The sequence below is a fragment of the Kitasatospora sp. NPDC048298 genome (assembly GCF_043201465.1).
Classification (GTDB): Bacteria; Actinomycetota; Actinomycetes; order Streptomycetales; family Streptomycetaceae; genus Kitasatospora.
Genome location: NZ_JBICYZ010000005.1, coordinates 1 through 112,364, shown reverse-complemented (window position 1 = coordinate 112,364; position 112,364 = coordinate 1). Strand labels below are relative to the sequence as shown.

The 112,364-nt window shown below is 73.1% G+C and carries 103 protein-coding genes and 1 tRNA gene (1 of these 104 running past the window's edge); 27 read left to right on the top strand and 77 right to left on the bottom strand.

All coding sequences use genetic code 11. The features are described from left to right. A protein-coding gene (locus ACGF0D_RS06145; RefSeq protein WP_392914140.1) for a phosphohydrolase crosses the window boundary here: on the bottom strand, window positions 1-237 show its beginning. 318 nt of this gene lie to the left of the window's left edge; the window shows 237 of its 555 coding nt (coding positions 1-237); the start codon lies at window positions 235-237; its stop codon lies beyond the left edge, outside the window. Between the two features lie 135 nt (window positions 238-372). Next, window positions 373-1,257 carry an SAM-dependent methyltransferase gene (locus ACGF0D_RS06140; RefSeq protein ID WP_392914139.1) on the bottom strand — a complete coding sequence of 295 codons (885 nt, stop codon included), beginning with the start codon at window positions 1,255-1,257 and terminating at the stop codon, window positions 373-375. Window positions 1,258-1,471: 214 nt separating this feature from the next. Here ACGF0D_RS06140 and ACGF0D_RS06135 point away from each other — a divergent pair, with 214 nt between their 5' ends. After that, window positions 1,472-2,377 (top strand): polysaccharide deacetylase family protein, encoded by a 906-nt coding sequence (locus tag ACGF0D_RS06135; RefSeq protein ID WP_392914138.1) that lies wholly within the window; start codon window positions 1,472-1,474, stop codon window positions 2,375-2,377. Window positions 2,378-2,425: 48 nt separating this feature from the next. Here the strand turns inward: ACGF0D_RS06135 and ACGF0D_RS06130 are convergent, their stop codons facing one another. Next, window positions 2,426-3,244 (bottom strand): SDR family NAD(P)-dependent oxidoreductase, encoded by an 819-nt coding sequence (locus ACGF0D_RS06130; protein WP_392874549.1) that lies wholly within the window; start codon window positions 3,242-3,244, stop codon window positions 2,426-2,428. A 304-nt stretch (window positions 3,245-3,548) separates the two neighbouring features. Between ACGF0D_RS06130 and ACGF0D_RS06125 the strand changes: the two genes are divergently transcribed. Then, window positions 3,549-4,418 carry a 3-hydroxybutyryl-CoA dehydrogenase gene (locus tag ACGF0D_RS06125; protein WP_392914137.1) on the top strand — a complete coding sequence of 290 codons (870 nt, stop codon included), beginning with the start codon at window positions 3,549-3,551 and terminating at the stop codon, window positions 4,416-4,418. Between the two features lie 74 nt (window positions 4,419-4,492). On the opposite strand, the gene ACGF0D_RS06120 is transcribed toward ACGF0D_RS06125, so the two are convergent. From ACGF0D_RS06120 to infC, 11 genes are all read right to left on the bottom strand, one after another. Continuing rightward, entirely contained in the window at window positions 4,493-5,335 is an 843-nt protein-coding gene (locus ACGF0D_RS06120) for a chitosanase (RefSeq protein ID WP_392874544.1), read from the bottom strand. A 147-nt stretch (window positions 5,336-5,482) separates the two neighbouring features. Then, window positions 5,483-6,448 carry an ABC transporter permease subunit gene (locus tag ACGF0D_RS06115; RefSeq protein WP_392874542.1) on the bottom strand — a complete coding sequence of 322 codons (966 nt, stop codon included), beginning with the start codon at window positions 6,446-6,448 and terminating at the stop codon, window positions 5,483-5,485. Further along, entirely contained in the window at window positions 6,445-7,371 is a 927-nt protein-coding gene (locus ACGF0D_RS06110) for an ATP-binding cassette domain-containing protein (RefSeq protein WP_392914136.1), read from the bottom strand. The genes ACGF0D_RS06115 and ACGF0D_RS06110 overlap by 4 nt, the downstream gene beginning before the upstream one ends. Beyond that, window positions 7,371-7,808 carry a GntR family transcriptional regulator gene (locus ACGF0D_RS06105; protein ID WP_392914135.1) on the bottom strand — a complete coding sequence of 146 codons (438 nt, stop codon included), beginning with the start codon at window positions 7,806-7,808 and terminating at the stop codon, window positions 7,371-7,373. The genes ACGF0D_RS06110 and ACGF0D_RS06105 overlap by 1 nt, the downstream gene beginning before the upstream one ends. A 134-nt stretch (window positions 7,809-7,942) precedes the next feature. After that, a complete protein-coding gene (pheT, locus tag ACGF0D_RS06100; protein ID WP_392874533.1) occupies window positions 7,943-10,444 on the bottom strand; it encodes a phenylalanine--tRNA ligase subunit beta in 2,502 nt (833 codons plus the stop codon). Continuing rightward, window positions 10,444-11,565 (bottom strand): phenylalanine--tRNA ligase subunit alpha, encoded by a 1,122-nt coding sequence (gene pheS / locus ACGF0D_RS06095; protein ID WP_316520288.1) that lies wholly within the window; start codon window positions 11,563-11,565, stop codon window positions 10,444-10,446. The genes pheT and pheS overlap by 1 nt, the downstream gene beginning before the upstream one ends. Window positions 11,566-11,691: 126 nt before the next feature. After that, window positions 11,692-12,795 carry an ATP-binding protein gene (locus ACGF0D_RS06090; RefSeq protein WP_392874529.1) on the bottom strand — a complete coding sequence of 368 codons (1,104 nt, stop codon included), beginning with the start codon at window positions 12,793-12,795 and terminating at the stop codon, window positions 11,692-11,694. Between the two features lie 118 nt (window positions 12,796-12,913). Continuing rightward, complete coding sequence (locus ACGF0D_RS06085) at window positions 12,914-13,780, bottom strand: TrmH family RNA methyltransferase (RefSeq protein WP_392874526.1); 867 nt, start codon at window positions 13,778-13,780, stop codon at window positions 12,914-12,916. A 98-nt stretch (window positions 13,781-13,878) separates the two neighbouring features. Beyond that, entirely contained in the window at window positions 13,879-14,274 is a 396-nt protein-coding gene (gene rplT, locus ACGF0D_RS06080; RefSeq protein WP_030055649.1) for a 50S ribosomal protein L20, read from the bottom strand. A gap of 109 nt (window positions 14,275-14,383) precedes the next feature. Further along, on the bottom strand, window positions 14,384-14,578 hold the full coding sequence (gene rpmI / locus ACGF0D_RS06075; RefSeq protein ID WP_030055648.1) for a 50S ribosomal protein L35: 195 nt from the start codon (window positions 14,576-14,578) through the stop codon (window positions 14,384-14,386). 143 nt (window positions 14,579-14,721) lie between these two features. Beyond that, window positions 14,722-15,477, bottom strand: coding sequence for a translation initiation factor IF-3 (gene infC, locus ACGF0D_RS06070; RefSeq protein ID WP_392875759.1), 756 nt, complete (start codon window positions 15,475-15,477; stop codon window positions 14,722-14,724). A 465-nt stretch (window positions 15,478-15,942) separates the two neighbouring features. Between infC and ACGF0D_RS06065 the strand changes: the two genes are divergently transcribed. Continuing rightward, window positions 15,943-16,320 (top strand): DUF1844 domain-containing protein, encoded by a 378-nt coding sequence (locus ACGF0D_RS06065; protein ID WP_224281591.1) that lies wholly within the window; start codon window positions 15,943-15,945, stop codon window positions 16,318-16,320. 55 nt (window positions 16,321-16,375) lie between these two features. On the opposite strand, the gene ACGF0D_RS06060 is transcribed toward ACGF0D_RS06065, so the two are convergent. Next, on the bottom strand, window positions 16,376-17,149 hold the full coding sequence (locus ACGF0D_RS06060) for an SseB family protein (RefSeq protein ID WP_392914134.1): 774 nt from the start codon (window positions 17,147-17,149) through the stop codon (window positions 16,376-16,378). 91 nt (window positions 17,150-17,240) lie between these two features. On the opposite strand from ACGF0D_RS06060, the gene ACGF0D_RS06055 reads away from it, so the two are divergent. From ACGF0D_RS06055 to ACGF0D_RS06045, 3 genes are all read left to right on the top strand, one after another. Then, on the top strand, window positions 17,241-18,464 hold the full coding sequence (locus tag ACGF0D_RS06055) for an amino acid deaminase/aldolase (RefSeq protein ID WP_392914133.1): 1,224 nt from the start codon (window positions 17,241-17,243) through the stop codon (window positions 18,462-18,464). 59 nt (window positions 18,465-18,523) lie between these two features. Continuing rightward, a complete protein-coding gene (locus tag ACGF0D_RS06050) occupies window positions 18,524-18,931 on the top strand; it encodes a hypothetical protein (protein ID WP_392914132.1) in 408 nt (135 codons plus the stop codon). Between the two features lie 242 nt (window positions 18,932-19,173). Next, entirely contained in the window at window positions 19,174-20,088 is a 915-nt protein-coding gene (locus ACGF0D_RS06045; protein WP_392914131.1) for a lytic polysaccharide monooxygenase, read from the top strand. A 136-nt stretch (window positions 20,089-20,224) separates the two neighbouring features. Here the strand turns inward: ACGF0D_RS06045 and ACGF0D_RS06040 are convergent, their stop codons facing one another. The 4 genes from ACGF0D_RS06040 to ACGF0D_RS06025 all read right to left on the bottom strand — a co-directional run bounded on the left by ACGF0D_RS06040 (window position 20,225) and on the right by ACGF0D_RS06025 (window position 25,112). Then, window positions 20,225-21,385 (bottom strand): DUF2510 domain-containing protein, encoded by a 1,161-nt coding sequence (locus tag ACGF0D_RS06040; protein WP_392914130.1) that lies wholly within the window; start codon window positions 21,383-21,385, stop codon window positions 20,225-20,227. Window positions 21,386-21,496: 111 nt separating this feature from the next. Then, entirely contained in the window at window positions 21,497-22,297 is an 801-nt protein-coding gene (locus ACGF0D_RS06035) for a 3-oxoacyl-ACP reductase (RefSeq protein ID WP_392874508.1), read from the bottom strand. A gap of 7 nt (window positions 22,298-22,304) precedes the next feature. Next, window positions 22,305-23,705: an aldehyde dehydrogenase family protein gene (locus tag ACGF0D_RS06030; RefSeq protein WP_392914129.1), complete on the bottom strand. Its 1,401-nt coding sequence runs from the start codon at window positions 23,703-23,705 to the stop codon at window positions 22,305-22,307. Window positions 23,706-23,708: 3 nt separating this feature from the next. Beyond that, window positions 23,709-25,112, bottom strand: coding sequence for a glutamine synthetase family protein (locus ACGF0D_RS06025; protein ID WP_392874502.1), 1,404 nt, complete (start codon window positions 25,110-25,112; stop codon window positions 23,709-23,711). Window positions 25,113-25,321: 209 nt separating this feature from the next. On the opposite strand from ACGF0D_RS06025, the gene ACGF0D_RS06020 reads away from it, so the two are divergent. From ACGF0D_RS06020 to ACGF0D_RS06010, 3 genes are all read left to right on the top strand, one after another. After that, the gene (locus tag ACGF0D_RS06020; protein WP_392914128.1) at window positions 25,322-26,050 is read left to right on the top strand and encodes a gamma-glutamyl-gamma-aminobutyrate hydrolase family protein; all 729 of its coding nucleotides are present in this window, start codon (window positions 25,322-25,324) and stop codon (window positions 26,048-26,050) included. A 194-nt stretch (window positions 26,051-26,244) separates the two neighbouring features. Next, window positions 26,245-27,315 carry a cation diffusion facilitator family transporter gene (locus ACGF0D_RS06015; RefSeq protein ID WP_392874497.1) on the top strand — a complete coding sequence of 357 codons (1,071 nt, stop codon included), beginning with the start codon at window positions 26,245-26,247 and terminating at the stop codon, window positions 27,313-27,315. Window positions 27,316-27,344: 29 nt separating this feature from the next. Further along, the gene (locus tag ACGF0D_RS06010; RefSeq protein WP_392914127.1) at window positions 27,345-28,277 is read left to right on the top strand and encodes a 5'-3' exonuclease H3TH domain-containing protein; all 933 of its coding nucleotides are present in this window, start codon (window positions 27,345-27,347) and stop codon (window positions 28,275-28,277) included. A 67-nt stretch (window positions 28,278-28,344) separates the two neighbouring features. Here the strand turns inward: ACGF0D_RS06010 and ACGF0D_RS06005 are convergent, their stop codons facing one another. Continuing rightward, window positions 28,345-31,200 carry a DEAD/DEAH box helicase gene (locus ACGF0D_RS06005; RefSeq protein WP_392875756.1) on the bottom strand — a complete coding sequence of 952 codons (2,856 nt, stop codon included), beginning with the start codon at window positions 31,198-31,200 and terminating at the stop codon, window positions 28,345-28,347. Window positions 31,201-31,363: 163 nt separating this feature from the next. Further along, window positions 31,364-32,533 (bottom strand): aminotransferase class V-fold PLP-dependent enzyme, encoded by a 1,170-nt coding sequence (locus ACGF0D_RS06000; RefSeq protein WP_392874491.1) that lies wholly within the window; start codon window positions 32,531-32,533, stop codon window positions 31,364-31,366. Between the two features lie 95 nt (window positions 32,534-32,628). Here ACGF0D_RS06000 and ACGF0D_RS05995 point away from each other — a divergent pair, with 95 nt between their 5' ends. Continuing rightward, the gene (locus tag ACGF0D_RS05995) at window positions 32,629-34,695 is read left to right on the top strand and encodes a prolyl oligopeptidase family serine peptidase (protein WP_392914126.1); all 2,067 of its coding nucleotides are present in this window, start codon (window positions 32,629-32,631) and stop codon (window positions 34,693-34,695) included. A 182-nt stretch (window positions 34,696-34,877) separates the two neighbouring features. Next, window positions 34,878-37,241 carry an immune inhibitor A domain-containing protein gene (locus tag ACGF0D_RS05990; protein WP_392874485.1) on the top strand — a complete coding sequence of 788 codons (2,364 nt, stop codon included), beginning with the start codon at window positions 34,878-34,880 and terminating at the stop codon, window positions 37,239-37,241. A gap of 69 nt (window positions 37,242-37,310) precedes the next feature. Here the strand turns inward: ACGF0D_RS05990 and ACGF0D_RS05985 are convergent, their stop codons facing one another. Next, window positions 37,311-38,768: an MFS transporter gene (locus ACGF0D_RS05985; RefSeq protein WP_392914125.1), complete on the bottom strand. Its 1,458-nt coding sequence runs from the start codon at window positions 38,766-38,768 to the stop codon at window positions 37,311-37,313. A 60-nt stretch (window positions 38,769-38,828) separates the two neighbouring features. Between ACGF0D_RS05985 and soxR the strand changes: the two genes are divergently transcribed. Next, a complete protein-coding gene (gene soxR, locus ACGF0D_RS05980; protein ID WP_392874480.1) occupies window positions 38,829-39,302 on the top strand; it encodes a redox-sensitive transcriptional activator SoxR in 474 nt (157 codons plus the stop codon). 161 nt (window positions 39,303-39,463) lie between these two features. Here soxR and ACGF0D_RS05975 read toward each other — a convergent pair whose 3' ends face one another. From ACGF0D_RS05975 to ACGF0D_RS05955, 5 genes are read right to left on the bottom strand one after another with little or no spacing between them, the layout of a single operon-like run. Further along, window positions 39,464-40,441 (bottom strand): ABC transporter ATP-binding protein, encoded by a 978-nt coding sequence (locus ACGF0D_RS05975; protein WP_392874477.1) that lies wholly within the window; start codon window positions 40,439-40,441, stop codon window positions 39,464-39,466. Then, window positions 40,438-41,439, bottom strand: a complete 1,002-nt coding sequence (locus tag ACGF0D_RS05970) for an ABC transporter ATP-binding protein (RefSeq protein ID WP_392914124.1) — start codon at window positions 41,437-41,439, stop codon at window positions 40,438-40,440. The genes ACGF0D_RS05975 and ACGF0D_RS05970 overlap by 4 nt, the downstream gene beginning before the upstream one ends. After that, on the bottom strand, window positions 41,439-42,425 hold the full coding sequence (locus tag ACGF0D_RS05965; RefSeq protein WP_392874471.1) for an ABC transporter permease: 987 nt from the start codon (window positions 42,423-42,425) through the stop codon (window positions 41,439-41,441). The genes ACGF0D_RS05970 and ACGF0D_RS05965 overlap by 1 nt, the downstream gene beginning before the upstream one ends. Continuing rightward, window positions 42,422-43,384 (bottom strand): ABC transporter permease, encoded by a 963-nt coding sequence (locus ACGF0D_RS05960; RefSeq protein ID WP_392914123.1) that lies wholly within the window; start codon window positions 43,382-43,384, stop codon window positions 42,422-42,424. The genes ACGF0D_RS05965 and ACGF0D_RS05960 overlap by 4 nt, the downstream gene beginning before the upstream one ends. 13 nt (window positions 43,385-43,397) lie before the next feature. Beyond that, window positions 43,398-45,146, bottom strand: coding sequence for an ABC transporter substrate-binding protein (locus ACGF0D_RS05955; protein ID WP_392914122.1), 1,749 nt, complete (start codon window positions 45,144-45,146; stop codon window positions 43,398-43,400). 160 nt (window positions 45,147-45,306) lie between these two features. Here ACGF0D_RS05955 and ACGF0D_RS05950 point away from each other — a divergent pair, with 160 nt between their 5' ends. Next, a complete protein-coding gene (locus tag ACGF0D_RS05950; RefSeq protein ID WP_392914121.1) occupies window positions 45,307-46,758 on the top strand; it encodes an aminopeptidase P family protein in 1,452 nt (483 codons plus the stop codon). Between the two features lie 4 nt (window positions 46,759-46,762). On the opposite strand, the gene ACGF0D_RS05945 is transcribed toward ACGF0D_RS05950, so the two are convergent. The 3 genes from ACGF0D_RS05945 to ACGF0D_RS05935 are packed head-to-tail and all read right to left on the bottom strand — an operon-like array spanning window position 46,763 to window position 49,664. Beyond that, complete coding sequence (locus tag ACGF0D_RS05945; RefSeq protein ID WP_392874459.1) at window positions 46,763-47,785, bottom strand: NAD(P)H-dependent flavin oxidoreductase; 1,023 nt, start codon at window positions 47,783-47,785, stop codon at window positions 46,763-46,765. A 50-nt stretch (window positions 47,786-47,835) separates the two neighbouring features. Then, window positions 47,836-48,462 carry a response regulator gene (locus ACGF0D_RS05940; RefSeq protein WP_392874456.1) on the bottom strand — a complete coding sequence of 209 codons (627 nt, stop codon included), beginning with the start codon at window positions 48,460-48,462 and terminating at the stop codon, window positions 47,836-47,838. After that, window positions 48,459-49,664 (bottom strand): sensor histidine kinase, encoded by a 1,206-nt coding sequence (locus tag ACGF0D_RS05935; protein ID WP_392914120.1) that lies wholly within the window; start codon window positions 49,662-49,664, stop codon window positions 48,459-48,461. Before ACGF0D_RS05935 ends, ACGF0D_RS05940 begins: the two co-directional genes overlap by 4 nt. Before the next feature lie 163 nt (window positions 49,665-49,827). On the opposite strand from ACGF0D_RS05935, the gene ACGF0D_RS05930 reads away from it, so the two are divergent. Continuing rightward, on the top strand, window positions 49,828-50,904 hold the full coding sequence (locus ACGF0D_RS05930) for an ABC transporter permease (protein ID WP_392874451.1): 1,077 nt from the start codon (window positions 49,828-49,830) through the stop codon (window positions 50,902-50,904). 73 nt (window positions 50,905-50,977) lie between these two features. Then, entirely contained in the window at window positions 50,978-51,661 is a 684-nt protein-coding gene (locus ACGF0D_RS05925) for an ABC transporter ATP-binding protein (RefSeq protein WP_392914119.1), read from the top strand. A 1-nt stretch (window position 51,662) separates the two neighbouring features. Here ACGF0D_RS05925 and ACGF0D_RS05920 read toward each other — a convergent pair whose 3' ends face one another. The 3 genes from ACGF0D_RS05920 to ACGF0D_RS05910 all read right to left on the bottom strand — a co-directional run bounded on the left by ACGF0D_RS05920 (window position 51,663) and on the right by ACGF0D_RS05910 (window position 54,167). Further along, window positions 51,663-52,259, bottom strand: coding sequence for a Uma2 family endonuclease (locus tag ACGF0D_RS05920; protein WP_392874445.1), 597 nt, complete (start codon window positions 52,257-52,259; stop codon window positions 51,663-51,665). A gap of 99 nt (window positions 52,260-52,358) precedes the next feature. After that, entirely contained in the window at window positions 52,359-53,069 is a 711-nt protein-coding gene (locus ACGF0D_RS05915) for a GntR family transcriptional regulator (protein ID WP_392874442.1), read from the bottom strand. 216 nt (window positions 53,070-53,285) lie between these two features. Continuing rightward, window positions 53,286-54,167, bottom strand: coding sequence for an NAD(P)-dependent oxidoreductase (locus tag ACGF0D_RS05910; protein ID WP_392914118.1), 882 nt, complete (start codon window positions 54,165-54,167; stop codon window positions 53,286-53,288). Window positions 54,168-54,286: 119 nt separating this feature from the next. On the opposite strand from ACGF0D_RS05910, the gene ACGF0D_RS05905 reads away from it, so the two are divergent. Beyond that, on the top strand, window positions 54,287-54,952 hold the full coding sequence (locus tag ACGF0D_RS05905) for a TetR/AcrR family transcriptional regulator (RefSeq protein WP_392914117.1): 666 nt from the start codon (window positions 54,287-54,289) through the stop codon (window positions 54,950-54,952). Between the two features lie 137 nt (window positions 54,953-55,089). After that, complete coding sequence (locus ACGF0D_RS05900) at window positions 55,090-55,419, top strand: hypothetical protein (protein WP_392874435.1); 330 nt, start codon at window positions 55,090-55,092, stop codon at window positions 55,417-55,419. Window positions 55,420-55,423: 4 nt separating this feature from the next. On the opposite strand, the gene ACGF0D_RS05895 is transcribed toward ACGF0D_RS05900, so the two are convergent. From ACGF0D_RS05895 to arc, 23 genes are all read right to left on the bottom strand, one after another. Further along, complete coding sequence (locus ACGF0D_RS05895; protein WP_392874432.1) at window positions 55,424-56,356, bottom strand: ornithine cyclodeaminase family protein; 933 nt, start codon at window positions 56,354-56,356, stop codon at window positions 55,424-55,426. Next, window positions 56,353-57,381, bottom strand: coding sequence for a proline racemase family protein (locus tag ACGF0D_RS05890; protein ID WP_392914116.1), 1,029 nt, complete (start codon window positions 57,379-57,381; stop codon window positions 56,353-56,355). The genes ACGF0D_RS05895 and ACGF0D_RS05890 overlap by 4 nt, the downstream gene beginning before the upstream one ends. Then, on the bottom strand, window positions 57,381-58,736 hold the full coding sequence (locus ACGF0D_RS05885; protein ID WP_392874427.1) for an aldehyde dehydrogenase family protein: 1,356 nt from the start codon (window positions 58,734-58,736) through the stop codon (window positions 57,381-57,383). Before ACGF0D_RS05885 ends, ACGF0D_RS05890 begins: the two co-directional genes overlap by 1 nt. Window positions 58,737-58,785: 49 nt before the next feature. Then, window positions 58,786-59,790 carry a proline racemase family protein gene (locus ACGF0D_RS05880; RefSeq protein WP_392874424.1) on the bottom strand — a complete coding sequence of 335 codons (1,005 nt, stop codon included), beginning with the start codon at window positions 59,788-59,790 and terminating at the stop codon, window positions 58,786-58,788. A gap of 105 nt (window positions 59,791-59,895) precedes the next feature. Further along, a complete protein-coding gene (locus tag ACGF0D_RS05875; protein WP_392875753.1) occupies window positions 59,896-60,759 on the bottom strand; it encodes a dihydrodipicolinate synthase family protein in 864 nt (287 codons plus the stop codon). Between the two features lie 131 nt (window positions 60,760-60,890). Next, window positions 60,891-62,291, bottom strand: a complete 1,401-nt coding sequence (locus tag ACGF0D_RS05870) for an NAD(P)/FAD-dependent oxidoreductase (protein ID WP_392914115.1) — start codon at window positions 62,289-62,291, stop codon at window positions 60,891-60,893. Then, window positions 62,272-62,589, bottom strand: coding sequence for a (2Fe-2S)-binding protein (locus ACGF0D_RS05865; protein ID WP_392874418.1), 318 nt, complete (start codon window positions 62,587-62,589; stop codon window positions 62,272-62,274). Before ACGF0D_RS05865 ends, ACGF0D_RS05870 begins: the two co-directional genes overlap by 20 nt. 103 nt (window positions 62,590-62,692) lie before the next feature. Then, complete coding sequence (locus ACGF0D_RS05860) at window positions 62,693-63,868, bottom strand: NAD(P)/FAD-dependent oxidoreductase (protein WP_392914114.1); 1,176 nt, start codon at window positions 63,866-63,868, stop codon at window positions 62,693-62,695. A gap of 159 nt (window positions 63,869-64,027) precedes the next feature. After that, the gene (gene tatC, locus ACGF0D_RS05855) at window positions 64,028-64,972 is read right to left on the bottom strand and encodes a twin-arginine translocase subunit TatC (RefSeq protein ID WP_392914113.1); all 945 of its coding nucleotides are present in this window, start codon (window positions 64,970-64,972) and stop codon (window positions 64,028-64,030) included. 76 nt (window positions 64,973-65,048) lie between these two features. Beyond that, the gene (gene tatA, locus ACGF0D_RS05850) at window positions 65,049-65,348 is read right to left on the bottom strand and encodes a Sec-independent protein translocase subunit TatA (protein WP_392874409.1); all 300 of its coding nucleotides are present in this window, start codon (window positions 65,346-65,348) and stop codon (window positions 65,049-65,051) included. A gap of 200 nt (window positions 65,349-65,548) precedes the next feature. Beyond that, window positions 65,549-65,761, bottom strand: a complete 213-nt coding sequence (locus ACGF0D_RS05845; RefSeq protein WP_392914112.1) for a hypothetical protein — start codon at window positions 65,759-65,761, stop codon at window positions 65,549-65,551. A gap of 21 nt (window positions 65,762-65,782) precedes the next feature. Further along, window positions 65,783-66,013: a hypothetical protein gene (locus tag ACGF0D_RS05840; RefSeq protein WP_049652006.1), complete on the bottom strand. Its 231-nt coding sequence runs from the start codon at window positions 66,011-66,013 to the stop codon at window positions 65,783-65,785. 3 nt (window positions 66,014-66,016) lie between these two features. Next, window positions 66,017-66,943 (bottom strand): WYL domain-containing protein, encoded by a 927-nt coding sequence (locus ACGF0D_RS05835; RefSeq protein WP_359901265.1) that lies wholly within the window; start codon window positions 66,941-66,943, stop codon window positions 66,017-66,019. Between the two features lie 26 nt (window positions 66,944-66,969). After that, window positions 66,970-67,944: a helix-turn-helix transcriptional regulator gene (locus ACGF0D_RS05830; protein WP_392914111.1), complete on the bottom strand. Its 975-nt coding sequence runs from the start codon at window positions 67,942-67,944 to the stop codon at window positions 66,970-66,972. A 177-nt stretch (window positions 67,945-68,121) separates the two neighbouring features. After that, entirely contained in the window at window positions 68,122-68,505 is a 384-nt protein-coding gene (locus tag ACGF0D_RS05825) for an FKBP-type peptidyl-prolyl cis-trans isomerase (protein ID WP_392914110.1), read from the bottom strand. A gap of 173 nt (window positions 68,506-68,678) precedes the next feature. Then, a complete protein-coding gene (locus ACGF0D_RS05820; protein ID WP_392874397.1) occupies window positions 68,679-69,992 on the bottom strand; it encodes an FKBP-type peptidyl-prolyl cis-trans isomerase in 1,314 nt (437 codons plus the stop codon). Window positions 69,993-70,242: 250 nt separating this feature from the next. Next, window positions 70,243-71,232, bottom strand: a complete 990-nt coding sequence (locus tag ACGF0D_RS05815; protein ID WP_392914109.1) for an FKBP-type peptidyl-prolyl cis-trans isomerase — start codon at window positions 71,230-71,232, stop codon at window positions 70,243-70,245. A 153-nt stretch (window positions 71,233-71,385) separates the two neighbouring features. Beyond that, window positions 71,386-72,747, bottom strand: coding sequence for a Pup--protein ligase (gene pafA, locus ACGF0D_RS05810; protein WP_392874391.1), 1,362 nt, complete (start codon window positions 72,745-72,747; stop codon window positions 71,386-71,388). Window positions 72,748-72,866: 119 nt separating this feature from the next. After that, on the bottom strand, window positions 72,867-73,622 hold the full coding sequence (gene prcA, locus ACGF0D_RS05805; protein ID WP_392874388.1) for a proteasome subunit alpha: 756 nt from the start codon (window positions 73,620-73,622) through the stop codon (window positions 72,867-72,869). A gap of 31 nt (window positions 73,623-73,653) precedes the next feature. Next, window positions 73,654-74,496 (bottom strand): proteasome subunit beta, encoded by an 843-nt coding sequence (gene prcB / locus ACGF0D_RS05800; protein ID WP_392914108.1) that lies wholly within the window; start codon window positions 74,494-74,496, stop codon window positions 73,654-73,656. A gap of 162 nt (window positions 74,497-74,658) precedes the next feature. Continuing rightward, window positions 74,659-74,877, bottom strand: a complete 219-nt coding sequence (locus tag ACGF0D_RS05795) for a ubiquitin-like protein Pup (RefSeq protein ID WP_188299085.1) — start codon at window positions 74,875-74,877, stop codon at window positions 74,659-74,661. A 174-nt stretch (window positions 74,878-75,051) separates the two neighbouring features. Further along, entirely contained in the window at window positions 75,052-76,563 is a 1,512-nt protein-coding gene (dop, locus tag ACGF0D_RS05790; RefSeq protein WP_392874382.1) for a depupylase/deamidase Dop, read from the bottom strand. A gap of 229 nt (window positions 76,564-76,792) precedes the next feature. Further along, complete coding sequence (gene arc, locus ACGF0D_RS05785; protein WP_392874380.1) at window positions 76,793-78,559, bottom strand: proteasome ATPase; 1,767 nt, start codon at window positions 78,557-78,559, stop codon at window positions 76,793-76,795. A 286-nt stretch (window positions 78,560-78,845) separates the two neighbouring features. Between arc and ACGF0D_RS05780 the strand changes: the two genes are divergently transcribed. After that, window positions 78,846-79,151 (top strand): ferredoxin, encoded by a 306-nt coding sequence (locus tag ACGF0D_RS05780; protein WP_392874377.1) that lies wholly within the window; start codon window positions 78,846-78,848, stop codon window positions 79,149-79,151. Window positions 79,152-79,171: 20 nt separating this feature from the next. On the opposite strand, the gene ACGF0D_RS05775 is transcribed toward ACGF0D_RS05780, so the two are convergent. The 3 genes from ACGF0D_RS05775 to ACGF0D_RS05765 form a co-directional block, all read right to left on the bottom strand. Continuing rightward, complete coding sequence (locus ACGF0D_RS05775) at window positions 79,172-79,786, bottom strand: hypothetical protein (RefSeq protein WP_392914107.1); 615 nt, start codon at window positions 79,784-79,786, stop codon at window positions 79,172-79,174. A gap of 130 nt (window positions 79,787-79,916) precedes the next feature. Beyond that, window positions 79,917-80,876, bottom strand: coding sequence for a tRNA (adenine-N1)-methyltransferase (locus ACGF0D_RS05770; RefSeq protein WP_392874373.1), 960 nt, complete (start codon window positions 80,874-80,876; stop codon window positions 79,917-79,919). Between the two features lie 61 nt (window positions 80,877-80,937). After that, complete coding sequence (locus ACGF0D_RS05765; protein WP_392914206.1) at window positions 80,938-82,050, bottom strand: site-2 protease family protein; 1,113 nt, start codon at window positions 82,048-82,050, stop codon at window positions 80,938-80,940. A 264-nt stretch (window positions 82,051-82,314) separates the two neighbouring features. Between ACGF0D_RS05765 and ACGF0D_RS05760 the strand changes: the two genes are divergently transcribed. Together ACGF0D_RS05760 and ACGF0D_RS05755 are read left to right on the top strand one after the other, a co-directional pair. Beyond that, window positions 82,315-83,214 carry a RecB family exonuclease gene (locus ACGF0D_RS05760; RefSeq protein ID WP_392874367.1) on the top strand — a complete coding sequence of 300 codons (900 nt, stop codon included), beginning with the start codon at window positions 82,315-82,317 and terminating at the stop codon, window positions 83,212-83,214. Next, on the top strand, window positions 83,215-83,886 hold the full coding sequence (locus ACGF0D_RS05755; protein WP_049650980.1) for a response regulator transcription factor: 672 nt from the start codon (window positions 83,215-83,217) through the stop codon (window positions 83,884-83,886). A 108-nt stretch (window positions 83,887-83,994) separates the two neighbouring features. Here ACGF0D_RS05755 and ACGF0D_RS05750 read toward each other — a convergent pair whose 3' ends face one another. The 3 genes from ACGF0D_RS05750 to metH form a co-directional block, all read right to left on the bottom strand. After that, entirely contained in the window at window positions 83,995-85,599 is a 1,605-nt protein-coding gene (locus ACGF0D_RS05750; protein ID WP_392874364.1) for an ABC transporter substrate-binding protein, read from the bottom strand. Between the two features lie 221 nt (window positions 85,600-85,820). Beyond that, window positions 85,821-86,525, bottom strand: a complete 705-nt coding sequence (locus ACGF0D_RS05745; protein ID WP_392874361.1) for an HAD family hydrolase — start codon at window positions 86,523-86,525, stop codon at window positions 85,821-85,823. A 140-nt stretch (window positions 86,526-86,665) separates the two neighbouring features. Beyond that, window positions 86,666-90,178, bottom strand: a complete 3,513-nt coding sequence (gene metH, locus ACGF0D_RS05740; RefSeq protein ID WP_392914106.1) for a methionine synthase — start codon at window positions 90,176-90,178, stop codon at window positions 86,666-86,668. A 142-nt stretch (window positions 90,179-90,320) separates the two neighbouring features. Between metH and ACGF0D_RS05735 the strand changes: the two genes are divergently transcribed. Then, window positions 90,321-91,424, top strand: coding sequence for a hypothetical protein (locus ACGF0D_RS05735; RefSeq protein WP_392914105.1), 1,104 nt, complete (start codon window positions 90,321-90,323; stop codon window positions 91,422-91,424). Window positions 91,425-91,745: 321 nt separating this feature from the next. After that, complete coding sequence (locus ACGF0D_RS05730; protein ID WP_392914104.1) at window positions 91,746-92,702, top strand: PAC2 family protein; 957 nt, start codon at window positions 91,746-91,748, stop codon at window positions 92,700-92,702. A gap of 71 nt (window positions 92,703-92,773) precedes the next feature. Here ACGF0D_RS05730 and mshC read toward each other — a convergent pair whose 3' ends face one another. The 6 genes from mshC to ACGF0D_RS05700 all read right to left on the bottom strand — a co-directional run bounded on the left by mshC (window position 92,774) and on the right by ACGF0D_RS05700 (window position 98,619). Beyond that, window positions 92,774-94,003: a cysteine--1-D-myo-inosityl 2-amino-2-deoxy-alpha-D-glucopyranoside ligase gene (gene mshC / locus ACGF0D_RS05725; RefSeq protein WP_392874349.1), complete on the bottom strand. Its 1,230-nt coding sequence runs from the start codon at window positions 94,001-94,003 to the stop codon at window positions 92,774-92,776. Between the two features lie 242 nt (window positions 94,004-94,245). Continuing rightward, entirely contained in the window at window positions 94,246-95,073 is an 828-nt protein-coding gene (locus tag ACGF0D_RS05720; RefSeq protein WP_392874346.1) for a carbohydrate-binding protein, read from the bottom strand. Between the two features lie 125 nt (window positions 95,074-95,198). Then, window positions 95,199-96,128 (bottom strand): AraC family transcriptional regulator, encoded by a 930-nt coding sequence (locus tag ACGF0D_RS05715; RefSeq protein ID WP_392914103.1) that lies wholly within the window; start codon window positions 96,126-96,128, stop codon window positions 95,199-95,201. Window positions 96,129-96,321: 193 nt separating this feature from the next. Continuing rightward, window positions 96,322-97,119, bottom strand: a complete 798-nt coding sequence (locus ACGF0D_RS05710; protein WP_392914205.1) for an SCO1664 family protein — start codon at window positions 97,117-97,119, stop codon at window positions 96,322-96,324. Window positions 97,120-97,163: 44 nt separating this feature from the next. Beyond that, window positions 97,164-97,730, bottom strand: coding sequence for a DUF3090 domain-containing protein (locus tag ACGF0D_RS05705; RefSeq protein WP_392874340.1), 567 nt, complete (start codon window positions 97,728-97,730; stop codon window positions 97,164-97,166). 196 nt (window positions 97,731-97,926) lie between these two features. Beyond that, a complete protein-coding gene (locus tag ACGF0D_RS05700; RefSeq protein WP_392914102.1) occupies window positions 97,927-98,619 on the bottom strand; it encodes an MSMEG_4193 family putative phosphomutase in 693 nt (230 codons plus the stop codon). A gap of 179 nt (window positions 98,620-98,798) precedes the next feature. On the opposite strand from ACGF0D_RS05700, the gene ACGF0D_RS05695 reads away from it, so the two are divergent. After that, window positions 98,799-99,779: a magnesium and cobalt transport protein CorA gene (locus ACGF0D_RS05695; protein WP_392874334.1), complete on the top strand. Its 981-nt coding sequence runs from the start codon at window positions 98,799-98,801 to the stop codon at window positions 99,777-99,779. A gap of 43 nt (window positions 99,780-99,822) precedes the next feature. Here the strand turns inward: ACGF0D_RS05695 and ACGF0D_RS05690 are convergent, their stop codons facing one another. Continuing rightward, on the bottom strand, window positions 99,823-100,869 hold the full coding sequence (locus ACGF0D_RS05690) for an LLM class F420-dependent oxidoreductase (protein ID WP_392874331.1): 1,047 nt from the start codon (window positions 100,867-100,869) through the stop codon (window positions 99,823-99,825). A 251-nt stretch (window positions 100,870-101,120) separates the two neighbouring features. On the opposite strand from ACGF0D_RS05690, the gene ACGF0D_RS05685 reads away from it, so the two are divergent. Both ACGF0D_RS05685 and ACGF0D_RS05680 read left to right on the top strand, forming a co-directional pair. Then, window positions 101,121-102,101, top strand: coding sequence for an aldo/keto reductase (locus ACGF0D_RS05685; protein WP_392874328.1), 981 nt, complete (start codon window positions 101,121-101,123; stop codon window positions 102,099-102,101). 59 nt (window positions 102,102-102,160) lie between these two features. Then, window positions 102,161-104,320 (top strand): helix-hairpin-helix domain-containing protein, encoded by a 2,160-nt coding sequence (locus ACGF0D_RS05680; protein ID WP_392914101.1) that lies wholly within the window; start codon window positions 102,161-102,163, stop codon window positions 104,318-104,320. A gap of 68 nt (window positions 104,321-104,388) precedes the next feature. On the opposite strand, the gene ACGF0D_RS05675 is transcribed toward ACGF0D_RS05680, so the two are convergent. Continuing rightward, window positions 104,389-104,994 carry a hypothetical protein gene (locus tag ACGF0D_RS05675; RefSeq protein ID WP_392874322.1) on the bottom strand — a complete coding sequence of 202 codons (606 nt, stop codon included), beginning with the start codon at window positions 104,992-104,994 and terminating at the stop codon, window positions 104,389-104,391. A gap of 359 nt (window positions 104,995-105,353) precedes the next feature. Between ACGF0D_RS05675 and ACGF0D_RS05670 the strand changes: the two genes are divergently transcribed. Then, window positions 105,354-105,560: a DUF5703 family protein gene (locus ACGF0D_RS05670; RefSeq protein WP_360261758.1), complete on the top strand. Its 207-nt coding sequence runs from the start codon at window positions 105,354-105,356 to the stop codon at window positions 105,558-105,560. Between the two features lie 202 nt (window positions 105,561-105,762). Here the strand turns inward: ACGF0D_RS05670 and ACGF0D_RS05665 are convergent, their stop codons facing one another. The 3 genes from ACGF0D_RS05665 to ACGF0D_RS05655 all read right to left on the bottom strand — a co-directional run bounded on the left by ACGF0D_RS05665 (window position 105,763) and on the right by ACGF0D_RS05655 (window position 108,833). Further along, window positions 105,763-106,689, bottom strand: coding sequence for a chaplin (locus ACGF0D_RS05665; protein ID WP_392914100.1), 927 nt, complete (start codon window positions 106,687-106,689; stop codon window positions 105,763-105,765). A 282-nt stretch (window positions 106,690-106,971) separates the two neighbouring features. Beyond that, window positions 106,972-107,208: a chaplin gene (locus tag ACGF0D_RS05660; RefSeq protein ID WP_392914099.1), complete on the bottom strand. Its 237-nt coding sequence runs from the start codon at window positions 107,206-107,208 to the stop codon at window positions 106,972-106,974. Between the two features lie 293 nt (window positions 107,209-107,501). Further along, complete coding sequence (locus ACGF0D_RS05655; RefSeq protein ID WP_392914098.1) at window positions 107,502-108,833, bottom strand: M20/M25/M40 family metallo-hydrolase; 1,332 nt, start codon at window positions 108,831-108,833, stop codon at window positions 107,502-107,504. Between the two features lie 291 nt (window positions 108,834-109,124). On the opposite strand from ACGF0D_RS05655, the gene ACGF0D_RS05650 reads away from it, so the two are divergent. Further along, window positions 109,125-109,212, top strand: a tRNA-Leu gene (locus tag ACGF0D_RS05650). A gap of 135 nt (window positions 109,213-109,347) precedes the next feature. Here ACGF0D_RS05650 and ACGF0D_RS05645 read toward each other — a convergent pair. The 4 genes from ACGF0D_RS05645 to ACGF0D_RS05630 form a co-directional block, all read right to left on the bottom strand. Continuing rightward, window positions 109,348-109,617 (bottom strand): hypothetical protein, encoded by a 270-nt coding sequence (locus tag ACGF0D_RS05645; RefSeq protein ID WP_392874311.1) that lies wholly within the window; start codon window positions 109,615-109,617, stop codon window positions 109,348-109,350. A 271-nt stretch (window positions 109,618-109,888) separates the two neighbouring features. Then, window positions 109,889-111,250, bottom strand: a complete 1,362-nt coding sequence (locus ACGF0D_RS05640; protein WP_392874308.1) for a chloride channel protein — start codon at window positions 111,248-111,250, stop codon at window positions 109,889-109,891. 192 nt (window positions 111,251-111,442) lie between these two features. After that, complete coding sequence (locus ACGF0D_RS05635) at window positions 111,443-112,126, bottom strand: TetR family transcriptional regulator (protein WP_392914204.1); 684 nt, start codon at window positions 112,124-112,126, stop codon at window positions 111,443-111,445. Between the two features lie 145 nt (window positions 112,127-112,271). After that, window positions 112,272-112,364 (bottom strand): acyl-CoA dehydrogenase family protein (locus tag ACGF0D_RS05630; protein ID WP_132919430.1); only part of this gene is annotated, 93 nt, incomplete at its 5' end.

Sequence of the window (112,364 nt, the reverse complement as noted above, 5' to 3'; positions counted from 1 at the left end):
GGAGCCGGGGGCGGAGAGCTCCTCGGGGTGGACGGTCTTGCCGATGTCGTGGGTGGCGGCACCGTAGAGGACGGCCTCGCAGTCGAAGACCAGGCCCTCGCGGGCGCAGAACCCGGTGATCTCCTCGGCCACTTCGTGCACCAGGGCGAGGTGGGCGACCAGGCGGGGCGGGGCGTCGAGGGCGCGCAGCAGTTCGGCGACGTCCGGGGGCAGCGGCGGCAGGGCGGTGGCGGTCACGCCGCAGGGTAGCCGGGACGGTGAGGGACTGTCAGTGGGGGTCCGTAGGCTTCGACGGTCCGGTCCCGGCGTAGGAGGGGGGCGCCGGGACCGGACCTGAGCGGACGACCGAGAACTACCGGAGGCCGGTTGAGGTCACTTCTTGAAGGCGACGCCGGCGTACGCCGACACGTCCTGCCAGCCCTCGGGGAGTTCGGTGGTGGGGACGTGGCCCGCGGTGGGGCGCCAGAGCGGGAGCTGGACGAGCCCGGGGCCGGCGAACTCGAAGTCGCCGAAGAAGGGCTCGACGCCGGCGCGGGGGCGCAGCACGAGCGGGGCGCTGGCGCTGCGGTAGATGCGGGTGCCCTCGGAGGCGCTCTCGCGGGAGGCGAAGTCCGGGCTGCCGTGGGAGAGGATCAGCGCGCTGCCGGGGGCGAGCGCGTCGCGCAGGGTGTGGACGACCTGCTGGGCGCCCTCCTCGTCCCGGATGAAGTGCAGCACGGCGACGAGCATCAGCGCGACCGGCTGGGAGAGGTCGACGGCGCCGGCCAGCGCGGGGTGGCCGAGGATCGCGGCCGGGTCCCGCAGGTCGGCCTCGATCACCGAGGTGTGCCCGGCGGGGTGGCTCGCCAGCAGGGCGCGGGCGTGGGTGGCGACGATCGGGTCGTTGTCCACGTACACCACCCGGGCGTCCGGGGCGACCCGCTGGGCGACCTCGCTGGTGGAGCCGACGGCCGGGATGCCGGTGCCGATGTCGACGAACTGGCGCACGCCCCGGCCCGCCACGAACTCCACGGCGCGGCCGAGGAACTGCCGGTTGGTGCGGGCCAGCAGCGGCAGCGCGGGGTAGGCGGCTATCGCGGCCTGGGCGGCCTTGCGGTCGGCCTCGAAGTTGTCCTTGCCGCCGAGGTAGTAGTCGTACATCCGGGCGGTGTGCGGGACGCCGGTGTCCAGCTCGCTCGGCGGCTGCCAGTCGTCGGTTCTGGCCCAGTCCCACTCGGTGTCCGTGCCCCGGCCGGTCGCCGCGCCGTCCTCGTACATCCTGTCCGCCCCCAATGCGCAATACCGGAAGAGTTTGGCCACCGCCTGTCAACACGCGGTGCGCGGTGATCGTATCCAAGGACACGGCGCGGAAACAGCGGGAGTTCAGGTTTACGCAACTGCCGGTGACAGAGTGTGTGCACGTCAAGGCCGGTCCGGCCGACCGGACGGACCGGATCGCCCGCCGGAGCCGTCCTCTCTATGCTGGCTGCCGATGACTGCCGACCGCCGCACCGTACTGCGCTCCACCGTCCGCCTCGCCGCCCTCGCCGCCGCGGGCAGCCTGCTCACCGCCTGCGGCACCGGGAACCTCCGCCGGGCCGACCCGGGGGCGCTGGCCGCGCACCCCGGCACCGTGGACCCGCAGCACACCACCGACCCGGCCTGGAGCGGCGGCGAGGGCCCGGCCTCCGCCACGCCCGCCGACCCGGCGGAAGCCGGGCCCGACGGCGAGCCGACCGCCGCCGCCCAGCCCTCCACCCCGCCGGCCCCGCCGGTGCTGCCGCCGCTCGCGCCGGGTACCCCGGTCGAGGTCGCGTACGGGCCGCGCACCGGCAGGAACGTGGCGCTCACCTTCCACGGCAGCGGCGACCCGAAGCTGGCCACCGCGCTGCTGGAGGTCGCCGAGCAGCGCGGCGCCAGGCTGACCGTGATGGTCGTCGGCAGCTGGCTCGACCAGCAGCCGCAGATGGCCCGGCGGATCCTGGACGGCGGCCACGAGCTGGGCAACCACACCCAGAACCACCTCAACATCTCGGCCATGACACCGGAGCAGGCCCGTGCCGAGATCGCCCAGTGCGCGGAGCGCCTGCAGAAGCTCACCGGCTCGATCGGCCGCTGGTTCCGCCCCTCCGCCGCGCAGTACGCCACCCCGATGGTGCGCGAGCAGGCCAAGGCGGTCGGGTACGAGCACGTGCTGTCCTTCGACGTGGACCCGCGCGACTACAACGACCCCTCGGCCGCCGAGCTGCAGCGCCGGGTACTGAACTCGGCGCGCGGCGGCTCGGTGGTGGCACTGCACATGGGGCACCAGTGCACGGTGGACGCGCTGCCCGCGATCCTGGACGGCCTGGCCAAGGCGGGGCTCAAGCCGGTGACCGCCAGCCAGCTCTGCGCCTGACCCCCGGCCCCGGCCCGGGCATCCGGACGCTCCGGCCCGGACACCCGGTCAGACCATCGGGTCGTCGTCCTTGTACGGGCGCAGCCGCAGCGTGCGGGCGTCCGCGACGCGGATCGCCTCGGCCCGGTTGACCAGCTCCTCCAGGTCGTCCCGGCCGGCGTGGATGAACCGGCCGTGCAGCCCGTCGAAGCGGCCGCGGGCGGCGTCCACGATGACGGCCACCATGTACGGGATGGAGCCCCAGGCCGTGGTGTCCCGGAACATCGGCATCCCGGCGGTCATGTCGGTGGCCACCGCGCCCGGGCTGATGTCGAGGACCACGATGCCGTTGCGGGCGAGCGAGTCCGCCATGTTGTCGGAGAGCTGGAGCAGCGCGCCCTTGGAGGTGGCGTACGCCGTGTAGTTGCCGTCCGGGCGCAGCGCGAAGCCCGAGTTGAGGTTGACCACCCGGCCGCGCCGGCGGGCGACCATGCCGGGCAGCACGCAGCGCAGCAGGTTGTAGGGACCGCGCAGGTTGGTCTCGATCACCTGCCACCACTGGTTGGCGTCGGTCTCCCAGAGCGGCACCTCGGCGCGGTCGACCAGGCCGGCGTTGTTGATCAGCAGGGTGGTCGGCCCGAGGTCGCGCTCGATCACCCGGACCGCCTCGCGCACCGAGCCCGGGCGGGTGACGTCGGCGGTCACGGCGACGCCCCGGGAGCCGCGCTTGACGCACTCCTTGAGGGTGTCGGTCAGGGTCTCGTGGGTGCGGCCGACCAGGCCGACGGACGTCCCCTCGGCGGCCAGGCCGATGGCGAGTTCCCGGCCGATGCCCCGGCCGGCGCCGGTGATCAGGGCGACCTGTCCTGCGAGCGATCCCGTCGACACGCTGTGCTCCCTTCGTGCCCCCGGCCCTGTCCGCTTCGGCCCCGGCCCCCGTCTGCGGCATTCTGTCGGCCGACCGGCGGAACCGGCCCCGGGCACACGGGACCGGGGCCCCCGCCTCACCCGTTCGGGGGATTCCCGGCGGTGGCACCCGGCCGGGGAGGGGGTGACCTACTGGCCGGTACGGAGTAGTAACGTCGTCGGGGCGGTGACCGGTGCACCCATTCCGGTTCACCGGCCCGTCGTCCAGCAGCTCGCTGGGCCACCCGTAGCTGGGCGACCCCCAGCACCGTCGAAGGGCAACTGAGTGAGTGACATCGCGCGCGTCGGAGTGATCGGCTGCGGCCTGATGGGGTCGGGCATCGCGGAGGTCTTCGCCCGGGCCGGGCTGGACGTCCTGGTGTCGGAGGCCAGCGGTGAGGCGCTGGAGTTCGGCCGCACCCGGCTGATCAACTCCCTGGACACGGCGGTCAAGCGGGGCAAGCTGACGCCCGAGCAGCGGGACGAGGCGCTGGCCCGGCTGTCCTTCACCGTCGACCTGTCCGACTTCGCCGACCGCGACCTGGTGGTCGAGGCCGTCGCCGAGCGCGAGGACATCAAGGTCGGGATCTTCGAGACCCTGGACCGGGTGATCGAGCGCCGCGACGCGATCCTCGCCTCCAACACCTCCTCGATCCCGATCGTGAAGCTGGCCGCCGCCACCACCCGCCCGGAGCAGGTGATCGGCCTGCACTTCTTCAACCCGGCGCCGGTGCAGAAGCTGGTCGAGGTCATCCCCACGCTGACCACCTCGGCGACCACCACCGAGCGGGTGGAGGCCTTCGCCTCCCAGGTGCTCGGCAAGGAGCCGATCCGCGCCCGTGACCGGGCCGGCTTCGTGGTCAACGCGCTGCTGGTGCCGTACCTGCTGTCCGCGGTGCGGATGTTCGAGTCGGGCGTGGCCACCGCCTCTGACATCGACAAGGGCATGGAGGCCGGCTGCGCCCACCCGATGGGCCCGCTGCGGCTGTGCGACCTGATCGGCCTGGACACCATCGTCTCGATCGCCGAGTCGATGTACGACGAGTACAAGGAGCCGCTGTACGCCGCTCCCCCGCTGCTCTCCCGGATGGTGGACGCGGGCCTGCTGGGCCGCAAGTCCGGCCGGGGCTTCTACGACTACACCGCGAGCGCCTGACACCCCCGGCGCTCCCGGACGACGGGGCCCGGCGGCCGTGAACCGGCCGCCGGGCCCTCGTGCTCGGCGTGGCGTCAGCTGTTGATGGCGTAGCTGTCGCCGTAGACCTTCCACTTCAGCGGCGGGTTGAGGTCGAAGTTCTTGGCGTTGAGGAAGACCAGCTGCTCGGTGTCCACCCGGCTGGTGTCGGAGTGTGCCTCCTCCTTCTTCATGACCACCTTGCGGGCGTCCAGGAAGGCCTTGAGGTAGGTGGCCTCGTCGCCGCCCTGAGCGGGGGTCTTGGCCTTCTTCATCGCGGCGGCGCGGATGCCGCCGAAGCTGTCCGAGCTGTTGCCCGGGCCGTGCATGACGATGGCGTCGTAGTAGGCGAATTGGCCGAGCGCGCGCAGGCCGTCGCTCTTGGCCTGCTTGACGGCGGGGTTGAAGTACACCCGGTCGCGCTCGTCGTTCTGGGCCTGCTGGAAGACGGTGTCCTTGGCGGCGGTGGCCCAGTCCTTCTCGAACGCGGAGCCGAGGCCGGCGTGCGATTCGGTGCCGTTGACCTTCTTCAGGGCCGGCAGGTACTTGGCCAGGACGTTGCCGGGCTTGAGGTCGGTGTAGTGCTGGACCAGCTCCAGCATGTCACCGGTGCCGGAGCAGAAGCCGATGATGCCGGCGGTGTAGCCGCGGCCGTCCTTGATGTCCTCGATGTACTTGTACTGGGCCTTCCAGTCCAGCGACGAGTTCTCCGCGCTGGACACCAGCTGCATGGCGATGTCCTTCTTGTGCGGGTCGTCCAGCCCGACCCCCTTGAGCTGGACGGCGGCGGCCGGCGACGGGGCGGCCTGGGCCGCCGAGGTGGCCGCGACGGTGAGCGGCGCGGCCACCAGGGCGGCGGCGAGGGCGATGCGGAGGGCACGACGGGGCTGAGGGCGCATGGGGACGCTCCGATTCCTCGGGGGGTTAGGAAACTTTCCTAACGAGAAGTAGGAAAGCCGTCCGACCGCACTCCCGCAAGGGTTTTGACGGAACCTCTTCAAGGAAAGTTCGAAGCCGCAGGTCGCAGCCGTCGACCGGACACCGGGTCAGAACGCCCTGCGCCGCACCCACCAGACCGCCGCCGCGCACAGGGCCACGGCGAGCAGGGTCATCCAGCCGAACTCGATGAACTGGAACGTCCAGTAGCGGCTGTCCGGCTGGTAGGACTCGTGCAGCGAATAGCCGCCCTCGCTCAGCAGCTTCTGAGCTCCGTAGTAGTCGCCGCCCAGGTCGTAGAGCCGGCCGAGGTCGAGTCGGTTCCCCGCCGGGTCGGTGACCCAGATGCCACCCTCCCAGCGGTGGTCCAGCGAGGTCTGGGCGAGCGTGTGCAGGGTGTCCTCGAGCGGTGCGCGGTAGTGGAAACGCAGCGACTCGGCCACCAGGGTGGTCACCACCGAGGCCACCACCCCGATCCCCAGCGCCACCACCGTCCGCCGCAGCACCACCCCGGCGAGCGCGGAAAGCGCGAAGACCAGCAGTACCCGTCCGACCAGCGCGGGCGGGGCACTGGTGAACACCAACGGAGTGAACCGCCCCCCGTGGACCGCCATCGGTTCGATCCACCAGCTGAGCGCCGCCGCCACCAGGGCCGTCGCGACGGCCAGCGCACTGCCGCCGACCACCAGCCCGCCGACCGTCCAGCGGGTGCGCCCGGCCCCCTGGGTCCACGCGAAGCGGACCGTGCCGTGCTCGAACTCCCGGGCCAGCAGCGGGGATCCGACGAACGCCCCGAGGGCGCCCCCGAGGAAGTACGTCACATTCCCACCGACCATCAGCTCGGGGCCGGACCCGCGCAGGAACTCCTTCCACCGCTCGTTGCAGGTCCGCAGCGCCATGTCGCACCCGGCCGCACCGGAGCGGTCCAGCCCTGCGTGGATGTAGTACCCGGTGACGCCCAGCAGGACGAGGAACCCGGCGAGGACACCCAGCAGGGTCCGCAGCGCGGGCCGGTGGCGCAGCACGGCCGCCCGCAGGACGGCGGAGCGGGGCGGTGCGAGGGACAGGGAGCTCACGGCAGCAGCACCTTCTCGTTCGACGGGACGGCCCCGCGCGGGCCGGGGAGCGCGGAGGCGGCCGGTTCGCGCAGGTAGGAGATCACCAACTCCTCCAGTCCGATGCGCTGTTGGCGCCAGGAGCCGGAGACCGGAGCGTCCGGGCCGCCGGTGCGCACCAGCAGGTGGGACTGGACGCCGGCCCGGCGGTCGCGGACCACCGGCAGCCGCCGCGCGACCGTGTCGGCCTCCGCGGTCGGGCCGGTCAGCATCCGGTGGCCGGCCAGCAGGTCGTCCACCTCCCCCGCCACCTGGACCCGGCCGCCGCCGAGCACCACCAGGTAGTCGCAGCTCTGCTCCAGCTCGTTGACGGCGTGCGAGGAGAACACCACCGACATCCCGTCCTCGGCCACCGCGGTCAGCAGCACGGCCATGAAGTCGTGCCGGGCGAGTGGGTCGAGGGACGCCAACGGCTCGTCCAGCAGCAGGAGTTCGGGTCGCTTGGCGAGGGCCAGGGCGAGCGAGACCTGGGCCTGCTGGCCGCCGGAGAGCCGGCCGTACCTGCGGTCCAGCGGGATGCCGAGGCCGTCCAGGTGGGTACGGGCCCGGGCCTCGTCCCAGCGGCGGTTGAGGTGTCGGCCCATCGCCAGCAGGTCGCGCACCCGCAGGCCGGGGTAGAGCGCGGCGTTCTGGGCGACGAAGCCGATCCGGTCCAACGCGCGCGGCGAGCCGGGCAGTTGGTCGCCGAGGACGGTCAGCGCGCCCTCGCTCGGCAGGGCCAGTCCGGCGGCCAGGCCGAGCATCGTGGTCTTGCCGGCGCCGTTCGGGCCGACCAGGGCCACCACGTGCCCGGCGGGGACGGCGAGCCGGCAGTCCCGCAGCGCCCAGGATCGGCGGTAGCGCTTGCCGAGCCCGGCGCAGTCGATCACCGTGTCCACGGCCATCAGGCCACCACCCCGTCCCGGCCCTCGCGCAGGTCGCGCAGCGCGTCCTCGAACACCGCGGCCATCCCCTCCTCGTCCAGCCCGGCGGTCCGCGCCGAGCACATCCAGTCCAGCAGCCCCCGGCGCAGCGCGGTCCGCTCGCGCAGCGGCACCACCCCGGCGGGCAGGCCCCGTACGAAGGTGCCCTGGCCCCGGCGGCCGGCCGCGAGGCCGCGGTGCTCCAGCTCGCGGTACGCCTTGAGCACCGTGTTCGGGTTGATCGCGAGGCCGGCCACCACCTCGCGCACCCGGGGCAGCCGGTCCCCCTCGGTCAACCAGCCCATCCGCAGCGCCTGTTCGACCTGCTGCACGAGCTGCAGGTAGGTCGGGACACCGGAGGCCGGGTCCAGACGGAACTCGATCGGGGAGGGCCGGTCGGCGTCTTTATCTACTTCCATAGGTAAAGAGATAAACGACGGACTGAGGTGCCGTCAACTCCGCGGAGGAGGCGGCGGGAAACGGAGAGGGCCCCGCCCCGGACTCGTGGTCCGGGACGGGGCCCTCCTCGGGCGCTGACGCGCCGGCTGCCGCGTCAGGCGCCGCGCAGCACCGCGCCGGTGCGGGCGACGGCCTCGGCGACGGCCGCCTCACGGGCGGCGGTGGCCTCGTCGGCGGTCAGGGTGCGGTCGACCGCGCGGAACCGCAGCGCGTACGCCAGCGACTTCTTGCCCTCGCCGACCTGCTCGCCGGTGAACACGTCGAACAGCCGGATGGCCTCCAGCAGTTCGCCCGCGCCGGCACGCAGCGCGGCCTCGACCTCGGCCGCCGGAACGGCGGTGTCGACGATCAGCGCGACGTCCTGGGTCGCCACCGGGAAGCCGGAGACGGTCGGGCCGCCGACCCGCTCGGCGCCGTCGGCGGTGAGCAGGTCGATGTCGAGCTCCATCGCGGCGGTGCGGGCCGGCAGCCCGAGCGCCTTGACGACCCGCGGGTGCAGCTCACCGGCGTGGCCGACCACCCGGTCGGTGCCCGCCACCAGCAGCTCGGCGCAGCGGCCCGGGTGCCACGGCGCGAGCTGGCCCTGGCGGACGGCCAGCTCGATGCCGGCCGCCCGGGCCACCGTGCGGGCCGCCTCGACGGCGTCCGCCCAGGAGGCCTGGGCACCCTTGCCCCACCAGCCCGAGGGCAGCCGCTCGCCCGCGAGGGCGACGGCGATGCGGCGCGGCTGGTCCGGCAGCGCGGCGTCCAGCGCGGCCAGTTCCTCGGCGCTGGGCCGGTGGTCGACCGCCGGGCGCGGGGCCACGCTCAGCTCGTCCTTGGGCAGGAAGACGGTGCCGGTCTCGAAGATCGCCAGGTCGGTGTTGCCCCGGCCGACGTTGCGGCGCAGCGCGCCGAGCAGGCCCGGCAGCAGCGTGGTGCGCAGCGCCGGCTCCTCGTCGTTCAGCGGGTTGACCAGCTTCACCGTGCGGCGGCGCCGGTCGTCCGCCTCCAGGCCGAGCGCCTCGAAGGCGGTCTCGCCGAGGAACGGGTAGTTGTTGACCTCGACGTAGCCGGCCCCGGCCAGCGCCACGCCGATCCGGCGGTGCACCCGCTGGGCCTCGGTCAGGCCCTTGCCCGGGGGGACGTTCGGCATCCGGGCGGGGACGTTGTCGTAGCCCTCCAGCCGGATGACCTCCTCGGCGAGGTCGTACGGGTCGGTGAGGTCGGGGCGCCAGGTCGGCGGGGTGACCTGCAGGATGTCGGCGCCGGAGACCGAGCAGCCGACCTCCTGGAGGCGCCGGGTGACGGTCTCGCGGCCGTACCCGGTGCCGGCCACCCGGTCGGGCAGGTCGGCGGCGATGGTGATGGTGCGCACCGGGTGCGGGGCGGCGATGTCGGTGACCCCGGCCTCGGCGGTGCCGCCGGCGATCAGGACCAGCAGGTCGACGGCGCGCTGCGCGGCGGCGCGGGCGGCCTCCGGGTCGACGCCGCGCTCGAAGCGCTTGGACGCCTCGGAGGGCAGCTTGTGCCGCTTGGCGCTGCGGGCGATGGCGACCGCGTCGAAGTGCGCCGCCTCGATGATCACCTCGGTGGTGCCCGGGCCTGCGGCCGGGTCGAGGATCTCGGTGGAGGCGCCGCCCATCACACCGGCCAGGCCGATCGGGCCGCTGTTGTCGCAGATCAGCAGGTCCTCGGCGGAGAGCTTGCGCTCGACCCCGTCGAGGGTGGTGAGCGCCTCGCCCTGCGCCGCCCGGCGGACGACGATCGGGCCGTCCACGCGCTGCTTGTCGTAGGCGTGCAGCGGCTGGCCGACCTCCAGCATCACGTAGTTGGTGATGTCGACGGTCAGCGAGATCGGGCGGATGCCCGACTTCTGCAGCCGGCGCTGGAGCCAGATCGGGGACTTGGCGTTCGGGTCGAGACCGACGACCGTACGGGCCACGAAGCGGTCGCAGCCGGCCTGGTCGTTGACCTTCACCAGGTAACCGAAGGAGTTCGCCGGCGGCACGTCGAGCAGCGCCGGGTCGGCCAGCGGCAGCCCGTACGCGGCGGCGGCCTCACGGGCCACGCCGCGCATGGAGAGGCAGTAGCCGCGGTCCGGGGTGACGGCGATGTCGAGCACCTCGTCGACGAGCTGGAGCAGCTCGATGGCGTCGGTGCCGGCCTCGTACTCCGGCGGGAGCACGATGATGCCGTTGTGGTCGTCGCCCATGCCCAGCTCGCGGGCGGAGCAGATCATGCCGGCCGAGGTCTGGCCGTAGGTCTTGCGGGCGGCGATCGGGAACGGGCCGGGCAGCACGGCGCCCGGGAGCACGACGACGACCTTGTCGCCGACGGCGAAGTTCGTCGCACCGCAGACGATCTCCTGCGGCTCGCCGGTGCCGTTGGCGTCGCCGACGTTCACGAAGCAGTGCCGGATCGGCTTCTTGAAGCCGGACAGCTCCTCGATGGAGAGCACCTCGCCGACCACCAGCGGGCCCTTGAGGTCCGCGCCGATCTGCTCGACGGTCTCGACCTCCAGGCCGGCCCGGACCAGGCGCTCCGCGACGTCACGACCGGTCTCGCCGGCCGGCAGGTCGACGTACTCGCGCAGCCAGGAAAGCGGGACGCGCATCAGATCTCCATCCCGAACGGGAGGGTGAAGCGGACGTCACCCTCGACCATGTCGCGCATGTCGGCGACGTTGTGACGATTCATCAGGATCCGTTCCAGGCCCAGGCCGAAGGCGAAGCCGCTGTAGCGGTTGGGGTCGACACCGCAGGCGACCAGCACCCGCGGGTTGACCACGCCGCAGCCGCCGAGCTCGATCCAGCCCTCGGAGGAGCAGGTCCGGCACGGCCGGTCCGGGTTGCCGACGCTCTCGCCGCGGCACACGAAGCACTGGAGGTCGATCTCCGCGCTCGGCTCGGTGAACGGGAAGTACGAGGGGCGCCAGCGCAGCTCCAGGCCGCCGCCGATCAGCTTCTCGACCAGCACCTCGATGGTGCCCTTGAGGTCGGCGAAGGTGATGCCCTCGTCCACCGCGAGGCCCTCGACCTGGCGGAAGACCGGGGTGTGGGTGGCGTCCAGCTCGTCGGTCCGGTAGACCCGGCCCGGGCAGACCACGTAGATGGGGGGCTCGCGGTCGAGCATGGTGCGGGCCTGGACCGGGGAGGTCTGGGTGCGCAGCACCACGCCGGAGTCGGCGGAGCCGTCCGGGGCCTGGACGAAGAAGGTGTCCTGCATCGAGCGGGCCGGGTGGTCCGGGCCCAGGTTGAGGGCGTCGAAGTTGAGCCACTCGGCCTCGACCTCGGGGCCCTCGGCGACCTGGTAGCCCATCGCGACGAAGGTGTCCTCGATGCGCTCGGCCATGGTGGTCAGCGGGTGCCGGGCGCCGCGCGGGGCGCGGTCGTACGGCAGCGTGACGTCCACCGCCTCCTCGACCAGCACGCGGGCGTCCCGCTCGGCCTCCAGCTCGGCCTGCCGCTTGGCGAGGGCCTGGTTGACGGCCCCGCGGGCCTGGCCGATCAGCTTTCCGGCGGCCGCCTTGGCGTGCGGGGGCAGGGCCCCGATCTCGCGGTTCGCGAGCGAGAGCGCGGAGCGGTCGCCGGTGTGGGCGACCTTGGCCTGCTTCAGCTCGTCCAGGGAGCCGGCGGCGGCGAACGCGGCGATCGCCTCGTCCCGCGCCTGCTCCACCACCTCGGGCTTGAGGGCCTCGACCTCGACCGGGTCGTACGACTTGTTGGGTGCCGACATCTCTATCTTTCCCGTGCTCCTGCTCGTCCGTGCTCAAGGTCTTGGGGTCAACGCCAAAGGTCGAGTGTAGTCGCAGCGTGTAGCGCCGCTCGGCGCCGCTTCCCCACAGCCCGCCCCGACGGAGCCCTAGAGCATGAAGTCCGGGACCCCGGCGGGCAGGATGAATCGGAACCGGGCGCCGGCGCCCGGGGCCCGGTCGACGCGGATCGAGCCGCCGTGGGCTTCCACGATGCCCTTGACGATGTAGAGGCCCAGGCCGGTGCCGCCGCGCTTGGAGCCGCGCCAGAAGCGGGTGAAGACGCGGGGCACCGACTCCTCGGGGATCCCGCCGCCTTCGTCGCTCACGGTGACCGCTGTGCCCTCCACGATGCGGGGTGGGGTGCCGTCGCGCTCCCAGAGGGGCGCCTCGACGACCTCCTTGGCCGGTGCCACCTCGATGGTGACAGTTCCGTCACCGTGCCGCACCGCGTTTTCCAGCAGGTTGGCGAGCACCTGGTCGACCTTGTCCGGGTCGGCCCACAGGACGGTCAGCGGCTCGCTGATCCGGATGTCGAAGCGGTCCTCGGGGATGCCGGTGGCGACCTTGCGCTCGACGTGCCGGCGCACCGCCGCGGCCAGGTCGACCACCTGCTTGCGCAGCTCCAGGCGGCCGGAGTCGATCCGGGAGATGTCCAGCAGTTCGGCGATCAGCCGGGTGACCCGGTCGGCGTCGGCGTCGACGGTCTCCAGCATCAGCCGCTTCTGCCCGTCGGTGAACCGCTCCCACTTGGCCAGCAACGTCGCCGTGAAGCCCTTGACGCTGGTGAGCGGGGAGCGCAGCTCGTGCGCCACGGTGGCGATCAGCTCGGCGTGGCTGCGCTCGGTGCGGCGCCGGGCCTCGGTGCCGCGCAGGGCGATCACCAGGCGCTCCAGCGGCCCGCCCGGCGCGCTGCGCACGTACCGGGCGGAGACCAGCACCTCGCGCCCCCCGGGCAGCAGCAGGTTGCGCTCCGGCTGGCGGGTGCGGATGGCCAGGCCGCCGTACGGGTCGGTCAGCTGCCACCAGCGGCGGCCGTCCAGGTCCTCCAGCGGGAGGACGTCCTCCAGCTCACTGCCGAGCGCGGCCTGCGGGAGCACGCCGGTGAGCCGGGCCGCGACCCGGTTGAAGCAGACCACCCGGCCCAGCGCGTCGGCGACCACCAGGCCGTCCGGCAGGTCGTCCGGGTCGAGCTCGGGCCCGCTGCCGACCATGGGTTGCCTCCCCGATTACCCACCGTGCCGTTCCCCCCACAGAGGCAGACCCTAGCGCCTCCCGAGCCCGTGCAGTAGGGCTTGCAAGGGGGTGATCCGGACGCGCCCCCGGGGTGCGTCAGACGTTCGAACGGCAGCCGCCGGGCGAACGCTGGGCGCGGGCCGAGGCGTACAGGCAGACGGCCGCCGCGGTGGCCAGGTTGAGGCTCTCGGCGTGACCGTGGATCGGGACGCGCACGACCTCGTCGGTGAGCGCGCGGGTCTCCTCCGGAAGCCCCCACGCCTCGTTGCCGAACACCCATGCGCCTGGCGCGCCCAGGGTGCCCTCGTCCAGCTCCCGGTCCAGGTCGCGCTCCCCTGCGCCGTCCGCGGCGAGCACCCGGACGCCGGCCTCGCGCAGCCTGCCGACGGCCTCCTCGACCGGCACGCCGACCGCCACCGGCAGGTGGAACAGGCTGCCCACGGAGGCCCGGACGGCCTTCGGGTTGTAGAGGTCCACCGAGGCGTCGGTGAGCACCACGGCGTCCGCGCCGGCCGCGTCGGCCGTGCGCAGCACGGTGCCGGCGTTCCCGGGGTCGCGCACGTGGGCGAGGATCGCGACCAGCTTGGGGCGGGCCCGGAGCACCTCGTCGAACGGGGTGTCGATGAAGCGGCAGAGCGCCACGATGCCCTGCGGGGTCACCGTGTCGCAGATCCCGGCGATCACCTCGTCGGTGGCGGTCAGCACCGGCAGCCCCTCGGCCAGGGCGGCCTCGACGATGCCGGCGTGCCGCTCGGCGGCCTCCACGGTCGTGTAGACCTCGACCACGGCGTGCTCACCGGTGCCCGGCAGCCTGCCGAAGGCGATGGCCTCCCGGACGGCCTGCGGGCCCTCGGCCAGGAAGCGGCGCTCCTTGGTGCGCTGGTTGCGCTTGGCCAGCCGGCGGGCGGCCACGACGCGCGGCGAGCGCAGGGAGGTCAGCAGGGGGGTGTCGGTGCTCGGCATGGTCTCGTTCTCCGGAGGCGCTGAAGGAGGGGGCAAAGCAGGACCGGACCCGCAGGCGAGCCTGCGGGTCCGGTCAGAGCTCAACCGATCTCGGAAGATCAGGCGGCGTCGGCGGCGGCCTTCGGGGCGTTCACGTCGGCCGGCAGCGCCTTCTGGGCGACCTCGACCAGGGAGGCGAACGCACCCGGGTCGTTGACGGCCAGGTCGGCCAGCATCTTGCGGTCGATCTCGACGCTGGCGGCCTTCAGGCCCTGCACGAAGCGGTTGTAGGTGATGCCGTTGGCACGGGCCGCAGCGTTGATGCGCTGGATCCACAGCTGACGGAAGTCGCCCTTGCGCTTCTTGCGGTCGTTGAAGTTGTAGACCAGCGAGTGGGTGACCTGCTCCTTGGCCTTGCGGTACAGGCGCGAACGCTGGCCACGGTAGCCGCTGGCGCGCTCCAGGATGACCCGGCGCTTCTTGTGGGCGTTGACTGCCCGCTTGACGCGTGCCACTTGATTACTCCTTGGGTTGGACCACGGACTACTTCACGTGGTCCGTCATTCGAATGGGTCGGGAAGGATCAGCTGCCCCGCTCGCGGCTCGCGCCGGGCGGGAGGGCGATCACTTGCCGAGAAGCTTCTTGATCTTCTTGGCGTCAGCGGGGGCCAGCTCGACGGTCCCGGCCAGCTTGCGGGTCAGCGTCGAGGGCTTGTGCTCCAGGAGGTGGCGGCGGCCGGCGCGCTCGCGCAGCACCTTGCCAGAGCCACTGATCTTGAAGCGCTTGCTGGCGCCACTGTGCGTCTTCTGCTTCGGCATTTCGCCGTATCTCCTCGTCGGTCCCGTCCACGCCCGCGCGGCGTTTGCCACGCGGGCGTGAACTGGATGGATCTGCGGTGACCGGGCGGGCCGCCCCGTCACCCTGTGGGCCGGTCTCCCGGGCCCTCCTGGCCGGTGAAGGCTCAGGCGCCCTGGGAGGCGGCCGGCTGCTCGACCGGAGCGTCGGCCTCGACGGCCGGCGCCTCGGCCGGGGCGTCCTGCGCCTCGGTCACGGCGTCCTCGGTCACGGCGTCCTCGGTCACGACGTCCTCGGTCACGACGTCCTCGACCTCGGCGTCCTCAGGGGCGTCGGAGCCGGCGGTGCGGCCCTGACGCTCGGCCTTGCGGGCGTCCGCGAGGGCGCGGGCCTCGGCCATCGCCTCGGTCTTCTTCTTGTGCGGGCCAAGGACCATGATCATGTTACGGCCGTCCTGCTTGGGCGAGGACTCGACGAAGCCCAGGTCCTGGACGTCGTCGGCGAGCCGCTGAAGCAGACGGAAGCCCAGCTCGGGGCGGGACTGCTCACGACCGCGGAACATGATCGTGATCTTGACCTTGTCGCCCTGCTTGAGGAACCGGACGACGTGACCCTTCTTGGTGTCATAGTCGTGCGGGTCGATCTTCGGCCGGAGCTTCATCTCCTTGATGACCGTGTGCGCCTGGTTCTTGCGCGCCTCACGGGCCTTCATGGCCGACTCGTACTTGAACTTGCCGTAGTCCATGAGCTTGCACACCGGCGGCCGGGCGGTCGCCGCGACCTCGACCAGGTCGAGGTCGTACTCCTGCGCGAGCTCCAGCGCCTTGGCAAGCGGCACGATGCCGACCTGCTCGCCGCTGGGACCGACGAGTCGCACCTCGGGGACGCGAATCCGGTCGTTGATGCGGGGCTCGGTGCTGATGGGGCCTCCTCGGTTGCACCTTCTGCGATGCGGCCGTCGGACGGCGGTCGCACGTAGTGGACTCGACCACTGGGCGGGGCTTCATTCGTGCTGCGCTGTCCGGTACGTACACCGCCACACGAAAAAAGCCCCGCTCGGTACAAGCGGGGCTCCACACAACCGGGGGCTGCGCCCGGTGAGGGGCGCTGCGGCGACTCGGCACCAGGGGCGCCCGTCGCGGACCGGGACCCGTCGACCCGGAGGCCGATCAGGTGGGAGACTTTCGCGGTTGCCCTCTCGGGCCTCCTCGGTGGAGCCTCCACTTGCTGGCCGAGTGCCCATACGGGATCCCGGCCGGTCAGTCTCGAAGCTTACAGCGTCGGGGGGTCGAACGCTATTCCGCCCCGGCGCACTGCCTCGTCCGCGCCCTCCGGGGCCCTTGTACGCTCCACGTGTACCCACACGGCACGAAGGAACGAGCCTCCCTTGAGCAGCGAGCCCACCCAGACCCCCGGCGCGGACGACGACGCGATCGGCTTCGACGACCTCACCCGCGACATCGCCGAGGTCCCGGCCGTCGAGGTGATCACCACCGTCGCGGTGCACCTGATGAGCGCCGCCGCCGTCAAGTGCGGTCTCGCCGAGGGCGGCGAGAAGGACAAGGACCTGGACGAGGCCCGCAAGCTGATCACCGCGCTCGCCGGGCTCGTCACCGCCGGCGCCCCGGAGATCAGCAACTTCCACGCCGCGCCGCTGCGGGACGGGCTGCGCTCGCTGCAGCTCGCCTTCCGCGAGGCGTCCATCGTCCCGGACGCCCCGGGCGCCGGGCCGGGCGAGAAGTTCACCGGGCCGGTCTACTCCTGAGACCGGACCTCGAAGGGAGTACCTACTGGACCAGTAGGTACTCCCTTCGGCGTTCTCAACGCCTGTGGAGCGGCTCCCCCGGCAGCTCCGCGCTCGCCGGCAGCACCGCGAGGTCCAGCCCCCGGTCCAGCCGCACCCGCAGCACCGGGTCGGCGGCCACCGCCTGCCCGACCCGCTGCGCGGCCGCCTGCAGCCCGGCCTGATCCAGCGCCGGGTCGAACACCACCGCGAGCACCCCGTCCGAGCCCTCCGAGGCCGCCAGCAGCCCGCTGACCACCTGCGGCTCGGCCGCCAGCAGCGCACGGACCGCCTCGCGCACCTCCGGGTCGCGGACCGGCGGCAGGAACGGGCGGTTCTCCGCGAGCGCCCGCAGCCGGGCGCCGCTCAGCTGGAACGGCACCGGCCCGGCCGGGTCGATCAGCAGGGTGTCGGCGCGCTCCGAGTAGGCGACCATCGCGGCCTGCGGGGCCGCCGTCGGCGCCGGGCGGGCGTCGGCGCGCCAGCGGGTGAGCGCCTCGAGTGACGTGAAGGCCGGCAGCGCGCGGCGCCCGTCCGGGGCCTCCAGCACCGGGACGGCCATGTCGCTGGTCTTCTCGTGCCGGTGCCCGTCCGGGCTCACCTCGACCTCGCCGAGGATCGCGACGATCGGGACCATCAGCCGGGTGGGGGGCAGCGCCGCCAGCACCTCCGGCTCGGCCGCGCGGTCCTGCGACCAGCGGGCGAGGGCCTCGGCGAGCGCCGGGTCGGCGGTGCCGTCGTCGTCGGAGAAGCCGGGGTTCGGGATGCTCTTGCCGACGAACGCCGGGTTGGAGAAGTCTTTGCGGTCCACCCGCCCGACCCTATGCCACCGCGCGCGGACGGCCCCATTTCCCTGCACGCGGCCCCTACCCACCGGTAGCGCGCTGTGGCACCCTGCGCCCATGGTGATCCTCGACGCGCCCGCGACCGCACCCGCCCCGGTGTCCGACCGCCTCCGGTACGACCGCGCCACCGCCCACCTGGACGGGCCGGTGGCCGTCGTGGACCTCGCCGCGTTCGACGCGAACGCCGCCGACCTGGTCCGCCGGGCCGGCGGCAAGCCGATCCGGCTGGCCAGCAAGTCGATCCGCTGCCGGGCCCTGCTGGACCGGGCGCTGGCCGCGGACGGCTTCCTCGGGGTGATGAGCTTCACCCTGGACGAGTCGCTCTGGCTGGCCCGCACCGGCGTCCGCGACGTCCTGCTCGCCTACCCCTCCGCCGACCGGGCCGGCTTCGCCGAGCTGACCGCCGACCCGCAGGCCGCCCGCGAGATCACCGTCGTGCTGGACGACCCGGCCCAGCTGGACCTGATCGACGAGGCCCGCGGCGGCGACGCCGAGGTGCGGGTCTGCCTGGAGCTGGACACCTCGCTGCAGCTGCTCGGCGGCCGGGTCCGGGTCGGCGCCCGCCGCTCGCCGCTGCGCACCCCCGAGGACCTCGGCGCCTTCGCCGAGCTCGTCCAGCGCCGCCGGGGCTTCCGGGTGGTCGGCCTGATGGCGTACGAGGGGCACGTCGCCGGGGTGGGAGACCTGGTGCCCGGGCGGCCGGTGCGCTCCGGGCTGATCCGGTTGATGCAGGCCAAGGCCAGGACGGAGCTGGCCGAGCGGCGCGCGGCGGCGGTCCGGCGGCTGCGGCGGGTGGCCGACCTGGAGTTCGTCAACGGCGGCGGCACCGGCAGCGTGGAGTCCACCGTGGCCGAGCGCGCCGTCACCGAGGTGGCCGCCGGCTCCGGGCTGTACCAGCCGCAGCTCTTCGACAACTACCGCGCCTTCCGGGGCCGCCCGGCCGCGCTGTTCGGCCAGCCGGTGGTGCGCCGCCCCGGCCTCGGCGTGGTGACCGTCCTCGGCGGCGGCTACCCGGCCTCCGGCGCGGCCGGCCCGGACCGCTCCCCGGTGCCGTACCTGCCGGCCGGGCTGCGCTACGACCCGGCGGAGGGCGCCGGGGAGGTGCAGACCCCGCTGCTCGGCTCGGCGGCGGACGACCTGCTGATCGGCGACCGGGTCTGGTTCCGGCACGCCAAGGCGGGCGAGCTGTGCGAACGCTTCGCCGAGCTGCACCTGATCGAGGGCGACCGGATCGTACGGACCGTGCCGACGTACCGGGGCGAGGGCAAGACGTTCCTCTGACGCTTCGTCCGTCTTTGCCCTACCGTGGTGCCGACACCACGGCACGACAAGGGAGCAGCATGGACCCCGAGCTCACCGACATTGCCACGAGGGGCGCGACCGCCCTGGCCGGCCTCATGGTCACCTCGGCCTGGGAGCGGGTGAAGCCGCGCGTTGCCGCGATGTTCGGCCGCAGGGCGGAGTCGATCTCCGAAGAACTAGACGAGACCCAGGCCGAGTTGGCCGCGGCGCCGGAGGACGGCCGCGAGTCCGCGATCCAGAGCGCCCAGGGCGAGTGGCAGCCGAAGCTGCGCCGACTGCTGGCCGGCGACCCGGCCATGGCCGCCGAACTCCAGGCGATCCTCGACGAGTTCGCACCGAAGCCGCCCCAGCAGGTGGTCCACGAGACCTACAACCAGACGATCAACAACGGGACCTACAGCGGAACCGTGATCATGGCAGGCAAGATCAACAACATGAACACCTGACCTTTCCGGAGCCTTAACGGGGCCCGATGGAACGGCTAACCACAGCCGTCCGTCGGGCCTTTGCGCTGCTCGGGGGCCTACAGTCCGTCAACAAGCGCAGCACGCGCGGCTATTGCCTTCTGGTCCAGACCAATCCTACGCTTCGGCCCGGGGGTCGCGCGCCGGGCCGGCGGCTCCCGAACGGGCAGGCGTGCCCGTTCCCCCACACACGCCCGGAACGACGGTCGAGGAGTCCCCACCCCATGTCCATCAAGCGAACCGCCCTGTCCGTCGGCGTGATCGGCGCCGCGGTCGTCGCGGTGGCCGGTGCCACCGCCGGTACCGCCAGCGCCCACGGCACGATGACCAACCCCGTGAGCCGCGTCGCCGCCTGCTACGCCGAGGGCCCCGAGCACCCGGTGTCCCAGGTCTGCAAGGACCTCGTCGCCGCCGGCGGCACCCAGCCGCTGTACGACTGGAACGAGGTCAACATCGCCAACGCCAACGGCAACTCCCAGACGCTGATCCCGGACGGCAAGCTCTGCTCGGCCAACCGGGACAAGTACGCGGCGCTGGACTGGCCGCGCACCGACTGGCCGGCTACCGCGGTGAAGGCCGGCGCCTTCACCTTCCAGTTCCGCACCACCGCGCCGCACGTCGGCACCCAGACCGTCTACATCACCAAGCCGAGCTACGACCCCACCAAGCCGCTGAAGTGGTCGGACCTCGACTCGACCCCGGTCGCCAAGGTGCAGGTCGACCGCAACGCCGTCAACGGCTTCTACACCTACTCCGGCACCCTGCCGCAGCGCACCGGCCGTCAGGTCCTCTACACGGTGTGGCAGCGCAGCGACAGCCCGGAGGCCTTCTACTCCTGCTCCGACGTCGACTTCGGCGCCTCCACCACCGCCGTGTCGGCGCTCGCCGCCCAGGCTCCGGCCGCGCCCAGCGACGCCCAGATCGCGGCCGACGCCTCCAAGTCCACGGTCGCCCACCACGGCCACGGCGGGGACCCGGACTCCCCGGCCGGCCGGGTGATCCCGACCGCCTCCGCGGCCGTGGGCGGCACCTCGGCCACCGGTCCGCTGCTGCTCGCCGGCGCCGCCGCGATCGGTGTCGGCTGGGCCGGCATGGTGCTCCGGCGCCGTCGTGTCGAGGCTGTTCGACGCGACTCCTGACGCCGGGCGCGGGACCGGGCCGGCCACTCCCCCGTCCGGCCCGGTCCCGTGACACCACCCCGCGCGACGACGAACGGCGGCCCACCCGGTTTCCCTCCGGGTGGGCCGCCGCCGTGTGGTGTGAGGAGCGCGGGGCTCAGGTGGTGGTGCCGCCGGCGTCGGCGCCCGCGCCGGGCCCGCCGGAGCCGGTCCCGGGCAGGCCGGGGATGGCCGGGAGCTTGCCCTTGTAGGTGGTGATGCCCTGGACGATGGTGTCCATCACCGCGACGTCCGGCGACTTGTCGGCGATGTCGAAGCCGAAGTGCACCGAGAGCAGCGACTTCCCGTCGGCGGACGGGAAGACCACGGTCTGCACGTAGCCGCTGTTGCCCTTGGGCACGTCCACCTTCCAGCGGACCAGGTAGCCGTCCTGGCCGTTGACCTTCACGGCCTCGGACTTGAGCTCCTGGTGCCCGGTGACGTCGCCGTACGAGTCCTTGGCCGCCGACGCGATGTCGGCCTTGGCCGCCGCCTGGACGTCGGTGCCGCCGCCGGTGATCCGGCCGGTGTTCGCGCCGCCGAGGGAGCACTGGTCCTGGCCGTCCACGCAGGTGTACGAGCCGACGGTGAGCATGGCGTACCCCTTGTCGGTGGTGCCGCCCTGCCAGCCGTCCGGGACCGGCAGGACGATCCGGTTGACCACGTCGATCGCCTGGTCGGTGCTCGGGCGGGTCCGGCCGCCGCCGTTGCCACCCCCGCCCCCGTTGCCGCCCTTGCCGCCCTTGCCGTCCCCGCTCCCGCCGTCGCCGGGGTCGCCGAAGCCCGGGATGCCGCCCCACGGGCCGTTGCCGCCCTGCGGGGCCGGGCGGGCGCTGCGTGGGTCGCGGTCCTGGTGGCCGTCCGTCGCGAGGTAGGTGATCCCCGAGCCCGCGCCGAGGCCGAGCAGGGCGGCGAGGGTGGTCGCGACCACCAGCTTGGAGGGCTTGCGCCGGGGCTTGCGCGGCGGCCCGGCGGGCGAGCCGTAGGCGGTACCGAAGGGCGGCGGCTCCGGGTAGCGGACGGTCGGGCCGCTGTCCAGCACCTCGCCCTCCAGCACCCGGGGCTGCTCGGCCGTCCCCGGCTGCGGGGCCGCGGCGGCCGTCGGCTCCGCCTGCGGGGAGTCCGGAGCGCCCGCCGGGGCGCCCGGTGCCGGGGCGTCCGAGGGCGCGGGCCGGGTGTCGGCCGTCCAGCCCCTGCCGTCCCACCACCGCTGCGGCCTCGGGTCGCCGGAGGTGTCCTTCGGGTCCGGGTACCACCCGGCGGGAATCTGCTCGCTCACGGTAGAGAAATCTAAAGGCAGCCGGATAAGCGCGAAATCAGCGCAGCCGGAAATTCCGGCCGTTTTCGATGAGATTCCGGTGAGAACCCGGGTGCGCCGACGGGGACGAGCCTACAGCGGGGTCACGTACGCCCCGGAGATGCCGCCGTCCACCAGGAACTCGCTCGCCGTGATGAACGAGGAGTCGTCGCTGGCCAGGAACGCCACCGCGGCGGCGATCTCCTCGGCCCGGGCGAACCGGCCGAGCGGGATGTGCACCAGCCGGCGGGCGGCCCGCTCCGGGTCCGCGGCGAACAGCTCGCGCAGCAGCGGGGTGTCCACCGGTCCGGGCGAGAGCGCGTTGACCCGGATGCCCTCCCGGGCGAACTGCACGCCCAGCTCGCGGGACATCGCCAGCACCCCGCCCTTGGAGGCGGTGTAGGAGATCTGCGAGGTGGCCGCGCCCATCCGGGCCACGAAGCTGGCGGTGTTGATGATCGAGCCCCGCCCGTGCCGGCGCATGTACGGCAGCGCGGCCTTGCAGCACAGGTAGACGGAGGTCAGGTTGACCTCCTGGACCTTCCGCCAGGCGTCCAGTCCGGTGGTCAGGATCGAGTCGTCCTCGGGCGGCGAGATGCCCGCGTTGTTGAAGGCGACGTCCACGCTGCCGTAGGTCTCGTACGCCTCGTCGAACAGCGCCTCGACCATGTACGGGTCGGTGACGTCGGTGTGCACGAACAGCCCGCCGACCTCCTTGGCGGCGGCCCGGCCGGTGTCCTCGTCGAGGTCGGCGCAGACCACCTTCGCCCCCTCCGAGGCGAGCCGGCGGGCGGCGGCCAGGCCGATCCCGCTGCCCGCGCCGGTGACCACGGCGGTGCGGCCGACCAGTCGGCGGCAGACGGCTTCGTCCCGCGCGGCGTGCTTCTCGCTCATCGGGCTGTCACTCCTCGCTGTGGATGAAGACGTTCTTGGTCTCGGTGAAGTGGCGCAGCGCGTCCGGCCCCAGCTCGCGGCCCACCCCGGACTCGCCGTAGCCGCCGAAGGGCGTCCAGTAGCGCACCGAGGAGTGCGAGTTGACCGACAGGTTGCCCGCCCGTACGCCCCGGGCCAGGCGCAGCGCCCGGCCGACGTCCCGGGTCCAGATCGAGCCGGACAGCCCGTAGCGGGTGGCGTTGGCCAGCCGCAGCGCGTCGGCCTCGTCGGTGAACGGCAGGACGGCGGCGACCGGGCCGAAGATCTCCTCGGTGACGGCCGGGACCTCCGGGTCCCCGGGGGCGACCACCGTCGGCGGGTACCAGTAGCCGGGCCCGTCCGGGACCTTTCCGCGGGCCAGCACCGGCAGGTCGGGGGTGACGTAGGAGGACACCCGGCGGACCTGGGCGGCCGAGATCAGCGGGCCGAGCTGGGCCTGCGGGTCGGCCGGGTCGCCGGTGCGCAGGGTCTCGACGGCGGGCAGCAGCAGGGCGAGGAAGTCCTCGTACACCTCGCGCTGGACCAGGATCCGGCTGCGGGCGCAGCAGTCCTGGCCGCTGTTGTCGGCGAAGGACATCGGGTCGGCGGCGCGGGCCAGGTCGGCGTCGGCGAAGACGATGTTGGGGCTCTTGCCGCCGAGTTCCAGGGTGACCCGCTTGGCGTGGGCGGCGCAGCGGGCGGCGACCTCCTTGCCGACGACGGTCGAGCCGGTGAAGACGATCTTGCGGACGGCCGGGTGGTCCACCAGGGCCCGGCCGGTGGTGGCGCCCGCGCCGGGGACGGTCTGGAACAGGCCCTCGGGCAGGCCGGCCGCGAGGGCGAGTTCGGCCAGCCGCAGGGCGGTCAGCGGGGTGGCCTCGGCGGGCTTGAGCAGGACGGCGTTGCCGGCCGCCAGGGCGGGGGCGAAGCCCCAGGCGGCGATCGGCATCGGGAAGTTCCACGGCGCGATCACCCCGACCACGCCCACCGGCTCGTGGAAGGTCACGTCCAGGCCGCCGGGGACGGGGATCTGCCGGCCGGTCAGCCGCTCCACTCCCCCGGCCGCGTACTCCAGGAGGTCCCGGACGTTGCCAGCCTCCCAGTGGGCGTTGGCCAGGAGGTGGCCGGCCTCCGCCACCTCCAGGGCGGCCAGTTCGGGGACGTGCACCTCGACCTGGTCGGCGAACCGGCGCAGCAGCCGGGCGCGTTCGCCGGGGGCCAGCGCGGCCCAGCCGGCCTGGGCCCTCACCGCGCGCCGGACGGCCGCGTCCAGCTGCCCGGGGGTGGTGTCGGGGACGGTGGCGAGCACCTCGCCGGTGGCGGGATTGCGGACGCTGCTGCTGCTCTCGGCGTCCGCGTCCGCGTTCACGTTCGCGTTCGGCTCGGTCACGGGTCACATCCGTTCGAAGGATCGGTAGCGCTCCCAGTCGGTGACCGCCCCGTCGTAGGCGGCCTGCTCGACCCGGGCCATGTTCAGGTAGTGGTCGACCACGTCGTCACCGAAGGCCTCCCGGGCCAGGGCGCTCTGCGCCCACAGGTCCGCCGCCTCGCGCAGCGATGCGGGCACCCGGGCGTACTCCTCGACCGCGTAGGCGTTGCCGAGGCAGGGTGCGGGCAGTTCCAGCTTGCGCTGCAGCCCGTGCAGGCCGGCCGCGATCATCCCGGCCACCGCGAGGTACGGGTTGACGTCGCCGCCCGGCACCCGGTTCTCCATCCGCAGGCCGGGGCCGTGGCCGACCACCCGGTAGGCGCAGGTGCGGTTGTCCCGGCCCCAGGCGACGGCGGTCGGGGCGAAGGAGCCCGGGCGGTAGCGCTTGTAGGAGTTGATGTTCGGCGCGTACAGCAGGCCGAACTCGCGCAGCGCGACCAGCTGGCCGGCCAGGAAGTGCCGCATGGTATCGGTCATCCGGCCGTCCCGGTCGGCGAAGGCGGGGGCGCCGACGGCGTCGCGCAGCGAGAGGTGGATGTGGCAGCTGTTGCCCTCGCGCTCGTCGTACTTGGCCATGAAGGTGAGCGCGCAACCGAGTTGGGCGGCGATCTCCTTCGCGCCGGTCTTGTAGACGCTGTGCTGGTCGCAGGTGGTGAGGGCGTCGGCGTAGCGGAAGGCGATCTCGTGCTGGCCGAGGTTGCACTCGCCCTTGGCGGACTCCACCACCAGGCCGGCGCCGGCCATCTCGGTGCGGATCCGGGACAGCAGCGGCTCGACCCGGGCGGTGCCGAGCATCGAGTAGTCCACGTTGTAGAGGTTCGCCGGGGTCAGGCCGCGGTAGCCGCCCTGCCAGGCCTGCTCGTAGGTGTCGCGGAAGACCAGGAACTCCAGCTCGGTGCCGATGTCGGCGGCCAGGCCGTGCTCGGCGAGCCGGGCGATCTGGCGGCGCAGCAGCTGGCGCGGGGCGGCGTCCACCGGGTGGCCGCCGTGCCGGGCGAGGTCGGCGGTGACCTGGGCGGTGCCGGGCTGCCAGGGGGTCAGCCGCAGGGTGCCGAGGTCGGGGCGCATCGCGAAGTCGCCGTAGCCGGTGGCCCAGGAGGAGAAGGCGTAGCCGTCCACGGTGTTCAGGTCGACGTCGACGGCCAGCAGGTAGTCGCAGGCCTCGGCGCCGTGCTCGGCGACCTCGTCGAGGAAGAACCGGGCGGCGAAGCGCTTGCCCTGGAGACGGCCCTGCATGTCGGTGAAGGCGAGCGCGACGGTGTGCACCTCGCCGGCGTCCACCAGGGCGCGCAGGCCGTCCAGGGTCAGCGGCGGCCGGGACGGCGCGCCGGCGGCGGCCCGTTCGGACAGTTCGGGCGTATCGGGCATGGCCGAGCCCTCCTCCTCGATCACTCTTCGAGATCAAGCGGTCACAGCGAACCGTACGGCCTGCGGCTCGCGGGGCGGAAGAGGGCGGGCGGGTGTCGGGAGGGGGCGGGCGGGGTCCGGCGGGGAACCGACGCGACGCCGGCCGCCCGTGGCGCGCCGACGCGCGTGGCTGACGGTGGATCAGCCCCTTCGGGGGGAGAATGCGCGCCATGGATCGCAGGCCTTTGATCGGCGTCAGCACCTACCTGGTGGACGCGAGTTGGAGCGATTGGCGGGGCCGCCGGGTGGCCCTGCTGCCCGAGCGGTACACCGCGCAGGTCCGGGACTCCGGCGGGATCGCGGTCCTGCTGCCGCCGGACGCCCCGGAGCGCGCGCCGGAGGTGCTGGCCCGGCTGGACGGCCTGGTGATCGCCGGCGGGCCGGACATCGACCCCGCCTACTACGGGAAGCCGGCCCACCCGGCGACGGAGGTGGACTCGCCGGAGCGGGACGCCTGGGAGGTCGCGCTGCTGCGGTCGGCGCTGGCGGCGGGGATGCCGCTGCTGGCGGTCTGCCGGGGGATGCAGATCCTGAACGTGGTGTGCGGCGGGACGCTGGTGCAGCACCTGCCGGACGTGGTGCCGGTGGACGTGCACGGCGGCTCGCCCGGCCGCTACGGCTCGCACCCGGTGCGCCCGGTGCCGGGGACGCTGCTGGGCGGGCTGCTGCCGGAGAGCGAGTTGGAGGTGCCGACCTTCCACCACCAGGCCGTCGACCGGGTGGGGTCGGGCCTGCGGGTGAGCGCCCACGCGCCGGACGGGACGGTGGAGGCGGTGGAGGGGCCGGGGTTCACGCTCGGGGTGCAGTGGCACCCGGAGCAGGGGGACGACCTGCGGCTGATGCGGGCCCTGGTCCGGGCGGCCACCGCGGCGGTCCTCGACACACTGGTGCTGGGGTAGCACAACTGGGCGCGGGGGCAGGGGATTTCGGCTGTTCGGCCGGGTGCGGAACGCACCGGGTGCGCCCCTCTGAACGGCAACGACAACGGTCACCAGTACAGCCTTTGGATCTTTGTCGATTCTGCGGTTCACTTCGGTTGCGGGGCGGTCGCAACGCGCCCCCTTTCCCACCCGTGCGCCCAGAGAGGACTTCCATGGCCGGGCACGAGCATTCGCACGATGATCATGCGCATGACCACAAGCACTCGCACGCGCACGGCTCCGGCGGGCACGCGCACGGCTCAGGCGGCCACGGCGGCCACTCGCACGGTGTCTCCGCCGACGCGGACCGACGCTGGCTGCTCGGCGCCCTCGCCCTGATCGTCGTCTTCATGGCCGGCGAGGTCGCGGTCGGCTTCGCCGCCCAGTCCCTGGCGCTGATCTCGGACGCCGCGCACATGCTCACCGACGCCGCCTCGATCGCGCTCGCGCTGGTCGCCATGCGGCTCGCCGCCCGCCCGGCCCGGGGCGGCTACACCTACGGCCTCAAGCGCGCCGAGATCCTCTCCGCCCAGGCCAACGGCGTCACCCTGCTGGTGCTGTCGGCCTGGCTGGGCTACGAGGCGATCACCCGGCTGTTCGAACCGCCGGAGGTCACCGGCTCGCTGGTGCTGGTCACCGCGCTGGTCGGGATCGTGGTCAACCTCGCGGCCACCTGGTGCATGTCCAAGGCCAACCGCAGTTCGCTGAACGTCGAGGGCGCCTTCCAGCACGTGCTGACCGACCTGTACGCGTTCATCGCCACCGCCGTCGCCGGCGCCGTCGTCCTGACCACCGGCTTCGCCCGGGCCGACGCCATCGCCTCGCTGATCGTCGTCGCGCTGATGCTCAAGGCCGGCATCGCGCTGGTCCGCGACTCCGGGCGGATCTTCCTGGAGGCCGCCCCGGCCGGGATCGACCCGGACACGGTGGCCGACCGGATGGTCACCGAGCCGCTGGTGGAGGAGATCCACGACCTGCACATCTGGGAGATCACCTCCGGCCAGCCCGCCCTGTCCGCACACGTCCTCGTCACCCCCGGCGGCGACTGCCACGCGGTGCGGCGCTCCCTGCAGCGCCGGCTCGCGGACGAGTACGGCATCACCCACTCCACCCTCCAGGTCGACCACGTCGGCGAGGACGAGGCCGGCGCGCTGCTGCAGATCGCCACCCCGTCCGACACCGCCGCCGAACACTGCGCCGACGCCCACGGCCCGGTCCACCGCGCCGGCCCGCACGAGCACTGAGAACCGTCCGTCCGTCATCCCCGTACGGCATGATTCGACACGTGACCGCACCGCGACTGATGCTGCTCGACTCCGCCAGCCTCTACTTCCGGGCCTACTTCGGCGTACCGGACACCCTGCGCTCGCCGCAGGGTGAGCCGGTCAACGCCGTCCGCGGCCTGCTGGACTTCATCGCCCGGCTGGTCCACGACCACCGGCCCGACGAGTTGGTGGCCTGCATGGACGCCGACTGGCGCCCGCAGTGGCGGGTCGACCTCGTCCCCTCCTACAAGACCCACCGGGTCGCCGAGGCGGCCGAGGACGGCCAGGAGGAGGTGCCCGACACCCTGGCCCCGCAGGTCCCGGTGATCGAACAGGTGCTGGACGCCCTCGGCATCGCCCGCGTCGGCTCCCCCGGCTACGAGGCGGACGACGTCATCGGCACCCTCACTGCCCGCTCGACCGGACCGGTGCAGATCGTCACCGGCGACCGCGACCTCTTCCAACTGGTGGACGACGCCCGCGGGATCACCGTGCTCTACCCGGTCAAGGGCATGGGCAACCTCCAGGTCACCGACGACGCGGTGCTGCTGGAGAAGTACGGCGTGCGCGGCGCCCGGTACGCCGACATGGCCGCCCTGCGCGGAGACCCGTCGGACGGCCTGCCCGGCGTCAAGGGCATCGGCGAGAAGACCGCCGCCCAGCTGATCAACGAGTACGGCGACCTCGCGGCCATCCGCGCCGCCGCCCTCGACGTCGCCTCCAAGCTCACCCCCGCCCGCCGCCGCAACATCGTCGACGGCGCCGCCTACCTCGACGTCGCCCCCAAGGTCGTCCGCGTCGCCGACGACGCCCCCCTCCCGGACTTCGACCCGGCCCTCCCCCGCGAACCCCTCTACCCCATGACCCTCGAGGAACTCTCCACCCGCTGGGGCCTCGGCACCTCCCTCGACCGCCTCCTCGACGCCCTCGCCACCCGCTGAGCCGCCACACGCCGAGGGGCCCGCGCGTTCGTGGCGAACGCGCGGGCCCCTGCGGGGGTTCGGGCGGCTAGCCGACGGAGGAGTAGGCGATGATGCCGCGGCGGAGGCCGTCGACGGCCTTGCGGGCGGTCCTGCGGAGTTCGGCGTCCTCGCCGGCGGCGTCCTGGATCTGGCCGAGGACGTCGATCAGCTGCTTGGTCCAGCGGACGAAGTCGCCGGCCGGCATGTCGGCGTCGCGCAGGACCTGGTCGAGGTTGTGGCCGAGCGCCCAGCGGTAGGCGACCCAGGCGAAGCCCAGGTCGGGCTCGCGCTGGCCGACGCCCTCGGCGGTGTTGATCCGGTGCTGCTCCTCCAGGGCGTCCAGGTGGCCCCAGATCCGGACCATCTTGCCGAGTGCCTCCTTGGCCGCGCCCTCCGGCACCCGGGGGGCGCCGGCGTCGTCGGACTGGCGGGCCTCGTACACCAGCGCCGAGGCGCAGGCGGCGAGTTCGGCGGCGGCCAGGCCGCTCCAGACGCCCTCACGGATGCACTCGGAGGCGAGCAGGTCGAGTTCGCCGTAGAGCCGGCCGAGCCGCTTGCCGTCGTCGGTGACGGTGTCCCCGCTGAGGTAGCCGAGGTCGGTGAGCAGCGCGCAGACCCGGTCGAAGGTGCGGGCGATGGTGTGGGTGCGCGAGCGCATCCGGCGTTCCAGCAGTTCGGTGTCGCGGTGCAGCCGGTGGTAGCGCTCGGCCCAGCGGGCGTGGTCCTCGCGGTCGGAGCAGCCGTGGCAGGGGTGCTGGCGCAGTTCGGTGCGCAGCCGGGTGATCTCCGGGTCGTCGGCGGCGGCCGCGCGGCCGCGCCGGAAGCGCTCGGGCTCCAGGTGTCCGGCCTTGGTGCGCAGTGCCGAGGCGAGGTCGCGCCGGGACTGCGGGCTGCGCGGGTTGAAGGACTTGGGGATGCGCAGCCGTTCGATGGCGGCGACCGGGTGCGGGAAGTCGATCATGGCGAGCCGCTTGACCTGCCGCTCGGCGGTGAGCACCACCGGGCGCGGGCCGTCCTGGAAGTCGGGGTGGCGCGGGCCGCCCCGGCCGGAGCGGTTGACCGGCGGCAGGCCCGGGTCGAGGACCAGGGCGAGGCCGGCGAACTTGCCGGTGGGCACGTGGATGACGTCGCCGGGCTTCAGCTGCTCGATGGACTCGACGGCGGCCGCGCGGCGCTGGCTGGTGCCCTCGCGGGCCATCTCGTTCTCGCGGTCCTTGAGCCGGCGGCGCAGCTCCATGTACTCGTCGAAGTCGCCGAGGTGGCAGGTCATCGACTCGCGGTAGCCCTCCAGCCCCTCCTCGTTGCGCTGCACCTGGCGGGCGATGCCGACCACCGAGCGGTCCGCCTGGAACTGGGCGAAGGACGTCTCCAGCAGCTCGCGCGAGCGGTGCCGCCCGAACTGGGAGACCAGGTTGACGGCCATGTTGTACGAGGGCCGGAACGAGGACTTCAGCGGGTAGGTGCGGGTGCCGGCCAGGCCGGCCAGCGCCTCCGGGTCGAGGCCGCGCTGCCAGAGGACCACCGCGTGGCCCTCGACGTCGATGCCGCGCCGCCCGGCCCGGCCGGTGAGCTGGGTGTACTCGCCGGGGGTGATGTCGGCGTGGGTCTCGCCGTTCCACTTGACCAGCTTCTCCATGACCACCGAGCGGGCGGGCATGTTGATGCCGAGCGCGAGGGTCTCGGTCGCGAAGACGGCCTTGACCAGGCCCTTCACGAAGAGCTCTTCGACGACCTCCTTGAACCGGGGCAGCATCCCGGCGTGGTGGGCGGCGATGCCGCGCTCCAGCCCGTCCAGCCACTCGAAGTAGCCGAGGACGTGCAGGTCCTCGTCGGGGATGTCGGCGCAGCGCTCCTCGACGAAGGCCCGGACCTGGGCGCGCTCGGAGTCCTTGTTGAGCCGCAGCCCGGAACTGAGGCACTGCTGGACGGCGGCCTCGCAGCCGGCCCGGCTGAAGATGAAGGTGATCGCGGGCAGCAGGCCCTCGGCGTCGAGCCGGTCGATGACGTCCACCCGGCCCGGCGTCCAGACCCGGCCGGGACGGCCGTTGGGCATCGAGCGGCCCCGGCCGCGGCCGAAGCGGTCGCGCGGGTTGCGGTCGAGCTCGGAGCGGGCGAGCCGGACCAGCTCGGGGTTGACGGCCTTGCCAGGGTTCTTCAGGTTGTTCTTGGGGCGGCCGTCCCGGTCGGGGTTGGCGAACAGGTCGTACATCCGGTTGCCGGCCATCACGTGCTGCCACAGCGGCACGGGGCGGGTCTCGGAGACGATCACCTTGGTGCCGCCGCGCACGGTGTCCAGCCAGTCGCCGAACTCCTCGGCGTTGGAGACGGTCGCGGAGAGCGAGACGAGGGTGACCGACTCGGGGAGGTGGATGATGACCTCCTCCCAGACGGCGCCGCGGAAGCGGTCGGCGAGGTAGTGCACCTCGTCCATCACGACGTAGCCGAGGCCGTCGAGGGTGCTGGAGCCCGCGTAGAGCATGTTGCGCAGCACCTCGGTGGTCATGACCACCACGGGTGCGTCGCCGTTGACGGAGTTGTCGCCGGTGAGCAGGCCGACCTTGGCGGCGCCGTAGCGCTTGACCAGGTCCCCGTACTTCTGGTTGGAGAGCGCCTTGATCGGCGTGGTGTAGAAGCACTTGCGGCCCGAGGCCAGGGCCAGGTGCACGGCGAACTCGCCGACGATGGTCTTCCCGGAGCCGGTGGGGGCGGCGACCAGGACGCCGGATCCGGCCTCCAGCGTCTCGCAGGCCTCCAGCTGGAAGTCGTCCAGCGGGAAGTCGTACAGCTGCTGGAAGCCGTACAGGGCGGTGGCCTGCTCCTGGGCCCGGCGACGGCTGGCCGCGTACGCCTCGGCGGGGCTGAGCTCCTGGTCGTCCTGGGGCTCTGGATCGGGGGTGTTCATCGCCGTCCGGGTGTGGTTGGTGTGATCTCGCATCTCAGCGAGAGGTTACCCGGGAGGAGTGACATCGATAGCACCGTTTTTCCGTGCGACGGGATCACTCCTCTCCCGGTTCCATGGTCGCAAATGTCTCCGGGTGATCGGGACGGTTTCGGGTTCGAAGCGGCTAGCCCTTCAGCAGCTCCACCAGCCCGTCCGCCAGCCGCTCGTACTCCTGCGGCCGGTTGTAGAGCTGCGCGCTGACCCGCAGCACCCCGCCGCCCTCCCAGGGGCGGACGGCGATCCGGGCGCCGAGCCGGTGCCACACCTCGGCCATCAGCGCCTTCACCTGCGGCTCGGTCTCGCCGTACCCGGCGGGCAGCCGGACGGTGCTCATCCACACCCCGGGCGTCGCGGGCAGCGGGGCCAGGCCGGCCCGCTCGGCCAGCACCCGGCGGCCGTACCCGGCGAGGGCGGTGTTGTGGGCGGCCACCGCCGCGTGGCCGAGTCCGCGCAGCAGCTCGAAGCCGGCCGGGGCGGCCAGCCAGGGCGTGTAGTCGCAGGTGCCGCGCCACTCGACGTTGCCCGGGAAGCCCTTGTCGTGCTCCCAGGACAGCGCCAGCGGGCGGATCCGGGCGGTCCACTCGGGGCGGACGGCGAGCACCCCGGTGGCGCGCGGGGCGAAGGCCCACTTGTGCAGGTTGCCGAACCAGAAGTCGGCGTTCGGGTCGATCGGGGCGGGCAGCATGCCGGGTGCGTGGGCGCCGTCCACCACGGTGGTGACGCCGCGGGCGCGCAGGTCGGCGAGCAGCGCCGGGCCGGCCACCAGGCGGGCGGTGGGCGAGGTCAGCTGGTCGAGGATCGCGACGGTGGTGCGGTCGTCCACGGCGGCGAGCACGGCCTCCCGGACGGCCTGCTCGTCGGGGGCTTCCAGGGGGACGGGGGCGACCACGACCTCGGCGCCCGTCTCGGCGGCCTTGCGGGCAGCGGCCCGCGTCACCGCGCCGTAGCCGTGGTCGGTGACCAGGATCCGGTCGCCGGGCGCGAAGGGGATGCTGTCGAGGGCGATCGCGACCGCCTCGGTGACGTTGGAGACCAGCGCGAGCCGGTCCGGGTCGGTGGCCAGTTCGGCGGCGAGCAGGGTCCTGGCCGCGGCGATCCGGGCCGGGAGGTCGGCGAAGAAGCCGTCCGGGTCCTGCTCGTGCTCGACGCGCAGGCGCTCCTGCGCCCGCTGCACCGGGACGGGCACGGCCCCGAACGAGCCGTGGTTCAGGTGCGCCGCCGGCGACACGCTGAACAGCCCGTCGGCGGCGGGCAACGGGGCCGGGGGTTCGGCGGTCCGCAGGTCCTCGATCACGGGTTTCCTCCGCTGGCTGACACTCACACTGATGTGTGACATTTCACATGACAGACTACTGGTCGGGGCGCGCACCTCGCGACCACCATCGGGCCGTGACCATCACCGACGCCTTCCTTGCCCTCAGCGCCCGTACCGGCCGGTTCACCTTCGGCGCACCGCGTGCGTACACCTTCGCCGAGGACGGTACCCGGCTGCTGCTGCTCCGCTCCACCGGTCCGGAGGACCCGGTCGACCGCCTCCACCTGCTCGACACCACCACCGGCGAGGAGCGGCTGGTCGCCGACCCGGCCGCACTGCTGCCCGGCCGCACCGGCCGGCGCGACGACCTGCCCGCCGTCGAGCGCCGGCTGCGCGAGCGCACCCGGCTGGTCGCCGCCGGGATCGGCACGTACGCCGCCACCGCCGACCTCTCCACCGCCGTCTTCACCCTGGACGGCCGGCTGTTCCGCACCGACACCGCCGCCGGCACCAGCGACGAACTCCCGGTCGCCGGGCCCGCGTTCGACCCCCGGCCGGACGCCACCGGGCAGCGCGTCGCCTACGTCGCCGGGGACGCCCTGTTCGTCACCCCCGCCCTCGAACCGTTCTCCCCCGCCGACGGCGCCCGCTGGGGCGTCGCCGAGTTCGCCGCCGCCGAGGAGCTCGGCCGCCACCGGGGCCACTGGTGGCGCCCGGACGGCCGCGCGCTGCTGGCCGCCCGGGTCGACGAGTCCGCCGTCCCCCGGCGGTACTTCGCCGACCCGGCGAACCCCGGCGAGGCGCCCGAGGACTTCGCCTACCCGCAGGCCGGCGGCCCCAACGCGGACGTCCAGCTCTGGGTGCTCGGCCTCGACGGCACCCGGGTCCGACTGCACTGGGACGCCGAGGAGTTCCCGTACGTCTGCGCCGCCTCCTGGGCCTCCGACGGGGAGGTGCTGCTCACCGTCGCCGACCGCCTGCAGCAGAACGTGCTGCTGCTGAGCGCCGACCCGCAGACCGGCAGGACCGACGAACTCTCCCGCACCACCGACGAGTTCTGGGTGGACGACCTGCCCGGCACCCCCGCCCGGCTGGCCGACGGCCGACTGCTCACCGTCCACGACACCCCGCAGGCCCGCGGCCTCGCGCTGGACGGCAAGCCGCTGGACACCACCGGCCTGCAGATCCGCCGGGTCGTCGGCCGGCTGCGCGGCCGGCTGCTCTGCGAGACCGGCGAGGGCGACCCCTTCGACCAGTACGTCCACCTGATCGACCCGGACGGCGGCGCCCCCGAGCCGCTCGCCTCCGGCCCCGGCACCCACACCGCCCTCGCCGCCGCCGACACCCTGCTGCTCACCTCGGCCGACGCCGGCGGCGTCCGGCGCGTCGTCAGCCTCGACGGCCGCGAGCTGCCGCTCACCGACCTCAGCGCCCCGCTGCCCCACCGGGTGGAGCCGCAGCGTTCCCGGGTCACCGAACGCGCCCTGCCCGCCGCCGTGGTGTACCCGCGCGGCCACGTCCCCGGCCGGCGGCTGCCCGTCCTGCTGGACGTCTACGGCGGGCCCGGCTACCAGGCGGTGGCCAACGAGCCGCGCCGCTGGCAGCTCAAGCAGTGGTGGGCCGACCAGGGCTTCGCGGTGGTCACCGTCGACAACGGCGGCACCCCGTTCGTCTCCCCCGCCTTCAGCCGGACCATCTTCCGCCGCTTCTCCCGGGTGACCCTGGACGACCAGGTCGACGCCCTGCACGCGCTCGCCGAGGAGCACCCTGACCTCGACCTCGGCCGGGTCGGCGTGCGCGGCTGGTCGTACGGCGGCTACCTCGCGGCGCTCGCCGTGCTGCGCCGCCCGGACGTCTTCCACGCCGCCTGCGCGGGCGCCCCGCCCACCGACTTCCGGCTCTACGACACCGCGTACACCGAGCGCTACATGGACCTGCCGCAGGAGAACCCCGAGGGCTACGCCGACGACTGCCTGCTCACCGACGCGCCCGGCCTGGCCAGGCCGCTGCTGCTGATCCACGGGCTGGCGGACGACAACGTCCACCCCTCGCACACCCTGCTGCTCTCCCAGGCGCTCACCAGGGCCGGCCGCCCGCACAACGTGCTGCCGCTGCCCGGCGCCACCCACATGACCCCGGGCGGGCTGCTGGAGCAGCTGGCCCAGGCCGAACTCGCCTTCCTGCGGGCCTCTTTGGAGTGATCCGTCGCACCGCCCCGGGCGGAGTGCCGAGGGGCGTCGCACCGCCGGGTGCGGCGCCCCTTCCACTTGCCCCTTCCACTTGCCCCAGCCTCTTCCACGTGACCGGTCACATGTGAAATATTACCTGCGCTTCACCGACTGATGACCCGAAGGACCCCCATCCCCCGGAAAGGAACGGTCAGTTGCGCAGACTGTCCGCCGCCCTCGCCGCCGCGCTCACCACCGGCGCGATAGCGGCCACCCTGCTGGGCACCCCCGCCCAGGCCGCACCCCCGACCCCCGCCGCCCTCGCCGCCCCCGCCGACGCAGGGCAGGGCGCCGAGGCCCCGCCCGCACCGCTGGTCCCGCAGGAGCGCGAGCGCCAGGCGCTGCGCGGCAAGGCCCTGGAACAGCTCAACAAGGGCACCGTCGCCAAGAGCGCCGGCAAGCGGGCCCCGGCGAAGGTGAAGATCGGCGACGACTACGTCCAACTCGCGCACCAGCGCACGGACAAGGTCTTCGTGATCCTCGCCCAGTTCGGCGACCAGGTGGACACCACCACCCAGTGGAACGGCCAGGCCCGCTACGGCGGCACCCCCGGCCCACGCCACAACCAGATCCCCAAGCCGGGCCAGGACGACAACCACACCCTGTGGTCGGCGGACTTCGACCGCGCGTACTACCAGAAGATGTTCTTCGACGACACGCCCGGCGCGGTGTCGATGCGCAACTACTACCGCACCCAGTCCTCCGGCCGGTACGACGTCGAGGGCACCGTCAGCGACTGGGTCACCGTCCCGTACAACGAGGCCCGCTACGGCAGCAACAAGGGCCCGCAGGGCTCCGGCGCCTGGACCCAGGGCCAGGAGTTCATCCGGGACGCCGTCAAGGCCTGGTACGACGGCGAGATCGCCAAGGGCCGCTCCGCCGCCGACATCAAGGCGCAGCTCGCCCAGTACGACGTCTACGACCGCTACGACCACGACAAGGACGGCGAGTTCGCCCAGCCGGACGGCTACCTGGACAACGTCGTCGTGGTGCACGCGGGCGTGGACGAGACCTGGGGCGGCGGTGCCCAGGGCGCCGACGCGCTGTGGGCGCACCGCAGCTGGACCTTCCCGGACGCGACCGGGCAGACCGGCCCGGAGGGCAACAGGATCGGCGGCGCCCCCGTCGGCGACACCGGCCTGTACGTCTACGACTACGTCCAGGCGGGCGAGAACAGCGGCGTCGGCCTGTTCGCCCACGAGTACGGCCACAACCTCGGCCTGCCCGACCTGTACCCCACCAGCGGTGGCGACAACAGCGTCAACTTCTGGTCGCTGATGTCCTCCGGCTCCTACCTGGGCAAGGGCCCGAACACCACCGGCGGCTACCCCGGCGACCTCGACGCCTGGAGCAAGCTGCAGTTCGGCTGGCTCGACTACGACGAGGCGCAGGCCGCCACCCGCTCCACCCACGCCCTCGGGGTGAGCAGCTACAACACCGACCAGGCCCAGGCGGTCCTGGTGCACCTGCCGGACGGCACCACCAGCACCGACCTCGCCGACCCGTACGAGGGCGGCCGGCAGTGGTGGAGCGACACCGGCGACAACCTCGACAACTCCCTCGCCCGGGACGTCGACCTGCGCACCGCCGCCGGCCCGGCCGCCCTGGACGCGGCGGTCTGGTACGACACCGAGCAGGACTACGACTTCCTGACCGTCGAGGCCTCCACCGACCAGGGCAAGCACTGGACCGCCCTCGGCGGCACCGTGGACGGCGCCCCGATCGGCAACACCAGCGCCAACACCCCTGGACTGAGCGGCAGTTCCGGCGGCTACAAGCAGCTGCACATCCCGCTGGACGGCTACCTCGGGCAGCAGGTGCGGCTGCGCTTCCACGTCACCTCGGACAGCAACACCCACGGCCGGGGCGTGCTGGTGGACGCCGTGAAGGCCACCGCCGGCGCCACCGTGCTGTTCACCGACGGCGCCGAGAACGGCACCGGCGGCTGGACGGCCGGCGGCTTCACGGTCATCACCGGCCGCACCGCCGTCAAGCAGCACCCGCGCGCGTACCTCGCCGAGAACCGCCGCTACACCGGCTACGGGGCGTTCCTGAAGACCGGCCCGTACAACTTCGGCTACGGCGGCGTCGCGGGCAAGGCCAACGTGGTGGACAACTACCCGTACCAGGAGGGCGTCCTGGTCTGGCTGTGGGACACCTCGTACGGTGACAACAACACCAAGGACCACCCCGGCGGCGGGCTGATCCTGCCGGTCGACGCCCACCCGGCGCCGGTCCGCTTCGCCGACGGCACCCTGGTCAACGGGCGGGCGCAGACGTACGACGCGCCCTTCTCGCTCAAGCCGACCACGCCGTTCACCCTGCACAAGGGCGGCGTCGCGGTGCGGGTCCCGGCGAAGCCGGCCGTGCCGGTGTTCAACGACCACACCGGGGTGTACGGCGACCCGGCGACGCCGCAGCTGACGGTGAAGGTGCCGGACACCAACACGAAGATCGAGGTCGTCCGGGAGTCCCAGGGCGGGAAGATCACCACCGTCCGGGTCGGCCCGGCCTCCTGACCCGCGCAACCGTGTGAAAAGCGGCCCCGGATCCCCCCGACGAAGGGGATCCGGGGCCGGTCCGTGTCCTCACCGCCCCAGAGCACGGGCGGTGCGGGCCGCGGTCGCCACCCCGAGGACGGTGATCGCGGCTATCCCGAAGGTCATGTACCGGGCCGAGTCGACCGGGGTGTCGCCGCCCAGGTTGACCAGCGTGCCGGCCAGTGCCGAGGTCACCGAGAAGGCGATCAGCTGGGTGGTGTTGATCGCCGCGGCCGCCTTGCCGCCCTCGGCCGGGTCGCTGCTGCTGCGCATCGCGGCCACGCTCAGGTGCGGGAAGGCCAGCCCGATCCCGGTGCCGGCGCCGAACAGCGCCACCGCCCACAGCAGGACCCGAAGCCCGGAGGCGTGCCCGGTCTGCGACAGCCCGTAGACCAGCAGGCCGGCGACCAGCACCAGCGGCGCGGTGCGGATCGCCAGGGCCCGGCCGCGGGCCGACTCGATGCCGACGCTGAACAGCTGGGCGGTGGTCCAGCCGGCCGAGGTCGTGGCGCCGAGGAACCCTGCCACCAGCGGGGAGAGCCCGCCCAGCTCCTGGCCGAACAGCGGGATGAAGTTCTCCGTCACCACGCCCGCGCAGAGCACCGCGACGGTCAGGTAGAGCCACTTCAGCGGGTTGCCGGCCCGGTAGGTCTGCTGCGGCAGCACCGTCGCCGCCGCGCGCCGCTCGGCCGAGACGAAGCCCGCCAGCAGCGCCAGTCCGGCGAGCAGGCAGAGCGCCGTCGGCCAGCCGCTCGGCACGGTCGAGCTGACGCTGAAGGCGGCCGCCGCCAGGGTGAGCAGCAGCAGCGAGGGCAGCGGCACCGGGCCGCTGCCGTGCCCCGCGCCGGAGCGCCCGGGCAGCACCCGGCGGGCCAGCGCCGCCAGCACGAGCGCGGCGGCCAGCAGCAGGACGTACGCCCCGCGCCAGATGCCGAGCTGGGCGAAGAGCCCGCCCAGCGACGGGCCGACCAGGGTGCCGACACCCCACATCGCGGAGACCAGCCCGGCCGCACGGGTCCACAGCCGCTCCGGCAGGGCGCTGCGGATCACGGCGTAGCCGAGCCCGGCGACCAGGCCGCCGCCGAGGCCCTGCACCACCCGGCCGGTGATCAGCGCCGCCATCGACGGGCTGAGCGCGTTGACCACCGCGCCGGCGCCGAAGACCAGGAAGCCCAGCACGTAGGCCCGGGCGGCGCCGAGCCGGTCCAGCAGACGGCTGACCAGCATCGAGGCGATGACGGCGGCCGTCAGGAAGCCGGTGGCCACCCAGGCGTAGTACCGCTCGCCGCCGATGTCGGCCACGATCGAGGGCATCAGGGCGGCGGTGAAGTAGAGGTTCATCGCGTACAGCGCGACGCCGCCGGCCAGGATCGAGGCGGGGGCGGCGTAGCGGCGGGAGAAGAGTTCGCGCCACCCGCCGGTGGCTCCCACGGACGGCGACTCCTTAGGGTAACTTCCCAGCTCGGGCTGGGTCCTGTCGTTCTTGGCGGCAACTGATTCGGTCACGTCCGGTACGCTAGGACTTCAACAAAACTTGAAGTCAAGACCGACTGCCGAGGAGCCGCCATGACCACCGCACCGGTCGATCTGCTGAGCGTCGGCGAGGTGGCCCGGCGGGCCGGGATCGCCACCTCGGCGGTGCGCTTCTACGAGGACCAGGGGCTGATCTCCTCCGAGCGCACGGCGGGCAACCAGCGCCGCTACCGGCGGCACGTGCTGCGCCGGATCTCGCTCATCCTGGTCGCCAAACGGCTCGGCATCCCGCTCTCCGAGGTCGCCGAGGTGTTCACCGGACTGCCCGAGGACCGGATGCCCGGAAAGCACGACTGGGAGCGGATCTCCCGGCGCTGGGCCGAGCAGCTGCGCGCCCGCCGGGCCGAGCTGGAGCGGCTGGAGGAGGAGCTGACCGGCTGCATCGGCTGCGGCTGCGTGTCGCTGCGCCGCTGCCGGGTGCTCAACCCGGGGGACGAACTCGCCGCCGAGGGGCCGGGCCCGCGCCGGCTGCTGCCGGGCGAGGGCCTGCTGCCCGTCGAGGACTGAGACGAGGGCCGGGACGGGACGAGGCCTGGGACGGGAAGGGTGGAACCCGGTCGGACGCGGCCCTCGCAGGGTTCCCCGCCGCGTCCGACCGGGGGTCATTGGTGCCTCGGGCCGGGTCCCGCGGATCCGGGCCGGGGCCGACGGAATCCGCGGGACACGCCTCAGGCCTCCGGGAAGTGGCAGGCCGCCTGCCGCTCGCCGGGCCCGGCGATCCTCAGCAGCGGCCGCTCGGTCCGGCACAGGTCCTGGGCCTTCGGGCAGCGCGGGTGGAAGGTGCAGCCGGGCGGCGGGGCGGCCGGGCTCGGCGGGTCGCCGAGCAGCACGATCCGCTCCCTGGTCCGCTCCGCCTCCGGGTCGGGCAGCGGGACGGCGGACAGCAGCGCCCTGGTGTACGGGTGCGCGGGGTTGCCGTACACCTCGGCCTTGTCGCCGATCTCCACGATCCGGCCCAGGTACATCACCGCGACCCGGTCGCAGACCCGCTTGACCACCGAGAGGTCGTGGGCGATGAACACGTACGCCAGCCCCAGCTCCTTCTGGAGCCGCTCCATCAGGTTGACCACCTGGGCCTGGATGGAGACGTCCAGCGCGGAGACCGGCTCGTCGGCGATCACCAGCCGCGGCGAGGTGGCCAGCGAGCGGGCGATGCCGATGCGCTGGGCCTGGCCGCCGGAGAACTCGTGCGGGTAGCGGTCCAGGTGCTCGGGGATCAGCCCGACCAGCTCCATCAGCTCGGCGGCCCGCTCGCGCGCGGCCGTCGCGCTCTCGCCCTGGACCAGCAGCGGCTCGGAGATGATCCGGGCCACCGTCTGCCGGGGGTTGAGCGAGGAGTACGGGTCCTGGAAGACCATCTGGAGGTCGCGCCGGTGCGGCCGCAGCTGCGCCTGGGAGAGCCCGCCGATCTCGGTGCCGTCGAAGGTGACGGTGCCCGAGGTCGGGTCGAGCAGCCGGACGATCATCCGCCCGGTGGTCGACTTGCCGCAGCCGGACTCGCCGACCAGCCCGAGCGTCTCGCCCGCGCCGACGTCGAAGCTCACCCCGTCCACCGCCCGGATCGGCGCGCCGGGCCGCCCGGTGCGCCCGCGCCGGCCGGGGAAGGTCTTCACCAGGTCCCGTACCGAGAGCAACGGCTGAGTCATCGCGACACCCCTTCCGGCACCAGCGGCAGGTGGCAGGCGGCCTGGTGGCCGGGGGCGAGCGGGCCGAGCAGGGGGCGCTCGGCCAGGCAGCGGGCGTGCTCCTCGGCGGACGCGGCGATGGTGCGGGCGCAGCGCGGGGCGAAGGAGCAGCCGGGGGCGGGGGCGATCAGCGACGGCGGGCTGCCGGGGATGGCCCGCAGCGGGGCGTCGTCGGTGTCGTCCAGGCGCGGCAGCGAGTCCAGCAGGCCGCGCGTGTACGGGTGCGCGGGCTGCGCGAACAGCCGGTCCACCGGGGCCTGTTCGGCGGCCCGGCCGCCGTACATGACCAGGACCTCGTGGGCGACCCGGGCGACCACGCCGAGGTCGTGGGTGATCATCACGACGCCGAGGCCGCGCTCCTGCTGGATCCGGGCGATCAGGTCGAGGATCTGCGCCTGGACGGTGACGTCGAGCGCCGTGGTGGGCTCGTCGGCGATCAGCAGCTCGGGCTCGCAGGCGAGCGCCATGGCGATCATGACGCGCTGGCGCATGCCGCCGGAGAACTGGTGCGGGTACTCGTCGACCCGGCGGGCCGGCTCGGGGATTCCGACCTCGGCCAGCATCTCCACCGCCCGGGCCCGCCCGGCCTTGCGGTTGGCCTTGAAGTGCACCCGGTAGTGCTCGGCGATCTGCTCCCCGACGGTGTAGAAGGGGTGCAGGCTGGACAGCGGGTCCTGGAAGATCATCGCGATCCGCCGGCCCCGGACGACGCCCAGCTCCCGCTCCCCCAGGCCGCTCAGCTCCTGGCCGTTCAGCCGGATCGAGCCGGTGACGGTGGCGCCGCGGTGCAGGCCCATGACGGCGAGCGAGGTGACGGACTTCCCGCTGCCCGACTCGCCGACCAACCCCAGGGTCCGCCCGGCCTCGACGGTGAAGGAGATCCCATCCACCGCCCGGACGGTGCCGCGCGGGGTGTCGAAGGCGACCTTGAGGTCCTCGACCTCCAACAGCTCGGCCATCAGTACCTCACTCTCGGGTCGACGAACGCGTAGAGCAGGTCGACCAGCAGGTTCGCCGCGACGATGAAGAAGGCCGCGAGCAGGGTGACGCCGAGGATGACGGGCTGGTCGGATCGGGCCAGGCCGTCGTAGAACAGCCGGCCGACGCCGGGCAGGCCGAAGATCGACTCGGTGATGACGGCACCGGCCAGCAGCCCGCCGAGGTCCATCCCGAAGATGGTCAGGATCGGCGTCATCCCGGAGCGCAGCCCGTGCTTGACGGTGACCGTCCGCGACGGCAGGCCCTTGGCCCGGGCGGTGCGGATGTACGGCTCGGCCATCGTCTCGATCATCGAGTTGCGGCTCTGCCTGGCGTACATCGCCGCGTACAGCAGGGCCAGCGCGATCCACGGCAGCAGCAGGTTGGAGGCCCACTCGAAGGGGTTCTCGGTGAACTTGTGGTACGCCGGGTAGGGCAGCAGGCCGGCCGTCCTGACGACGCCCCAGATCAGCATGATCGAGGTGAAGTAGACCGGCAGCGAGGCGGTGCCGACGGACAGCACCATCAGCGCCTTGTCGACCGGCCGGCCCTTGCGCAGCGCCGAGGTGACGCCCGCGCCGAGGCCGAGGACCAGCCAGAGCACGGCCGCGCCGAGCGCCAGCGAGATGGAGACCGGCAGGCGGTCGGTGAGCAGGTCCCACACCGGCAGCCCGTACTCGTAGGAGTAGCCGAGGCAGGGGAAGCCGCAGTGCACGGCGCTGGGTCCGGAGCCGTAGTCGCGGCCGGCGAAGATGCCGCCGAGGTAGGCGAGGAACTGGTCCCAGACCGGCTTGTCCAGGCCCATCGCCGCCTTGACGTCGGCGAGCCGCTCGGGGCTGCAGGTCTTGCCGCAGGCGGCCGCGGCCGGGTCGTTGGGCAGCAGGTAGAAGATGGTGAAGGTGATGGCGCAGATGGCGAGCAGGATGCCCACCACGCCGAGCAGCCGGCGGCCGAGGTAGAGGATCACGACCGGCCTCCCCGGGGGTCGAGGATGTCGCGCAGCGCGTCCCCGAGCAGGGTGAACGCGAGCACGGCGACGAACAGGAAGGCGGTCGGGATCAGGAAGTAGGTCGGGTCGGTCTCGTAGTGCACGATGCTCTCGGCGATCATCTGGCCCCAGGACGCGGTCGGCGGGCGGACGCCCACGCCGAGGTAGCTGAGCGCGGCCTCGGTGGCGATCATGCCGGGGACCAGCAGGGTGGTGTAGGCGATGATCGGGCCGGAGACGTTCGGCAGGATCTCCCTGGTGAGGATGCGCCAGGAGCGCGCCCCGCCGACCTTGGCGGCCTCGACGTACTCGCGGTGCTTGAGCGAGAGGGTCTGGCCGCGCACCACCCGGGCGATGCCGGGCCAGGTGAACAGCCCGATCACCAGGGTGATCAGCAGGATCCGGTTGACGTCCTTGGCCACCGACATCATCGCGATCATGAAGATCAGCGAGGGGAAGGACATCGTGAGGTCCATCAGTCGGGACAGCAGGGTGTCGACGCGCCCGCCGAAGTAGCCCGCCGCGATGCCGGCCAGGGTGCCGACGAGCACGACGACGGCCGTCGCGGTGAACGCGATCAGCAGGGAGACCTGGCCGCCGTGCAGCACCCGGGCGAACAGGTCGCGGCCGGTGCCCGGCTCGACGCCGAGCCAGTGCCGGGCGCTGATGCCGCCGAAGTCGCCCCGGGGCACGCCGCCCAGGTACGGGTCGATGGCGCGCTTGTCGAACTCCTCGGGGGTCCAGCCGCCGAGCGAGCTGAGCGGGCCGGCCAGCGCGGCGGCCAGGAGCAGCACGCCGACGGTGATCAGTCCGAACCGGGCCGAGCCCTTGGCCCACAGCTGGTCCCAGACCAGCCGCCAGGGCCCGCGCCCGGCACTCTTCTTGGCGCCCCCCGCCGTGGCGTCGGCCACGGCGGGGGGCTCAGTGGTGCTACTCATCGCTGACGGCCCCTCACTTGCCCTTGGCGGGGTCCTTGAGGCCGATGGCACCCAGGTCGAGCATGCCGGCGTAGCCCTGGTTGCCGAACGCGCCGGCCACGTTGGAGCCGACCAGCAGGGGGCGGCGCTGCCAGATCAGCGGGACGGCCGGGGCCTTCTTCAGCAGGTCCTGGTCCAGCTGCTGCCAGGCCTTGTTGGCCTCGTTGACGTCCGTCATGGCCGCGATCTGGTCCATCCGGTCCATCGTGGCCTGGTCCTTGAACTGGCTCAGGTTGCCCTGGTTGCCCTTCTCCTTGATGGTGCGGCCGTCGAACTGGAACGGCAGGAAGGTCGCACCGGAGGGGTAGTCGGGGCACCAGCCCTGGATGGTCAGGTCCGGGGCGTTCTTGATGTCGCCGACGGTGTCCTGGAAGGCGGACGGGTCGGTGGTGTTGATGGTGACCTGGACGCCGGCCTTGGACAGCGACTGCTGGATCGCCTCGGCACGGGTCTTGTCGCCGAGCGAGACGGTGAGCGAGACCTTGAGGTCGGTCTTGCCGGCGTCCTGGAGCAGCTTCTTGGCCTTCTCCGGGTCCCCGGTGGCCGGGATCTTCAACGGGTCGGACTTGACGCCGGCGGTCAGCGAGGGCGGCAGGTAGGAGGTCGCCACGTCGGCCATCGCCGGGCCGCCGAAGGCCGTCACCTGCGCGTCGCGGTCGACCGCCCACATCATCGCCTCGCGCACCTTCGGGTCGTCGAAGGGGGCCTTGGCGGTGTTCAGGTACAGCATGTCGGTGCAGCCGGTGACCTCGGCGGCCATCCGGGACTTGATGTCCGGCTTGGGCAGCACCTTGGCGACGGTCTCGTGCTGCATCCAGGGCATGTTGATGGCGTTGGCGTCGGCGCCGTCGCTGGCGATGATCCGGTCGTCGGCCTGGCCGCCCTTGATGCCCTGGGTGACCACGACCTTGTCCGGGTACGCCTTGCGGACGGTGTCGGTGGCCGCGTCCCAGTTGGTGTTGCGGACCAGCACCAGCTGCTTGCCGCGGTCGTAGGTCTCGATCTTGTACGGGCCGGAGGAGAACGGCCGGGCGTCGTACTGGGTGCCCTTCTCCTGGGACTGCGGCACCGGGGAGAAGGTCGGCAGCGAGACGGTGGAGGAGAACTCGGCGACCGAGCGCTTCAGGTGGAAGACGATCGTCTTGTCGTCCGGGGTCTCGATGCTGGCCAGGTGCTCGCCGCCCAGCGGGCCCTTGTAGTTCTCGCCGCCCGCCATGTACTGGATCGCGTAGTCGGGGCCGCCGGTGAGGTCCGGGGAGAAGGAGCGCTCGACGTTGTACTTGATGTCGGCGGACTTGATCGGCGTGCCGTCCTCGTACTTGAGGCCGTCCTTCAGCGTGAAGGTCCACACCTTGCCGCCCTCGGAGGACTTGCCGAGGTCGGTGGCGAGGTCCGGGACGATCTCGCTGCCGGCGGCGCCCGGTTCGGACTTGAAGGTGGTCAGGGTGCGGTAGATCAGCCGGGTGCCGAAGTCCATGTGCGGGACGGTCCAGTTGCGGGCCGGGTCGAGGTGGGCGAAGTCCTGGTTGGTCAGGACGGTGAGGGTGCCGCCCTTGACCGGGGTGCCGCCGATGATCGAGCCGGACGCCGCGCCCGGGCCCTTGCCGTCGGAGGGGGCGGCGTCGGTGCCGCTGTCGCTCTTGTCGTTGGAGCAGGCCCCGAGGCCGAGGGTGAGGGTCGCCGCGAGGGCCGCCGCGAGGGCGGCGTGGGTGCGCCTGGTCATGTGCAACTCCGCTGTGGGGGCCCGATCCCGCGATCTGGCCGGCTGCGCTGTGTGACCCGTAACATAGTAATGTGAAATTGCACTGCACAAGAGGTGACGCCCTCCGTTACCGAGCTGTGTCCGTGCCCGCATCTCCCCAGCCCCATCTAGGAGTTCACCGGTGACCCTCCCCACGACCGGCCTCAACACCGGAAGCCACGACCTCCCGGTCTCCCCCGCCCTCGCCTCGTTCATGGCCACCAGCTGGGCCGCCACCCCGCTCCCCACCGACCGGCGGGTCCCCGGCTACGACCGCTTCCCCGGCCGCCGCGCCCGGCTCTCCGCCGCCTTCCCCGGCGAACGGCTGATCGTCCCGGCCGGCCGGCTCAAGGTCCGCTGCAACGACCTCGACTACCGCTTCCGCCCGCACAGCGCGTACGTCTGGCTCACCGGCCTCACCGGCGAGGACCAGGCCGACCACGTCCTGATCCTCGAACCGGCCGGCCCCGAAGGCCACGAGCCGATCCTCTACCTGCGCCCGCGTTCCCCCCGCGACGGCGGCGAGTTCTACCGCGACCGCCGCTACGGCGAGTTCTGGGTCGGCTCCCGGCCCGACCTCGCCGAGGCGGCCCGACTCACCGGGGTGCGCACCGAACACCTCGACGACCTCGGCAAGCTGCTCAGCGGCCCCCAGCCGCCCACCCGGGTGCTGGCCGGCACCGACCCGCTGGTCGACGAGGCCACCGGGCGGCCGGACGACGGACTCCGCGACGGCGAACTGGCCGCCGTCCTCTCCGAGTTGCGCCTGGTCAAGGACGCCTGGGAGATCGGCCAGCTGCAGCTGGCCGTCGACCACACCACCACCGGCTTCGAGGACGTCGTCCGCGCCCTGCCCACCGCCCTGCGCCACCACCGCGGCGAACGCTGGATCGAGGGCGTCTTCGACCTGCGCGCCCGCGCCGAGGGCAACGGCACCTCGTACACCACCATCGCCGCCTCCGGCGCCCACGCCTGCGTGCTGCACTGGATCCGCAACGACGGCGCCCTCGACCCGAACTCCCTGCTGCTGCTGGACGCGGGCGTCGAGACCGACACCCTCTACGCCGCCGACATCACCCGCACCCTCCCGCTCAGCGGCACCTTCACCCCGGTCCAGCGCCAGGCCTACGACCTCGTCCTCGCCGCCCAGAGCGCCGGCATCGCCGCCCTGCGCCCGGGGGCGCAGTTCCGCGACTTCCACCGCGCCGCCATGCGCGTCATCGCCGAGGGCCTCGCCGACTGGGGCGTCCTGCCCGTCTCCGCCGAGGAGGCCCTCGCCGAGGACAACGGCCTCTACCGCCGCTACACCCTCTGCGGCAGCGGCCACATGCTCGGCCTCGACTACCACGACTGCGCCAGGTCCCGCGCCGACCGCTACCTCGACGGCACCCTGGAGGAGGGCATGGTCCTCACCGTCGAACCCGGCCTCTACCTCCAGCCCGACGACGAGACCCTCCCCGCCGAACTCCGCGGCCTCGGCATCCGCATCGAGGACGACCTGGTCATCACCGCCGACGGCGCCCACCTGATGTCCGGCGCCCTCCCCCGCACCGCCGACGCCGTCGAGTCCTGGATGGCCGACCTGCTGAGCTGAGCGGCTACCCCCGCGCCGCGCGCCACAGCTCGGTGACGATCGCCTCCGCGGGGCCGGTGCGGGCGAGCAGGTGGGCCGTGCCGGCCCAGAGGTGCATGGCGGCGGTGTCGCCGCGGCGGGCGGCGGCGGCGCGCAAGGGGGTGGTGAGGCGGTTGACCTCGGGGTAGGCGGGCGGGGCGTAGGGGCCGTAGCGGTCGATGAAGGCGTTGCGCAGGCCGCGGGCGGGACGGCCGGTGAAGGCCCGGGTGACGGCCGTCTCCGGGAGTTCGACGAGCGCGGCCCGGTGGGCGGCCGGGGCACCGGACTCGTCGGAGCGCAGCAGCGCCGTGCCCAGCTGCACCGCCACCGCCCCCGCCCGCAGGGCCGCCGCGACGGCCGGGCCGTCGCCGAGCCCGCCCGCGGCGACCAGCGGCAGCGCCGTCACCTCCCGTACGGCGGGCAGCAGTCGGAGCAGCGGCAGGTCCCCCGGCACGTCCGCCACCCGGTGGGTGCCCCGGTGGCCGCCCGCCTCCGGGCCCTGCACGCACAGCGCGTCCATCCCGAGGGCCTGCGCCGCCCGCGCCTCCCGCGGCGTGGTGACGGTGGCGACCTGGGTCGTCCCGACCGCCCGCAGCGCCGCCGCCTCCTCGGCCGTCGGCAACCCGAAGGTGTACGAGACCACCGGCACCGGGTCCGCGACCAGCGCGGCGAGCTTGGCCTCCCAGTCGTCCCGGTCCGGCTCGGCCTCCTCCGGCAGCGTCACGTCCCACCGCTCGGCCTCGGGCCGCAGCCGCTCCCGGTAGGCGGCGACGGCCACCCGGTCCCCGGGCGGGCCCGGCACGAAGAGGTTCACCCCGAACGGCCGGTCGCCGGCCTTCCGTACCGCGGCGATCTGTTCGGACATCCCGGCGGCGCTCTTCATCCCGGCGGCCAGGAACCCCAGCCCGCCGGCCCGGTTCACCGCCGCCACCAGCTCGGGCGTCGAGGGCCCGCCCGCCATCGGGGCGGCGATCACGGGCACGGCGAGGTCATGGATACCGACGGCCATCGGGGCTCCTCACACTGCGGGCGGGCACGGGGACCGATCCCACCCTACGCTCAGCGGATCAGCCCCCGCCGTCGCGCCTCGCGCACCGCCGCCGTACGCGAGTCCACCCCCAACTTGGTGTAGATGTGCACCAGATGGGACTTCACCGTGGCCTGGCTCAGGTGCAGCCGCTGGCTGATCCGCTGGTTGGCCAGCCCGTCCGCGACCAGCCCCAGCACCTCGGTCTCCCGGGCGCTGAGCGCCGCCGCCGGCGTCCGCATCCGCTCCAGCAGCCGGTCCGCGACGCTGGGCGCCAGCGCGCTGCGCCCGGCCGCGGCGGCCCGTACCGCCTGGGCCAGTTCCTCCGGTGGCGCGTCCTTCAGCAGGTAGCCGGTGGCGCCGGCCTCCAGGGCCGGCAGGGTGTCCGCGTCGGTGTCGTACGTGGTGACCACCAGCACCCGGGGCGCGCCCGGCCTGGCGGTGATCGCCGCGGTGGCCTGCGCCCCGTTCATCGCCGACCCCGGCCCGAACTGGAGGTCCATCAGCACCACGTCCACGCCCGGCTCCGCGGCCAGCTCGACGGCCCGCTCGGCGGTGGCCGCCTCCGCGACGATGGTGAAGTCCGGCTCGGACTCCAGCACCGCCCGCAGTCCGGCCCGCACCACCGGGTGGTCGTCCGCGATGAGCAGCCCGATCACGAGCCGGCCTCCGCGGTGACCGGCAGCTGCACCGCCACCGCCGTGCCCTCGCCGGGCACCGACTCCACCGTGAAGCTGCCGCCGAGTGCCCGCGCCCTGGCCCGCATCGAGGGCAGCCCGAACCCGCCCTCCTCACTGGTGCGGCCCGCGACCGCCGCCGGATCGAACCCGGCCCCGTCGTCGACCACGTCCAACGCCACCTCGCCCTCCATGTAGCTGAGTGTCACCTCGGCGCGGGTCGCCGCCGCGTGCCGGATGGTGTTGCCGAGCGCCGACTGCGCGATCCGCAGCAGCGCGACCTCCTGCGCGGCCGGCAGCCGCACCGGGTCGCCGGAGACGTGCAGGTGGACGGGCAGCGTGCCGTGCGCCGTCGTCGTCGCGCACAGCCGCTCCAGCGCGACCGGCAGCGGATCCCCGTCCAGCGCGGGCGGGGTGAGCGCCCGGACGAACCTGCGGGCCTCGTCCAGGTTGTCCTGCGCGGCCTGGCGCGCCTGCTCGACGTACCCGGCGGCGGCCTCGGTGCGCTCCGGCAGGGCCCGCTGGGCGGCCCGCAGCAGCAACTGGATGGAGCTGAGGCTCTGCGCGAGGGTGTCGTGGATCTCCCGGGCGAGCCGCTCGCGCTCGGCCAGCACCCCGGCCGCGTGGTGCGCGGCGGCGGCGTCGGCGCGGGCGGCGGTGAGCTCGTCGATCAGCCGGCGCCGTTCCTCGCTCTCCCGGTACAGCGCCTGGTAGCCGAGCACGGTCGCGGTGGCGACGGCCGCGCCGAGCGCGGGCCCGATCGAGGCGGCGAAGCCGAAGCTGTGCTGGTGCCAGGACCACGCGGCGATCGACGCGGCGGCGGTCAGCCCGACGGCGACCAGGCCGCCGCGCCGCCCGAGCAGGTGCAGCTCCAGGAAGTACAGCGGGAAGGCCAGCCAGACCCCGTCCTGGGTGGCGATCAGCACACCCGCCCAGGTGACGCCGAGCAGCACCAGCCAGAGCGCGGCCGCCCGGCGCGAACGGCGCACGGCGGCCAGCTGCGGCCCGACGGTGTAGACGGCGGCCATCGCGGTGGCCGCCGCGGCGACGGCCGCGGGATCGCCGCTGCGGTCGACGAAGACGGCCCGGGCGACGGCGAGCGCGAGCAGGCCCGCCACGAGCAGGTGCAGGCAGACCTGGAGGACGCGGGCGACGGGGGTGGTTCTGGATCGTTCGGTCGCCATCCGTCCAGCCTAAGTCGGCACCACCGGTCCGGCATCAATCAAAAGGTTGAACTCGGCGTCTTCCCTTTGATGCCCAGGATGCAATCCCCGGCGCGATGCCCCGAGGCCCCGTCGTCCAGGACGGTGGAAGGGTCGAAAACACCTGCGCAGAGGAAGGCCCAACGTGTTCGTCGCCTGGAGGGACCTGAGGTTCGCCAAGGGGCGGTTCGCCCTGATGGGGACCGTCATCGTGCTGATCACCGTCCTGGTCGGCCTGCTGTCCGGACTGACCGCCGGGCTCGGCCGGCAGAACATCTCCGCCATCACCGGCCTGCCCGCCGACCACCTGGTCTTCGGCAAGCCCGCCGACGGGCAGAAGCTCTCCTTCACCGACTCCCAGGTCACCCCCGAACAGTGGCAGGCCTGGGCCCGCGAGCCCGGCGTCACCTCCGCCCAGCCGCTCGGCATCACCACCACCAAGGCCGCCGCCGGGCAGCGCACCGCCGCACTGTCCGCCTTCGGCGTCCCGGAGGGCTCCGGCCTCGCCCCGCAGGGCGGCCGGATCACCGCCGGCCAGGCCGTGCTGTCCAAGACCGCCGCGGAGAACCTGGGCGGCCTCACCACCGGCGCCGAGTTCACCCTGGCCGGGCACCCGCTGCGGGTCGCCGCCGTCGACGGCGACGCCGCGTACAGCCACACCCCGGTGATCTGGACCAGCCTCACCGACTGGCAGCGGTTCGCCCCCGGCGGCGCCGGCCACGCCACCGTCATCGCGCTCGACACGGCGAAGGGCGCCGACCTGGCCGCCGCCGACGCCCGCCACGGCACCGAGACCCACACCCGCGACGACGCCCTCGCCGCGATCGGCTCCTACACCTCGGAGAACGGCTCCCTCCAGCTGATGCGCGGCTTCCTGTTCGCCATCTCCGCCCTGGTGATCGGCGCGTTCTTCACCGTCTGGACGATCCAGCGCAGCGGCGACATCGCCGTCCTCAAGGCCCTCGGCGCCTCCACCCGCTACCTGCTGCGCGACGCCCTCGGCCAGGCCGTCCTGCTGCTGGTGCTCGGCACCCTGCTGGGCACCGCGATCGCCTCCGGCTTCGGCGCGCTGATCGGCTCCGCCGTCCCCTTCGTGCTGGACGCCCCGACCGTCCTGCTGCCCGCCGCCGTCATGATCGCCCTCGGCGCGATCGGCGCGGCCCTGTCCATCCGCCGGATCACCTCCGTCGACCCGCTGACCGCCCTGGGGAGCGCCCGATGAACGAGCAAAGCGAAGTGACCATTGAAAGGTGCGCGTGGGCGAATGCCTCCGCCGAGCGAAGCGAGACGGGCGCATGAGCCTCGTACTGGACCGCATCACCCTGACCTACCCGGACGGCGACGGCCGCCTCACCGCCCTCGACGAGGTCTCGCTGACCGTCCCCAAGGGCTCGCTCACCGCCGTCGTCGGCCCCTCCGGCTCCGGCAAGTCCAGCCTGCTGGCGGTGGCCGCCACCCTGATCAGCCCGGACTCCGGGCAGGTCGTCATCGACGGCACCGACACCACGGGCCTCAGCCGGGCGGACCTCACCGCGCTGCGCCGCAGCAGGATCGGCATCGTCTTCCAGCAGGCCAACCTGCTGCCCTCGCTCACCGCCGTGGAGCAGCTGCAGGTGATGGCCCACCTCGACGGCCGCCCCCCGCGCAGCGCCCTGCCCCGCGCCCTGGAGCTCCTGGACGCCGTCGGCCTGCGCGACCAGGCCGCCCGCCGTCCCCACCAGCTCTCCGGCGGCCAGCGTCAGCGGGTCAACATCGCCCGCGCGCTGATGAACGACCCCACGGTGCTCCTGGTGGACGAACCCACGAGCGCCCTCGACCACGAACGCGGCGCCGCCGTCCTCGACCTGATCACCGACCTCACCCACCGCCGGGCCACCGCCACCGTCCTGGTCACCCACGACCGCACCCACCTGACGGCCGTCGACCAGATCGCCGAGGTCCACGACGGCCGGCTGACGCTGCCCGCGGCGGCGGTCTGACCTACTTCTTGGCCGTCAGCACGTCGTCCACCGAGAGCGTCACCGACGCTCCGATCGACTCCGGCAGGGTGAAGGACTGCCCCGGGTGGTGGACGGCGTGCACGCGGTACTCGCCGTCCCGCGGGTCGGTCAGGACCATGACCTTCAGGTTCTTGCGGTCGACGATGGCGTAGACGGGCACTCCGGCTTCCGCGTACAAGGTCGGCTTGATCTTGAGATCGGTCAGGTGGTTCGAGGAGGTCACCTCCACCACCAGCCTGAAGATCGCCGGGTCGTAGCAGTTGCGCTCGATCAGGTGGTCCGCGTAGTCGGCATCGACGATCGACATGTCGGGAACGGCGTAGTCCGATGGCCCCTGGGGCAGCCAGAGGCCGATCCCCTGGATCACACGGGTCGTATCGCCGTGGAGGCCCGCCATGAGGAACGGAACGCTCATGCTGGTGAGAGAGTCACCGTGCTGGCCGTCTGCGGGCGGCGTCACTGTGATCTGTCCTCCGAGGATCTCGACCCGGTGCCCCACAAGCTGCTGGGAGACCAGCTCTGCGGATTCGAGCAGCGTCAGCTGCTCGAAGGGCTCTTCCACTGCTGCGGCGGACATGGATTTCCTCCTGGCTGCCGATGTCGAGAGCATCATCGTAGAACCCGGGCATCTCCCGACGCCCGATCCTCACTCTTCACCCGAACGAGCGGTTTGCCCCTACCTGGACCGCAGGCGCAGGGCCGAGGGCTCCGGCTCGGCGGGCTTCTCCTCGCCGGCCCACAGGGAGCGGACGTGGCTGAGGTGGCGGGTCATGCAGGCCTCCGCCCCGGCGGAGTCGCCGGCGAGCAGCAGGTCCAGCAGCTCCAGGTGCTCCTGGGCCGAGGAGACCAGCTCGCCGCGCTCGTCGAGCCGGTTGAGGCCGTACAGGCGCGAGCGCTTGCGCAGGTCGCCGACGACCTCGACCAGCCGGCTGTTGCCGGCCAGGCCCAGGAGGTCCAGGTGGAACTGGCGGTCGGCCTCCAGGTAGCCGATCAGGTCGTGCTTGCCGGCCGCCGCGACGATCGCCTCGGCCTGCGGGCGCAGCCGCTCCAGCTGCTCCTTGGTGGCGGTGCGGGCCACCCGGCCGACGGTCGGGACCTCGATCAGGGCGCGGATCTCGGTGAAGTCGTCGAGGTCGCGGTCGGTCAGCTCGGTGACCCGGAAGCCCTTGTTGCGGACGGCCTCGACCAGGCCCTCGCGGGCGAGGTCGAGCATGGCCTCGCGGACCGGCGTCGCGGAGACGCCGAAGTCGGCGGCGAGCGCGGGTGCGGAGTAGACCACGCCGGGGCGCAGTTCGCCGGAGATCAGGGCCGCCCGGAGTGCGTGGGCGACCTGGTCGCGAAGCCGCTCCTGTACGGAGATCAGGGTGCGGGATTTGAGGTCGGCCATGGTGTTCCTCCGGGTGGGTGCAGAACACCAGCGTACAATGTCACGTTACGTTGCGTGCGCAACAGCCAGTGATTCGAACACCCGTCACCAGCCCGTCGCGAGCCCGCCGCGACGACCCCTCGCACCCCCCGAAAGCCATGGTGGCAGCGGCCGTCGGCCGTGACAACGGCCGACGGCACACGATCTTCAGGCCCACCTCCGGACCCGCACGGAGGGCTACGCCCGGCGGAACCGCCCCACCAGCGTGCTCAGGCTCGCCGCGCCGTTCCCGGCCTCGACACCCCGCCGGACCGCCTCCGCCAGGACGGCCGGCAGCGCGCCGTCCACCCCGGAGGCCTCCGCGGTGTGCCGGACGTGCTCGATGCTCGCCAGCGCCATCGCCAGCCGGTCGACGTCCCCGCGGTGGTCCCCGGCGGTGATCCGCGGTGCGTAGAACGCCTGGAAGCCGGGCATCGAGGCGGCGGTCGAGCTCAGGTACGGCAGGAACTCCTCGGCCGGGATCCCGTTGGCCTCGGCGATCGCCGTGGCGTGCAGGTAGCCGACCATCGAGGTCCAGAACAGGTCCATCTGGATCTGGTAGTACAGCTGCGCCAGCCCGGGGTCGTCGCCCCGGTAGTCGGCCCCGGTGAGCACCTCCAGGGCGGCCCGGTGCCGCCGGAACGGCTCGACCGGGCCGCTGTAGAAGGTGGACGACCCGGGGTTGCCGATGCCCGACGGCGGCACCTGCACCCCTCCGGTCAGGTGGACGGCGCCGAGCTCGGCCAGCCGGCGGGCGGCTTCGCGGGCCCGCCCGGGGGTGTCCGAGCTGAGGTTGGCGACGACCTTCCCCCGCAGTGCCGGCTCGACCGCCTCCAGCACCTCGAACACCGCGTCGTAGTCGGTGAGGCTGAGCACCACCAGTTCGTTCGCCGCCACCGCCGCCTCGGCGCCGGGCGCCAACCGCGCGCCCCGGGCGACGAGTTCCCCGGCCCGCGCGGCCGTGCGGTTCCACACCGTGACCTCGTACCCGGCGTCCAGGAACGCCCCGGCCATGGCCTGCCCCATCGGGCCGAGCCCGATCACCGTCACGGACCGCTTCGACTGCCGCTCAACGGACATGCGTCTTCCCCTCCACTGGACCGATCCTCTGGAACGAACGCTCTATTCAGAGCGCCGGGCCGACGCTAGCACAGGACTGGAACGAACGCTCTACTCAGAATCTCGGCTAGGATCGCGGCGTGAAGACGCCCGAGAGAGCCGACGCGAAGACCGGCCCGAAGGCCGGCCCGAAGACCGGCGCCGGCACCAGTGCGACGGCCGAGGCGAAACCCGGCACCCGCGAGCGGATCGTCCGGGCCACCTCCCGGCTGCTGCAGCGCCAGGGGTACGAGGGCACCGGGATCAAGCAGATCTCCCGCGAGGCCGAGGCCACCCTCGGCTCCGTCTACCACTTCTTCCCCGGCGGCAAGCAGGAGCTGGCCGCCGAGGCGATCCGGCACGGCGACGAGGAGTTCGCCGTCCTGCTGCGCGCCGGGCTCGGCTCCTCGCCGGACCTGGGCACGGCGATGACCTCCTGCACCCGGCTGCTCGCCACCGAACTGCGCAGGTCCGACTGGCAGGACGGCTGCCCGATCACCAGCACCGCCCTGGAGACGGTCGGCCGGGCGCCGGTGATCGAGGAGGCGGTCGCCGAGGCCTTCGCCAACTGGCGGGCCCTCGTGACGGACCGGCTGCGCGCCGCCGGTATCCGCGAGGAGGACGCCCGCGAGCTGGCCGGCACGGTGATCGGCGCCCTGGAGGGCGCCGAGCTCGCCGCCCAGGTCGCCCGCAGCGAGGAGCCGCTGCTGGTCACCGGCAAGCACCTGGCCCGGCTGGTCACCGCCTACGCCGCCGACCGGGCCTGACACCGGGGCACCGGACACCGGACACCGGGCCAGCGAACCCGGCCGGGAAAACGCGAGGAGCCGGCGCAGCGGGGGATCCCTTCCCGCTGCGCCGGCTCCGGTTCCACGACTCCCGACCACCGACAGGAGTAACGGACGTGGGAATCGACATGGCGCTGTACGACGGCCGCCCGAACGACGGCCGCCGCACCCGCCCCCGGATGCTGCACCTTTCGAGCCCCGGCGAGGCCCTCACCATCGCCCTGGCCCGGCACACCGATCCGGCGCACCACCGGCTCGGCCGGATCGACCCGTACGGCGACACGCTGTTCAACGAACAGGACGCCGGCGCCGCCTTCGAGGAGGCCACCGCGCTGCTCGCCCGCTGCACCACCGAGGAGCAGCGGGCGGCCGTCCGCGACCTGCGTAACCTGCTCGCCAACTGTGCCGCCATTCCGGGCAGTTGGCTGGCCTTCCACGGAGACTGAGCGGCTACTGCCGCCGGTGCACCTCCGCCGCGACGGCCAGGTCCTGCCAGGCCATCCCGACGCTCTTGAAGAACCGCGGCCGCCCGTCCGGCACCAGCGCGTCGCCGCGCACCAGCTCGGCGAGGTTCCACAGCTGCCGCCCGGCCACGCCCGCCATCAGCAGGTCCCCGGCCTCCCGGGCCGCGACGCCGCGCGCCTCCACGTACAGCTCGGCCCGCCGGACCAGCAGCTCGTCCACCTCCCGGGCGTCCGGCTCGTGCGAGCCGACCGCCGCCACCGCCGCGTGCGCCGGCACCAGCGCACCGTCGAACAGCGGGGTGCGCGCGGTGGTGCAGCAGACCACCAGGTCCGCGTCGCGGACCGCCCGCGGGCCGCCGACCTCGGCCGCCAGTCCGAGCTCCCGCCCGTACGCGACCAGGGCCTGCGCCCGTTCGGCGTTGCGCGCCACCACGGTGAGCCGGCGCAGCGGGCGGACGGCGAGCAGGGCGTCCAGGTGTCCGTACGCCTGCGGTCCGGAGCCGAACAGCACCAGGTGCTCGGCCTCCGGCACGGCCAGCCGGCGCAGCGCGGCCGCCGTGACGGCGGGCGTGCGCAGCGCGGTGAGCGCGGCGCCGTCCAGCAGGGCGAGCGGCTGCAGGGTGGGCCCGTCGAGCAGCAGGTAGCTGCCGGTGATCCGGGGCAGCCCCTGCTCGGGGTTGGCGGGCGCGACCCCGGCGATCTTCACCCCGGCGTACGGCCCGGCGGCGGCCGGCATCAGCAGCAGTTCCCCGGCGGGGACGGGTACGGCCGACCGGGCGGGTGCCGCCTCCGGGTCGAACCCGTCCAGCAGCACCCGCTCGATCGCCTCCACCGCGTCGGCGGGCCCGACCCCGCCGGTGCCCGCGACGGCGTACCGGAGCGGCACGACGGCCGTACCGGGCGGTGCGGTCGGGCTCACAGCAGGAACCCCGCTCCCAGTTCGTCGCCCGGCTCCAGGACGAAGCCGTGCTCGCCGGTGCGGTGGGCCGTCCCGCCGACCTCGGTGACCACGCCCTCGCCGTACGGGTCGCCGCCCGCGAGGAAGCGGCCGGTGAAGACCGTGCCGATGATCGACTCGTGCCGCAGCGGCTCGCCGGGGGCCAGCCGGCCCTCGGCGGCGAGCACCGCGAGCCGGGCGGAGGTGCCGGAGCCGCAGGGCGAGCGGTCGATCTGGCCGTCGGCGAAGACGGTGACGTTCCGCTGGTTCAACCCGCCGTCCGCCGAGGGGAGTTCGTCGTACAGCACCACCCCGTACACGCCCGAGAGCCGGGCGTCCGTCGGGTGCGCGACCGCCTCCGCGTCGGCCAGCGCCGCCCTGATCTCCCGTCCGACGGCGGTGAGTTCGGGCAGCTGCGCCGGTTCCACGGCGAGCCCGAGGGCGGCGGCCGGCACCGAGGCGTAGCAGGCGCCGGAGTGCGCGACGGCGACCTCCACGGTGCCGCGCGAGGTCTCCACCGGCAGCTTCAGCGCGGTCACCCGGCTGGGCACGTTGCGGAAGGTCACCCCGGTGGTCCGCCCACCGGTCCGGTGCACCAGGGCGGTGACCCGGCCGGACGGCACGTCGATCCGCACCCGCGCCACGCCGTCGGCGGGGGCCGGGACGAGCCCGGAGTCCACCGCCCAGGCGCCGAGCGCGATGGTGCCGTGCCCGCAGGCGGTGGAGTAGCCGTCCTTGTGCCAGAACAGCACGCCCAGGTGCGCCTCGTCGTCGTCCGGCGCCACCAGGAAGCCGCCGTACATCCCGGCGTGGCCGCGGGGCTCCCGGCTGAGCAGCTGCCGGACGTCGTCCAGCGCGCTCGACCGGGGCGAGGTCGCGCTGCCGCCCGAGCCGATCGCGATGGCGCGGCGTTCGGCGACGCTGTCGCCGGGGATCGGCGGCACGCCGTCCAGCACGATCCGGAACGGCTCGCCGGCCGTGTGGTAGTCGACGGTGCGGACGAACATCAGGCGCCACCGCCCGGCAGCACGCTGACGGTCCGGCTGACGGTGTAGAAGTCCAGGGCCGCCTGGCCCTGCTCGCGGTCGCCGTGGCTCGCGCCCTTGGCCCCGCCGAAGGGCAGGTGGAAGTCGACGCCGCTGGACGGGGCGTTGACCCGGATCATGCCCGCGTCCAGCCGGTCGGCGGCGGCCAGCGCCACGTCCAGGCTGCGGGTGTGCACGGAGGTGGAGAGGCTGTGCGGGGTGTCGTTGGCCAGCGTGATGGCCTCGTCCAGGTCGGCCGCGGCGTGCAGCACCGCGATCGGGCCGAAGAACTCCTCGCGCGCCAGCGGGTGTTCGGCCGGCACCTCGGTGAGCAGGGTCGGCTCGACGTACCAGCCGGCCCGCTCGGGCACCCCGCCGCCCGCCAGGACGACGGCCCCGGACTCGACCGCCGAGGCGACGGCGCCGGTCAGCCGCTCCCGGGCCGCGGCGTTGATCACCGGCCCGCAGACCGCGTCGTCGACCGCGGCCAGCGCCTTGACCAGCGCCTCGCGCAGCGGCTCGTACGCGGCGCCGACCGCGATCACCCGGCTGGTGGCGGTGCACTTCTGCCCGGCGTACCCGGCGATGGCCGCGGCGATGTGCCCGGCGGCCTGCGCGATGTCGGCGTCCGGCAGCACCAGCGCGGCGTTCAGCCCGCCGAGTTCGGCCTGCACCGGCACCCCGCGCTCGGTCGCGGCCCGCACCACGGCCCGGCCGACGCCGGTCGAACCGGTGAAGGAGACCACGTCCACGGCGTCGACCAGCGCCGCGCCCTCCTCCGCCCCGCCGGGCAGCACGGTGAACACGTCCTCGGGCAGCCCGGCCAGCTCCGCCAGCCGCAGCGCGCAGGCGGTCGCCTCGGGCGCCGGCTTGAGCACCACCGCGTTGCCGACGGCGAGGGCCGGCGCGGCCTTCCAGGTCGGGATCGCCAGCGGGAAGTTCCACGGCGCGATCAGCCCGGCCACCCCGTACGGGCGGCGCCGGGTGAGCAGCAGCCCGGGCCCGGCGGCGGGCTCGTGCACGGCCCCGGAGGGCGCGTACGGGGCCTGCGCGTAGTAGCGCCAGATCGCCGCGGTGCGGGCGACCTCGCCGAGCGCCTCGGCCGACGGCTTGCCGACCTCGCGCACGATCAGCGCGGCCAGCTCGTGGGCGTGCGCCTCCACGGCGTCCGCGATCCGGCCGAGCGCCGCCGACCGGGCGCCCGCACCGGCGGCGAGCCAGTCGCCCTGCGCCGCCCGGGCCCGCCCGACGGCGGCCCGCACGGCCTCGGCGCCGGGCTCCTCGACGGCGACGACGAGGTCGTCCGGGTCGGCGGGGTTGTACGAGGTGATGGTCACAGCCAGCAGCCCTTCGAGGGAGGTACGGGGACGAAGGAGGTAGGTGGGGTCAGAGCAGGAAGCCCGCCGGGAACGGGTCGCTCGGGTCGAGGAAGTACTGGGCGGTGCCGGTGACCCAGGCCCGCCCGGTGACGGTGGGCACCACGGCGGGCCGCCCGGCCACCTCGGTCTCCTCGACCAGCCGCCCGGTGAAGGTGGTCCCGATGAAGGAGTCGTTGCGGAAGTCCCGCCCGAGCGGCAGTTCGCCGCGCGCGTGCAGCTGGGCCATCCGCGCCGAGGTGCCGGTGCCGCAGGGCGAGCGGTCGAACCAGCCGGGGTGGATGGCCATCGCGTGCCGGGAGTGCTCGGCGGTGGAGCCGGGGGCGAGCAGCTGGACGTGGTGGCAGCTGTGGATGGACGGGTTCTCCGGGTGCACCGGCTTGTCCGGGCTCGCGTTGATCGCGTCCATCATCGCCAGGCCGGCGTCCAGGATCTCCTGCTTGCGCTCGCGCTCGAAGGGCAGCCCGAACTCGGCGAGCGGCAGGATGGCGTAGAAGTTGCCGCCGTACGCGAGGTCGTAGTTCACCGTGCCGTAGCCGGGCACCTCGATCTTGCGGTCCAGGGCGACGGAGTACGAGGGCACGTTGCGGATGGTCACCGCCTTGGCGGCGCCGTCCTCGACGTGCACCTCGGCGACCACCAGCCCGGCCGGGGTGTCCAGCCGCACGGTGGTGACCGGCTCGACCACCGGGACCATCCCGGTCTCGACCAGCACGGTGGCGACCCCGATGGTGCCGTGCCCGCACATCGGCAGCAGCCCGGAGACCTCGATGTAGAGCACCCCGAAGTCGGCGTCCGGGCGGGTCGGCGGCTGGAGGATCGCGCCGCTCATCGCCGCGTGGCCGCGCGGCTCGTACATCAGCAGGGTGCGGAAGTGGTCCAGGTGCTGCTGGAAGTGCACCCGGCGCTCGGCCATGGTGGCGCCGGGGATGACACCGAAGCCGCCGGTGATCACCCGGGTCGGCATGCCCTCGGTGTGCGAGTCGACGGCGTGGAACACGTGACGGCTCCGCATGGGTCACAACTCCCGTACAGGTTCGGATGGTGGGGGTGGGCCGGGCCGGCTGCCGCCGCAGCCGGCCCGGAGGCCCGGGGCCCGGAATCATCCGGGCAGGGGGGATCAGACCAGGCCGTCGGCCAGCGCCTTCTCGGTGGCCGCGCGGACGGCCGTCTCGATCTCCGGGGTGAGCGGCTGGCGCGGGGCGCGGACCGGGCCGCCGGGGCGCCCGGCGATGTCCATGGAGAGCTTGATGGCCTGGACGAACTCGGTCTTGGAGTCCCAGCGCAGCAGCGAGTGCAGCGACTTGTAGAGCGGCAGCGCGTTCTCCAGGTCCTTGGAGACGGCGGCATCGTAGAGCGCCACCGACGCGGCCGGCAGGGCGTTCGGGTAGCCGGCGATCCAGCCGACCGCGCCCGCGAGCGCCAGCTCCAGCAGCACGTCGTCGGCGCCGATCAGCAGGTCCAGCCCGGGGGCCAGCTCGGCGATCTCGTAGGCCCGGCGGACGTCGCCGCTGAACTCCTTGACGGCGACGATCGAGCCCTCGGCGTGCAGCTGGGCGAGCAGCGGGGGGACGAGGTCGACCTTGGTGTCGATCGGGTTGTTGTACGCCACGATCGGCAGGCCGGCCTTGGCGACCTCGGCGTAGTGGGCCCGCACCGAGGCGTGGTCGGCCCGGTAGGCGTTCGGCGGCAGCAGCAGGACGGAGCCGGCACCGGCCTCGGCGGCCTGCTCGGCCCAGCGGCGGGACTCGGCGCTGCCGTAGGCGGCCACGCCGGGCATGACCCGGGAGCCGTCGCCGGCCGCCTCGACGGCGACCTCGACGACCTTGGCGCGCTCCTCGGCGGTGAGCGTCTGGTACTCGCCCAGCGAGCCGTTGGGGACGACGCCCTCGCAGCCGGAGTCGATCAGCCAGCGGACGTGCTCGGCGTAGGCGTCGTAGTCGACGGAGTGGTCCGGGCGCAGCGGCAGCGTGGTGGCGACCATGATGCCGCGCCACGGACGGGTGGTGTCGTGCTGGGTGATGGACACGTGAACTCCTTGATGAGGTGTGACATTTTACAAGAGCGGGCAGGCCGGAGACAAGGTCCCCGGCCCACCGTTCGACGGCGGACCGGCTACGCCTCAGGCGCGGGCCCGGCGGCCAACTGGGAGAGCGGCACCGGGCAACCCAGTGGCCGCCGGTCCGGCCCCGGCTCACCCGAACCGGCCAGGCAGGCCACGGCCGGACCGCACATCCGGCCCTGGCACCAGCCCATCCCGGCCCGGGTGAGCAGCTTGACGGTGCGCGGATCGCCCGCGCCCAGCTCGTCGACGGCCTCCCGGATCGCCGCGACCGGCACCTCCTCGCACCGGCACACGTCGGTGTCCGGGCGCAGCCAGCCGGTCCAGCCGGGCCCCGGCCGGTGGGCGGCGGCCATCAGCCCGGCGAAGGCCCGCAGCCGCGAGCGGCGGCGCAGCAGCGCGGCCGCGGGCAGCTCGCCGGCCACCGCGTGGGCGGCCAGCTCGCCCTCGGCGAGCGCGAGGTCCGCGCCGCCGACGCCGTTGGTCTCCCCCGCCGACCAGAGGCCGGGCACGCTGGTGCGCAGCCGGGCGTCGACCTCCAGCGCGACGGCGCCGTCCGGCCCGGTCACGGTCCGCGCACCCAGCTCGGTGGCCAGGTCGATCTGCGGCAGCAGGCCGTGGCCGACGGCGAGCGCGTCGCAGTCGATCCGCCGCTCGGTGCCGGGCACCGGCCGCCAGTCCGCGTCCAGCCGGGCCACCGTGACGCCGGTGACCCGGTCCGTCCCGTGCGCCTCGACCACCGCGCTGCGCGGGCGCAGCCGCACCCCGTGCCGCAGCAGCGCGCCACCGTGCCCGGCACCCTCGACCAGCTTGCCGGGGACGCCCGCCAGTACGCCGGGGCGCCGTACGTACCCGAGGTAGGCGGTGGCCTCGACCACCGCGGGCACCTCGGCCCCGGCGGTGACCAGCGAGGAGGCGGCCGCGAGCAGCAGCGGGCCGCTGCCGGCCACCACGATCCGCTTCCCGGGCAGCACCAGTCCGGCCTTGAGCATGGCCTGGGCGCCGCCCGCGGTGACCACCCCGGGCAGGGTCCAGCCGGGGAAGGGCAGCTGCCGCTCGTACGCGCCGGTGGCGAGCAGCACCGACCGGGACCGGACGGTGGCCCGGTCGGTGCTCTCCGGTCCGCGGGTGACGTGCACCGCGAAGCCGTCGCCGGTACGCTCCAGCGCCCAGACGTGGTGGCCGGCCAGGAAGGCGGCCCGCCCGGCGCGCTCGTGCGCGTCGAGCCGGCCGGCCAGACCGGTGTAGGCGGACCAGTGGTGGTGCAGCCGGTCGGGGCGGGCCGCGCCGAGGCCGGGCGCCGGGTGGCGGTAGTACTGCCCGCCGGTGCTCTGCCCGCCGTCCAGCAGGGCGCAGCGCAGCCCGAGGTCGGCGGCGGTGACGGCGGCGGCCAGCCCGGCCGGGCCGGCGCCCACCACGACGAGGTCGAAGGTCTCAGACGGCGAGGTCGGCACGGCCGTGGCCCTCCTGGGTGGTGACGGTGGTGCCGGGCTCGGCGGGGAGCAGGCAGGTGCGCTGGTTGGGGCGGCCGTCGACGGTGGCCAGGCAGTCGAAGCAGGCGCCGATCCCGCAGAACGCCCCGCGCGGCGTGCCGCCGACCCGGGTGGTGCGCCAGGCGAGCACGCCGTCGGCCCAGAGCGCGGCGGCGATCGACTGCCCGGGCAGCGCGGGGACGGGCCGCCCGTCGAACTCGATGTGGTGGGCGGGCCCTGGCTCGGCCTCGACCAGCCCGGCGGGGGTGCGGCGGCGCATCGGCGACTTCTCCAATCCTGGACGGAATCTCATGTCTGGCGGTCGTGGGGCCGGTGGTCGCCCGGCCGGGCCGTCACCCGGCCGGGCGCCACTCGGCCGGGCGTCACCCGGCGGAACTCTCCTCGACGGGGAACCGGTCCGCCCGGAACGGCGCGAGGTCGAGCTCCGGCTGCTTGCCGGTGAGCTGCTCGCTGATCAGCAGCCCGGTCGCCGGGGCCAGCCCGATGCCGGCCCCCTCGTGCCCGCAGGCGTGGTACAGCCCGGGCACCCGGGGGTCCGCCCCGATGGCCGGCAGGTGGTCCGGCAGGTACGGGCGGAAGCCCCGGTAGGTGCGCATCACGGTGACTCCGGCGAGCACCGGGAACAGCGCGGCGGCCTGGGCGGCGAGCCGCTGCAGCACCTCCTGGGAGAGGGTGCGGTCGAAGCCGACCCGCTCCCGGCTGGCGCCGATCAGCACCGGCCCGCCCGGGGTGCCCTCGATCACGGCGGAGGTCTCCAGCCCGGCGGATCCGCTGGCCACGTTGGCGACGTAGTCGGCCGCGTAGACCTTGTGCCGCACGACCCGCGGCAGCGGCTCGGTGACCAGCACGAAGCCGCGCCGGGGCAGCACCGGCAGGTGCACCCCGGCCAGTGCGGCCACCTCGCCGCCCCAGGTGCCGGCCGCGTTCACCACGGCGCCGGCGGCCAGGCCGCGCCGGTCGGTCCGCACACCGCGCACGGCGCCGTCCGGGCCCCGCTCGATGGCGGTGACGCTCTCCCCGGTGATCAGCCGGGCGCCCATCCGGCGGGCCTCGCGCAGCAGGTGGGCGGCGGCGAGGGCGGGCTGGACCTGGGCGTCCTGCGGGTAGTGGAAGCCGCCGGCCAGGCCCTCGGCCAGGTGCGGCTCCAGCTCGCGCAGCCGCTCGCCGGGCACCTCCTCGGCCTCGACCCCGACGGCCCGCTGCCCGGCGGCGAAGGCCCGCAGCGCGTCCTGTCCGGCGGCGGTGGAGGCGACCACCACGCCGCCCTTGGGCTCGTACTCGACGGCCGGGCCGAGCCGCTCGGCGAGTTCGCGCCAGAGCCGGGTGCTGAGCAGGGCGAGGTCGAGTTCGGGGCCGGGTTCCTTGTCGGAGACCAGCAGGTTGCCCTCGCCCGCGCCGGTGGTGCCGCCGGCCACCGGGCCGCGGTCCACGACGGCGACGGCGAGCCCGGCGCGGGCGGCGTAGTAGGCGCAGGCGGCGCCGACCACACCGGCGCCGACCACGACGACGTCCAGGGGAGGTCTCTCGGTCTTCAGCACCTCAGTAATATGTCACATGCCATGGAAGCTGCCAAGCCCGCCACCCGAAACCGGGAGCACCCCCGACCAGCGGAAAGGCCCGAACGCCGAGGAGCCCCGGCCCACCGCTCGGCAGAGCGGCGGACCGGGGCTCCCTCAGGGCCTATCGGCTCGGGCGACTCAGGTGATGTCGTCCATCTCCTCGCGGCGGGACGCCGGCACCGCCGCGTCGGCCGCCGGGGCCGCCGAGGCCTCGACGGACTCCGCACCGGCCACCGGCCGCACCGAGAGGTCCAGGTGCGAGGCCTCCTCGTCGTCCAGCCCCGCGTCCGGGTTGCGGCGCGCCTTCCGCTTGTCGTTGAAGAGCGCGATCCCCACCGCGATGAAGTACAACGCCCAGATCGGCGCGGCCAGCGCCAGCATGCTCAGCGGGTCGGCGCTCGGCGTGGCGAAGGCCGCGAACACCGTGATGCCCATGACCATGCCGCGCCACCAGCCCAGCAGCCGCTTGCCGGTGACCATGCCGATGACGTTCAGCATCACCAGCAGCAGCGGGAACTCGAAGGCCAGGCCGAAGACCAGCACCATCCTGGTGGCGATGTCGAAGTAGTCCTCGGGCGGCAGGATCGGCGTGGTGTTGTTCGGGGTGAACGAGATCAGCACGTCGATCGTGGTCGGCAGCACCAGGATGGCCACGGCCACACCGGCCAGGAAGAGCGGCGTCCCGCAGAGCAGGAAGGCGACCGTGTACTTCTTCTCGTGCTTGTGCAGGCCGGGCGCCACGAAGGCCCAGACCTGGTAGAGCCAGATCGGCACGGTCGCGACCACACCGGCCGTCAGGGCCACCTTCAGCATCCAGGTGAAACCGGCGGTCAGGCCGATGTTGGATACCTGGGCGCACTTGCCGTGGTAGTGCTTGGCCAGCTCCGGGGTGTTGCACTGCGGCAGCGGCTTCAGCAGCAGGTCCTCGAGCTGCTTGTGGTAGATCGCCGCCACGATGGTGATCACCACGATCGCCAGGACCGACTTGACCACGCGGTTGCGCAGTTCCCGCAGGTGGTCGGCGAGGGCCATCCGCCCCTCAGGATCCTTTGACGCCTTCGGCGCCTTGGAGAGCTTGCTCAACCCCGGTCCTCAACTCGTGCGTGGGGGCCTGCCGGTCGACGGGCCTCCGAAGTCGCGTACGTCACGTGCGCCGCGCTCAGTGCGGGCGGTCGCCGTCGGGCGCGGAGGCCCCGGCGGCGGACTCGTTCACCGGACGGGCCGTGGCCGCCGCGCCCGGGGCGGACTGGATGGTCTTGCCCGCACCACCGTCGACCGGAGCCGGAGCGGGCCGGGCCGGCTGCTCGGACTCGCCGTCCGAACGCATCGCCTGCGCCTCGCTCTTCAGGATCCGCATCGACTTGCCCAGCGAGCGCGCCAGGTCCGGCAGCCGCTTGGCTCCGAACAGCACGATGGCGAGAACCACGATCACCACGATCGCGGTCATCGAGATGCGCATGCGCGACCACCTTCAGTCATGGCGGCCCGACGGGCCGTCCGCTGCGGATGGTAACCGCTGCGGATGACGCCACGACGACGGCCGCCCGAACAGGACAGCGGCCCCCGGAACGCGGTTCAGGAGCCACCTCAGAGCGTAACCCGACCCCACCGCGCGCAGCAGCCCCCGCACCACCGCAGGCCCGGCCGTGCCATGCGGAACTACGCGACCGGGACGGCCCGCTCCTCGACCGGGGCGTTCGCCGCCGGCATCGCCTCCGCCAGGTCCTCGGCCGCCGCGGCCAGCGCCCGCGAGGCCCGGTCCACGCCCTTGGCCAGCGCCCGCACGTCCAGCCAGAGCCGGATCGCGAGGACCCCGAGGACCAGCAGGCCCGCGGTGGCGAGCAGGACGGCGGCGACGAGCATCCAGGACATGCGCCCCACCCTATACGGGGGTCACCCCTCCGCCGGGACGAGCCGCATGGTGCGCACCCCGGCCCCGGTGAGCGCCTCGACGATCTTCTCCCCGGCTGGCTTGCGCACCGCCGCCCCGCACCGCGGGCAGCCGAAGCTGTAGTGCGCCTGGGCCGGGGTGCGACCGAGGGTCAGGCGGAAGTCCTCGGCCGGGAGCTCCACCTTCTCCCGGCACTCGGAGCAGTACACCTTGAATCTGGTCCCGGGTTCCACCGCTCAGGCCCGCCCCTCCCCGTAGGCGGCCAGCGCCTCCCGCGCGGCCGAGCGCGCCTGCTCGGCCAGTTCGGGCGGCGAGACGATCCGGCCGTCCCGGCCCAGCCGCAGCGCCAGCGGGCGCAGCTGGGAGGGGTCGGCGCTGCGCAGGGTGATCCGCAGCCCGCCGTCGGGCAGTTCCTCGGCCCGGTCGTGGGTGTAGTACTCGGCCACCCAGCGCCCGCCGGAGGAGACCTCGACGACCACCTCCGGGTCGTCCGCCGCCGGGTTGACCAGCCCGCCGCTGAGGTCGCGCGGCTCGCGCCGGGGCGGGTCGGCCGGGACGTCCAGGACGCGGATCTCGGCGACCCGGTCGAGCCGGAACATCCGGTGGTCCTCGGAGGTGCGGCACCAGGCCTCGAGGTAGGTGTGGCCCTCGGTGAGCAGCCGGATCGGGTCGACCTCCCGCTCGGTCATCCCGCCGCGCCCGTGCGAGTAGTAGCGCAGCCAGAGCCGGCGGCCCTCGCTGAGCGCGCGGTCGATGTCGGCGAAGACGTGGCTCTCCGCCTCGAAGGTCACGCCGACCCTGGCGCTGCCCTCGGCGCTCTCCCCCGCCGCGTTCTCGATCTTGGCGACGGCCCGGGTGAGCGCCTCGCGGTCCCCGGCCCGCAGGCCCGGCAGCCCGGCCACCGCGCGGGCGGCCACCAGCAGCGCGGTGGCCTCGTCGGCGGCCAGCCGCAGCGGCTGGGCCACGTCGTCGACGTTGTGCCACCAGATCCGCTCGCCGTCGGTGTCGATGTCGAGCAGGTCGCCGCCGCGGAAGCTGGTGCCGCACATCGGCAGCACGTTGAGGTCCGCGATCAGCTCGCGCTCGCTGATCCCGAACGCCCGGGCCACCTCGGCGACCTCGGCCCCGGGCCGCTCGCGCAGGTAGGTGACCAGCGACAGCATCCGTCGCGTCTGGTCGATCGCGTTACTCACGCCTGCTCTCCCTCGATACCCGCGACCGCCCGCAGCCGGTCGACCACATCCGCCCGCAGCTCCTCCGGCCCGAGCACCAGCACGTCCGGCCCGAACTCGGCCAGGTCCGCGCCCAGCCCGTTGCCGTACGGGATCTCCAGCTCGTCCCAGGCCTCGTCCACCCGGGTGCTGCCCAGCGCCTTGGTGCGCAGCGGGAAGCCGGCGCCCCGGCGGACCCGGACGGTCGCGGTGGCGGTGGCCCCCTCCCCCGCGAACTTCGCCACGGTGGCCCGGACGTCCACGTGCTCGGGCACGGTGCCGAGGAAGGCCCCGGACCGCGCCTTCACCCGGCCGGTGATCCGGCTGAGCCGGAACACCCGGGCGTCGCCCCGGTCGCGGTCGTACCCGGCCAGGTACCAGTGGCCGCGCCAGCACTCCAGCGCCCACGGCTCGACGCTGCGCTGCTCGACGGCGGCGGCGCCGGCCTTGCGGTACTCGAAGGTGACCGGACGGCGGTCCCGGGCGGCGGTGAGCAGCGGCTCGAACGCGGCCTCCCGGGCGGGGATGCGCGGCTCCAGGGCGGTACGGCCCTCGGCCTCGGTGAACGGCACCCCGGCCGCGCGCAGCTTCTGCAGGGCGCCGCTGGCCGCGCCGGACATCTTGGCCTGCTGCCAGACCCGGGCGGCCAGGGTCAGCGCGGCCGCCTCCTCGGCGTCCAGGGCGATCTCGGGCAGCCGGTTGCGGTCGGCCCGGGCCAGGTAGCCGAGTTCGCCGTCCAGGGTGCTCTCGTCGACGTCGATCACCAGGCCGAGCTCGCGCAGGTCGTCCTTGTCCCGCTCGAACATCCGGTTGAAGGCGTCCTCGCTGCTGGTCTGCCAGGCCTCGCGGTACGCCTCGATGGATTCCCGCAGCTCCTTCTTGGAGAGCGGACGTCTGGTGTTCATCAGGCACAGGGCGAGATTCATCAGCCGCTCTGCCTTGGCGATCGCCATCGCTGACCCTTCCGGTGTGCCGCGCCGCGCGCGGGGTGCGCCAACCGGGCGAGCTCCACCCGGCGGGACCGACCGTACCGGTAGCGGTACGCACTGCAAAAGCCGCCTCCGCGAACGCCCCCGGACACGCCCGTGGGCCGGGCCCCCGGAGGGGTCCGGCCCACGGGCACCGCAGGCTCAGACGCCCAGCAGGTCGACCACGAAGATCAGGGTCGAGTGCGGCGGGATGGCCGGGGTCGGCGACTGGGCACCGTACGCCAGGTGCGACGGGATGGTCAGCTCGCGGCGGCCGCCGACCTTCATGCCGGCGACGCCCTGGTCCCAGCCCTTGATGACGCGGCCCTTGCCCAGCGGGAACTGGAACGGAGCGGTGCCCCGGTTCCAGCTCGCGTCGAACTCCTCGCCGGTCTCGAAGGTCACGCCGACGTAGCGGACGCTGACGACCTGGCCCGACTTGGCCTCCTCGCCGTCACCGACGACGATGTCGCGGATCTGCAGCTCCGTCGGGGCGTCGCCGATCGGGAAGTCGATCTCGGGCTTCTCGTTGAGGTTGACGCTCACAGTCCCTCTTCTCACATTCGCTTGCAGTCACGACCAAGCGGCGGGCACCCGTACCGGGTCCGCCCCGACCGAAGTCTCGGCAAACCACCGTACGCGCACCCGCCGCCCGTCCGGGTCCGGCCACACGGCCGGACCCGAAGGTCACACGTGCACCATTGTCACCCGAAAGTGGATCAGCCCTGACCGGCGTCGAGGATGTCCACCACGAAGACCAGCGTCGCGCCGGGCGGGATGTCGCCCTGGCCCTTGTCGCCGTAGCCCAGCGAGGCGGGGATCACCAACTCGACCCGGCTGCCGACGGTCTGCCCCTCCAGGCCCTGGTCCCAGCCCTGGATGACCTGGCCGCCGCCGACCGGGAAGGTGAACGCCTGGCCCTTGCTGAGCGAGGAGTCGAACACCTTGCCGTCCTTGAACAGCGCGCCGGTGTACTGGACGACGACCTTCTCGCCCTTCTCCACCGCCGGTCCGGTGCCCTTGATCAGGACGTGCGACTTCAGCTCGGTCGGGTCCTTCGCCCCGGCCACCGGGGTGATCTCGGCCGGCTTCTTGCCGTTGTCCTTGACCTGCGGGAAGTCCGCCGGCGGCGGGGTGACCGTCCCGCTCACCACGGAGTCGGGCGCGTTGGCGTTGCGGACGTCGATCACGAAGATCAGGTCGTCCTTGGGGCCGATCGACATGTCGGCCTTGCCCTGGGCGCCGAACGCGGCGGCCGGCGGGGCCACCACCAGCAGCCGGCTGCCGGCCTTCTTGCCGATCACGGCCTGGTCCAGGGCCGGGATCAGCGAGTCGGTGCCGGCCTGGAAGATCTGCGGCTTCCCGTTGGCGTCGTACGAGCTCGGGATGTCCTTGCCGGTGTTCCAGTCCTTGGCGGTGTAGTCCACCGAGGTCCAGGAGTTCTTCTCGACCTTGGCGCCGGTGCCCTCGGTGAGCACCTTGACCACGAAGGAGCCGTCGGAGGCCTCGCCCGGCACCTGGATCTCGGCCTTCTTGCCGAAGTCGCCGGCGACCGTCGGCAGCACCTTGGCGCTGTCCTTGATCGGCGGGACCGGGTCGGCGGTCGGCGTGGGCGGCGCGCTCTTGGTCGCGTCCGGCTTGGCCGCGGCGCTGTCCTTGGAGCCGTCCTTGTTCACCATGTAGAGCGTGACGCCGCTGCCGACCAGCAGCAGGGCGATCACCGTGCCGAGGATCACACCCAGCTTGCCGACACCGGGCGGGTTCTCGTCGTACCCGGCCTCCGAGGTGTCCGACTTGCGCACGTTGGAGGCGAAGATCTGCGGGGCGTCGTCCGTCTTGGTCCCGCCGCCCGGGGCGCGCGGCGCCTCGCCGGGCTGCGCCCAGCCGGCCTGCTGCGCCAGGATCGCCGGGGGGACGACGATCGACTCGCGGTCCCCGCCGACCGGGCCGCCGGGACGGGAGGCGGCCGGGTCCGCAGAGCCGTCGTTCGCCGCGGTGCCGGCCCCGCCCGGGCTCGGCGTCTTCTCAGTCATGACTCCCCATCCATCTCGCCACGAGGTCTTCCAGGTCTGCGCCCGGCGTGGGCACGCCGGCCTGCGGTCGCACCGCCCGCCCCAGGCCTCGGCGCCGGGCGGCGCCTGCCACAGTGCGTGGGCAGTATGACAGCTCAGGATGAGGGCGGACGCTTCGTTGTACGAGCGTCCGCCCAAGCGTACGGAATCCCCGGGGTGAGTTCGAGGGGCTGTGCCCGGTGGATCCCACCAGGCACGGCCCCACCAGTCGCTAGACCGCTTCGAGGATGTCGATCACGAAGACCAGGGTCGAGTTCGCGGGCACCGAGCCCTGCGCCTTGTCCTGGTAGCCGAGCGCCGGGGGCACCGCCAGCAGGACCCGGCTGCCGACGTTCTGCCCGACCAGGCTCTTGTCCCAGCCCTCGATCACACTGCCGGTGCCGATCTGCACCGCCTGGGCTCCGCCGTGCGTCCAGGAGGAGTCGAACTGCTGGCCGTTGGCCCACAGCACCCCGGTGTACTGCACCACCAGGGTCTGCCCGCTCTTGACCTGCTTGCCCTCGCCCTTGATCAGCACGGCCTGCTGGAGCTCGGCCGGCGGGGCCTGCCCGGCCGGGATCGTGATCGTCACCGGGGCCTTGCCGTTGTCCTTGACCTGCGGCATCGTCGCGGGCGGCTCGGTCATCGTCCCGCTCAGCGTGGAGTCCGGCGGCAGGCTCTCCATGATGTCCAGCACGAACACCACCGTGTCGCCCTTGTTGACACCCAGCTGGCCGGAGCCCTGCTCGCCGAAGGCCGCCGTCGGCGGGGCCACCACCAGCAGCCGGGAGCCCACCTTCTTGCCGATCACGCTCTGGTCCAGCGCCGGCACCAGCTGCCCGCTGCCGGCCTGGTAGAGCTGCGGCTTGCCGTTGGCGTCGTACGAGCTGGGCAGGTCCTTGCCGGTGGTCCAGTTCTTGGCGGTGTAGTTGACCGTCACCCAGTCGCCCTTGTTGACGGTGGCCCGCTCGCCCTCGGTGACCGTGTTCACCACGAACTGGCCGCTGGGCTGCTGGCCCTCGGGGATGGTGATGGTGGCCTTGCTGCCGTACCCGCCACCCGAAAGGGTGGGCATCGGTGACGCCTCGCCGACCGGCGCCGGCACCGTCGGGGCGGCGCTCGCCGTGGTCGGCGTCGCCGGGCCGGCCGCCGGGGGGGAACTGCTGCAGGCGACCGCGAGCAGCAGCGGCAGGGTGAGAAGCAAACCGGCGGTGCGGCGCACGGTGGTCCTAACTGTCGGTCGAAGTCGGCTCTCCTGACTCGACGGACAGCGTATGCCCGGCACGCGTCCGGCCCCGGTAGACACCACCGGGGCCGGACGCCTCCTTGATCACATCACTGCGGTCACACCGGGTGATCACATGGCTTCGGCGGGCTACATCCCCGCGATCAGCTTCTCCACTCGCTCGTCCACCGAACGGAACGGGTCCTTGCACAGCACCGTGCGCTGGGCCTGGTCGTTCAGCTTCAGGTGCACCCAGTCCACCGTGAAGTCCCGGCGCTGCTCCTGCGCCCGGCGGATGAAGTCCCCGCGCAGCCGGGCCCGGGTGGTCTGCGGCGGGATCGACTTGGCCTCGAAGGTCCTGAGGTCGGTGGTCACCCGCTGCGCCTGGCCCTTACCCTGGAGCAGGTAGAACAGGCCGCGGCGGCGGTGGATGTCGTGGTACGCGAGGTCGATCTGCGCCACCCGCGGGTTGGACATGCTCATCTGGTGCTTCTCGCGGTAGCGCTCGATGAGCTTGTACTTCATGATCCAGTCGATCTCCTGGGCCACCCCGTCCAGCCGCTCGGTGCGGACGGCCTCCAGGGTGCGGCCCCACAGGTCGAGCACCCGGGCGACCGTCCCGGTGTTGATGCCCTTGCGCTCGGCGAACTCCAGGGCCTTGGTGTAGTACTCCTCCTGGATGTCCAGCGCGCTGGCCTCCCGGCCGTTGGCGAGGCGCACCTGGTGGGTGCCGGTGAGGTCGTGGCTGACCTCGCGGATCGCCCGGATCGGGTTCTCCAGGGTGAGGTCGCGCATCACCACGCCGGCCTCGATCAGCCGCAGCACCAGGTCGGTGGAGCCGACCTTGAGCAGCGTGGTGGTCTCGGACATGTTGGAGTCGCCGACGATCACGTGCAGCCGGCGGTAGCGCTCGGCGTCCGCGTGCGGCTCGTCCCGGGTGTTGATGATCGGTCGCGAGCGGGTGGTGGCGGAGCTGACGCCCTCCCAGATGTGCTCGGCCCGCTGGCTGACGCAGTACACCGCGCCGCGCGGGGTCTGGAGCACCTTTCCCGCGCCGCAGATCAGCTGCCGGGTGACCAGGAACGGGATCAGCACGTCGGCCAGCCGGGAGAACTCGCCGTGCCGGGCCACCAGGTAGTTCTCGTGGCAGCCGTAGGAGTTGCCGGCCGAGTCGGTGTTGTTCTTGAAGAGGTAGACGTCCCCCGCGATGCCCTCCTCGTGCAGCCGCCGCTCGGCGTCCACCAGGAGCCCCTCGAGGATGCGCTCGCCGGCCTTGTCGTGCGTCACCAGCTCGACGACGTCGTCGCACTCGGGGGTGGCGTACTCGGGGTGGGAGCCCACGTCGAGGTACAGGCGGGCGCCGTTGCGCAGGAAGACGTTGCTACTGCGCCCCCAGGAGACGACCCGGCGGAACAGGTACCGCGCCACCTCGTCCGGCGACAGCCGCCGCTGCCCGCGGAACGTGCAGGTCACGCCGTACTCGTTCTCCAGCCCGAAAATCCGGCGGTCCATGAGCACTCCATTCTCTGTCGGAGCTGTCCGAAACCGCCTCCACGACGACTGGGCCGCCGCAGGGGCACCGGAGTCCCGTACGGGCGGCAGACCGCCCGTACGGGACTCCGCAGGAACTGCTACACCGGCGTGCCGTCCGCCGGGTTGTCCTCGTCGTCCGCCTCGGCGGACTGGTCCCCGTCGAGCAGCCGGCCCAGCTGGTTGCCCAGGATCCGCTTGAACTTGCGCTGCTGGAACCGCTGGCGGTCGAGGACCGCGACCTCCAGCTGCTCCGGCGTGAGGCTGCGCGGGCTGCCGCCGTTGGGGTCCCGGGCGAGCGAGTCCACGGCGAGCTTCACCGCCTCGGTGAGGCTCATACCGGCCCGGTGGCGCTGGCCCAGGTAGTTGCCGATCGAGTCGGCGTTGCCGCCGACCACCACGTAGTTCTTCTCGTCCACGACCGAGCCGTCCGGCGTGAGCCGGTAGATCTGGTCGTTGTCGGAGGTGCGGCCGACCTCGGCCACGATCAGCTCGACCTCGTACGGCTTCTCGCCGACCGAGGAGAAGATGGTGCCCAGGGTCTGGGCGTACACGTTGGCCAGGCCGCGGGCGGTGACGTCGGCCCGGTCGTAGGAGTAGCCGCGCAGGTCGGCGTAGCGGACGCCGCCGATGCGCAGGTTCTCGAACTCGTTGTAGCGGCCGACCGCCGCGAAGGCGATCTTGTCGTAGATCTCGGAGACCTTGTGGAGCGCCCTGGAGGTGTTCTCCGCGACGAAGACGATGCCGTCGGCGTAGGTGAGCACGACCACGCTGCGGCCGCGGGCGATGCCCTTGCGGGCGTACTCCGCGCGGTCCGCCATGGCCTGCTGGGGTGAGACGTAGAACGGTGTCGACACCGGCGGTCGTCCCTTTCCTGTGAGGGGGTGGCTAGATCAGCGGGGCCTGCGGGCCGTTGGGCCGGGCCAGGCGCTCGTCGGTGATGGCGACGGCGACCTCCGTGACCTCCGCCTCGGTGAGCCGGCGGAAGCCGTCCTCGGTGATCAGCGAGACGATCGGGAAGATCTTGCGGGCGAGGTCGGGACCGCCGGTGGCGGAGTCGTCGTCCGCGGCGTCGTACAGCGCCTGGACGACCATGGTGACGGCCTGGTCGGCCGTCAGGTCCTCGCGGAAGAGCTTCTTCATCGAGCCGCGGGCGAAGACCGAGCCCGAGCCGGTGGCCGTGAAGCCGCGCTCCTCGGAGCGCCCGCCGGTGACGTCGTAGTTGAAGATCCGGCCGCGGCCGAGGTCCAGGTCGTAGCCGGCGAACAGCGGCACCACCGCGAGGCCCTGCATCGCCATGCCCAGGTTGCCCCGGATCATGGTGGTGAGCCGGTTGGCCTTGCCCTCCAGGGAGAGCGTGGTGCCCTCGATCTTCTCGTAGTGCTCCAGCTCCAGCTGGAACAGCCGGACCATCTCGATCGCGAGGCCCGCGGTGCCGGCGATGCCGACCGCGCTGAACTCGTCGGCCGGGAAGACCTTCTCCATGTCGCGCTGGGCGATCACGTTGCCCATGGTCGCCCGCCGGTCACCCGCGATCACCACGCCGCCGTCGAACAGCGCGGCCACGATCGTGGTCCCGTGCGGGGCCTCGACCATGACGCCCTCGGGGAGCCCGCGGCGGCCGGGGAGCAGTTCCGGCTGGTGGTCGGCGAGGAAGTCGATGAAGGACGACGACCCCGGGGTCAGGAAGGCGGCCGGCAGACGCCCGGTGCCGCGGGTGTTGGCTTCCACACGATTCCTTCCAGGTAGCTTGAAGCGCGCGCTGCCCGCACCCTACCCGTCCGACGATCACCGTGAACGCGTGGAGGGGCCGGTGCCGGACGGCCGGGCGGTGTTCTCCGCCCGGCCGCCGGGGACGATCGCGACCGTGAATTCCGGAATGCCCGGGCCGGACTATTGCCCGCCCTTCTGGACGAATCCTCGGACGAAATCCTCGGCATTGGATTCGAGGACCTCGTCGATTTCGTCCAGCACCGCGTCGACGTCGTCGCTCAGCTTTTCCTGGCGCTCCTTGAGGTCGTCGGAATTCTGGCTTTCCGCGGCCTGCTCCTCGACCTCCTCGGAGGAACGGTTCGCCCGCTGCTGGCCGCCGCCGGTGTCCTTGCTCGCCATTTCCCTCACCCCGCTCGATTCGTCTGGCACGGTTCGGTCGTTGCTTGCTGCACCGACCCTATACACAAGGTGCGACTGCCGCTCCCGGTTTGCCGGTGGCGCTTCCTGTCCAACACCCGCTGCCACCCCGGATGATTCCCATTCGGCGGACGTTCACCCATGGTGATCGAAAAGTTACCCGCCGGACAGCACCCGGAGCAGGTCCTCGGCCGTGCGGCAGCGGTCCAGCAGCTCCTTGACGTGGTTGCGGGTGCCGCGCAGCGGCTCCAGGGTGGGGACCCGCTGCAGGGAGTCCCGGCCGGGCAGGTCGAAGATCACCGAGTCCCAGGAGGCGGCCGCGACGTGCTCCGCGTACTGCTCCAGGCAGCGCCCGCGGAAGTACGCCCTGGTGTCCTCCGGCGGCTTGGAGACGGCCCGCTCGACCTCGTCCTCGGTGAGCAGCCGCTCGAACCTGCCGCGCGCCACCAGACGGTTGTAGAGGCCCTTCTCGGGCCGTACGTCGCTGTACTGGAGGTCGACCAGGTGCAGCCGCGGGTTGTCCCACTGCAGGGCGTCCCGGCTGCGGTAGCCCTCCAGGATCTCCCGCTTGGCGATCCAGTCCAGCTGCCGGGAGAGCGACATCGGGTCGCGCTCCAGCCGGCCCAGGACGTCCTCCCAGCGCGCCAGCACGTCCACCGTCTGCTCGTCCGCGTCGGTGCCGAAGCGGTCCTCGACGTACTTGCGGGCCAGCTCGAAGTACTCCAGCTGGAGCTGGACCGCGGTGAGCTTGCGCCCGTTGCGCAGGGTGATCAGGTGCTTGAGCGTCGGGTCGTGGGAGACCCGGTGCAGGGTGCGCACCGGCTGGTCGACGGCGAGGTCGGCGGCGATGAACGAGTCCTCGATCATCGACAGGACCAGTGAGGTGGTGCCCAGCTTGAGGTAGGTGGAGATCTCGGAGAGGTTGGCGTCCCCGATGATCACGTGCAGCCGGCGGTACTTCTCGGCGTCGGCGTGCGGCTCGTCCCTGGTGTTGATGATCGGGCGCTTGAGCGTCGTCTCCAGGCCCACCTCGACCTCGAAGTAGTCCGCCCGCTGGCTGATCTGGAAGCCGTGCGACGAGCCGTCCTGGCCGATGCCGACCCGGCCGGCGCCGGTGACCACCTGGCGGGAGACGAAGAACGGGGTGAGGTGGCGGACGATGTCGGCGAACGGTGTCGCCCGCTTCATCAGGTAGTTCTCGTGGGTGCCGTAGGAGGCGCCCTTGTTGTCGGTGTTGTTCTTGTACAGGTGGATGTTCTGCCCGTTGGGCAGCTCCAGCGCGCGCTGCGCGGCCGCCGCCATGATCCGCTCGCCGGCCTTGTCCCAGAGCACGGCGTCACGCGGGTTGGTCACCTCGGGCGAGCTGTACTCGGGGTGCGCGTGGTCCACGTAGAACCGGGCCCCGTTGGTGAGGATGACGTTGGCGAGGCCGATGTCCTCGTCGGTCAGCTGGCTGGCGTCCGCGACCTCGCGGGCCAGGTCGAACCCCCGTGCGTCGCGCAGCGGATTCTCCTCCTCGAAGTCCCAGCGGGCCCGCCGTGCCCGGTGCATCGCCGCCGCGTACGCGTTGACGATCTGGGACGAGGTGAGCATGGCGTTGGCGTTGGGGTGCCCGGGCACGGAGATCCCGTACTCGGTCTCGATGCCCATCACGCGCCGTACGGTCATGCGGCCCTCCTTGCCCGGTGCACCGCCCCCGACGGGCGGAGCACTCTGACGTACCGCCGAACAACACCGACGCCGGGCCTCTGCCCGCGGACGGTGGGTCGAGCCTAGAACCCGGCGCCGAGCGGCGGGCCCGGAGACGCGCCGTCCGGCTGCGGGGCCGCGAGGCGCCACAGCCGGACGGGGTGCGTACAGCTCCGGGGACCGCTGCCGGCCCGGACAAGCGCGTGCTTTACAGGTACTGCCCCGTGTTGGCGACAGTGTCGATCGAGCGGCCGGACTCGGCGCCCTGCTTGCCGGTGACCAGCGTGCGGATGAAGACGATCCGCTCGCCCTTCTTGCCGGAGATGCGGGCCCAGTCGTCCGGGTTGGTGGTGTTCGGGAGGTCCTCGTTCTCCTTGAACTCGTCCACGCAGGCGGCGAGCAGGTGGGAGACGCGCAGACCGCGCTGACCGTGGTCGAGGAAGTCCTTGATGGCCATCTTCTTCGCCCGGTCGACGATGTTCTGGATCATCGCGCCGGAGTTGAAGTCCTTGAAGTACAGGACCTCCTTGTCACCGTTGGCGTAGGTGACCTCCAGGAAGCGGTTCTCCTCCGTCTCGGAGTACATCCGCTCCACGACCGACTGGATCATCGCGGCCACCGTGGTCTCGACGGAGCCGTCGTGCTCCTTGAGGTCGTCCGGGTGGAACGGCAGCGAGTCCTTGAGGTACTTGGAGAAGATGTCCTTCGCGGCCTCGGCGTCCGGGCGCTCGATCTTGATCTTGACGTCCAGGCGGCCGGGCCGCAGGATCGCCGGGTCGATCATGTCCTCGCGGTTCGAGGCGCCGATGACGATGACGTTCTCCAGGCCCTCCACGCCGTCGATCTCGGCGAGCAGCTGCGGGACGATGGTGTTCTCCACGTCCGAGCTGACCCCGGAGCCGCGGGTGCGGAACAGGGACTCCATCTCGTCGAAGAAGACGATGACGGGCGTGCCCTCGCCCGCCTTCTCCCGGGCGCGCTGGAAGACCAGCCGGATCTGCCGTTCGGTCTCGCCCACGTACTTGTTGAGCAGCTCGGGGCCCTTGATGTTGAGGAAGTAGCTCTTCCCCTGGGGGCGGCCGGTGACCTCGGCGACCTTCTTCGCCAGCGAGTTGGCGACCGCCTTGGCGATCAGCGTCTTGCCGCAGCCGGGCGGGCCGTAGAGCAGCACGCCCTTGGGCGGGCGCAGCTCGTACTCCTTGAAGAGGTCGGCGTGCAGGTAGGGCAGCTCGACCGCGTCGCGGATCAGCTCGATCTGGTTGCTCAGACCGCCGATCTGGCGGTAGTCGATGTCCGGGACCTCCTCGAGGACCAGCTCCTCGACCTCGGACTTCGGCACGACCTCGAACACGTAGCCGGAGCGGGGCTCCAGCAGCAGGGCGTCCCCGGCCCGGATGGTCATCCCGCGCAGCGGCTCGGCGAGGCGCACCACGCGCTCCTCGTCGGTGTGACCGAGGACCAGGGCGCGCTCGCCGTCCTCCAGGAGCTCCTTGAGGGTGACGATCTCGCCGATGTTCTCGAAGGCCATCGCGTCCACGATGTTGAGGGCCTCGTTGAGCATCACTTCCTGGCCGCGCCGCACCTCGTCGAGGGCGACGTTGGGGCTGACGTTCACGCGGAGCTTGCGCCCCCCGGTGAAGATGTCCGCGGTGCCGTCCTCGTTCGCGTCGAGGAAGGTGCCGAAGCCGGCCGGGGGCTGTGCGAGCCGGTCCACTTCCTCCTTGAGGGCCACGATCTGGTCGCGGGCCTCGCGCAGGGTGGAGGCGAGCCGTTCGTTCTGGGCGGTCACGCCCGCCAGGTTGGTCTGGAGCTCGACGATCCGCTCTTCGAGGATCCTCGAATTGCGCGGCGAGTCGGCGAGCTTGCGGCGCAACACGGCGATTTCCTGCTCAAGGTACGAGACCTGAGCGGCCTCGTCGGAACCACGAGCGGGCCTGCCGGTGCTGCGGTTGTAGTCGTCATCGTGGGCTGCCACGGTCCTCACCTCCTCCGGGGAGCTGGACGCTTCCAGACCCTACCTGGGACCAGGGGTCCGTAAACCCCTAGATCAAGAAAGATGGAACGGGCGTGTCCGATCTTCGCCCCAGCGTGCTTCCCCTCTGCTAAGGGGGATACCCACCGCGCACCACCCAAAGCGGGCCAGATGTATCGTCGGGCGAAGTGATATCCGATCGCGACCACAACTCGAGGTCCGATCGTTGTACGAATGGCGGGATTGCTCCAGGAATAGGGGCGACCCGGGACAGAAACGGCAGGGGACCATGTCGGTGACCGAGCAGACGGCGGCAGCGGCCGAGGAGCTGGAGGTGTGGATCGACCAGGATCTGTGCACCGGCGACGGCATCTGTGCGCAGTACGCACCCGAGGTCTTCGAGCTCGACATCGACGGGCTGGCCTACGTGAAGGGGCCTGACGACGAGCTGCGCCAGCAGCCCGGGGAGACCGCCCCGGTGCCGCTGACGATCCTTCAGGACGTGGTGGACTCGGCGAAGGAGTGCCCCGGCGACTGCATCCACGTGCGCCGGGTCGCCGACCGGGTCGAGGTGTACGGGCCGGACGCGGAGTAGTCGGGTCCGTAGTCGGTCCGTCACACGGCGGAGACCGGGGCGGCGGTCTGGGAGCGTTCCCAGCCGCCGCCCCTGTGCGTCCAGGTGAGGTCGACCGAGATGTCCGGCCGGAACCGCGGCACGTCCTCGCTCGAATACCCCTGCGCGTGGCCGGTGATGACGCCGTCCGACCGCACCGCGATCCGGCTCACGGTGAGGTTCTCGCGTTCGGCGAGCAGGGTGGCCACCACCTCGGGGCGCTCGCCCGGGCCGAAGCCGAGCAGGAAGACGGCGTCCGGCGGGGTGCCGGTCTCGGTGGCGCAGTGCGCGGTGACCACCGTGCCGGGGTGCCCGTCACCGAGCCGCGCGGGCACGGCCAGCGTCGTCTTGACCGGGAACGGACCGCAGTCCAGCGGGAGTTGAGCCCGGGCCGGGTCGGGGGCGGCGGTCGCGGCGAGGGCCTTGGGGGTCTCGTGGGCGGGCACCGGGGTACCGGTCGCCGGGGAGGCGGCCAGCGCGGCCCCCACCACCGCGCCGCAGCCGGCCAGGGCGACGGCCCAGTGCCAGGGGGCGGTGCGCGCGTGTCCGGGCCCGGAACGGCCCCGCGGTGTCCGCTGTCCAGTCGTCGCCGTCGTCGTCCCGACCGCGGTCTCCACCAGGCGTCCCCTCCAGGGCTCCACAAGCCGCTCTGCGTGAGCGAGCATCGTCCCACACCGTGCTCGGCGGCATGCGAAAGGGGTGGTACGAGCGCCGTGCTCGCACCACCCCTTCTCGGAGGGTCCGGGTTCAGCCCAGGTCGGGCTGGTCCGCGTCCGTGGCGCGGGCGGCCTTGCGGGCCGCGGCGCGCTCCTGGAGAGTGGGCTCGGTCGCCCCGTTGTCGTAGTCCTCGCCGTACGCGCCCTTGGCCGGACGGCGGCGGCGCAGCGGCGGCTCCACGCCGTCCGCCAGGCGGCGGGCGGTGAGCAGGAAGCCGGTGTGGCCGATCATCCGGTGGTCCGGGCGGACGGCCAGGCCCTCCAGGTGCCAGGTGCGGACCATGGTCTCCCAGGCCTGCGGCTCGGTGAAGGTGCCGTGGTCGCGCAGCGCCTCGACGGTCTTGGACATCTGCGTGGTGGTGGCCACGTAGCAGCAGATGAGGCCGCCGGGGACGAGCGCCTTGGAGGCGACGTCCAGGCACTCCCAGGGGGCCAGCATGTCGAGGATGACGCGGTCGACGTCGGTCTCGACCAGGTTGTCCTGGAGGTCGCCGACGGTGAGCTTCCACGCCGGGTGCGGGCCGCCGAAGTAGCGCTCGACGTTCCCCTGGGCGATGTCGGCGAAGTCCTGCCGACGCTCGTAGGAGGCCAGCATGCCCTGCTCGCCGACGGCGCGCAGCAGGTACGTGCTGAGCGCGCCCGAGCCGACTCCGGCCTCGACCACGCGGGCACCCGCGAAGATATCGGCCATCGCCAGGATCTGCCCCGCGTCCTTGGGGTAGATCACGGCAGCGCCGCGCGGCATGGACAGGACGTAGTCGGGGAGCAGGGGGCGCAGCGCGAGGTACGGAACGTTCCCCGTGGTGCGCACGACCGTGCCCTCGGGAGCGCCGATCAGCTCGTCGTGCGGGAACGCACCCTTGTGGGTGTGGAACTGGTTCCCGGCCTGGAGCGTGAACGTGTAGTGGCGACCCTTGGGGTCGGTCAGCTGGACCTGGTCCCCGACCTGGAAGGGCCCGCGTCGGCGGGCGGCACCGGTCGGTTCGGACATGCCGACAATCCTAAGGGAAGCGGACCGGCCCGCGGGACGCGGGTGATCGTCGGCCGTCCGGTCAGCGGCCGGTGAGGGCGGCGGTCAGCCGCTGCTCGATGTCGCTGAGCGCGGCGACGCCGTACACCCGGCCGTCCGACTCGACCACCAGGTACTCCCCCGCCGGGGTGGCCTGGACGGCCCGCAGCAGGTCCTCACCGCCGAGGTCGGCGTCCAGTCGCATGCCGGGTTCGAGGTCGCGGGCGAGCGGTCCGACGGCCACCCAGGGGCGGCGGTGCTCGGGCACCGAGCGGACGGCGGACTCGCGCACCAGGGCGATGGGTTCTCCCCGGCCGTCGACCACGATCACCGCGCCGGCCTGGGCCTCGCGGGCGCGCCGCAGCGCCTCGCCGAGCGGGGTGTCGGCGGTGACCTCGACGGCCCGCCGGGCCAGCTCGCGCAGCCGCAGGCCGGGCAGCACCTCCTTGAGCCGGGCGTTGCGCAGGCTGCCGGTGGCGCCGTTCCAGATGATCGCGGCGAGCACCGCGGCCAGCACCGCGTCCACCAGGGTGTCGGTGGTGGTGCGCTCGACCCCGCGGGAGGCGCTGAGCAGCGGCAGGCCGATCAGCACGGCGACGGCCAGCCCGCGGCCGACCCAGGCGGCGGCCACCGTGCCGGTCATCGGCCTGCCGGTGACCGCCCAGACGAGCGCGCGCAGCATCCGGCCGCCGTCCAGCGGCAGGCCGGGCAGCAGGTTGAAGGCGGCGACCACCAGGTTGGAGACCATCAGGCCGGTGAGCAGCACCCCGGGCACGGTGGACGGCTCCACCGCCCGCACGGCGAGGTAGAACACGCCGCCGAGCAGCAGCGAGAGCAGCGGGCCGACGAAGGCCAGCCAGAACTCCCGCCAGGGGCGCTCCGCCTCGTTCTCGATCTCGGACACCCCGCCGAAGAACTGGAGCTGGATCCGCCGTACCCCCAGCTTGTAGCGCAGCGCGACCAGGGTGTGGGCGAGCTCGTGCACCAGGACGGAGGCGTAGAAGGCCACCGCGAAGAAGAACGCGACCAGGTAGCGGGCACCGCCGAGGTCGGGCAGCACGTCGCCCAGCTGCCCGCCGAACACCCAGGTGATCAGCGCGGCGATGACGAACCAGGAGGGTGTGACGTAGACGGGCACGCCGAAGGGCCGGCCCATCAGGATGCCGCCGCGGCGCTCGGGCGGCGGCCCGGCCGGGCGCCCTTCGCCCGCCTGCGGTGGCTGGTCGGAGGACTGCTGCCCCCTGCTGTCGCTCACCGTGATCCCTTCGGTCGTCTCCCCCGTCGTGCCCGGTGCGCCCACGCTACGTGATCGTGGCCCTCCGGCGCCGCACGGCCCTGCTTCCAGCTTCCTACCCACTCACGGCGGCCGTGGCAGCACCGTGGCAGCGGGATGACGGCGAAGGGCAATAGGGTCGTAGCCATGCAGCACACCGAGACCAGTAGTGCCACCGCGCGACCGGCGGCACCCCCGACCGGGCTCTCCCCGTCCCGAGCGGGGGACTTCCTCACCTGTCCCCTGCTGTACCGGCTGCGGGTGATCGACCGGCTGCCCGAGCCGCCGAGCTCGGCGGCGACCCGGGGCACGCTGGTGCACGCGGTGCTGGAGCGGCTCTTCGACAGCCCGGCGGCCGAGCGGACGCCGGAGCGGGCGCTGGGCCTGCTGCGCCCGCAGTGGGAGCGGCTGCTGGGCGAGCGCCCGGAGCTGGGCACGCTGTTCCCGGACGACCCGGACGGCGCGGCGCTGACCCGCTGGCTGTCGGACGCCGAGAAGCTGGTCGGCCAGTGGTTCCGGCTGGAGGACCCGACCCGGCTGCACCCGGTGGAGCGGGAGCTCTACGTGGAGACGGCCCTGGATTCGGGCCTGCTGCTGCGCGGCTACATCGACCGGGTGGACGTCGCCCCGACCGGCGAGGTCCGGCTGGTGGACTACAAGACCGGCCGGGCGCCCTCGCGGGACTTCGAGGGCAAGGCGATGTTCCAGATGAAGTTCTACGCCCTGGTGGTGTGGCGCTGGAAGGGCGTGATCCCCAAGCGCCTCCAGCTGGTCTACCTCGGTGGCGGCGGGGACGTGGTCAGCTACGACCCGGACCAGGCGGACCTGCTGGCGGTGGAGCGCAAGCTCCTGGCGCTGTGGGAGCGGATCGGCCACGCGGTGGCCACCGGGGACTTCCCGGCCACCCGCAACCGCCTCTGCGACTGGTGCGACCACCAGGCCAGCTGCCCGGAGTTCGGCGGCACCCCGCCGCCGTACCCGCTGCCGGTAGCCCGTACGTCGGACGAGAGCGATCCCACGGGGGATCCGATGAGCAAGGAGTCCTAGGTGACGATCCGAGTGCTGCTGGTCGACGACCAGCCGCTGCTGCGCACCGGTTTCCGGATGATCCTGGAGGCCGAGTCCGACCTGGTGGTGGTCGGCGAGGCCGGCGACGGCCAGCAGGCGCTGGACCAGGTGCGGGCGCTGCAGCCCGACGTGGTGCTGATGGACATCCGGATGCCCAGGATGGACGGCGTCGAGGCGACCCGCCGGATCGCCGGTCCGGGGCGGGACGGCCCGGCCAAGGTGCTGGTGCTGACCACCTTCGACCTGGACGAGTACGTGGTGGAGGCGCTGCGCGCGGGCGCCAGCGGCTTCCTGCTGAAGGACGTCCCGGCCGAGGAGCTGGTGCAGGCGATCCGGGTGGTCGCGGACGGCGCGGCGATGCTGGCGCCGAGCATCACCCGCCGGCTGCTGGACATGTACGCCACCAAGCTGCCCTCGGGCGACGAGGCGCCGCCGCAGGCGCTGGGCGCGCTGACGGAGCGCGAGCTGGAGGTGCTGAAGCTGGTGGCGCGCGGGCTGTCGAACGCGGAGATCGCGGCCGAGCTGTTCGTCAGCGAGACGACCGTGAAGACGCACGTGGGCCACGTGCTGACCAAGCTGCAGCTGCGCGACCGGGTGCAGGCGGCCGTGTACGCCTACGAGAGCGGGCTGGTGCGCCCCGGCGCCCTGTAGCGGTTCCGGCGGCCCCTGGGACCTCCTGGGGGCCGCGGAAACGTCACGGCGGCCCGTCCGCTCCCCGTGTACCGACGGGGATGCGGGCGGGCCGCCGTCCTGCGGGCGCTACTTGCTGGTCCGGCTGATCTCCCAGAAGCGGAAGTAGCCGGTGGTGTCGACGGTGGACTCGACGCCGGTGACGTACGAGCGGGCCGCGAAGAAGGACTTGTTCTGGTACAGCGGGATCAGCGGCACGTTCTCGGCCTCGATCGCCTGGATCTGCGCGTAGGTGGAGGCCGCGGCGCTGCGGTCGGTCTGCTTGAGGCCCTCCGGCACCAGCCGCCCGCTGATCCGCGGGTCGTCCCAACCGTGGTGGTACGCACCGCCGTTGATCAGCAGCGGGGCGAGGTAGTTGTCCGGGTCCGGGTAGTCGGCGAACCAACCGATGACGTACGCCTGGTACTTGCCCTCGGTCCAGCCCTTGCGGTACGAGTCCCAGTCCGGCTCCTGGACGAGCGTCACCTGGAAGAGGCCGCCGGTCTCCAGCTGCTTCTTCAGCGTCTCGGCCTCGTTGCTGCCGGCCCGCGAACGGGACCAGGTGAGGGTGAACTTGACCGGGGTCTGGATCTTGGCGTCGGCCAGGATCTTCTTGGCCTTGTTCACGTCCTGGTCGCCGTAGCGGTCGAAGAAGGCCGTGGTGTGGCCGGGCAGGCCGGCCGGGACCATGGAGTAGAGCGCCTGGACGGTGCGGGCGAAGACGTCGCGGGCCAGTGCCTTGCGGTCCATCATCTGGGCGGCGGCCTGGCGGACGGCGACGTTGCTCATCAGCGGGTCCTTGGTGTTGAGGACCAGCGAACGGGTGTCGTTGCTGTCGCCCTCGGTCACCTGGAGGTCGGTCTTGCCGCCCTGCTGGTCGGAGCGGACCTGGGCGGCGGTGTTCGGCTCCAGGCTGTTGTCGGTGAGGTCGATCTCGCCCTTGTCCAGCGCCGCCTTGAGGTCCTCCGACTTGTCGAAGAACCGCACGGTGAACTTGTTGTTCCGCAGCTTGGCCTCGCCGCCGTACTTGTCGTTGGCCGACAGCACGACCTTGCCCAGCTGCTTGCCGCCGCTCAGGTTCTCGACCGCGTCGAAGCGGTACGGGCCGGAGCCGATCAGCTTGTCGTTCGGGACGACCTTGTCCGCGGGGTAGACCTGGTGGTCCACGATGGCGCCGACCGGGCTCGCCAGCTTGGCCGGCAGGGTGGCGTCGGGCGTGGAGAGGTGGAAGATCACCTCGTTGTCACCCTTGGCCTCGACGGACTTGATCGAGTCCAGCAGCTCGACCGGACCGGTCTGGTCGTTGATCTTCTTGGTGCGCTCGATCGAGAAGACCACGTCCTGGGCGGTCAGCGGGTGACCGTTGGAGAACTTCTGGCCGGGCTTCAGGGTGCAGTGGTACTCGGTGGCCTCGGCGCTGGTGAACTCGCAGGACTGCGCGGCGTCCGGGGACGGCGAGCTGGCCGCGGCCTGGAAGGTGAGCAGTGACTGGAAGGTGTTGCGCAGCAGCAGCCAGGAGCCGGCGTCGTAGGCGGCCGCCGGGTCCAGGACACCGGTCAGCTGACTGGTGCCCATGGTGATCGACTTGCCGCCGTCCCCCTTGACCACGTCGGTCACCGATCCGCAGCCCGCCACCGACACGGCGACCAGGCCGGCGCAACCGAGTACTGCCAGGCGTTCAGCTGAAGTCTTCACGAGGCGCGTCCTTTTGGGTGGCACGAACTGGAGTAGCGTGCCACATCGAACACGTACGACCGATACCCGCGCTGATGACGTTTGGGACACGGCGGTTCAGGGCATCACGGCGCGCCCGACGAGTTGTCAGCCATTGCCCGTTTTCTCCCCCGGCGACTTCGCTCCGGAGGCCCACAGGGCCGTTTACCGGCCGGTAAGGCCGGGTCGCAATGAGACGACAATCACACCCGAGAGGCGACCAGGGAGCGCAGCAGATCGAGGTCGACCTGCTCCAGCGACGGCAGTACCAGCCGCCCCGGAGCCGGCTCGATCGGCGCCACCGAGGGCACCGCGATCACCGGGCAGCCGGCCGCCTCGCCCGCCCGCACCCCGGTCGGGGTGTCCTCGATCACCACGCAGCGGACCGGCTCCGCGCCGAGCCGCCGGGCGGCCTCCAGGTACGGGTCGGGGAAGGGCTTGGTGCGCGGCACCTCGTCCCCGCCGATGGTGAAGGCGAAGTGGTGGGCGCCCAGCGAGCGCAGCACGATGTCGATCACGTGCCGGTGCGAGGCGGACACCATGGCGGCCGGAATCCCGTGCGCGGCAAGGGTGTTGAGCAGCCGCTCGGCGCCCGGCATGAGCGGCACGCCGCCGGCCAGCAGATCGACGAAGCGCTGGTTGACCAGCACGCCCAGGTCCGCCGGCGCGATGTCCGCGCCGGTCCTGGCGACCAGGTACTCCATCACCCTGGTCATCGGGCCGCCGACCACGTGGGCGCGGTCGGCCTCGTCCAGCTCGTGGCCCAGCTCGGCGAAGAGCGAGGCCTCGGCCTGCCACCAGAAGTCCTCGGTGTCCACCAGCGTCCCGTCCATGTCCAGCAGCACCGCCTGGAGCCCGCGGTCGTCCCCGTGCTCGAGGATGCGCGTGGCGGTGGAGCTGGTCGTCATGGCGGGGGTCCTTCCGGCAGGCCCGGAGCGTCTCCGGGGAAGGCGCGGGCCGGCCCGCAGGTGAGCGGACCGGCCCGTTCAGGATCATCAAGGATACGCCCGCTTCGTCCGGAAAGAGCGAACGCAACGGAAACCGGGAGTTACCGGGCGTTGAAGTACTTCGCCTCCGGGTGGTGGATCACGATCGCGTCGGTGGACTGCTCCGGGTGGAGCTGGAACTCCTCGGAGAGCACCACGCCGATCCGCTCCGGCTTCAGCAGCTCGGCGATCTTGGCCCGGTCCTCCAGCTCGGGGCAGGCCCCGTAGCCGAGCGAGAAGCGGGCGCCGCGGTACTTGAGCGCGAACATGTCCTTGACGTCCTGCGGGTCCTCGCCGGAGAAGCCCAGCTCGTAGCGGACCCGCGCGTGCCAGAACTCGGCCAGCGCCTCGGCCAGCTGCACCGAGAGCCCGTGCAGCTCCAGGTAGTCCCGGTAGGAGTTGCCGGCGAACAGCTCGTTGGCCGCCTCCGAGATCCGGTTGCCCATGGTGACCACCTGGAGGCCCACGACGTCCCGCGCCCCGGACTCCTCCGGGCGGAAGAAGTCGGCCAGGCAGAGCCGGCGGCCGCGCCGCTGGCGCGGGAAGGTGAAGCGGGTGCGCTCGGTGCCGTCCTCGTGGAAGACGATCAGGTCGTCGCCCTTGGAGTTGGCCGGGTAGTAGCCGTAGACCACGGCGGCCTCCAGCCAGCCCTCGGTCTGCAGGCGGTCCAGCCAGGCCCGCAGCCGCGGCCGGCCCTCGGTCTCCACCAGCTCCTCGTAGGACGGCCCCTCGCCGGAGCGCGCGGCCTTCAGGCCCCACTGCCCCTTGAACAGCGCGTCCTCGTCCAGCCAGGAGGCGTAGTCCGCGAACGGGATGCCCTTGACGATCCGGTCGCCCCAGAACGGCGGCACCGGCACGGTGTTGTCGACGGCGACGTCGGAGCGGATCTGGCCGAGGTTGACCTCGGGCTCCGGCTCCTCCACCTCGACCCGGGCGTGCCGGCGCTGCTTGAGCTCCGGCAGGGCCGCGCCGGGCACGCCGCGCTTGACCGCGATCAGCGCGTCCATCAGCCGCAGGCCCTCGAAGGCGTCCCGGGCGTAGCGGACCTCGCCCTCGTAGATCTCGTGCAGGTCCTGCTCGACGTAGGCGCGGGTGAGCGCGGCGCCGCCGAGGATCACCGGGAAGCTGGCGGCCAGCTTGCGCTGGTTCAGCTCCTCCAGGTTCTCCTTCATGATCACGGTGGACTTCACCAGCAGGCCGGACATCCCGATGACGTCCGCGTTGTGCTCCTGCGCGGCGTCCAGGATCGCCGAGACCGGCTGCTTGATGCCCAGGTTGACCACGTTGTAGCCGTTGTTGGACAGGATGATGTCGACCAGGTTCTTGCCGATGTCGTGGACGTCGCCCTTGACGGTGGCGAGCACGATGGTGCCCTTGCCCTCGCTGTCGGACTTCTCCATGTACGGCTCCAGGTGGGCCACCGCGGTCTTCATCACCTCGGCGGACTGGAGCACGAACGGCAGCTGCATCTGGCCGGAGCCGAAGAGCTCGCCGACCACCTTCATGCCGGCCAGCAGGGTGTCGTTGATGATCTCCAGCGCCGGGCGGACGGTCAGCGCCTCGTCCAGGTCGGCCTCCAGGCCATTGCGCTCACCGTCGATGATCCGGCGCTGCAGCCGCTCCTCCAGCGGGAGCGCGGCCAGCTCCTCGGCCTTGGAGGCCTTCACCGAGGCGGCGGAGACGCCCTCGAACAGCTCCAGCAGGCGCTGCAGCGGGTCGTAGCCGTCCCGGCGGCGGTCGTAGACCAGGTCGAGCGCGGCCTCGCGCTGGTCCTCGGGGATGCGGGAGATCGGCAGGATCTTGGAGGCGTGCACGATCGCCGAGTCCAGTCCGGCCTCCACGCACTCGTGCAGGAAGACGGAGTTGAGCACCACCCGGGCGGCCGGGTTGAGGCCGAAGGAGATGTTGGACAGGCCCAGGGTGGTCTGCACCTTCGGGCGGCGGCGCTTGAGCTCGCGGATCGCCTCGATGGTCTCGATGCCGTCCCGGCGGGACTCCTCCTGGCCGGTGGCCAGGGTGAAGGTGAGGCAGTCGACCAGGATCGAGCCCTCGTCGATGCCGTAGTCGGCGGTGAGTTCGGCGATCAGCCGCTCGGCGATCGCGACCTTGGTGTCGGCGGTACGGGCCTGGCCCTGCTCGTCGATGGTCAGCGCGATCAGGCCGGCGCCGTGCTCGCGGGCCAGCGAGGCGATCTTCCCGAAGCGCGAGTCGGGGGCGTTGCCGTCCTCGTAGTTGACCGAGTTGAGCACCGCGCGGCCGCCGAGCGCCTCCAGACCGGCCTGCAGCACCGGCGGCTCGGTGGAGTCCAGCACGATCGGCAGGGTGGAGGCGGTGGCCAGCCGGCCGGCGATCTCCTTCATGTCGGCGACGCCGTCGCGGCCGACGTAGTCCACGCAGAGGTCCAGCAGGTGGGAGCCGTCCCGGATCTGGTCGCGGGCGATCTCCACGCAGGCCTGCCAGTCGCCGGCCAGCATCGACTCGCGGAACTTCTTCGAGCCGTTGGCGTTGGTGCGCTCGCCGATCGCCAGGTACGAGGTGTCCTGACGGAACGGCACCGCCTGGTACAGCGAGGCCGCCGAGGGCTCGGGCCTCGGGTCGCGCGGGGCGATCGGGCGGCCCTGGACCCGCTCGACCACCTGGCGCAGGTGCTCGGGGGTGGTGCCGCAGCAGCCGCCGACCAGCGAGAGGCCGTACTCGCGGGTGAACACGTCGTGGGCGTCGGCCAGTTCGGCCGGGGACAGCGGGTAGTGGGCGCCGTCCTTGCCGAGCACCGGCAGGCCCGCGTTCGGCATGCAGGACAGGCCGATCCGGGCGTTCTTGGCCAGGTAGCGCAGGTGCTCGCTCATCTCGGCCGGGCCGGTCGCGCAGTTGAGGCCGATGTAGTCCACGCCCAGCGGCTCCAGCGCGGTGAGCGCGGCACCGATCTCCGAGCCGAGCAGCATGGTGCCGGTGGTCTCCACCGTGACCTGCACCAGCACCGGCAGGTCCAGCCCGGCCTCGGCCAGCGCCCGCTTGGAGCCCAGGATGGCGGCCTTGGTCTGCAGCAGGTCCTGGCTGGTCTCGACCAGCAGCGCGTCGGCGCCGCCGGCGATCAGGCCGGCCGCGTTCTGCCGGAAGCCGTCGCGCAACGTCTCGTACGGGGCGTGGCCGAGGGTCGGCAGCTTGGTGCCGGGGCCGATCGAGCCGAGCACCCAGCGGGTGCGGCCGTCGGCGGCGGCGTGGGCGTCGGCCACCTCGCGGGCGATCCGGGCGCCGGACTCGGACAGCTCGAAGATCCGCTCCGCGATCTCGTACTCGCCGAGGGCGCTGAAGTTGGCGCCGAAGGTGTTGGTCTCCACGCAGTCCACGCCGACCCCGAAGTAGGCCTCGTGGACGGACCGGACGATGTCCGGGCGGGTGATGTTGAGGACCTCGTTGCAGCCTTCGAGGTTCTGGAAGTCCTCCAGCGTCGGATCCTGCGCCTGGAGCATGGTGCCCATGGCACCGTCGGCGACCACCACCCGGGTGGCGAGGGCCTCACGCAGTGCGTTCGCGCGGCTCTGCTGAGTGATGGACGGGGTGGCTGCTGTGGCCATGGGGCTTCTCCCTGGTGCGACGGCTGTCGGCTTTGCGCGCCCGCTTGGTCGGGCACGCACCTGGCCAGGGTATCCGGCCCACGGCTCGGCCCGCCGGGCCATTCCGTATCCTGAGCACTCGAACGCAAGGGGGAGCGAGCGCGTGGCCGGATTCCGGACCTCCGCGCGGCGTACCGGCCGGGGCCTGGCGGCCCCGTTCCGCGCGCTGCGCGACCACTGGCGGGCCTGGTCCCGGTGGCGGCGGGCACTGCTGGTGCTGGCCCTGGTGGCGGCCGTGCCGGCCGCCGCGCTGGGATCGGTGTTCGTGGTGTTCCGACTGCACTACACCGGCACGCCCGCCGCCGACGCCCGCACCCGGGGCCGGGACGCGCTCTGGCTCGGCCACGCCTGGGTGGACGGCCGCAAGACCGAGGCGGACGTGGCCGAATTGGGCCGACAGCTGGCCGGCACCGGCATCCGGGACCTCTACGTGCACACCGGCCCGCTGGAGCACGACGGCTCGCTGCCGTCCTCCGTCCACCCCCGGGCCCGCTGGTTCACCGACACCGTGCACCGGGAGCTGCCCGGCATCCGGGTGCAGAGCTGGCTGGGAGACGAGGTCAAGCCGGAGAAGGACGCCCTGGACCTGGAGGACGCCCCCACCCGCGACCGGGTCACCGCCTCCGCCCGCCAGGTGCTGGACCTCGGCTTCGACGGCGTGCACTTCGACATGGAGCCGATCCGCCCCGGTTCGGCGGGCTGGCTGGCGCTGCTCGACCAGGTCCGCCCGGTCACCGCGGCCCGCGGCGCCAAGCTGTCGGTGGCGGCCCCGCAGATCGACCCCGTCCCCGGCCTGCACACGGCGGGCATCCTGCTCACCGGCCACGGCAAGTGGTGGGACCGGGCGTACTTCACCGAGACCGCCCGCCGGGTCGACCAGATCGCGGTGATGAGCTACGACACCTCGATGCCCACCGAGCCGCTGTACGGCGGCTACGTGGCCCGGCAGACCGAGCTCGCCCTGCGGTCGACCCCGGCCGGCGTGGACCTGCTGATGGGCCTGCCGTTCTACTGGGACGACAAGTGGGGCCACTGGGGTGACGCCGAGACCGTCCGGGCCGCCGTCCGGGGCGTCCGGCTCGGCCTGGGCCGGGAGGACCGGCGGCGGGCCGACTTCGGCGTCGCGCTGTACGTGGACTTCGCCGCGCTGCCCGAGCACTGGGCGGCGTACCGCGAGGGCTGGGCGACGGCGGGGCAGGGCGGGTAGCGCCGGCCCGGCGGACCGTGCGGTCGGGCGACCGTCACGCCGCGTCGCCGATCGAACACCCTTCGCCCCCGCCGGACACCTGACGGACCGTCAGCCCAGGGCCCGCCGATATCCGGTGGATCGCGGCGGTCCGCTCCCCCAGACTGTCCCGGTGCCCGGCCGTGGTGCGCATCAAAGCCCGTAGGCTGGGCAGGTAGGGACCATGGGGCGAGGCGTTCCATGGGAGACGAGAGGTTCGACAGTCGGCAGCCGGCCCGTCGGCGCCCCGGCAGGCCAGCCGGGGCGGCGCAGGTCCGACCGCCGACCGGAGGGAGACGCTGGGTGATCGAGCTGGAAGATGTTCCCGAGTTGATCGACCCGGTGATGGTCTGCGCGTTCGAGGGCTGGAACGACGCGGGCGACGCCGCGTCCGCGGCTCTGGCGCACCTGGACGAGACCTGGGGCGGCAAGGTGTTCGCCGCCCTGGACGCGGAGGACTACTACGACTTCCAGGTCAACCGGCCCACGGTCTGGCTGGACGGCGGCATCCGCCGGATCACCTGGCCGACCACCCGGCTCTCGGTGATCCGGGTGACGGAACCGACGACCAGGGACGTCGTGCTGGTCCGCGGCATCGAGCCGAGCATGCGCTGGCGCTCGTTCTGCAACGAGCTGCTGGGCTTCGCGCACGAGCTGGGCGTCGAGCTGGTGGTGATCCTGGGCGCGCTGCTCGGCGACACCCCGCACAGCCGTCCGGTGCCGGTCAGCGGCGTCACCTCCGACCCCGAGCTGGCCCGCCGGCTGGACCTGGAGGAGAGCCGCTACGAGGGCCCGACCGGCATCGTCGGGGTGCTCCAGGAGGCCTGCACCCACGCCGGGGTGCCGGCCGTGACGCTCTGGGCGGCGGTGCCGCACTACGTCTCGCAACCGCCGAACCCCAAGGCCACGCTGGCCCTGATCAACAAGCTGGAGGACCTGCTGGACCTGCGCATCCCGCCGGGCGAGCTCGGCGAGGACGCCCGGGCCTGGCAGATCGGCGTGGACCAGCTGGCCGCCGAGGACAGCGAGGTGGCCGAGTACGTCCAGCAGCTGGAGGAGGCGCAGGACACCGCGGAGCTGCCGGAGGCCTCCGGCGACGCCATCGCCCGCGAGTTCGAGCGCTACCTGCGCCGCCGGGAGAACGTGGGGCCGACGGGCGAGAAGCCGGTGGCCGGGCACGCCACGGCGGAGCGGCCGGCCGATCCGGAGACGCCGGGCGGCGGCGCCCGGGAGAGCCAGGACGGCGCCGAGGAGGAGTGACCTCCGTACGGCCGAAGGGGCGTCAGGACCAGGTGTCCTGACGCCCCTTCGGCGTGTGGTGCGGGTGCGGGTTACAGCGCGACGCCGAGCAGGGCGTCCACCGTGCGGGTCACCAGGCCGGGAGCGCCGGTGTCGGTGCCGCCCTCGGCCTCCTGGCCGGCCGCCCAGCGGTCGACCGCGGCCAGCGCGGCGGGCGTGTCCAGGTCGTTCGCGAGCGCCTCGCGCACCTCGGCGAGCAGCTGCTCGGCCGACGGGCCGTCCGGGCGGGAGACCGCGGCGCGCCAGCGGGCGAGACGCTCGACGGCCTCGTCCAGGGTGCTCTTGGTCCACTCCCAGTCCGCGCGGTAGTGGTGCGAGAGCAGCGCCAGGCGGATCGCCGCCGGGTCGACGCCCTCGCGGCGCAGCGCCGAGACGAAGACCAGGTTGCCGCGGGACTTGGACATCTTGTGGCCGTCCAGGGCGACCATGCCGGCGTGCACGTACGCCTTGGCGTACGGGTGGGTGCCGGTGGCGACCTGGGCGTGCGCGGCGCCCATCTCGTGGTGCGGGAAGGAGAGGTCGCTGCCGCCGCCCTGGATGTCGAAGGACATGCCGAGGTACTGCAGCGCGATGGCGACGCACTCGATGTGCCAGCCGGGGCGGCCGTGGCCGAGCTCGGTGTCCCAGGCGGGCTCGCCCGGGCGGGCGGCCAGCCAGAGCAGGGCGTCCAGCGGGTTGCGCTTGCCGGGGCGCTCCGGGTCGCCGCCGCGCTCGGCGAAGACCGGGCGCATGGCCTCACGGGTGAGGCCGGAGACCTCGCCGAAGCGCGGGTCGGCGTCGACCGAGAAGTAGATGTCGCCGTCCACCTTGTAGGCGGCGCCGGAGGCCAGCAGCTTCTGGACGATCGGGACGATCCACGGGATCGACTCGACGGCGCCGATGTAGTGGGCCGGCGGGAGCATCCGCAGCGCGGTCATGTCCTCGCGGAACAGGGCCGTCTCGCGCTCGGCCAGGGCCGTCCAGTCCTGGCCGGTCTCGACCGCGCGGGCGAGCAGCGGGTCGTCGACGTCGGTGACGTTCTGGATGTACAGGACGTCGTGGCCGGCGTCCTTCCAGACGCGCTGCACCAGGTCGAACGCGTTGTAGGTGGCGGCGTGGCCCATGTGGGTCGCGTCGTAGGGCGTGATGCCGCAGACGTAGATCCGGGCGGTGCCGTCCTGCGGCACCACCTCGCGGACCGTGCCCGCTGCGGTGTCGTGGATACGGAGGGGGAGCCCCTGACCAGGCAGGGCGGGAACCTCGGAGGCGGGCCAGGCATGCATGGAAACAACTTTAACCTTGCGAACATTTGAAAGCCTAACCAGTACGAAAGATCGACTGGATTCGCTTCCCGGCGTTGCCCGACAGTTTCCCGACTGGTAGTGCACGGGACCGGCCGGCGTGACGCCCGTGCCGTACCGGACCTGCCGTGCCGTACGGGACCCGGCGCCGGGCACGGGTGAGCGCCCGGTCGGCCCTGCCGCCGACCGGGCGCCCGGCGCCCCGGGGGACGCGGTCGGAGCCGCTACGACCGCTGCCAGAGGGCCGGCACGTTCGGCGGCTCCCAGCCCACCATGGCGGTGTGCGCCTGGAGGCAGGTGTAGGAGACGCCGGAGTAGGTGACGCGGTCGCCCGCCTTGTACGAGGTGCCCGCTGCCCAGGTCCCGCTCGGCGGCGGTGTGCTGGGCCCGCCGGTCGGGGTGGGGGTGGGGCTCGGCGTGCCGGGGGTCTGCGGGACGTCCAGCACGAAGTCGAAGCTCGCCTCGCGGGTCTGGCCGTTCTGGCGGACGTTCATCAGCAGCCGGGGGTCGTAGATGCTGTCCGTGCTGTTGCGCGGCTCGCCCGGGAAGTACAGCTGGGTGGTGACGATCGAGCGGCCGGGGGCCTGGAGCTTGACGTGCAGGTGCCGGGTGCGGCCCGGGTAGAGGCCGGGCACGATGGTGTCCAGCCGGTACGCGCCGTTGGCGTCGGTGAACTGGTGGCCGCGGAAGGTGTAGGTGACGTTGTCGTAGTTGCCGCCGTTGTCGGCCTGCCAGAAGTCCAGCAGCACCCCGGAGACGGGCCGGCAGGCGCGGCCGAAGACGTAGCCGCTGACGACCAGGTGGGTGCCGGGCCCGTCGTTGACCATCGAGCTGCGCAGCGGGGAGTTGGGCTTGAAGTAGGGACCCTCGATCTGCTCGACGGTGGGGGCGTCACCGTCGTGGCACTCGGGGGTGAGGCCGAGCGGTTCGCCGCTGTGGATCTGGTCCCGGGCCAGGGCCACTCCGCCGCCGACCAGCAGCGGGGCTGCCCCGAGCGCGGCGGCGGCCTTCAGGACGGTCTTGCGGCTGATCATGCCGTCGGGCGTGGGCATGCGCCGTCTCCTTCTCGTGAGGCGGGGAGGTGGGGGCGGCCCTTGCCATGGTGGGGGCATGACAAGGGCCGGACCGGCCGCCCGTCCGCGCGCGCCGGACCGGCCACCGGTGGCCAGCAGCAAAGTTACGGGCCGTCCGGCGCGACCGCGATGGACATGATCCGGGGATCGTGGTGATTTCCGTCGACCCCGGCCCGGAACTCCCCCGGGGTCATCCCGGTCTCCCGGCGGAAGAACCGGCAGAAGTACGCCGGATCGACGAAGCCCGCCTCCTTGGCGACCTGACGGATCGTCAAATCCGTGCAGGCGAGCAGCCGTTTGGCCTCCAGGGTCTGCTGGTGGCGGATCAGCCCGCCGGGGGTGCGGCCGGTGGCCTGCTTCACCAGGGTCTGCAGGTGCCCCGGGGAGACGCCGAGTTCCTGCGCGCTGGAGGCCACCGAGTGCCGCACCCCGCCCGGCCGGGCGATCAACCGGGTGAAGGCGGCCGCCACTTCGGCCGGGCGACTGGGCACCGCCGGGCGGTCGGCCGGGGCACAGGCGCGCAGTGCCCGGACGATCAGGATGTGCAGACTGGCCCGCAGCACCCCCTGGTAGCCGGGCGCCCCGGTCCGGTACTCGTGCTCCATGTCGGTGAGCAGCGCGTCGATCGCGTCGGCCTGCTCGCCGAGCGCGAGGGCGGGGCGGGTGGCCAGGGCCCGCAGGGCGGCGAGGTCCTGGGGGTGGCCGAGCAGGAAGTCCTCGTTGAACAGGACGACCCGGCCGGCCAGTTCCTCGGCGTCCGCCCAGTAGTGCACCTGGCCGGGGGTGATCACGCACAACTGCGGTGGCGCCAGCGGCCGGTGGACGAGGTCCAGGACGTGGGCGCCGTGGCCACCGGTGACGTGGACGATCTCGTAGAACGAGTGCCGGTGCGGGAATCCCGCCCGGGAGAGCGGGCCGATCGCGTCGAAACTGCCGACGGCGAAGGGGAGAAGGTGGGGCAGCGGGACCTGTAACCGGTGCAACGGCAGGTCCGGCGTGGTTCGGGGGGTGGGGGTGGTCCGTCGCACATCCATCGGAGCAGTGTGCGACCTGTTCCGGGGACAGGTCCAGACCATCTGTCGCCGTTTTCGAGAACCGGTCCAGACCACTGGTGGGTCAGGGCGGTCGGGAGCGGAATGCCCGGGCGGGCCGCGACCCCGGTCCGGACCGGAGCGCCGGGGCGGGCCCGCAGGCGCCCGGCCGCACCGGCTACACCATCCGCACTCGCTACACCGGCGGCCAGGGGATCGCGGGCCAGTCCTCCGGCGGCAGCGGGTGCCGGCCGGAACCGCGCAATCCGGCCACCCGGGCCCGGGTGGCGTCCAGTTCGGCCGCCGTCAGGTGCGGGGCGAGCCGCTCGGCGAGCTCACCGTCCAACTGCTCGGCCAGCCGGGCCAGCACCTCCAGCGCCTCGACGGGCAGCGGGTCCCCGGCCCAACCCCAGAGCAGGGTGCGCAGCTTGTCCTCGGTGTTGAAGGTGACGCCGTGGTCGATGCCGTACACCCGGCCGTCGGCGGCCGGGATCAGGTGGCCGCCCTTGCGGTCGGCGTTGTTGAGCACCGCGTCCAGGACGGCGAGCCGGCGCAGCCGCCGGTCGTCGTGGTGCACCAGCAGGGCCGTCCGCCCGCCCTCGACCTCGGCCCGGACGATCGGCAGCCAGCCCGCCTCCGGGCCGCGCGGGTCCTGCAGCGCCAGCAGCGGCTCGGCCCCCGGGTCCGGCTCGACCCACAGCTGCACCATGCCGACCCCGTGCGGGCCCTCGCGCAGCACGGTGGGCGGGATCAGCGCCCAGCCGGTCGCGGCCGACAGCTCGTACGCGGCGACCTCGCGCCCGGCCAGCGTGCCGTCGGGGAAGTCCCACAGCGGTCGCTCGCCGGCCACCGGCTTGTAGACGGCCTGCGCGCTCAGCGAACCGTGCGCCACCGTGCAGTACAGCGCGGCGTTGGAGGCGTCGGTGAGCCGGCCGTGCACGGTCAGCTCGCCCTGGCGCAGCAGCGCGAGGGCGGTGGGCACGTCGGCGGCCAGCGCGGCGGCGGCCGACGGGTCGGCCTGCGGCGGAGTGTCGGTGTTCAGCGCCGGTAGCCGTTCGCGCGCGGGCACAGGTGGCCCTCCGGGTCGAGCGGAAGGTTGCAGAACGGGCAGGGCTTGCGGCCGGCCGCGACCAGGTCCAGCGCGCGCCTGGCGAAGACCCTGGCCATCGCGCCGGACAGCCGCACCCGCAGCATGTCCGGGCCGTTCTCGTCGTCGGTGAAGACCGCCTCGGCGGCCTCCTCCTCGTCCTCCTCGACCAGCGCCTGCGCCTCGACCACCAGGCAGGCGTCCACGCTGTCCCAGGCCAGGGCCATGGTGCCGACCCGGAACTCCTGCTCCAGCGGGAGGTCCAGCGGGGCGGTGTCGAGCAGGTCCTTCGGGGCGGCGGCCGGGATGGCGGCGTCGCCGCCGCTGCGCCGCAGCGCCTCGTCCAGGACCTCCTCGATGCGCTCGGCGAGCGCGGCGACCTGGGTCTTCTCCAGCAGCACGCTGGTGATCCGGCCCCGGGCGCTGGCCTGGAGGTAGAACGCCCGGGCACCGGGCTGGCCGACGGTGCCGGCCACGAACCGCTCGGGCTGGTCGTAGAAGAAGACCTGACGGGGCACGCTCTCGCTCCGGATCGTGTCGGTCGGCGCGGTTCCACAGGGGCTGGATCGCGGCCGGATGGACTCATCAGTCACCCTACGACCTTCGGGCTCCGGCCGGGGAGCCGAGCCGACGGCCGCGGGCGGGGTGGCACCCGGGGAAGCGGACGGTGCCGCCCGGACGGTGCCTCCCCGGGCGGCCCGTCGGCGGCGCGACTCAGACGGTGCCGCCGACCACCGCGTCGCCGGCCGGGGTGGCCTCGGCCGGACGGGGCCTGGGGGCGAGCGAGGCGAGGTCGCCGGTGTCACCCATCCTCAGCACGAAGGGCCGTTGGGCGGTGTAGCGGATCGCGGTGACCGAACAGGGCTCGACGCTGATCCGCTGGAAGTGGTCCAGGTGCAGCCCGAGCGCGTCGGCCACCACGGCCTTGATCACGTCCCCGTGCGAGCAGGCGACCCAGACCGTGTCCTCGCCGTGCTCGGCGGCGATCTTCCGGTTCCACTCGCGCACCGCGTCCACCGTACGGTGGCTCAGCGCGCGCAGCGACTCCCCGCCGGGGAAGGCGGCCGCCGCGGCATGGTCCTGCACCGTACGCCAGAGCGGCTCCTTGGCCAGCTCGGCCAGCGGCCGGCCGGTCCAGTCGCCGTAGTCGCACTCCCCCAGCCGCTCGTCCTCGGTCGGCGGGCCCAGCTCGGGACGGACCGCCAGCAGCGGCTCCAACGTCTGCCGGCAGCGCTCCAACGGGCTGCTGACCGCCTGCACCAGCGGGATGCCGGCCAGCCGGCCGGCGAGCGCGGCGGCCTGCGCCCGACCGGTGTCGTCGAGGTCCACGCCGGGCGTCCAACCGGCCAGGATTCCGGCGGTGTTCGCGGTGGAGCGGCCGTGACGGACGAGCAGCAGCGTGGGCATGGGGTCAGCCTACGGCCTCCGGGCTCCACGGTGGGCCCCGCTCTCCCTTCCGGACGTCCCGCCCGGTGGGCCTCGGGCCTGTCTCCTGGGTTTCGTCGGATCAGGCAAGGATCCAGGAGACAGGCCCTGGTTGCCCCGGATCCGTGCCGGTCGGCCCCGCCCGGGTGACAATGGCCCCCATGATCGTCCACTGCGCCGCCTACCACGACGGCCGCCGGATCGAGGCCCCCGAGGATCCCGCCGGCGCGCTCGCCGCCGCCCGCGCGGCCGGTCCGGGCGGCTTCGTCTGGATAGGCCTGTTCGAGCCCACCACCGAGGAACTCGGCCGCGTCGGAAAGGAGTTCGCACTGCACCCGCTGGCCGTCGAGGATGCCGTCAGCGCCCACCAGCGCCCCAAGGTGGAGGCCTACCAGGGCTCGCTGTTCGTCGCCCTGAAGACCCTCGGCTACCACCCCGGCGGGCACGTCGTCACGGTCGGCGAGGTGATGGTCTTCCTCGGCCCGGACTTCGTGATGACCGTCCGGCACGGCGAGGACAGTCCGCTCAGCGGCCTGCGGGCCGCCCTGGAACAGGATCCCGAGCAACTGCGGTACGGGCCCAGCTCGGTGCTGCACCAGGTCTGCGACACCATCGTGGACGGCTACGTGGACGTGGCGGCCGCGCTCCAGTCCGACCTGGACGAGCTGGAGGCGGACATCTTCTCCCCCGGCCGGGTCGGCAGCGACACCGCCGGCCGGATCTACGGCTACAAGCGCCAGGTGATGTCCGTACGCCGGGCCGTCGGCCCGCTGGTGGAGCCGATGCTGGCCCTGGAGCGCGGCGCCCGCTTCGTCCGCCCCGAGACCGCGCCCTACCTGCGGGACGTCGCCGACCACGTGGCCCGGGTGAACGACCAGGTGGAGGGCATGGACCGGCTGCTGTCCGACATCCTGAACGCCAACCTGGCGCAGGTCAGCGTCCAGCAGAACAACGACATGCGGAAGATCTCGGCCTGGGCGGCACTGGCCGCCGTACCGACGATGATCGCGGGCATCTACGGGATGAACTTCGAGCACATGCCCGAGCTGCGCCAGGTCTGGGGGTACCCGGCGGTGCTGGTGCTGATGCTGGTGGTCTGCCTGGTGCTGCACCGGGTGTTCAAGCGGCACGACTGGCTGTAGTACCGCTTGACGACCGGCCACCGGGCCCGACCGGGCGGGCCGGTCAGGCCAGGCCGGCCCGCTCCAGCGCCTCGACGCCGGTGCGCAGCGCCCGGATCCGCTCGTCCAGGGTGAAGCCGGACGGGGCCAGGGTGAGCGTGGTGACGCCGGCGTCGGCGTAGGCCTGCATCCGGTCGGCGATCCGGGCGGTGTCGCCGATCAGCGAGGTGGCGTCGATCAGGTCGTGCGGGACGGCGGCCGCGGCGCCCGCGTAGTCCCTGGCCAGGTACTTCTCCTGGACCTCGTCGGCGGCCTGCTCGTAGCCCATCCGCCGGGCGAGCTGGTTGTAGAAGTTCTTCTCCTTGCTGCCCATGCCGCCGATGTAGAGCGCGGCGTAGGAACGCAGGCCGTCGACCCCGGCCTTGATGTCCTCGCCGACGGCGAGGTTCACCGTCGGGCAGAGGTCGAAGCCCTCCAGCGTCTTCCCGGCCTTGGCGCGGCCCGCCGTCAGCGGGTCGAGGGAGAGCGCGGAGTGCTCGGGCGAGAAGAAGATGCCGAGCCAGCCGTCGGCGATCTCACCGGTCAGCTCCAGGTTCTTCGGACCGATCGCGGCGATGTACAGCGGGATGTGCTCGCGCACCGGGTGCACGGTGAGCTTGATCGGCTTGCCGGGGCCGCCGGGCAGCGGCAGCGTCCAGTTGGCGCCCTCGTGCACCAGGCGCTCGCGGGACATCGCCTTGCGGATGATCTCCACGTACTCGCGGGTGCGGGCGAGCGGCTTGTCGAACTTCACGCCGTACCAGCCCTCGGACACCTGCGGGCCGGAGACGCCGAGGCCGAGCCGGAACCGGCCGCCGGACAGGGTGTCCAGGGTGGCGGCGGTCATCGCGGTCATCGCCGGGGTACGCGCCGGGATCTGGAAGATGGCCGAGCCGACGTCGATCCGCTCGGTCTTCGCGGCGACGAAGCTGAGCACCGTCGCGGCGTCCGAGCCGTACGCCTCCGCCGCCCAGCAGACGGAGTAGCCGAGCCGGTCCGCCTCCTGGGCCACGGCGATGTTGTCGGCGTCCATGCCGAGTCCCCAGTAGCCGAGGTTGATCCCGAGTCGCATCTGCCGCACCTTCCAGTGGGTTGGGGTTGTGGCGAGGGTAACCGCGCCCGCGCCGGACATGCTACTGACCGGTAGGGGTGGTCTGGGTCACAGTCGCGCGGGTTCGTGCCGCAGTGATCGTTCTGCGGGTCTGCACCCCTGTCCGGGCCCCGACCGCTACGCTCGGCCGGGGCGGGGAGCACTCTCCCCACCTGCGCGTTTACACGGCTTCCGGGGCTCCCGGGGCCACCGGCCAGTGAAGGGCCCGTCCGATGGACAAGCGTCACCTCGGCCGTACCGGCCTGCAGGTCTCCCGACTCGGCCTCGGCACCATGACCTGGGGCCGGGACACCGACGAGCAGGAGGCCGCGGAGCAGCTCAAGGAGTTCGTCGACGCCGGCGGCAACCTGGTCGACACCGCCGACGTGTACGCGGACGGCGGCGCCGAGTACCTGATCTCCCGGCTCACCGACAACCTGATCCCGCGCTCCGAACTCGTCATCGCCACCAAGGCCGGCAGCGCCCCCGAGTCCGCCCGCCGCTTCGACGGCTCGCGCGGCCACCTGCTCGCCGCCCTGGACGCCTCGCTGCGCCGGCTCGGCACGGACCACGTCGACCTGTGGCAGGTGCACTCCTTCGACCCGGCCACCCCGGTCGAGGAGACGCTCAACGCCCTCGACATCGCCGTCTCCTCCGGGCGCGCCCGCTACGTCGGGGTCTGCGACTTCAGCGGCTGGCAGCTCGCCAAGGCCGCCACCTGGCAGCACGCCCACCACGGACGGGTGCCGCTGGCCGGGGCGCAGCTGGAGTACTCGCTGCTCCAGCGCGGCATCGAGCGGGAGGCCCTGCCCGCCGCGCTGGACGCCGGGGTCGGGGTGCTGGCCGGCTCGCCGCTCGGGCGCGGGGTGCTCACCGGCAAGTACCGGCACGGCATCCCGCAGGACTCGCGCGGCGCCTCGCCGTACCTGACCGGGTTCGTCCAGCCCTACCTCGGAGAGCGCTCGCGGCGGATCGTGGACGCCCTCGCCACCGCCGCCGACGGGCTCGCCAGCACCCCGCTGGAGGTCGCGCTGGCCTGGGTCCGGGACCGGCCCGGGGTGGCGAGCGCCCTGGTCGGGGCGCGGACGGTGGCCCAGCTGCAGGCGGCGCTGTCGGTGGAGGCGCTTACGCTTCCGGATGAGATCCGTGGCGCGCTGGACGACATCTCGTCGCCGGTGCACCACTACCCGGACCAGGGGTGGACCGAGCTGTGACCCCGGGCCCGGGTTGTCGAGCAGAACCTGCAGTGGAGTGACCTTTGGAGCGGACGACGATGACTGACACGGGGAACGGCGCTCCGGAGGTGACCGACGGGGCCCAGCTGACCCCGGAGGAGAAGGCCGCGAAGGTCGCCGAGCTGGCACGGCGGATGCGGGAGATCGCCGCCCAGGGGCCCGGGGCCGCGGCCCCGGCCGCACGGATCCCCGCGCCGCAGGCCTCGGGGCCGCAGGCGTCGGGGCCCGCGGGGGCAGAGTCCGCCGCGTCCGGACCGCAGGCTCCTGCGGCGGCCGCCCCGGTCGCCGCCACCCCCGCCGCCGCGGTGCCCGAGCGGCAGCACGGCGACGCGCTGCGCGCCACCGCCGAGGTGCTGGCCGCCGGCGGCGCCCCGGCCGAGCTGGCGGCCGCCGCCGTGGCCGCGCTCGGCGAGGAGGCCCCCGAGCGGCTGCGCGACGACCCGTGGGCGGTGCTGGGCCTGCCCGGCGTCCGACCCGAGCACGCGGACGGCTTCGCCCAGAAGCTGCTCGGCCCCGATGCCGCCCCGGGCGACGAGCGCCGCGCCCGGGCGCTGGTGCCGTGGCTGCTGGAGCAGGCGGCGCTGCGCGGGCACTCGGCCCTGGAACTGCCCGAGGTCGCGGCCGGGCTCACCCGGCTCCGGATGCCCGACCCGGCCACCGCGATCCAGGCCGCCGTCGCGGACGGGCGGGTGCTGCCCTTCCAGGAGGAGCTGACCGGCGCCGAGGCGCACACGCCGGGCGGCGACGAGGACGAGGCGCCGACCCGCACGCTGCTCGCGCTGGAGGGGCTGGCGATGGCCGAGGACAGCCTCGCCGAGAAGCTGCTCCAGCTGATGGCCACCTTCGTACCGGGCGAGGACCCGGAGGAGGCCGAGGTCCCCGACGAGACCGGGGCCGAGGACAAGGCCGAGGACAAGGCCGAGGACGAGACCGGGGCCGGGGCCGGCGAAGCGGCCGCCCCCGCCGAGGGCTCCGCCGAGCAGACCCCCGTCGACCCCGGCCCGACCGCCTGGGCGGCCGCCGCCGGGGCCGCACCGTCCTCCTCCGCGACCGCCCTGGTCAAGGCCGTCGCCGAGCACGCCCTGGTGCTGCACACCGGCGGCGAGGCGGCCCGCGCCGAGCCTGCCGCGCTGGTCACCGCCGCCCGCGGCCTCGGGCTGCGGGCCTGGGCCGCCACCTGGACCGACCAGGGCCGGGACTCGCTCGCCGCGCTCGCCGGCCCGGGCGCCGGTGGTGAGGCCCCCGTGGTCACCCTCGCCGACCTGCTCTCCGGCGCTGCCGGCCCCGGCCGCGCCCCGGACGGCACGCTCGCCCTCGACCTGCTGGTCGTGCTGGACGCCCCGCTGCTGGACGTCGAACTGGCCGCCACCGTCCTGGAGTCGCTGGCCGACGGCACCCGGCTGGTGCTCAGCGGCGACCCGGGCCAGCTCTGGTCGGCCGGCCCCGGCCGGTTCTTCGCCGACCTGCTGGCCGCCAAGGCCTGCCCGGCGGTCGCCTCCCGCACCCCGGACTTCGGCCCGATCGGCGAGTTGGTCTCCGGTGTCGGCATCGGCGAGCTCCAGCCGGTCGAGGCGCCGGACAAGGAGGTGGTCATCCTGACCGCCAAGGACGCCGGCGAGGCCGTCCACCGGGCCGTCCAGCTGCTCACCGACTCCATCCCGCGCGCGCTGGGCATCCCGGTCGAGCAGGTGGTGCTGCTCACCCCGGGCCACGGCGGCCCGGCCGGCACCCGCGCGCTGAACGCCGCCGCCAAGGCCAGGCTCAACCCCGGCCCCGGCCGGTTCGGCGGCTTCGACCCGGGCGACCGGGTGGTCGACTCCCCCACCCCCGGCGTCACCCGCCCGGCCCGGGTGCTGGACGGCGACGCCACCGGTCTGCACCTGGAGTACGCCGACGGCTCGCGCCGGACCGTCCCGCCCGCCGAGGCCGCCCGGCTGCGGCACGGCTGGGCGCTGACCGTCCACCAGGCCCTCGGCCGGCGCTGGCCGGGCGCGGTGGTGGTGCTTCCGGAGGACGCCGCCCCCGCCCTGACCCGGCAGTGGGTCTACACCGCCTTCGGCCGCGGCGAGCGGCACCTGTCCGTGGTGCACGCGGCGGGCCCGGCGCTCGCCCAGGCCGTCGCCGAGCGCCAGGCGCAGCCGCGCACCACCCGGCTGCGGGCGGTCCTCGCCGAGAACACCGCGGCCTCGGAGTACTGAGGCGCAAACGCACGACGGGCGGGCCCCGGTGATCCCGGGCCCGCCCGTCGGCCGTCTTCCGGACGGCGTCAGTCGTCCGGGTCCTCGTCGTCGTAGACCTCGCTCACGTCGAACCGGCAGATCAGCAGCTGCGGATCGGCGTGCTCGAAGGGTTCGGGCAGCCACTCGCCCGGCTCCGTCGGCTCGGCGGCCGCGACCCAGAGCGTCGAGTCGGCCTCCTCCAGGCCGAACTCCTCGCTGCGGGCGGCGATCTCGTCGGGCTCGTACTCGCCGAACAGCACGCCGATCGCGGCGTTCACCCCGCCCGCGCCGGCCCCGCCCGGGGTCAGCGACTCGTCCAGCCGCTCGGCCTGGGCACGCAGCCGCTTGGAATCGACGACATGGTAGTCGCGGCGGATCAACACGCTGATCGCCTCGGGCTGTTCGGGGCCGTGGTACCCGCCGGGCCCCTCGTCCCCCGGGATCTCGAAGGGCGTGACCTCGTCGTAGGCCTCGTACAGGAGCTGGTCGTAGGCGATGGCCGCCGTCGCGAGCTGCTCGTAGGCGGCGGAAACGGCCGGATCGTCGGCTGCGTTGGGGCTTGACACCGCTTCCAGATGACGGTCGATGGCGGCCTTGACCGCCTCAGCGGCGGCGCGTACCTCGGCAATGGTGGGCTGCGCGGCATCAGACATGGTGCAGACGCTATCTCCCCGCGACGCCGGTACGCACAGCGGTTGTCATCTACACCCGCGATTTCACCGCAACTTCCCCCCTGATGTCCGATCCATTCCCTTTCGTCCTCGCGTGGCACCGGCGCGAAGCGGGCGCGGAGGGCGCGCACCGGGGCCGTCCGGGTGCCGCTTCGCGCGCCGGGATCGGGGTATCCCCTCCACAGTGGCAACGGGGCTGATGCACTGTCAGTCGACGGGCCCGGGTGGCACCCCCTCGGGCCGCCGCTCCCCCGCGGGAGGACGGCCGGAAACACCCGGGCCGCCCGTCCGGGGCAGGCCGTAGGCTTGCCCTTCAGGTGATCTCCAGGAGGAGCGTTTTGATCCCACGGAAGCCGGTCCGGCAGCCGGAGTACGAGTACCAGTCCCTGCGCATGCCGCGCGGCACCACCCGCAACGCGGCGCGCCAACTACTCACCGAGCACGCCGAGTACGGGCACTGGGAGCTCGACCGGCTCAGGCTGTTCCCCGACGGCAGCCGGACGGTCCGGCTGAAGCGGCGGATCATCCGGCAGGTCCGGAGCTGGTGACGGGCGGGGCACCGTGCCCCCTGGCGGAACCCACACCGAGCTTTCACGCACCCGCGGCCGCCCGTTCGCCCGGCGGCCGCGGGTGCGCCGTTCCCACGGCCGGTGCGCACCGCCCTGGCACGGCTCGCACCGCGGGGCCCGTCCTCGGACTCGCCCCGCGGGCGCGATTCCGACGACGGGCCCCGATCCCCGGCCGAGCGGGTCAGCGGACGCCGGCGCGGGCCCGGCGGTAGAGCACGCCACCGCCGAGCAGCAGCGCGAGACCGGCGGCCCCGAGCAGCTCGACGTTCCCGGCGCCGGTGGAGGCCAGCTGAGCGGCCGGAGCCGCGGCGGGCGCCGCGACGGCGGTCTCGGCGGCGGTGTCCGGAGCGCCGGTGCGCGCGACGTTCGGCACCTCCTCGGCGGAGACCTGCGGCGGGGTCGGGCAGGCCTCGGCGCAGCCCTCGGCCGGCGGGGCCGGGGTGACCGGGACGGCCTGCTCGATGTTGGCGCACCCGTTGCCGAAGGCCGGGTTGGCGGCGCCGACCACGTTCACCGAGTTGCCGCAGGCGTTGACCGGGACGTCGACCGGCGCCTGGACGCTGTTGCCGGAGAGCACGCCCGGCGAGTTGGCGGCGACACCGGAGGCGCTCGCACCCGGCACCGTGGCGGCGTCCGGGATGCCCGCGGTACCCGGGATGCCCGTGGTGCCGGGGACTCCGGTGGTGCCGGGGATCCCACTCGTACCCGGGATACCGCTGGTGCCCGGGATCCCGCTGGTACCCGGAATCCCTGTGGTGCCGGAACCGCCGGTGCCGCTGCCGGCCTGGCCGCTGCCGGTGGCACCCGAGCCGCCGGGCTGGCCGCCCTGGGAGGGCTTGGACGCGTGGTGACCCCCGCCGCCGTTGACGTTGGCGCAGTGGTTGCCGAAGGACGGGTTCAGCAGGCCGACCACGTCGAGCGTGTTGCCGCAGACATTGATCGGCGCCTCGATCGGCACCTGCACCGAGTTACCCGAGACGACGCCGGCCGAACCGGCGGCGACCCCCTGTGCCTCGGCTCCCCCCGCGTAGGCGTAGCCGGCGGTCGAGGCCAGCACACTGCCGGTGGCCACGGCCGTGAGGATCCCCTTCTTGGCTACATTCCTCATGTTTTCCCCTGACATTTCGAGACGACGTGTCGACCTTGACGTGAACCTTCAAAACAGTCGGAATTTCGGTAGATCCGTAAATCACGCAAGGGCTTCGACTGCACACGAGTTAACGAGGGGCCAACGGGGAGGTTGAGTCGAACGAATCGGCTTCACCCGATCGAGCGATTGTGTCGGACCCCGTGTATCCATCGGGGACGCGAACGCCCCCGGTGCGGCGCGTCCGCCGCCCGGGGGCCGGGTCGAATCGGCCCAACAGGCCCCGGTGGCCCGGAGGTCGACTCAGACGTTGACGCAGTGGTTGCCGAACGCCGGGTTCAGCACGCCGACGACGCTGATGGTGTTGCCGCAGACGTTGACCGGGATGTGCACCGGGACCTGGACCTGGTTGCCGGAGAGGACACCCGGGGAACCGGCGGCCACACCCCCGGCGCCGGCGTGAGCCGACGCGACACCGGCGGCGGCGAGCACCAGGCCACCGGTGGCGGCGGTGACAGCGGCGATCTTCTTGACCTTCATCATTCCTCCTGTATGGACAACGCAACCCGTTCGGCGGGCTGCACAGGGATGAACGACGCTGCGGCGAACGGGGTACGGAACGGATCTCCCATTCACTCGCAGCGGTGAGGCCTCGCACAAATGATCAGCCTGGAATTTCCTGCAGAATCGCTTCTGTCGATCTTCTGTTTCCCATCCCACAATCATCAGCTCGGACAATGCGGTCGGCCCGCTCCCGAAGCTCCGGGAACGGGCCGACCCAGTCGCCTGATCAGGCCTCCGGCAGTGCCCTCAGCTGGGCACCCGGCACGCGCTCAGCAGGCGTCGATGAAGCGGTCCAGCACCCGGGCGCCGAACTTCAGGCCGTCCACCGGCACCCGCTCGTCCACCCCGTGGAACATCCCGGCGAAGTCCAGCTCCGGCGGCAGCTGGAGCGGCGCGAAGCCGAAGCAGCGGATGCCCAGGTCCTGGAAGGACTTGGCGTCCGTCCCGCCCGACAGGCAGTACGGCACCGCGCGGGCGATCGGGTCCTCGGCGCGCAGCGCGGTCTGCATCGCCTCGACGAGCGCACCGTCGAAGCCGGTCTCGATCGCCTTGTCCGAGTGCAGGCTCTCGCGCTTCACGCGCGGGCCGAGCACGCTGTCCAGCTCGGCCAGGAACTCCTCCTCGTAGCCGGGCAGGAAGCGCCCGTCCACGTGCGCGGTGGCCTGACCGGGGATCACGTTCACCTTGTAGCCCGCGCCGAGCATGGTCGGCTGGGCGGTGTTGCGCAGCGTGGTGCCGATCATCTTGGCGATGCCGCCGAGCACGCGCAGCGTCTCGTCCATGTTCTCCGGGTCCAGCTCGACCCCGAGCGCGTCCGACAGCTCGTCCAGGAAGGCCCGGACGGTCTTGGTGATCCGCAGCGGGAACTGGTGCCGGCCGAGCCGGGCGACCGCCTCGCACAGCTCGGTGATCGCGTTGTCGTCGTTCTCCATCGAGCCGTGGCCGGCCCGGCCCTCGACCGTCAGGCGCATCCAGTGCATGCCCTTCTCGGCCGTCTCCACCAGGTAGAGGCGGACCTGGTCGTTGACGGTGAAGGAGAAGCCGCCGACCTCGCCGATCGCCTCGGTCACGCCCTCGAACAGCCCCGGGTGCTTGTCCACCAGGAAGCGCGCCCCGTAGGTGCCGCCGGCCTCCTCGTCGGCGAGGAAGGCCAGCACGATGTCGCGCGGGGGCTTGCGCCCGGTGCGCAGCCGGTCGCGGATGACCGCCAGGGTCATCGCGTCCATGTCCTTCATGTCGACCGCGCCGCGCCCCCAGACGCAGCCGTCCGCGATCTCGCCGCCGAACGGGTCGTACGTCCAGTCCGCGGCGTTGGCCGGCACCACGTCGGTGTGGCCGTGGATCAGCAGGCCCGGGCGGGAGCGGTCCTCGCCCTCGATCCGGACCACGGTGGAGGCCCTCCCCTTGGCCGACTCGAAGATCTTCGGCTCCAGCCCGAACTCGGCGAGCTGTTCGGCCACGTACTCGGCGGCCTTCCGCTCGCCCGGCCCGGAGCCGTCCCCGTAGTTGCTGGTGTCGATCCGGATCAGATCGCGACAGATCTCGGCGACCTCCGACTCAGCCGTCACCTTCGGCGCCGCCGACTCGCTCCGCTCGCTCACGGTCACTCCTCGTCTTGGGCCCGCACCGACGCACCAGCGCGCCACCCCCGGGACCTGCACCCGGGCCGTACGAGCACGTCCGCCCATCCTCCCCCAGCCCCCGATCCCGATCCACCCCCCGCACGCTCCCGAAACCCCCTGGTCACGCCCCCGCCACACGCCGCCCCTTGCCCCCGCCACCGGCCCCGCCGGTCCTCCGGGAACCGTTTTGGGACCCCAAGCCGATCTTTGCTACAGTTACATCTGTCAGCGCGACGGACGAGAGATCGGAAGCCGCGAGGACGACACCCGGTCCGGGTGGCGGAATGGCAGACGCGCTAGCTTGAGGTGCTAGTGCCCTTTATCGGGCGTGGGGGTTCAAGTCCCCCCTCGGACACCAACGAAAGGCCCCAGTTGATCTGGGGCCTTTCTGCTTTTCGGCTCCGGCTTTCTCCGCGTTCCTCAGCGTTCCTCCGCGAACGGGAGGATCCCCCTCGGGGTCCGCGGGGACTCCGAGGGGGATTCGAGGGTCAGGTCACTCCTTGGTCCAGGTGGCGCCCGCGCCCGTGAAGGAACCGTAGACGCCGGTCTCGTCGGCCCAGATCCAGAAGTCTGCGTGCGAGAGCCCGTCGGGGCTGACGGAGGACTGGGTGCTGGCGACGCCGGCACCGTTCTCGTTGGCGATGAACTGACCCTTGCCGAAGGACGCGTCCAGGCCCTCCTGGGCCGAGGCCAGGCCGGCGCAACCGATCACCAGCGGGACGGTGAGGGCGCTGACGGCCAGGACACGCTTGAAAGCACGCATGCAGATCTCCTCCACGGAGTTTCGGGGTTCGAAGGCGGCGGTGTCGTTCCGCACCCCCGCGACTTCAGAGAGCCACGCCCCGCATCCCGCCGCAACCGACGCCGGAACCCGTACGGCCCTTACGCCCCGTCAGAATCGCCGCTCCTACCAGCGGAAATACAGTTCGTATGCCCATTTCTGAGGATCAGTCGGCTGGAGCACACCCTCGCCACTCCCCGCTCCGGCTCGGACGTGGACGGCCGGGGCCAGGGCCGGGGACGGGGGCCGGGCGTCAGCCGACTTCCACCGCCTCCGTTCGGCCGGTCGGGTCGGTCTGCTGCCTCGGCCGCCCGCGCAGCCACTCCGCGGTGATGAAGGCCGCCACCGTGGACACGATCAGCAGCGGCATCGAGTTCGCCGCCTCACCGCCGAGCAGGGCCTCGGCGAGGACGGCGCTGGTGACTGGCAGGCCGGTGACGGCGGCGCCGGAGGCCGCCAGGCCGACGGCCAGGGCCGGCGCGGTGCCGAAGCCGGGCAGCGGTGCGCAGGCCATGCCGAGGGCCGCCCCGAGCAGGAGCGCCGGGAAGATCGGGCCTCCGCGCAGGCTTCCGAGGGCGATCGACCAGCCCAGCCCCTTGCAGAGCGCGAGGGCGAGCAGCGCGGCGATCGACCAGGCGGCCGGGTCGGCGGCGAGCGCGGCCAGGGTGGCCTGTCCGGAGAGCGCGGCCTCTTCCGGGGAGCGCCCGGTGAGCAGGGCGTACGCGGCGAGGCAGCCTCCGACCGCGACCGCGCACAGCACGGTGCGCACGGCGGTCTGCCGGGCGGTGCCGGTCGTGGTGAGGGCCTTCACCCGGTGGCCGACGTTCTGGCCGACCACGCAGAACAGGGCGATCGCGACGGCCAGCGGGACGCCCCAGAGGAAGTCCGCCACGTCCGGCACCCCGCTCTTCGGCACGTGCGGCAGCGACAGCGCGCCGATCGCCAGGCCGGTCCAGTGGCCGAAGCCGGTGAAGATCAGCGCACCGACCCCGCTGGCCAGCAGGCTGGGCAGGATCAGCGCGATCAGCTGCGGGCCGCCCAGCCCGGCCGCCTCGATCACCATCACGGCGGCCACCAGCGGGCTGCCGAAGATGGTGGAGATCGCCGCCGCCGCACCCGCCGTGCCCAACACCGCGAACAGCTGCGGATGTTCGGCCCGCCTGGCGGACCGGACGGTGAGCAGGGCGAGCCCGCCGCCGAGCGCCATCAGCGGCGCCTCCGGGCCGAGCACCACGCCGAGCGGCAGGCCGGCGAGCGCGGCCAGCACCACACCGGGGACGGCGACCGGCGGGGTGGGCGGACCGCCGAGCCCGTCCACCGGGACGTGGCCGCCGCGCCCGGGCAGCCGGGTCACGATCGGGGCGAGCAGCAGGCCGGCCAGAAACAGCGCGGGCAACGGCCACCACCAGGGGGCGCGCCCGTAGCCGGCCGCCGTCGGCAGGCTCTCCCAGACCCAGTGCTGGAGTTCGTGCTCCAGGCTGACGAAGCCGAACGCGGCCAGCGAGACCGGGACGCCGACCAGCCCGGAGAGCAGCAGCAGGCGGAGGTAGCCCCGGTGCCTCAGCACCTCGTGCAGGGTCGGACCGCCGTCCGGCTGCCGGGACGTCGTCGGCATCGCCGCTCCCTCGCGCTCCCGGGCCGCCCGCTGCCCGGGAGGCCGCGTCCTGCGACCGAGTCTCGCCCGGAGCCGGGAGCCCCGCACGGCGCACGGGCCGTCAGCGGGGCCGCGGCGGACCCGGCTGCTCCGAGCGGGTGAGGGCGGGGGTGACGGACGGGTGGGGGCGAGGGTGGCGGCCCGGGTGGGGGGTCAGACCTGGCGGGCGTCGGTGCCCAGCGCGCTCTCGATGCCCTGGACCATCCGCCACAGCGGCGCCCGGCGGCTGGCGACCAGGACCACGACGTCGTCGGACTCGCCCTCGGCGGCGCCCTCGGCCGGGCGGTCGCCCCAGGTGCCGGTGACGAAGGCCATCGCCGCGTCCACCTCGACCACCCAGTCGCTCTCCCCGCCCGAACGCAGCCAGGTGCGCAGGGCGTGGTTGTGCGCGGCGACGACGGCGGCGGCGATCACGTCCGCCCGCAACGGGCCGTCCGGGCGGTCGGCGAAGCGGCCGCGCAGGTACGCGGCGAGGGTGTGCTCGTAGCGCCAGACCACGGACAGCTCGTACGCCCGCAGGCCGGGCACCCTGCGGGTCAGCCGGTAGCGCTGGACGGAGAAGGAGGGCTGCTCGGCGTACATCCGCAGGACCAGGCGGGCGGCGTCGCAGGCGTGCCTGACCGGGTCCTCCTCGCCGGTGCCGGACTCCAGGAACTCCGTCATCTCGGCGAGGCTGCGCTCGTGGTCGGGGAAGACCACGTCCTCCTTGGCCGGGAAGTAGCGGAAGAAGGAGCGCCGGCCGACGCCGGCCAGCGACACGATGTCGTCGACGGTCGTCTGTTCGAAGCCGCGCTCCAGGAAGAGCTCGAAGGCCGCGGCCACCAGCGCCTCGCGCATCGCCGGCTTCGAGGGCCCGTCGTTCATGGGCTGGTCCTGCTCTTCCTTCTCGCTCATTCACCGGAACTTAGCATCGGGAGGATGCGTCGGCCCCCGACGGCCGGGCGGCTGACCGGCCCGGCCGTCGGGGGTGTGTCGGCGCGGGTTACGGGAGGTTGCGGGCCATCACGATCCGCTGGACCTGGTTGGTCCCCTCGTAGATCTGCGTGATCTTCGCGTCCCGCATCATCCGCTCCAC

What these genes read in the sequence shown, in the direction of transcription:
- ACGF0D_RS06140 (WP_392914139.1), bottom strand. Translation starts at nt 1,257, where the DNA reads ATGTACGAGGACGGCGCGGCGACCGGCCGGGGCACGGACACCGAGTGG.
- ACGF0D_RS06135 (WP_392914138.1), top strand. Translation starts at nt 1,472, where the DNA reads ATGACTGCCGACCGCCGCACCGTACTGCGCTCCACCGTCCGCCTCGCC.
- ACGF0D_RS06120 (WP_392874544.1), bottom strand. Translation starts at nt 5,335, where the DNA reads ATGCGCCCTCAGCCCCGTCGTGCCCTCCGCATCGCCCTCGCCGCCGCC.
- ACGF0D_RS06110 (WP_392914136.1), bottom strand. Translation starts at nt 7,371, where the DNA reads ATGGCCGTGGACACGGTGATCGACTGCGCCGGGCTCGGCAAGCGCTAC.
- ACGF0D_RS06105 (WP_392914135.1), bottom strand. Translation starts at nt 7,808, where the DNA reads ATGGAAGTAGATAAAGACGCCGACCGGCCCTCCCCGATCGAGTTCCGT.
- pheT (WP_392874533.1), bottom strand. Translation starts at nt 10,444, where the DNA reads ATGCGCGTCCCGCTTTCCTGGCTGCGCGAGTACGTCGACCTGCCGGCC.
- pheS (WP_316520288.1), bottom strand. Translation starts at nt 11,565, where the DNA reads ATGTCGGCACCCAACAAGTCGTACGACCCGGTCGAGGTCGAGGCCCTC.
- ACGF0D_RS06090 (WP_392874529.1), bottom strand. Translation starts at nt 12,795, where the DNA reads ATGGTCGGCAGCGGGCCCGAGCTCGACCCGGACGACCTGCCGGACGGC.
- ACGF0D_RS06085 (WP_392874526.1), bottom strand. Translation starts at nt 13,780, where the DNA reads ATGCCGAGCACCGACACCCCCCTGCTGACCTCCCTGCGCTCGCCGCGC.
- rpmI (WP_030055648.1), bottom strand. Translation starts at nt 14,578, where the DNA reads ATGCCGAAGCAGAAGACGCACAGTGGCGCCAGCAAGCGCTTCAAGATC.
- ACGF0D_RS06055 (WP_392914133.1), top strand. Translation starts at nt 17,241, where the DNA reads ATGGTGATCCTCGACGCGCCCGCGACCGCACCCGCCCCGGTGTCCGAC.
- ACGF0D_RS06050 (WP_392914132.1), top strand. Translation starts at nt 18,524, where the DNA reads ATGGACCCCGAGCTCACCGACATTGCCACGAGGGGCGCGACCGCCCTG.
- ACGF0D_RS06045 (WP_392914131.1), top strand. Translation starts at nt 19,174, where the DNA reads ATGTCCATCAAGCGAACCGCCCTGTCCGTCGGCGTGATCGGCGCCGCG.
- ACGF0D_RS06035 (WP_392874508.1), bottom strand. Translation starts at nt 22,297, where the DNA reads ATGAGCGAGAAGCACGCCGCGCGGGACGAAGCCGTCTGCCGCCGACTG.
- ACGF0D_RS06025 (WP_392874502.1), bottom strand. Translation starts at nt 25,112, where the DNA reads ATGCCCGATACGCCCGAACTGTCCGAACGGGCCGCCGCCGGCGCGCCG.
- ACGF0D_RS06020 (WP_392914128.1), top strand. Translation starts at nt 25,322, where the DNA reads ATGGATCGCAGGCCTTTGATCGGCGTCAGCACCTACCTGGTGGACGCG.
- ACGF0D_RS06015 (WP_392874497.1), top strand. Translation starts at nt 26,245, where the DNA reads ATGGCCGGGCACGAGCATTCGCACGATGATCATGCGCATGACCACAAG.
- ACGF0D_RS06010 (WP_392914127.1), top strand. Translation starts at nt 27,345, where the DNA reads ATGATTCGACACGTGACCGCACCGCGACTGATGCTGCTCGACTCCGCC.
- ACGF0D_RS06005 (WP_392875756.1), bottom strand. Translation starts at nt 31,200, where the DNA reads ATGAACACCCCCGATCCAGAGCCCCAGGACGACCAGGAGCTCAGCCCC.
- soxR (WP_392874480.1), top strand. Translation starts at nt 38,829, where the DNA reads ATGACCACCGCACCGGTCGATCTGCTGAGCGTCGGCGAGGTGGCCCGG.
- ACGF0D_RS05975 (WP_392874477.1), bottom strand. Translation starts at nt 40,441, where the DNA reads ATGACTCAGCCGTTGCTCTCGGTACGGGACCTGGTGAAGACCTTCCCC.
- ACGF0D_RS05970 (WP_392914124.1), bottom strand. Translation starts at nt 41,439, where the DNA reads ATGGCCGAGCTGTTGGAGGTCGAGGACCTCAAGGTCGCCTTCGACACC.
- ACGF0D_RS05960 (WP_392914123.1), bottom strand. Translation starts at nt 43,384, where the DNA reads ATGAGTAGCACCACTGAGCCCCCCGCCGTGGCCGACGCCACGGCGGGG.
- ACGF0D_RS05955 (WP_392914122.1), bottom strand. Translation starts at nt 45,146, where the DNA reads ATGACCAGGCGCACCCACGCCGCCCTCGCGGCGGCCCTCGCGGCGACC.
- ACGF0D_RS05945 (WP_392874459.1), bottom strand. Translation starts at nt 47,785, where the DNA reads ATGGCCGTCGGTATCCATGACCTCGCCGTGCCCGTGATCGCCGCCCCG.
- ACGF0D_RS05935 (WP_392914120.1), bottom strand. Translation starts at nt 49,664, where the DNA reads ATGGCGACCGAACGATCCAGAACCACCCCCGTCGCCCGCGTCCTCCAG.
- ACGF0D_RS05925 (WP_392914119.1), top strand. Translation starts at nt 50,978, where the DNA reads ATGAGCCTCGTACTGGACCGCATCACCCTGACCTACCCGGACGGCGAC.
- ACGF0D_RS05920 (WP_392874445.1), bottom strand. Translation starts at nt 52,259, where the DNA reads ATGTCCGCCGCAGCAGTGGAAGAGCCCTTCGAGCAGCTGACGCTGCTC.
- ACGF0D_RS05915 (WP_392874442.1), bottom strand. Translation starts at nt 53,069, where the DNA reads ATGGCCGACCTCAAATCCCGCACCCTGATCTCCGTACAGGAGCGGCTT.
- ACGF0D_RS05910 (WP_392914118.1), bottom strand. Translation starts at nt 54,167, where the DNA reads ATGTCCGTTGAGCGGCAGTCGAAGCGGTCCGTGACGGTGATCGGGCTC.
- ACGF0D_RS05890 (WP_392914116.1), bottom strand. Translation starts at nt 57,381, where the DNA reads ATGTTCGTCCGCACCGTCGACTACCACACGGCCGGCGAGCCGTTCCGG.
- ACGF0D_RS05880 (WP_392874424.1), bottom strand. Translation starts at nt 59,790, where the DNA reads ATGCGGAGCCGTCACGTGTTCCACGCCGTCGACTCGCACACCGAGGGC.
- ACGF0D_RS05875 (WP_392875753.1), bottom strand. Translation starts at nt 60,759, where the DNA reads ATGGTCGCCACCACGCTGCCGCTGCGCCCGGACCACTCCGTCGACTAC.
- ACGF0D_RS05865 (WP_392874418.1), bottom strand. Translation starts at nt 62,589, where the DNA reads ATGCGCCGCCGCACCCCCGCCGGGCTGGTCGAGGCCGAGCCAGGGCCC.
- tatA (WP_392874409.1), bottom strand. Translation starts at nt 65,348, where the DNA reads ATGCGCATCTCGATGACCGCGATCGTGGTGATCGTGGTTCTCGCCATC.
- ACGF0D_RS05845 (WP_392914112.1), bottom strand. Translation starts at nt 65,761, where the DNA reads ATGTCCTGGATGCTCGTCGCCGCCGTCCTGCTCGCCACCGCGGGCCTG.
- ACGF0D_RS05835 (WP_359901265.1), bottom strand. Translation starts at nt 66,943, where the DNA reads ATGCTGTCGCTGGTCACCTACCTGCGCGAGCGGCCCGGGGCCGAGGTC.
- ACGF0D_RS05830 (WP_392914111.1), bottom strand. Translation starts at nt 67,944, where the DNA reads ATGGCGATCGCCAAGGCAGAGCGGCTGATGAATCTCGCCCTGTGCCTG.
- ACGF0D_RS05820 (WP_392874397.1), bottom strand. Translation starts at nt 69,992, where the DNA reads ATGACTGAGAAGACGCCGAGCCCGGGCGGGGCCGGCACCGCGGCGAAC.
- pafA (WP_392874391.1), bottom strand. Translation starts at nt 72,747, where the DNA reads ATGGACCGCCGGATTTTCGGGCTGGAGAACGAGTACGGCGTGACCTGC.
- ACGF0D_RS05795 (WP_188299085.1), bottom strand. Translation starts at nt 74,877, where the DNA reads ATGGCGAGCAAGGACACCGGCGGCGGCCAGCAGCGGGCGAACCGTTCC.
- dop (WP_392874382.1), bottom strand. Translation starts at nt 76,563, where the DNA reads ATGACCGTACGGCGCGTGATGGGCATCGAGACCGAGTACGGGATCTCC.
- ACGF0D_RS05780 (WP_392874377.1), top strand. Translation starts at nt 78,846, where the DNA reads ATGTCGGTGACCGAGCAGACGGCGGCAGCGGCCGAGGAGCTGGAGGTG.
- ACGF0D_RS05770 (WP_392874373.1), bottom strand. Translation starts at nt 80,876, where the DNA reads ATGTCCGAACCGACCGGTGCCGCCCGCCGACGCGGGCCCTTCCAGGTC.
- ACGF0D_RS05765 (WP_392914206.1), bottom strand. Translation starts at nt 82,050, where the DNA reads ATGGGCCGGCCCTTCGGCGTGCCCGTCTACGTCACACCCTCCTGGTTC.
- ACGF0D_RS05760 (WP_392874367.1), top strand. Translation starts at nt 82,315, where the DNA reads ATGCAGCACACCGAGACCAGTAGTGCCACCGCGCGACCGGCGGCACCC.
- ACGF0D_RS05745 (WP_392874361.1), bottom strand. Translation starts at nt 86,525, where the DNA reads ATGACGACCAGCTCCACCGCCACGCGCATCCTCGAGCACGGGGACGAC.
- metH (WP_392914106.1), bottom strand. Translation starts at nt 90,178, where the DNA reads ATGGCCACAGCAGCCACCCCGTCCATCACTCAGCAGAGCCGCGCGAAC.
- mshC (WP_392874349.1), bottom strand. Translation starts at nt 94,003, where the DNA reads ATGCATGCCTGGCCCGCCTCCGAGGTTCCCGCCCTGCCTGGTCAGGGG.
- ACGF0D_RS05720 (WP_392874346.1), bottom strand. Translation starts at nt 95,073, where the DNA reads ATGCCCACGCCCGACGGCATGATCAGCCGCAAGACCGTCCTGAAGGCC.
- ACGF0D_RS05715 (WP_392914103.1), bottom strand. Translation starts at nt 96,128, where the DNA reads ATGGATGTGCGACGGACCACCCCCACCCCCCGAACCACGCCGGACCTG.
- ACGF0D_RS05700 (WP_392914102.1), bottom strand. Translation starts at nt 98,619, where the DNA reads ATGCCCACGCTGCTGCTCGTCCGTCACGGCCGCTCCACCGCGAACACC.
- ACGF0D_RS05695 (WP_392874334.1), top strand. Translation starts at nt 98,799, where the DNA reads ATGATCGTCCACTGCGCCGCCTACCACGACGGCCGCCGGATCGAGGCC.
- ACGF0D_RS05690 (WP_392874331.1), bottom strand. Translation starts at nt 100,869, where the DNA reads ATGCGACTCGGGATCAACCTCGGCTACTGGGGACTCGGCATGGACGCC.
- ACGF0D_RS05685 (WP_392874328.1), top strand. Translation starts at nt 101,121, where the DNA reads ATGGACAAGCGTCACCTCGGCCGTACCGGCCTGCAGGTCTCCCGACTC.
- ACGF0D_RS05680 (WP_392914101.1), top strand. Translation starts at nt 102,161, where the DNA reads ATGACTGACACGGGGAACGGCGCTCCGGAGGTGACCGACGGGGCCCAG.
- ACGF0D_RS05675 (WP_392874322.1), bottom strand. Translation starts at nt 104,994, where the DNA reads ATGTCTGATGCCGCGCAGCCCACCATTGCCGAGGTACGCGCCGCCGCT.
- ACGF0D_RS05665 (WP_392914100.1), bottom strand. Translation starts at nt 106,689, where the DNA reads ATGAGGAATGTAGCCAAGAAGGGGATCCTCACGGCCGTGGCCACCGGC.
- ACGF0D_RS05660 (WP_392914099.1), bottom strand. Translation starts at nt 107,208, where the DNA reads ATGAAGGTCAAGAAGATCGCCGCTGTCACCGCCGCCACCGGTGGCCTG.
- ACGF0D_RS05645 (WP_392874311.1), bottom strand. Translation starts at nt 109,617, where the DNA reads ATGCGTGCTTTCAAGCGTGTCCTGGCCGTCAGCGCCCTCACCGTCCCG.
- ACGF0D_RS05640 (WP_392874308.1), bottom strand. Translation starts at nt 111,250, where the DNA reads ATGCCGACGACGTCCCGGCAGCCGGACGGCGGTCCGACCCTGCACGAG.
- ACGF0D_RS05635 (WP_392914204.1), bottom strand. Translation starts at nt 112,126, where the DNA reads ATGCGCGAGGCGCTGGTGGCCGCGGCCTTCGAGCTCTTCCTGGAGCGC.